The sequence below is a fragment of the Marinobacter sp. MBR-105 genome (assembly GCF_053628895.1).
Map to the genome: position 1 here is coordinate 1 of NZ_JBRJHG010000004.1, position 115343 is coordinate 115343.

The following is a 115343-nucleotide window of genomic DNA, read 5'->3' on the forward strand; positions in this document are numbered from 1 at the left end:
CGGGCGTGCAGGGGACTTTCACCCCCAAGTCATCCCGAGGCACCACCCTCGGGAACAGCGCCAGTCAGGCGCTGCGCGCCATGCCTGGCGCACAAACAAAAACGGGAGCCCAAAGGCTCCCGTTTTGAAACAAACTGAAAAGCTAAAGCCTCAACTCCCCGAAAGCGACTGCTCCGAAGGATCCAGCTCCATCTGCTGAATGGCAATCACCGCCTGAGTCCGGTTACGAACCCCAAGCTTGCGGAACACCGCCGTGATGTGAGCTTTGATCGTCGCCTCCGAAACATCCAGATCGTAAGCGATCTGCTTGTTCAGAAGCCCCTCGGCCAGCATCCCCAACACCCGGAACTGCTGCGGTGTCAGCGACGCCAGACGCTCAGAGAAATCCGTGGTCTCAGCCTGCATCCGCTCAATCTTGTCGGCGACACCCTCCGGCAGCCAGACATCCCCCTCCAGCACCGCCTGTATCGCCTCGGTAATGGTCGGCAAAGGTGCCGATTTGGGAATAAAGCCGGAAGCACCGTAATCAATCGAACGGCGCATCACCTGCAGATCCTCTGAACCGGACACAACCACCACAGGCAAACCCGGATACTGGCCTCGCATGAACACCAGACCGGAAAAGCCATGGGCACCCGGCATGTTCAGATCCAGCAGGATCAGGTCCGCATCCGGGTGCGACTCTACCGCCGCCTGCAGCGCCTTGATGCTGTCGACCTCCACCGTCTCGGCATCCGGCACCGCCTGATTGACCGCCTGTTTCAATGCTGCCCGAAACAGCGGGTGATCATCAGCGACGATAATTGTTTGTGTCATTCAACAGATTCCTCACAGGTTAGTGCCAGCAGCGGGGCGTTACTTGAACGCCCGGCTGCTGATCAGCTCATCCACTACGCCCGGATCAGCCAGAGTGGACGTATCTCCAAGCTGATCGTGCTCGTTAGCGGCAATTTTACGCAAAATCCTGCGCATAATCTTGCCAGACCGGGTCTTGGGCAGTCCAGGTGCCCACTGAATCACATCCGGCGAGGCAATCGGGCCAATTTCTTTACGCACCCACTGTACCAGCTCTTTCTTGAGCTCGTCGCTGGGCTCCTCGCCCTGCACCAGGGTTACGTAAACGTAGATGCCCTGCCCCTTGATGTCGTGCGGGTAACCTACCACGGCAGCTTCGGCCACCTTGTCGTGGGCAACCAGTGCACTCTCAACTTCCGCAGTACCCAGACGGTGACCGGAGACGTTCAGAACGTCATCCACCCGGCCGGTAATCCAGTAGTAACCGTCCTCATCCCGACGGGCACCGTCACCGGTAAAGTACATGCCCTTATAGGTGCTGAAGTAGGTCTGAATGAAACGCTCGTGATCACCGTAGATGGTGCGCATCTGGCCCGGCCAGCTGTCGAGAATCACCAGGTTGCCTTCGGTCTTGCCTTCCAGGATGTTGCCTTCGTTATCAACCAATGCCGGCTGAACGCCGAAGAACGGCAGCGTCGCGGAACCCGGCTTCAGGTCCACCGCGCCAGGCAGCGGAGAAATCAGGATGCCGCCGGTTTCAGTCTGCCACCAGGTATCTACGATCGGGCACTTGCTGTTACCGATTACGCGGTGATACCACTCCCAGGCTTCCGGGTTGATTGGCTCACCCACAGAGCCCAGCAGTTTCAGGCTGCTACGGGTGGTGCCGTCCATGCAGGACTCACCCTGCGCCATCAATGCGCGGATAGCGGTCGGTGCAGTATACAGGATGTTGACCTTGTGCTTGTCGACCACCTGCCCCATGCGGGAACTGTCCGGATAGTTGGGCACCCCCTCGAACAGCAGAGTGATGGCACCGTTTGCCAGCGGACCATAGAGAATGTAGCTGTGGCCGGTTACCCAACCGAAGTCAGCGGTACACCAGTAAACATCACCATCGTGATAGTCGAACACGTACTGATGGGTCATGGAGGCATAGACCATGTAACCACCGGTAGTGTGCAGAACGCCTTTCGGCGCACCGGTAGAGCCAGAGGTGTACAGCATGAACAGCGGGTCTTCCGCATTCATCGGCTCTGGCTGGCATTCAGCCGAGGCATTCTTCATCAGGTCTTCGTAACGCAGATCGCGGCCTTCGGTCCAGGGCACCTGATCGTTACCGGTGCGAGACACCACGATCACCTTGTCGACCTTGGCGTCGTCCTCATGCTTGAGGGCGGAATCCACGTTCTTCTTCAGCGGGATGGCACGGCCACCACGCAGACCTTCATCTGCGGTAATCACGAAACGGGATTTGCCGTTCACAATCCGTGCGGCCAGAGCTTCCGGAGAGAAGCCACCAAACACCACAGAGTGGATCGCACCAATACGTGCGCAGGCCAGCATGGCAACGGCAGTTTCAACAATCATGGGCATGTAGATGGTAACCACATCACCCTTCTTGACGCCCTGATCCTTGAGCACGTTGGCAAACTTACAGGTCTCTTCGTAGAGCTCCCGGTAGGTGACATTCCGGGATACCGAGGGATCGTCCCCCTCAAAGATGATCGCGGTCTGATCGCCACGTTGTTCCAGGTGGCGATCCAGGCAGTTGGCCGAGGCGTTCAGGACACCGTCCTCGAACCATTTGATAGACAGGTTGTTGTAATCGTAGGTACTGTTCTTGACCTTGGTGAACGGCTTGATCCAGTCGATACGCTTGCCATGCTCGCCCCAGAAGGTATTCGGGTCCTCCACGGACTGGCGATACATTTCCTCATATTGCGATTTGCTGACCAGTGCGCGCTCGGCGACCTCCGGACTTACCGGATATACCTGCTTGTCAGTCATTGTGCTCCCCCTTGATCTGAGTCTGTTGTCATTGTCGGTTTTTAAATTCAGGGTGGTCGGGCGTTTTTCGCCCGCAAGACAGATGCCTGTAGTTCAACATGTGTGCCACCGCACAATGAATTAGACTAACGTCCTAAGATGCCCGGCAATTAGGGGCAACCTGCTCAGAAATGCAGCGATAACGGCAGGGACGGGCCACTACCAGGTAATACTCTCAAGGATAGTTTGCCCGCAGGAAATGGCCAAAACAGAAGGAAGAAACCGGGGCAGAAGCGCTTTCCTGCCCCGGCGACGTTTTTCAGGCTGCTTTTTTACGCTGGCGCGCGGTTTTCAGGCTGTACACCTTTCGTTCTTTCAGGGCATAGCGATTGAGCCCGGCCAGGTGAATCTTGCGCAGGTAGAGTTCCCAGTCAATGAGGCGGGCATCCACCGGGAACAGCCCTTTATCGACATCACCCATCCGGTTCGCCAGAGCCATCAGCTCATCGTTGCGGAAGATATAATCCGGCGCGGTGTAGAAACCAAAAATGGTTGCCAGCGACTGGGTGGTATCCAGGTTCCTGAGCATTTTCAGGTCCCGGGAATTTCCCAGTAATTTGAGCACACGGTCCGTCAGGGAGAGCGGTAAGCGAACACCACTGATCACCAAATCAAACAGCGCCCGGTTAACCGCCAGAAACGGCTTGCTGGGCTGCCGGTAGAACAGGTGATCGTAGGCAGCGTAATTGGCTTTTGATTCCGCCATGAGATGGTCGATGAACTCACCCAGAGAGATTGGATTGCCGCCCCCGCTGCAACACTGATAAATGCGGCGCCGACCGGGTTCTCCAAGAGCTTCCGCCAGGGAAAGAATGATGGAGTTGGCCACCAGGTCCACTGGAATCACATCGATGATGCCGGAGCGTTTGCCCGGGAACAGGGTCACTTTTTCCCGTGCGTAAGCCAGAATGATGGCATCTGCCACCTTCACCCCCTCAATCCAGCCGGGCGCCGGCTCCTCCAGGGCACTTTCGATAATCGAAGGACGCAGAATGGTCAGGGTGCGCCCGTTTAACGCCTTCATCAGCAACTGTTCGCCCAGCCACTTGGTAAAGGTGTAGGTATCGCTCCAGCCATAGCGGTTGGCTTCCCGAATCCCCAGGTCCACCAACTTCTTCTCCAGCACCTTGCCGGAATAACGGGCCTGAACGTCTTCAATTTTATCCTGCAGCAGGCGAACGAGCTCTTCTATCTCGTAGAAGCCGTCCGGGGAACGCGGCACGGCCTCGCCTGCCGGCTTGATCACCGATTCGGTGACCTGCCCCGAGTTCATGCCATTGACATAGCAGGTGGAGACCTGCAAGACCGCAAGCTTCGGGTTCAAATCCACCAGGCCGGCAATATTCCGAAGGCACAGGGTGTTGATGGCCAGAGCCTTGTCGAGCTCTTCACGGAAATTCACGCTCGCGGCGGAGTTGATCACCGCATCCAGTTCGGTGGCGAGTTTGCGATAGTCTTCCTGCCCTATCCCGAAACCCGCTTCGGTCACCTCACCGGTCACGCAGTGAATGCGCTCTTCCAGAAAGGCGTCAAATGCCTCTGAATCGGCCTCGCGAAGACGGTCAAACACCGAGGACGTGGCAATTTCTTCCAGGAAACGGGAACGAGCATCCGGGTGCCGTTTATTGCCCCGGATCAGCAGGTAAATAGCGCCGATATCAGGCACCGCCCGAATCAGCTTTTCGAGGACCACCTTGCCCAGAAAGCCGGTGGTACCGGTGATCAGAACCCGCTTGCCGCGTAGCTGTCCGAGCACCTTTGATGATGAAGTGTCAGCGTGATGTACCTGCTGTATTGCCATGATAGAACTCCTTCTCTGAGATCACTAAAGCCGATCTGACGCCGGCCAGTACTGTGCGGGCGGGGCACATCCCTTTCCCCGTCGTCACTGATTCCCTGTTGCAACCGCCTGTCAGAGTGCCTGCATATTGCGGGCCACGAGCCACGATATCGGTCAATTCTCACACAACGAACGTGACAGCACGGTGACAGACTGCAAAATTACGACACAAAAAACGCTAATAAAATGACAATTAAAAAGGCACATGGATCGCCCCGGAAACGGCTGCCTCAGGAGCCTGTTCGGTCTTTGCCCGCCAGCGCCCGCAACAGGTCGTCCAGTGAGACATTGGCCGGTTTTTCCCGCAGGGCGCGTACCAGTTGCTCCTGCTCGCCAAAACTGACCCGGTCATACAGAGGCCCCTCAAGGCTGTGATGAACCGCCTGAGAGGGGGGCTGGTCACTCGGCGGTGGCGACAACTCATCTGACAAATGCCGCAAATGACGAGCAAGACTGGCGCGATCGCGAGTCGGCAGCTTATCCCAGTTCATGGCGGCGAGACTGGTCTGAATGATCTCCACCGTGTCGGCATCGGGACTGCGCCCCAACAGTGCAAACAGCCGGGTAAATGCTTCATATCTGAGCATGACATCGTCGGGTACCGATATCATGGCCTTTTCTAATTGTGCGATCAGATCCAGACAATGCTGCCGGCTGCTTTTATCCGCCCCACTGTTCCGACCATTACCTGCGTCCGCCTCAGTGGCGCGTTTGGCGGCCCGGTACCAATAAGCGGCGATCCCCGCCTTTCTTGGGGGCAGTCGGCCAACATGAACGTTCAGCATCTCGGCCAGGGAGTGAAACTGACGACAGGAGGGGTCCGAAGCCGGCAGCACCGTCACCGGCATCTGGTCCAGCACTGACTGACGCAGAGTTTCATCACGCCAGAGCCCGCCCAGATAATGCAGCGACCATTGCAGATGGCGCTGACAGGCACCATTAAAACGCTGAAACACAGAGCGCGCCTGACTGGCCCCCTGCGCCATATTAACGATCACTGCCGGAGTCCGGCGGTAGCCGCGGCGTTTGAGTACCTTCATCAGAGAAAAAGCGTCGGTTAGTGAGGCCGGATCAGGCGTGACAACCAGACAGGCCAGTTCGGCAGCAGCAATCATATGCAAGCCCACCGACTGTAAACCCGACGCCGTATCAATAATAACGGTGTCGTAGCGGTTCTCAAGCTCATGCAGGGCCCGCAGAACGGCCAGACCGCCCTGCTCCGACATCTCCATACAGCTCTGCACACCGGATGCACCGGGGATCAGATCCAGCCCGCCGTATGTGGTCATGATAATATCCTGCATGGCGCATCGCCCCGCCACCACATCGGCAAGCGTGCGCTGAGGGTAGGCACCTACCATAATGCTGACGTTGGCAAGGTCGGTATCGCCATCCAGCAGAAGCACCTTCTGACCCTGCTCGGACAGGGCAATGGCCAGGTTCAGCGCCACCGTGGTCTTGCCAACACCGCCCTTTCCGCCCGTAATGGCGATGGTTCGGGTCTGGCGCGATTTTTGCGCTGGGTTCTGGCTTTGTGTCTGCTTGGGGACTTCCATTAAAAACAGCCTGGACGCTTAAACTTGTCACTATAAGCGACATTTTAACCTGTAAAAAGGGTACACATATCACAGACCGGATGATAGATTGCTTAAAAAAGCACCAATAAGTATTTAATAGAGACGGATTATTGTCTAAGCTCAGGGACCAACAAGAAGAATGAACACCCTGTCATATTATTTCAATACAGAACAGGGAAGCTTGCGCACGGCCATTAGCGGACCGCGCAGGACCAAAGGGGCGTGCCATGACTACAGCGACGGATATTGCGTCAGATCTACAGCTGCCGAGCCTTCCAGAGGTTATCCTGCGCGCTCTGGACGCCTGCCATTCCGGTCAAAGCTATCGCGAAATCAGTCGTATCGTTTCTGCCGACACCGCCCTCGTTACCCGGTTACTCGCCCTCACCAGTTCCGCGCTATACCATCGGGGAGCTCCCAGCCATTCTGTTGAACAGGCCTTGTTGAGACTGGGGACCCGAAAATTCCAGACGCTGCTACTGACGTCCGCCCTGCGACAGCTGATGTGTGAACTTGGAGGCGATGAGTGGCAACAACTGAGGGACTTCTGGCGGCACTCCCTGACCACCGCACTGACGGCCAAGACGCTGGCTACGCTGACCCGCTACCCGGAACCGGAAGAGGCCTTTCTTCTGGGGATGATGCATAACATTGGCGAGCTCATTGCGATCAAAACACCCTGCCCCGAACGCAAGCAACAGATACTGAACCAGCAGAACGACATCGCCGCCGGGCTGGTGTCCTCCTGGGGGCTGGGCACAATGGCTGTCGATGCCATGCGCTATCAACAGGCCTTGCCCGGACAACTGAGGGATGCCGGGCACCTGGTCAAGGTGGTCAGTCTCTCTACCCGGCTAGCTCTGTCTGATGCCGTAGGCGTAGGGGCAGCGGCCACCATCTTCGGGTTGCAGGAAGATCTTACCCTTGAGATCAACAAGAAGATCGGCGAAGAGGTTGCCAGCGTGGCTGCCTCCCTCGGTATCCCTCTGGATACTGATTACGATGCCCGCGAGGCCAGACGTCAGCTGAACCAGCGGCTGCTGGAACACACCATGGTGCGAACCGCGCTGGCGTTGCCAGCCTCTGGCCCGGAAAACCTCTCCACACTGGTGTCGGAAGCCGCCAGCAGCCTGGCACTGATCACCGGTCTGCCCGTGCTCTGCTTTAGCCGGGAGGGTGAGGATCTTACGCTACGTTCAGGCACCTGCCGGCAACTGCCGGAGATGTCCGTTAATCCAGCCTACGGCGACAGCGCGCTAACCACTGCTCTGAGAACCGGCACCACCACAACCATGGATCAGACCGAACCCACCGTGCTTGATCAACAGCTGTGCTCCTTGCTGGCCGCACCCTCACTACTGGCGCTCCCGGTTGCAACCGGGGACAGTGTGTTCGTGATTGGCATCGACGACCAGACAGTGGCGGGTGCGCGCAACCTCGGAGAGTTGTTCACCCGGGAACTCTCAGCGGTTCTCGAGCTGTCATCTGCCGATCGCCTTGGCTCGGACCAGCAAATGGTGAACGATCGTCTGCGCCGACAGGTACACGAGGTCAGTAACCCGCTCACCATTATCCGCCAGTACCTGTTCCAGCTGCGCAGCCGGCTCCAGGATCCAGATGTTCAGGATGAGCTGAACATCATTCAGGAAGAACTCGAGCGTGCCGGCAACCTGTTGTTGCAGATCAGCCAGCACGCAGCCGAAGCAACAGGCTCCGACACCGATCTGAACGAAGAACTGACCGGTCTGGGCAGAATCCTTCGGGATAGCCTGTTCCATGACGATCACCGGGAGCTTCACCTGCACCTCTGCAAAGCGGACACTCAAGTACAGGCAGCCCCCTCTGCGGTCCGCCAGATCGTCCTTAATCTGGTCAGAAACGCAGTTGAGGGCTTTGGAGAGCGGCCCGGAACCGTCACGCTGAAAACCACGGCACCCCTGTTTCAGAACCGGCGACGCTGGGTTGAGTTACAGGTCACCGATAACGGTCCCGGCATTCCGGAGCCATTGCAACGCCGACTGTTTGAACCGGTCAACAGCACCAAGGGAGATGGCCATAGCGGCCTGGGGCTGAGCATTGTTAAACAACTGATTGATGACATGGAGGGCATCATTGCTTGCCACACCGGACAGGAGGGCACGGCCTTCCGGATACTGCTGCCGGCGGCAAGTCATAACGATAACGACACCGACTGACGACGAAACCACGGACACACAGCCATGGCAAGCGAACAGACCACAGAGTCCTCCAGCCTTTCACGACGCCCCAGTATCCTGGTGGCAGACGACGAGCCACGCCTGCTCAAAACCCTGGCCGACCTCCTCCGGAGCCGGGGTTTTGAGGTGTCAGAAGCCCACGGTGGGCGACAGGCCTGTGAACAGCTTCACCGGCAAGCCTATGATCTGGCCCTGCTGGATCTGAACATGCCAGAGCTGGACGGTTTCCAGGTAATGGCGGAAACCGGCCGGCTGCAGCCGGATTGCGGTGTCATTGTGGTCAGCGGAGAGTCGTCTTTCAGCACCGTCAGTCGGGCCCTGCGCCGGGGCGCACTGGATTACATCCGTAAACCCTTTGACCCGGAAGAATTGCTGGCAACTGTAGAAGGGGTTCTGGGCAAGCAGTCGCTTATTCGCGCCCATGAGATGGTTCAGTCCCGGCTGGAGAAATCCGAGGCTCTGCACCGCTATATCGTCAACAGCTCGCCGGACATCGTGTTCATGCTCGATGAAACCGGGCATATCTGCTTCATCAACAACAAGGTCGAAAGCCTGCTCGGCTATCAGCCCTCAGAGCTCTGCGGGCAGCATTTCCGCCACATACTGGATGACCGGGACGTGGCCCGTGGCACCTATGCTCTGCAGGGCCCCAACATCTCTGCCGACAATCCCCGGGTGCTGGAGGTCCGCCTGAAAACCCGGGGTAGCCGCAAGGCCACCCGTCATTTCGAGATCACCGCCTTCCCGGTAGACCCACAAACCTGGCCCCAGACCGGCAAGACCCAGGGCGGCTGCACCGGCCAGCCAGCGCGTTATTATGGCATCGCCCGCGATGTCACCGAGCGCAAGGAGGCCGAGGCCTTCATCAATTTCCAGGCTTACCACGACCTGCTGACCCGGCTGCCGAATCGGGCTCTGTTCAAAGACCGGCTGGAACTGGCCATCACCCATGCACGACGCAGCCAGCAGAAACTTGCCGTGATGTTTCTGGACCTGGACCGCTTCAAGGTGGTTAACGACACGCTCGGACACGCCATGGGAGATCGCCTGTTGCAGGCGGTCACGCATCGACTGGAAAAGTGCCTGCGCCGGGGAGACACCCTGTCCCGCTTCGGGGGCGATGAATTCACCCTGTTATTGCCGAGCATTCACGGCAACGACGACGCAAGGAACATTGCCCGTAAACTGATCAACGCTCTGAAAGCGCCGTTCCAGCTGGGAGACCACGAGGTCTTTGTGGGGGTCAGTATCGGGATTTCAGTATTCCCCGAAGCCGGCGAGACCATGGATCTGCTGATACAGAACGCCGATATCGCCATGTACCATGTGAAAGCGCGGGGTAAAGATGGCTATCGCTTCTATTCCGACAGCATGAGCATCAACACCGCCAACCGGCTGAGCCTGGAACGGGATCTTCGCCTGGCACTGGAACGCAACGAGCTCCGGGTGTTTTACCAGCCTCAGGTATGCTCCCGTTCCAACCGGGTGGTGGGCCTGGAGGCCCTGGTGCGCTGGCAGCACCCTGAACGGGGACTGCTCTACCCCGGGGATTTCCTGCCCCTGGCAGAAGAAACCCGGCTGGTTGGCAAACTCAGTGAACAGGTTATCGATCAGGCCTGCCGCGACGTGGGCCGCTGGATCAGTAGCGGGCATTCCGACCTGCGCCTGGCGGTGAACCTCTCCCCCAGCCAGGTGGAGCACCCCAGATTCGTCGAAACCCTGATGAACCGGGTGGCCGCCCACAACTTCCCGGCCGATAACCTGGAAATCGAAATCACAGAAAATGTGATCATGAATGATCTTGAACAGATCAGCCGCAAGCTCAAGGAGCTGGCCGCCACCGGCGTGCGCATCGCCATCGACGATTTCGGTACCGGCTATTCCTCGCTCAATTACCTGCACCGTCTACCGATTCACACTCTGAAGGTGGACCAGTCCTTTGTTAAAGCCATACGCAGTGGCGAAGACGGAGCCTGCATCGTCAACGCCATTATCGCCATGGCTCACGGCCTGAAACTCGAGATTGTGGCCGAAGGTGTGGAAACCGACGACCAACTTGCGTACCTGAAAAGCCTCGGCTGTCACCAGGTTCAGGGCTTCTTCTACGGCCCCGCCCGACCCGCCGCCGACATTACACGGTTGCTGGCCAAAGATGGGCCGGCCTTCGCACATACCGGCTAAAACGATTATCGATTGTCTGACACTCTGAACCAAAACATTGACCCGGTTTGCAAAGTGTATCCTTACGTTACTTTGTGTATCCGGAAATGCGCAGTACTGCACATCTTTCAACCTACCCCTTCTCTAAGCTCGGTTTATCAGTAACCGATCACCGGAATGTCCGACAGGCTGTCGGAGCAACAATCACAATAACGGTGGCGGACAACCAGGGAACAAGAAGAAGGCAGCAGTCATCATGCGCGACAAGTACAAGTATATTGGCCCCGTCTACGATTTTCTCAGCAATCTCTACAGCGGCAAGAACATCCATCGCTGCAAGACCGCCATGCTGGATGTGGAAACGGTAAAACCCGGAGACCGCATTCTCTTTGCCGGTGTCGGCCACGGCCGGGACGCTATCCGGGCCGCAGAGCTGGGCGCCGAGGTAACCGTGGTCGATCTGTCCGAGACCATGCTGCGCAAATTCGCCGATGCCCAGCATAAAGAAGCGCCTCATCTGACCATACGCCGCATCCACAGCGACATCATGAAGGTGGATGAGTTCGAGCAATATGACATGGTGGTCGCCAACTTTTTCCTGAACGTGTTTGACGAAGACATGATGGTGAAGGTGCTCGAGCACCTGATTCGCCTGGGCAAGGCCGATGCCAGAGTGGTTGTCGGCGACTTCTGCTACCCGACGGGTAACATCCTGTCCCGCATGTTCAAGAAACTCTACTGGTACATGGCGGTGTTCATTTTCTGGCTGTTTGCCAACAACGCCTTCCACAAGATCTACAACTACCCCGAGCACATGCAGCGCCTGGGCCTGCAGGTAACCGAGAAGAAGCACTTCAAGCTTCTGAACATGGACTGCTACTGGTCCATCCTCGGCCGAAAACAGGCCTGAACCGCTGACACCAAAAACAACAACAGGTTATCGGGAGCGTCATCATGTCAGACCAGATTCTTGCACTGGACCGTACCCAGGGACTCACCGACGGACAGTTTACGTTTTCAGAGCGGGTGAACTACCTCAAGCAGTTCGGCGTGCACTCACAATCCTTCTCGACTCTGCAGCCGGGGATGCAGTACTTCGATGTTGAAGGGATGGGCTACGTGGCCTACATGCGTAAATGGGGCGGCACCTTTGTGCTGTCAGACCCGGTTTGCGCACCCGAGAACTTCCCGGTGATTCTGGAGCGCTTCCACCAGAAGTTCCCGAATGCCTGCTACATCCAGGTCTCCAAACCGGTGGTGGATTTCCTGCATCTACGCTTCGGGCTCTACGGCACCCAGTTTGGCAGCGAATCCCGCATCGACCTGCGCAAATGGTCCCTCAGCGGCAAGAAAAAGCAGATTCTGAGAACCGCCCTGAACCAGGCCGAAAAGAACGGGATCACGGTGAAAGAGCGTTTCAGTGATGACCACACGCGGGAAATATCGGAAGCGTGGATTCGCACCCGAAAATGCAAGAGCAACGAAATCCGTTTCCTGATTCGCCCAATGGAAATGGATTATCGGGAAAACGAACGCCATTTCTACGCCTATCAGGATGGCAAGGCCGTCGGCTTTATCTACTTCGACCCGATCTATCGCAACAACGAAATTATCAGTTATGTGCCCAACATCTCCCGCGCCAACGCGGATTTCCGTCAGGGTATCTTCTATACCCTGATGGCCCACGCCATGGATGTGTTCAAGGCCGAGGGTGTGCCATTTCTGGACCTGGGCCTGATTCCCCTGTCCCTGGACAAGGCCACGGAACACCAGGAAAGCCGACTGCTCAAGAAGATGCTCCACGGCATCTATGAGAAAGGAAACTTCCTGTACAACTTCAAGGGGCTGGAGTTCACCAAATCACGTTTCCGCGGCGATGGCTTCAAGACCTACTGCTGCCACAAGCGGGCGATCCCGGCTCTGGAATTCCTCGCCATGTTCAAACTGACCCGGTTACTGTAACGCCGGGCCAGTGGCTGGCCACCCCCCCCACCGGGATGCCCATTTCCGACATGAACGGGCCCAGGTCTTCCGGCGCATCACCGGAAAAGCAGGCACTGATCACCACCGGCCCGGAGTGGTCCGGTGGCGTCTGCGCACCGGCCAACTGCCCCGCCTGATCAAGCCACCAGGCCACGCGGCGAGCAATCGCCTCGCCAGACTCCACCCAGTGCATCACCTCCGGTAACGCCTTGCGCAACCAGGGCAACAGTAACGGGTAATGGGTGCAACCCAGAACCACCGTGTCGACACCGGCCGTCCGCAGAGGCACCATGGCCTCATCCACCTCCACCTGATCCGGCGCAGAGCCGCCGACCAATTCCTCTGCCCAGCGCACCAGAGCCGGATGACCAAGGCGGACCACCTCGCAATCCCGGGCAAACTCCTGAATCAGATCATCCAGATACGGGCGTTTGACGGTCGCCGGTGTCGCCAAAAGGCCTATGCGGCGATTGGTGGAACAGGCCGCCGCCGGTTTGACAGCCGGCACCACCCCCACCACCGGCACATCAATGGCGGCCCTGAGCTCGGGCAAGACAACGGTACTGGCGGTATTGCAGGCCACCACCACCACATCACAGGGGAATCGGGCCAGACACCGCCGTATAAGCGTGCAACAGCGCTCTATCACCACCTGTTCGGGCTTGTCGCCATAGGGAAAGCCGGCATTATCCGCCAGGTAAACAAGCTCCGCACCGGGCAACGTCTGGTGGATACAGGCGGCGACACTCAGGCCACCGACCCCGGAGTCAAACACCAGCACCCTCGGGCGACGGTCAATCATGGTGGTTACCACCATTGCCGGCAGTAATCTCTGCTTTCAGGGCGTTGATTAATCGCCCTGCTATGGTGGTTTCCGGCGGAACCGGAGGATGTTCATCCACGGTAAACCAGCCGGCATCCGCCAGCTCATCTTCCTGCAACCGCAATTCACCACTCTCGTAGTCGGCAAAAAAGCCTAGCATCAATTGGTGAGGAAATGGCCAGGGCTGCGAGCCCTGGTAGCGGATATTGGTCACCGCCAAACCGGTTTCCTCCATCACCTCCCGGGCTACCGCCTGCTCCAGATTCTCGCCCGGCTCGACAAAACCGGCGATCAGACTGTAGAAGTTACGGGTAACCCGCGCGGATTTTGCCAGCAGGAGGCGGTCGTCCCGGCGAATGACGGTAATGATGCAAGGGGCAATGCGCGGGTACCAGGGGATGCCGCACCGGTTGCACCAGCGTGCCCGTTCGCGCGGATGGGATCCGGTTTTCTCTCCACAGCGGCCGCAGTAACGATGGTCCTGCCACCACTGCCAGACCTGATAACCGGTGCTGAGCAGATCCGCCGGCGCCTCGGGCGTGAGCAGCATGGCCTCACGCAGGGACAGCGTCTGCATGCCCGGCACACCCGTGTCCGGCAGCATGGTGACATACAGAGGGCGGCCCTCCCAGGTGCCCAGGGACAGCGCCTCCGGACGGCTTCCACCCATTTCCGGGCCACCCCAGCGAAGGAACCAGCCATCCGCCGGCTTCAGAATACTGCTGCCCGTGAACGCCAGCAGCAGATCACCCTGCTCCGGCGAGGCCTCATTCCACCCGGGTACCCACTGTGCCTTGTCGTCTGCCATGCCCTGCCTTTCCTGCTGCCTGAATACCAGTCCCGAAATGTACCACATCACATTCATCACCAAGAATTGGTGCACGACTTTCCGCTACCGCCCCAACCCGTTAAACTTGGCGCCTGTTTCCAGGACCGGAGTAACCGTTTATGCGACTTTATCAGGGCATTCGCAGCCTGATCCTGTCTCTTTTCCGAAAGATCCTGTTTTTATGGGTCAGGACTGATGTCAGTGGCAATACCCTGGAAGCCCTCGGGCTGGACCCGGACAAACCCGTCTGTTACGTGCTCCAGTACAGCTCACTTTCGAGCCGGCTGGTGCTGGAGCAGGAAGTCATCCGGGCCCGGTTACCGGGCGCCACAGATACCTTGCCGGTCAAGAACGGGCCCTCGCATTCGTTTTTCTTCCTTTACAAACGCATTGGCGGCCTGTTTCGGGGCGGCCGGCACAAGCCGGTGCCTACCCGGGAATTTACTGATCTGGTCCACTTCGGGCTGGAACATCCGGATCAGGACGTCCAGATTGTGCCCGTCTCGCTGTTCTGGGGTCGCTCACCCGACAAGGAAAAGTCCCTGGTCAAGCTGCTGCTCTCAGACACCTGGTCAGTCGCGGGCCGCCTGCAGAAATTTCTGATTATTCTGGTGCATGGCCGCAACACCTACGTGCAGTTCAACCAACCGCTGTCACTCAGGCAGGTGGTGGACGAGTATCGCGACAACGAACAGAAGGCCAACCGCAAGCTGGCGCGAATTCTGCGAACCCACTTCCGTCGTGTACGCCAGGCGGTGCTGGGGCCGGATTTGTCGCATCGACGCACCCTGGTGGAGGGGCTGGTACGCACCCAGGCGGTCAAGGAAGCCATCCGTGAGACTGCAGCGAAGGACGACATCCCCCCGGAGAAGGTCCGCGCCAAGGCCTACAAATACGCAGACGAGATCGCCGCCAGCATGTCGATTGTGACTATTCGCTTCCTGGAGCTGGTATTGGCCTGGCTCTGGAACCGGATCTACAACGGCATTGCCATTCACAACATTGGGGTAGCCAAGGAAGCGGCACAGGACAACGCTGTGGTCTACGTACCCTGCCACCGCTCCCACATCGATTACCTGCTGCTGTCCTATGTGCTCTACAAAAACGGCCTGATGCCGCCCCACATTGCGGCAGGCATCAACCTGAACATGCCCATCGTGGGGCCAATCCTGCGCCGTGGCGGCGCGTTTTTCATGCGCCGCAGCTTCAAGGACAACCCGCTCTATGCCACCGTGTTCAACGAGTACATGCATGTGATGTTCACCCGGGGCTACTCGGTGGAGTATTTCGTCGAGGGTGGCCGCTCCCGGACCGGCCGCATGCTGCCGCCACGCCCGGGCATGCTGTCGATGACCGTGCGCAGCTTCCTGCGGGATCACCGCAAGCCCATTGTTTTTGTGCCGGTGTACATCGGCTACGAGAAGGTCATGGAAGGGCGCTCCTACCTCGGCGAGCTGCGCGGGAAAAAGAAACAGAAAGAAAGCATTTTCGGTCTCGCCAAGACCGCTCGCAAACTGACCAACTCGTTTGGTCGCGTTGCCGTCAACTTCGGTGATCCAATCCACCTGGACAAGGTGCTGGACGATGTTCACGAAAGCTGGCGCCACGAAGCCTATGACGCCGAGTATCGCCCGTCCTGGCTGAACCAGGCCGTTGATAATCTGTCCCAGCGTGTGGCCAGCAACATCAACGCCTCGGTGGCCGTGAACCCGATTGGCATGACGGCCACCGTTCTGCTGGGCACTGAGCGGCTGGCGATGGATGAGGGCCAGCTGATCCGCCTGCTGGACAAGTATGCTGACCTGCTCCGCGCCTATCCCTATGCCGAAACCATTACCCTGCCCGAAGGCAGCGGCCGGGACTGGATTGCCTATTGCGAGAACATGGGGCTGATTACCCGTCAGCCCCAGAAACTGGGCGACATTATTGCCCTGGAGGGCTCGAACGCCATCCTGATGACTTACTACCGCAACAACATCCAGCATCTGTTTGCTCTACCAGCGCTCATTGCCAGCCTGTTCGAGAACAAGGCCAGCCTGAGCCGGGAAAAAATCGTTTTCCTCACCAGCGTCGCCTATCCCTACCTGCAGTCAGAGCTGTTCCTGCAGTATGATCAGGAACAGGTAGACGCGGTGATCAACCAATGGATTGATGTACTGGTGGACCAGGGCCTGCTGATCAGGCTTGAGGATAAGCGGCTGGGACGGCCCGAGGAAGGTACCGAAGCGATGCTGCGGTCGCGGATTCTGTCCCGCTTCATCATCCAGACCCTGGAACGCTATCACATCACCCTGGGCATACTCAGAAAATATGGCTCCGGCAACCTGACGGCAGCAGAGCTGGAAGAACAGAGCACATTGCTGGCGGAACGGATGTCGATTCTGTTCGGCCTGAACGCACCGGAGTTCTTTGACAAGACCCTGTTCCGGAACTTCATCGCCAATATGCAGAAAAACGGCGTTCTCACAACCGATGAAGACGGCCGGCTGTGCTATGGCGAGGGTCTGGATGAAGTGGCGGAAGACGCCCGTCTGGTTCTGAGCGTGGAGAAACGCCAGGCGATCCAGCAGGTCACCATGCTCGACGCCTGACAGATCGCTGCGGCACTGTCAGGCCGGCAGCGCCCGGATCGGATAGATGTCGTAGCGACTGCTTTTACCCTCAACCCGAGCAGCCGGCTCCGGTCCGGCGATCGCGGGTGCCTTGCGGGGGCGTTTGACCACCACCCGATAGCGGACACAGCCGAGCGCGGCCTCCAGTAGCTGGCTGGCGTCGTCATCATCACCCACCACCTGCCGGAACACCTGCATCTCCTTCTTGACCAGCGCAGACTTGTCCCGATGCGGAAACATCGGGTCCAGATAGACCACATCGACGGCTTCGGGTCCTGCCTGGTTCATCCAGTCCAGTGAGTTGCCAGAGTGCAGCGTCATTCGCGCCACAATCGGTGCACAAGCCTCATTCAGGCTAGCCCGGTACAGGCCATCGGCCAACAGGGCATGAATGATCGGGTTACGCTCGAACAGTGTCATCTGGCACCCCAGGGAGGCCAGTACAAAGGCGTCCTGGCCGAGGCCGGCGGTGGCATCAAGCACCTGCAACGGAGCGCGGGTTTTCTGCATACCCACGGCGCGCGCCACCAACTGGCCAGCGCCACCACCGTGCTCGCGCCGGTAGCCCATCTTGCCACTGACGAATTCCGCCCTGACCGGCCCGGGCGCACCTTTACCGGTTTGCTGCAACGCCAGCCCATGCTCGTCCATGAACAATAGAAGACCGTAGTTGCGAACCTGTTTGGGGGCGACCACGCCCAGCCAGTCAAGCCCCAGCTCGGTGGCCAGCGCACGGGCTACGCCCGGTTCAGCCAAGGGGCTATGAGCAACGGCCAGGATGTGACGGAGAGACGAGGAATCCGGAAGCTCGGTGTGAGAGGAAGACGACGGCATCAGACCAGAATATCAATTCCGCTCAGCACGCTGCCGCTCTCAAATTCCTGCCCGGCAGCGGCAACGCCGGCAAAAGCCGACAGCGCGCGGGCGGCGGGAAGCGGTACTTCGTCTGCGCGGAAGCGTTCAAGCCGGGCATCTTCTGCCGCGCGTCGGGCTTCGACACGCCGGCTGTCCAGTTCCGGCCCGGTACCACCGGGTTGTGCCGGATTGCCTGGGGCCGTGTCCTGATCCTGACGGGCGATATTGAGCTGGTTGCGAACATCACCCGTGGCAAGTGCCTGGGGGTCCGCCGCCGGAGTGCGGGAAACATCCGTGCGTTCCCGGGCCGGGGCGTTATTACCCGCCTGGTACAACGAAGGATTTGAGGGATTGATGCCGCCAATCATAACGCACCACCGGGGTAAGGATTCAGAGTCGTCATCGCATTATGGAGGATCTGGTGCAGAATGCAAAGACGGCGGTTGGAGCGGGGCTCACTCCCTTCCGGGCAACTTTTTCCAGGCCACTTCGTCCCGGATATACACCGGTTGTGCCTGCTCTGCTGGCACCGCCAACCCGTTCGCCATACCCTGTTCGCCCAGCTTCGCCACCTGGGCCGCTGCCGGCAACAACGTATCGTCAATGGCTGAGAGGCGTTCAACGAGCTCACCGGGCATCTGCTCTTTCAGGGTCCAGCCCTGACCGGCGCCGTACCAGTTGCCACTGAGATCCGTTGGCAGAGTCACCGCATCAGGCGGGCAGACCCGCTCCTCGCTCAGCAACACTGGAAGCCCCGCCTGACAGCGGAACACGCCCCAGTAAACCTCCCCCATGCGGGCGTCAAAGGCCACCGCAATGCAGTCGCCCTCCTGCAGAGCGTGAGTCTCGATTGCCGCGAGCGCCACCGCCGCCAGGGACGACACTGGAACCACGGGGATATCCAGGCCCCAGGCCAATCCCTGCACTACACCGGTTGCAATCCGCAGACCGGTGAAAGAGCCTGGGCCCCGGGCGAACGCCAGCGCATCGAGATCGATTGGGGACAGGCCCTGCTCCGCGCACAATTCGCGAACCATGGGCATTAACAGGCGAGTGTGGCCCCGTGGGGCCACCTCGAATCGCTCGGTCACCCGGCCATCCAGCCAGAGTGCCGCGGAACAGCCCTCGGATGAGGTATCCAGTGCCAGAAGTTTCACAGATTCACGCCTCCGGGGCTGAGCCGGTTTCGATCACTTCAGTTGGGACAGAATCTGATCGCGAATGCTGTCGAGGCTGCCAACGCCTTCAACGCGCACATACCTGGGCGCATCGGCCGGGGCTTTCTCTGCCCAGCTCTGGTAGAAGCCCACCAGCGGCGCTGTCTGCTCATGATAGATTTTGAGGCGCTTGCGAACGGTCTCCTCCTTGTCGTCTTCACGCTGGATCAGCGCTTCGCCGGTCTCATCATCTTTGCCTTCTACCTTGGGCGGATCGTATTTAACGTGGTAGATGCGGCCACTGCCCTCGTGTACACGACGGCCAGACAGGCGGCTGACGATTTCTTCGTCTTCAACCGAGATTTCGACCACGTAGTCGATGGCGATACCCTGGTCTTTCAGGGCCTCAGCCTGGGGAATGGTGCGCGGGAAGCCATCCAGCAGGAAGCCGTTCTTGCAATCTGGCTGCTGGATACGCTCTTCAATCAGGGCAATGATGATGTCATCAGACACCAGGCCACCAGACGCCATAACCTCTTTAACCTGCAGGCCCAGCTCGGATTCGGCTTTGACCGCAGCGCGGAGCATATCACCCGTGGAAATCTGGGGGATCTCGAAACGCTCGGTAATAAACTGGGCCTGGGTGCCCTTACCTGCGCCTGGCGCGCCTAACATAATGATTCGCATAACGTTGTGCTCCCATTGCTTTATATTATCGTTTGAAAAGTTATGGCAAAGACCTCTGCCTTTGCGACAACCTCTCGAAGGCTCCGGACCGTGTATCCGGCGCACACGCACAAAAACGAGGCAGCATTATACGAACTCACACCCGGCAGAGAAAGTCGACCTCCGTATCATTGTCCGAATGCTGGGCTGTCAGCTGCCTCAACGGCCGGTGCAGGGCTGGGAATAATCAGGAAGCGAGGGAAGACGCCAGCACGTCCAGATCGGAAGCCACCTGGTCCATGTCGCTCTGAACCCGCTCCAGCACATCCGCCCGGAGCCCAAGGCTCTCAACCAGTGCCGGCAGGTCGTCAGGATTGAGTTCGTCACCGATACCACGCTCCTTGAGCATGGCATTGGCCAGCTGCACCATCTGGACATATTCCTCGTGCTCGCCATGGAATCCGATGTGCTGGTGCATGCCGGCGGCTTTGATCACAGCTTCCGGCAACTGCCACAGCCGGTGCAGAATACCGCCAATGGCACCATGACCAACAGCCAGAATATCCTGGCGCTCACTGTGGCCAAACACTTCCTGCTCGAGCGAGTGCATGCTTGCCTCCGGGTTGATTTCCCGCAGAGCATTGAGCTCTTCAAACTCCGCTGGAAACAGATGGCCCACCAGCAGCAGGCCGAAGTTGTGCAGCAATCCGCACAGATAGGCGAGCCCTTTGTCGCGGCCGGAATAGGCGGCGAGGTTCTGGCACAGGAACGCGCAATAAAGCGAGTGGCGCCAGAAATTATCCATGCCGAGCATGCCTCCGCGGGGCACATCAAACGCCCGCACCGAGGCAATACCCAGGGCAATGTGGGCAACCCGGTCAAAACCGAGGACCCGGGTGACCGCTTCCTGTACAGAGTTTATCTGGCCGGGGTAGTTGAACAGCGCTGATCGGGCATAGCGCATGATCTGCGCCGTCATACTGGGGTCGAATTCGATCAACTCGGCCAGCTCTTTGGCCGTCGCTTCAGTATTGGCGGTCAGCCGCAGGATTCGTAATGCCAGGGCCGGCATTGGCGGCAGCCGATAAAGCTTTTGCAGTTTGTCTGCCACGTCTTCCAGAGTCAGGGCTTCGCGATCTTCCACGCCCTGACCACGAATAACCAGATGTCCCTGCCGGGCGCCAGCCTGGGCCAGACGGAAGGCCCGGCCGTCCATTTCAACCAGGCTGTGGTCCGTGCCGCCGGAGAAGATCACACTTTCGGCTGTCACTACATCTTCATCCACCAGAACCGGCAGCTCCCAGGCGGCTCCGATCGGAGGTACAAATCCGGCGTCACAGTCCCCGAACAACCGGGAAGTCTGGCGCGCCGTCAGCGGCTGCAGGCGCCGACCGGTGAACTGGTGCACAGCATCCATATCAAGCGTGCTGTCAAAACGGTGTACCACCATAACCACCCCATTGATATCGATCAGCAGGGTCGCCTTGATAAAGTCATGCTGGGGTTTACCCGAAGCAAGCACCGCCGCGTCCAGATTGGCGACGGGCTCCGTTTCCAGTGGCTGGTAGGTAATGCCCTTGCGGGCCAGAAAACGCGAAAGCCTCTCCGACAATGCCAACGGGGGTAACTCCTTAAAGCAAATGGGCCGGGGCTGTCCGGCCCCGGCCTTATTATGCACCTTAACCGGTATTTCGCATACCGGCAGAAATTCCGGCCATAGTCACCTTCAGCGCCCTCTCGACCATTTCCGGCACCTTTCCTGCCCCCTCGCTTTCCCGGTCACGCCTGAGCAATTCTGCCTGCAGATAGTGCAGCGGATCAGTGTAGGGATTCCGGACTTTCATTGAATGGGCAAACACCGGCTCCTGCTCCAGCAGAGTCTGTTGCTGTTTGAGCTCCAGCAGACGCTCAATGCAGCCCTGCAAACGCTGCCTCAGGCTCTGGCCAAGCGCCAGCAAGCGCTCGTCCTCAACCAGGGTCTGCTCGTAATAGCTGGCAATACGCAAATCTGCCTTGGCGAGGACCATTTCCAGCATATCCACGTAGGTGCGGAAGAACGGCCAGCCCTGCATCATCTCCCGCAGCTCGGGCAGGCGGTCCGCCTGGGCCGCCTCTTCGAGGGCAACATCACTGCCCAGCCAGCTGGGCAGCATCAACCGCATCTGGGTCCAGGCAAAAATCCACGGAATGGCTCTCAGGCTTTCAACGCCCCCTGTGGCCTTGCGCCGGGCCGGCCGGCTGCCAAGGGCTAGTTTACCCAGAGCCGTTTCCGGTGTGACCTGGCGGAAGTAAGGCACAAAATCGGGATTCTCACGGACCACCTCACGGTAGGACCGCAGCGAACGCTCGGTCAGCCAGTCCATCACCTCGCGCCACTCATCCTTTGGCACAGGTGGTGGCGCCAGGGTCGCCTCAATCACCGCGGTGGTGTAGAGGGTCAGACTCTGCACCGCCAGCCTCGGCAGACCAAATTTAAAGCGGATCATCTCGCCCTGCTCGGTAATCCGGAAGCTGCCGTTCACCGAGCCCGGCGGCTGGGACAGAATCGCCCGATTCGCCGGACCACCGCCCCGGCCCACGGTGCCGCCGCGGCCATGAAACAGAGTCAGATGCACTCCATATCGATTGGCCACTTCGGTCAGCTTCTCCTGGGCCTGGTACTGGGCCCAGGCCGCCATCAACTGGCCGGCATCTTTGGAGGAGTCTGAATAGCCGATCATGACTTCCTGGCGTCCGCTGCAGTATTCCCGATACCAGTCCACCTCGTACAGGGCCGCCATACTGTCGGGTGCCCCCTTGAGATCATCCAACGTTTCGAACAGCGGTACGACGCGCATGGGGAACGCCATCCCCGCTTCCCGCAGCAGCAAAATCACGTTTAAAACATCCGAGGGCTTGCTGGCCATGGAAATCACATAGGAACCCAGGGCTTCCGGTGTCTGGCCAGCGACCACCTCGCAGGTTGCCAGCACCTCGCGCACCGGCTCGGAGGGTTGCCAATTCCGGGGCACCAGGGGGCGCCGCCCTTTCAGTTCCTTGACCAGAAACGCCTGGCGCTCCTGTTCCGACCAGGACAGATAGTCACCCAACCCCAGGTAGTTCACCATCTCTGCTACCGCCTCGGCGTGGCGTGAGGCCTCCTGGCGGATATCCAGTCGGATCAGTGGCAGTCCGAAGGTATGAGCCCGGCGAATGGTATCCAGCAGCGGACCATTGGCAATGGCTTCCAGCCCGCACTCCATCAGGGAGCGATAGCACAATTCCAACGGCCCGGTGAGATCCTCATTCTCGAACAGAATGCCCGAATCGTCTGCCGGCTCGCCCTTGACGCTGGCTTCGGCCCAGTCCCGGGTCTTGATCAGGCGCTCCCTCAATTGGGCCAGCACCTGGCGATACGGCTCCCGGGAATCTCCTACCTCGGCCCGCAATTCATCGCTTGCCTGCCACATGGAAAGCTCTGCTCTCAGCGCCTGGATATCGCGCAGATAGAGATCTGCGGCCATCCAGCGACCGAGCAGGAACACTTCCCGGGTCACTTCGTGGGTGACATTGGGGTTGCCATCCCGGTCTCCCCCCATCCACGAAGCAATACGGATCGGCGACACCTGCAACGGAAGCCCCTGACCGGTCGCCTCCGACAACGAGGTATCCAGGCTACGGAGAAATTTCGGCAGCGCCTGCCAGAGACTGTTCTCGATAACGGCGAAGCCCCACTTGGCCTCGTCCACGGCGGTCGGCCTTTCATGCCGAATCTCGTCGGTATGCCAGGCCTCGGCAATCAACAGCGACAACCGGTCAACGATTTCCTCCCGTTCACCGGGCATCAGGTCGTCATGATCCAGCCTCGACAGGCAATCGGACATTTCATCGTACTTGAGGATCAATGTACGCCGGGCCACTTCGGTGGGGTGCGCGGTGAGCACAAACTCTATGCGTAAATCTGCAACCTTCCGATGCAACTCTTGCGGGTCTATCCCCCCGGACTTCAGCCGATCAAACACGTCCCCCAGGGATTCCACCATCAGATCTGACGGATGCCCCTGCTTGCGACGAATTCCATGGTACTGCTCAGCCAGGTTGGCAAGGTTGAGAAACTGGTTAAAGGCTCGGGTCACCGGCAGCAGCTCATCATCGCTGAGCTGGCCCAGGAGTTTCACCAGGCGTTGTCCGGAACCACTTTCCTGGCGCCGGTCAGCCTTGGCGGCGGCGCGGATTTCTTCAATGCGGTCGTAGCAGTCCTGTCCGGGGAATCGGAGTATGCTCTGGCCAAGCAGATCGCCCAGCAAACGTACGTTTTCTCGAAGATCCGGGTGCAGTTCGGTCACGGCAGGTTCCTTCTGAATTGACGGAAACAATCTAAACTTACGATACTAGGGAGCAACGCAGAAAGTCTATTGACGATTCAACCACTTCGCTCAGGAGCTGACATGAAAGTGACCGAACTGCCCCAGCATTGGGAAAAGGAAAAACAGGCCCAGGAGCGCAGCCATGAATACAACCTGCGCCTGCCTCTGGAAGATGCCGCACGGATTGCGGCCCTGGCGGAACTCTACCCGGACCGGAGCGAAAGTGAGATCCTGAACGACATGATTGCCGCCGCTCTGGACGACCTGATCAGCCAGGGCCCGCTGAAAGATCGATTGGCAGAACAGAAGAAGTCGTAATACAAACAACAACGCCGGGCTAAGCCCGGCGTTGTTGTTACAAAATATGGCAATGGGTGTTGGCAACCGTCAGGCAACCGACTCCAACTGGCGGGCCTTGAGGCGCTTGATGTGTTTCTGGCTCAGGGCAACGAATTGCGGTGTCAGGCCTTTGTCCTCATAGATTTCAAAGCCATCCTCGTCGTAAGCCACAACCTTCTCACCCTGAACGTAGGGGAAACTGGTTTCCAGCTCGTCGAGAGCCGCGGAGATCAGATCCCGCATCAGATCCTGAGTGGACTTCATCGGATACAGTGCCGCAAGCTTCTGCAAACGGTCATGATGCTGGTCAGCCAAAGACAGATAGGCGGCATCCCGGGTCAGTCTTCCACGGCCGTGTTTATCCCAGTGCTTGACCAGATCTTTGATCTTCATGGTGCCTTCACTCCTGCATCTTGTTTGATGGCACAACGCACTTTTTCAGTGCGACTGTTCCCGGAAGTGTAGACGAAGAATGACAGGCCGGTGACGGAAAATTGGTAACGGATTGTACCTATCGGTGACGGTTTCCAGTTCCGCTTCCCTACTCCTTTTCCACCCCTTTCACGCTCTGCCACACGGCATCCAGCGCTTCCAGGGTTTCTTCATCCAGATTACGACCTTCTTTTTCCAGCACCCGCTCAATGGCACGGAACCGGGCATCAAACTTGTGATTGGTTCGCTTCAGGGCCTGCTCGGGATTTACTTTCAGGAAACGTGCCAGATTTACACAAACAAACAGCAGGTCACCCAGCTCGTCCTCAACCGCATCCAGATCTCCGGTACCGGCCTCGGCCATTTGCCAGGCTTCCTTAAGCTCGTCGATCTCTTCGTGAAGTTTGTCGAACACCGGGCCGATATCCGGCCAGTCGAAGCCATGCCGGGCCGCACGCCGTTGCAGTTTTTCCGCCCGGGCCATGGCCGGCAGAGTGCGGGCAATACCGTCCAGACGGCTGGCCGGAGTATCCGCCACCGGCTTCTCAGCACGCTCCTCGGCCTTGATGCGCTCCCAGCTTTCCTTGATCCAGGCTTCGTCGGGTCGATTATCCGGATCGATACGACTCTCCAGCGTGCCCCCCGGAAACACGTGGGGATGGCGCCGAACCAGCTTGCGAACCAAATGGTCAACAATGCCATCAAACTCAAAGTGGCCGGCTTCTTCTCCCATGCGGGCATAGAAGATGACCTGGAAAAGAAGATCTCCCAGTTCGTCTTTCAGATGTGGGAAATCCTCCTGCTCGATGGCGTCAGCGACTTCGTAAGCTTCTTCAATCGTGTGAGGCACGATGCTGGCAAAGGTCTGTTTGGTGTCCCAGGGGCAACCGGTGTCCGGATCCCGGAGCCGGGCCATCAGGTGTTTCAGATCTTCGATGCTGTAACTCATCCGCGTTTCCGCCTTACGTCGATGATGTTCGGCAGGTTCCGAATCTGGGCCAGCAGCCGCGCCAACTGCTCCAGACTGGAGATTTCCACCGTCACCCGCATAGTGGCCGTGTTTTCGTCTTTGTTGGTCACGGTGTTGAGAGACAACACATCACTGCGGGACGAAGACAGCACCTGGGTGATGTCTCGCAGCAGACCGGATCGATCATAGGCCTCGATTTCGATATCCACTGGATAGACCGCCGCCGGCTGCCCGCCCCAGTTCACTTCAATGATGCGGTTCGGTTCAAATTCCCGCAGGTTCAGGAACATGAGGCAGTCCTGGCGATGCACGGTCACGCCGCGGCCCACGGTGATATAGCCTCCGATCGGGTCGCCGGGCAGCGGTTTGCAGCACTTGGCCACCTGGGTTTTCAGCTTGCCAACACCAAGTATCTGGATATCGGATTCAGTGTCGTAGGGCTTTTTCCGGTTCGGGGTCAGCTTAAGATCCAGCTGTTCGGACCGGGGCTCCAACAGTTGCTGAGCCACATTGGCCACATGAGTAGGCCGCAGATCTCCCGCCCCGATGGCGGCAAACATATCATCAATGCTGTGGTAGTTGACCTTGGCCGCCAGTTGTTCCAGCTCCACATCAAACAGCGACAGGCGCTTGAACTCGTCTTCCAGAATAGCGCGGCCGTCAATGACATTGCGGTCACGGTTCTGCTGTTTGAACCAGTGTGTAACCTTCGCCCGGGCCCTGGACGTCTGAATATAGCCCAGGCTCGGGTTGAGCCAGTCCCTGCTGGGAGCCGGATTGTTGGAAGTCAGAATAAATACCTGATCCCCGGTCTTGAGCGGGTAAGTCAGCGGAACGATGCGGCTGTTCACCCTGGCACCCCGGCAGGCATGACCAATTTCGGTATGCACCCGGTAGGCAAAATCCACCGGCGTGGCGCCCTGGGGCAGGTCTACCACATGGCCTTCCGGCGTAAACACATACACCCGGTCTGAGGCCACGTCTGATTTCAGATGATCCGCCAGTCCGGAAATGTCGCCCAGCTCCTCCTGCCACTCCAGAACCTGGCGCAACCAGTTGATCTTGGCGTCGTAGCCGGTGGATTTGTTCCTGGTATCGGTGCCCTTGTACAGCCAGTGGGCACATACGCCCAGTTCCGCTTCTTCATGCATGGCATGGGTGCGAATCTGCACCTCCATGACCTTGCCTTCCGGGCCGATCACCGCCGTGTGAAGCGACTGATAACCGTTCTCCTTGGGGTTGGCAATGTAGTCATCGAACTCGTTGGGAATGTGGCGCCACAGGGTGTGAACAATCCCCAGCGCGCCATAGCAATCACGTACTTCCGGCACCAGAATGCGCACGGCACGGACATCGTATACCTGGGAAAAATCAATTCCCTTACGACGCATCTTCCGCCAGATACTGTAGATGTGCTTGGCCCGCCCGCTGAGCTCGGCCTTGATACCGGAAGCCTTGAGCTCGGTTTGCAGGGTATCAATCACCCGGCGGATGTAGCTTTCACGGTCTAGCCGTTTCTCATCCAGCAACTTGGCGATTTTCTTGTACGCGGAGCCATGCAAGTAGCGGAACGAGAGATCTTCCAGCTCCCATTTGATGTGGCCGATACCGAGCCTGTGCGCCAACGGAGCATAGATGTCGAAGACTTCCCGGGCCACGCGCATGCGTTTTTCTTCCGGCGCATCTTTCACTGCGCGGATAGCGCAGGTGCGCTCTGCCAGTTTGATGAGCGCCACCCGAACGTCATCAATCATGGTGACCAGCATCTTGCGGACATTGTCCAACTGGCCTTCGCTCTGCCCCAGGACATTGCCCTTGAGCGGATGATGGATGGACGAAATCGCAGCCATCTGCTGCACGCCGTTAATCAGCCCCGCCACTTCATCGCCGAATTCCTTGCGAACCTCTTCAAGCGGCACCCGTTCTTCACGCACCGCCCGATAGAGCACGGCGGCAACCAGGCTGGCCTGATCAAGATGCAGCTCTGCCAAAACCTGCGCCATTTCCAGACCGGTCCGGAAACTGCTGGCTCCGGGCGCCCACAAACGGTCTTCCCGGAACGCCTGAACGGCAATCTGGGCGGCTTTCTCACAAGCCCGCCGAAGCTGATCCGGATCCTCGAGATGAGTCTGTTCAGCGATGTGCTGCACGCAGCGGTCTATATCGACCTCGCCATCACCGCTGATCGAATAGTCTTCCCGAACTTTTACCATGGCAGAGCTTTACCCATTTGTTTTTCGGTTATTCTCACGGCCATCCTGGCCGTTCCGTTGCATACCCCCTAAACCCGGTCAGTCTGCGCTACGCTCAAACAACGCAATGGACTCAACGTGGGTGGTATGGGGGAACATATCCATCACACCGGCCTGTACCAGCCGATAACCGTTGCGCACCATCACCCCGGCATCCCGCGCCAGGGTAGCGGGGTTGCAGGACACGTAAACAATGCGGTTGGCACCGAAAGCAGTCAGATACTTACAGATCTCCTCCGCGCCCGAACGGGGTGGATCGATCAGAATCTTGTCAAAACCCTCTTTTGCCCAGGATTGCCCGGTGAAATCCCCGTGCAGATCTGCCCCGTGGAATTCCACATTGGAGAGATCGTTCAGGCGGGCGTTTTCACGGCCGCGAACCACCATGGCATCGTCGCCTTCCACACCCACAACCTGCCCGCCCTTGCGGGCCAGTGGCAGCGTAAAGTTGCCCAGGCCGCAGAACAGATCCAGTACCCGCTCTCCGGGCTGGACGTCCAGCCACTCGACCGCACGGTGTACCATATTGCGGTTGATGCCGGCGTTCACCTGGGTAAAGTCCATGGGATGGAAGGCCATGGTGAGGTCAAACTCATCCATACGATAGGTCAGGCGTTCATCGTCCCGCCCGCCCGATTCCGGCCAGATCCGGTGCACGGTGTCCGGGCCCTTGGGCTGCAGATAGATATGCAAGTCATGGGCCTGACCAAAGGCGATCAGCTTTTCCCGGTCGTCCGGCACCAGGTCATCCATGTTCCGGAACACCATGGCAGCCGTATCATCGCCACAGGCCACTTCTACCTGGGCAATCCGGTCAAATGCCGCCATGCCATGCAGCAACTCCCGAAGAGGCTCGATTCGCTCACCGATCCGGGGATCCAGTACCACGCAGCGGTCAATATCGGTCAGAAAGCTATTGCGCTTCTCCCGGAAACCAACCAGCACCGACTCCCGGGCCTTCACATAACGTACGCCCAGCCGCGCCTTGCGACGATAGCCGAGGCTATCCGGAGAACGCATCGGAGCCACCCACTGCTCCGGTTCAATGCCCCCAAAGTGGGCAAAATGCTCGCGCAGGGTATTTTCCTTGAACCGTATCTGGGCATCGGCGCTCATGTGCTGAAGACTGCAACCACCGCAAAGATCGGCAAACTCACAGGGTGGCTGCTGGCGGTCAGGCGCTGCTTCCAGCACTTCGGTTGTGCGCAGCTCATCAAACCGGCTGCGGGTGCTGACCATTTTGGCCATCACGGTTTCGCCCGGCAGGGCTCCGTCAACAAACTGGGTTTTGCCATCAGCGCGGGCAATGCCCCGGCCATCGTGGCTCAGGGTCTCGATTTCACAACGCACGGGCTCCTTGGGCAGAACCTTGCGGCGACGCTTACTCATATAGAATTCTCTTGATTGGGGGCCACTCAGGCGCCGGGAAACACACCGGTGGAGAGGTAACGGTCTCCGCGGTCACAGATAATGGCCACGATCACGGCGTTTTCAACCTCACGGGACAATTTCAGGGCCGCTGCAATGGCACCGCCGGAGGACACACCACAGAAAATGCCCTCTCGCTCGGCCAGTGCCCGCATGGTGTCCTCGGCTTCCTGCTGGCCAATATCCAGAACCTGGTCGACCCGGCTGGCATCGTAGATTTTCGGCAGGTAAGCCTCCGGCCAGCGGCGAATACCCGGAATCGAAGCCCCATCCTCTGGCTGCAGGCCGATAATACGGATATCGGGATTGCGCTCTTTCAGGTAACGGGACACGCCCATGATGGTACCGGTGGTGCCCATGGAGCTGACAAAGTGCGTAACCCGCCCGGCGGTCTGCTCCCAGATTTCCGGGCCCGTGGTGTGATAGTGGGCCGAAGGGTTATCGGCATTGCTGAACTGGTCCAGAACCTTGCCCTTACCCTCGGCCTCCATTCGAATGGCCAGATCCCGGGCGCCTTCCATGCCCTGCTCACGGGAAACGTTCACCACCTGGGCGCCGTATGCACGCATGGAGGCCCGGCGCTCCTCACTCAGGTTATCAGGCATGATCAGCACCATTCGGTAGCCCTTGATGGCCGCGGCCATGGCCAGCGCGATACCGGTATTGCCGGAGGTGGCTTCAATCAGGGTGTCCCCGGGCTTGATCTCGCCCCGGCGTTCAGCCTCCTGGATCATGCTCAAAGCCGGCCGGTCTTTCACCGAACCTGCCGGGTTGTTCCCCTCCAGTTTTGCCAGGATGACGTTACTGGTGTCTCCCGGCAGACGCTGCAGACGCACCAGGGGTGTATGGCCGACATAATCTTCAATGGTGGGGAAAATCATATTGATACCCTGTGATACACTTTCGGATTCGAATCATACGCGTTATGGCCGCCTTGTCCCAATACAGCTTGTCGCTATATCCATGACCTGCGGCTATAACTGTCTGTTTCCGGGATAACGGCCACGGTTATATCATTGCCGTTCAGCTATGCTGACAAGGAAGTATCCACCAGCAGGCGCTCCCTGCCGGCGGACAAGGTAATTTTACAGGAACACGGTATGCGACGTTGGGGCATTCGCAAGAAAGTACTGGTGGTAACTCTGGTTCCCACCCTGCTCACCACGCTGTTGTTAGGGCTATTCTTTACCTACAGCTGGGTGAACAACATTGAGAACCTGCTGCAGGATCGCGGTGAGTCCCTGTCCCGACAGCTTGCCGCAGGCTCTGAATACGGCCTGTTCACGGCCAATCGCAGCCTGCTGAGCAGCCTCTCCAACGCCCTTCTTGAAGAACAGGATGTTCGCTCCATCACCTTCTATGGCAGCGATGGCCAGCGCATGCTTCATACTGGCCCAGGCAGCGCTGAAACCGTGGCGATGGCACCGCTGGAACCCAACCAGCCGATCCGGTTGACCCACGACAGCAGCACTCGTTTTGTCACGCCGGTTCACCTTCAGGATCTGATGATCGAGACCATGCTGGACCCGGACGCCCGCCAGTCTGCGGCGGAACGCCAGGCCCCGCTGGGCTGGGTTGCCGTAGAGATGTCCCACGTGCGCACGGAAAAGGAAACCTACAAGGCGCTGCTGATCTCGCTGCTGCTGGTGATCGGTGGTGTCCTGCTCAGTCTTGCCATCGCGCTGCGGCTGAGCCGCGCCTTCACCGACCCGGTATTCCAGCTCAACGAAGCCGTAGCCAAACTCAAGGAAGGCAAGCTCGACACCCGGGTTTACACCAGTGCCGGCCCGGAGTTCGAACAGCTGGAGTCGGGGCTCAATGATATGGCCTCGGAATTGAGTAAGGCCCAGGCCGAAATGCAACAGAACATTGACCAGGCCACCGAAGACCTGCGGGAGACCCTGGAGACCATTGAAATCCAGAATATCGAACTGGACTTTGCCCGCAAGGAAGCACTGGAAGCGAGCCGGATCAAATCCGAGTTCCTGGCCAACATGTCCCATGAAATCCGGACGCCGCTGAACGGCATCATCGGCTTCACCGAGCTGTTGCTGAAAAGCCCACTGCCCCGCCAGCAGCGCGACCACCTGAACACCATCCGCAAATCCTCGGAAATCCTGCTGACCATCATTAACGACATTCTGGATTTCTCCAAGATCGAAGCCGGCAAACTGATACTGGACCGCGTGCCGTTCCAGCTCCGGGATATCGTTGAGGAAGTGATGGTCATGCTGGCACCGGCTGCCCACGCTAAAAACCTGGACCTGGTGCCACTGGTCTACAACGATGTACCGGACAACATCATGGGGGATCCGCTGCGAGTCAAGCAGGTGATCACCAACCTGGTGAACAATGCCATCAAGTTCACCCAGACCGGCGAAGTGGTATTACGGGCGAGTCTGGAAGACGAAGATGCCGAGCATAACCGGGTTACTCTGCGCCTGAGCATCACCGATTCCGGCGTTGGTCTTTCACGTGCCCAGCAGCAGTCACTGTTTAACGCCTTCAGCCAGGCCGATGCCTCCACTGCCCGCCAGTATGGCGGTACCGGTCTGGGGCTGGCGATTTCCAAACGGCTGGTGGAAGAAATGGGCGGCAAGATCGGCCTGGAAAGTGAGCTGGGCAAAGGTTCCACATTCTGGTTTACCCTGACGCCGGAACTGTCCTCAACCGGCGACAGCTCCAGCCCCAAAGAGGCGCTCCGGGGCGAAAAGATCATCTATCTCGAACACCAGAAGACCACCGGGCTGGCGGTGGAGCACCTGTTAAGGGACTGGGGCGTGGCCGTTGAACGGGTTGCCTCACCCGGAGCACTGCAGGAACAGATAGAAGAGGCGCAACGGAGGCAGGAAGGCTACGCCGGCGCCATCATCGGCATTACCCGCCACCTGCTCAACTCCAGCCAGTACTGCAACCTGGTGCGTTCCCTGGAAGTGGAACGTGACTGCCGCACCCTGTTGCTGACGCCCACTCTGGAAACCCACGACACGCCGCTGTCGGGCCTGGCCAGCGGCCACCTGACCAAACCGGTCTGCCGGGACGCCCTCTACGATGAACTGCTGCTGCTGATCCATGGCATTCAGTCGGGCAACCGAAGCGCGCCGGAAGCCGCGCTGCCACTGCGGCAGGACAGTGGTTCCGGCACGCCCCGCATTCTGGCGGTGGACGATAACGAAGCCAACCTGAAACTGGTAATGACCTTGCTCAATGACTGCCGCCTGGAAGCCGAAGGCGCCTCCAGCGGGTTCGAGGCATTGACCAAGGTGCGTCAGAAGGCGTTTGACCTGGTGTTCATGGACCTGCAGATGCCGGGGATGGACGGCGTGGAAACCACGGCCCGCATCCGTGATCTGGACAGCGGCTCACACCACACCCCCATTATTGCCCTGACCGCCCACGCTCTGGCGGACGAACAGGAACGGCTGGCGCAACAAGGCTTCGACGGCTATATGCCCAAGCCGATCAGCAGCAGCCAACTGGTGGAACTGATTCGCGAATACACCGGCTACGACTGCACCAATAGCGCCGACCGCTTCCGGATCTCCGAAGTACGGGATACCCGCCGGACACTGCGGCCGTCAAATCGCCGGATGCAGCAGGACTGCGTCAGTGTAGAGGAGAGCATTCAACTGGCGGCGGGCAAGGCCGATCTGGCGGAGGAGCTGTTCAGTATGTTGCTGGAGCAGTTACACACCGATATCGACCGGATTCAGGCGCTCTGGCAGACCGGCGACAACGAGCCCCTGCTTGAGTGCGTGCATAAGCTTCACGGGGCCACCCGGTACTGCGGCGTTCCCGAACTGCGCACAGCCGCCAACCGGTTCGAGACCGCCCTGAAGTGCGAGGCTCCGGATCGTGAGCTGTTAAAAGATCAACTGATTTCGGCCATGGAGCGGCTGCAGATCTGGAGTGAGCAGACCGACTGGCAGCAACTGTTCCGGGAACAGCAGCGCCAGCCGGAAACCACCTGACTGTTGATCAGGCCCTGGCCCGGTCAAGAATCGCCTTCATGTCCCGGACCGCATCTTTCAGGCCGGTAAAGACGGCACGGGCGATGATCGCATGGCCGATGTTCAGTTCATTGATACCCGGGATAGCGGCCACCCGCTCGGTGTTGTGGTAATGCAGACCATGGCCGGCATTCACAATCAGCCCCTTCTTGCGGGCATAGGCCACGGCATCGGCAAGCACTTTGAATGAGGCTTCCACCGCTTCGGGCTCCCCTGCCTCGGCGTATTCACCGGTATGCAACTCCACCACCGGCGCTCCGCAGCGCACCGCCGCGTCGATCTGTACCGGGTCCGGATCGATAAACAACGAAACCTCGGCGCCGATTTTTGCCAGACGATCACAGGCCTTGGCCACCCGCTCTTCCTGGCCATCCACATCCAGTCCACCTTCGGTGGTGAGTTCCTCGCGTTTCTCCGGCAACAAGCAAACACATTCCGGGCGCACCTGCTCGGCGAACGCCAGCATGGCGTCGGTCACCGCCATTTCCAGATTCATTTTGGTCTGCAGTACTTCCCGCAACAGCAGCACATCCCGGTCCTGGATATGCCGGCGATCCTCACGGGGGTGAATGGTGATACCATCGGCACCGGCTTCTTCCGCCACCAACGCCGCCTGCACAGGGTCCGGGTAACGGGTACCCCGGGCCTGACGCAAGGTGGCCACATGATCAATATTCACTCCTAGCAGGACTCGGGTATTCATGATTCTCTCCCAGATGACGGATTCGAATGACTGAACAGGGATCGGCTGTGCAGCGGCCTGCCCTGCAAAAGGTAATCCACCAGCACCCGCATGACGCGCTTGGCGGTTTTACGGGGCGCTTCACTTATGAAATCGCCGGCCGCCAGTGCCAGCAATGCCTCACCCGGCAATTGGCGCAATGGCAGCTCGGGCGCGAGATTGGAAACGATCCCCTGGCCCGGGTCGTAGCCATAGAGCTCCCCCGCCTGTACAGACATACCGGTATCCGTGGTTTCGTCCCAGGCAAAATCGTAGCCCAGCGAGGCTGCGAACGCCCGCTCAAAACGCCTCAGTAAAGGCTCGACATCGTCCTGTGAAGACAGATCCGCCAGGGCCTGCAGGGTTTCAATATAGCTGGCAAACAACGCGGGGGAGGGATCGGCCACCGGCAACACCCGCTGCACCAGTTCGTTGATGTAGAAACCACTGTACAGTGCGCGGGGTTGGCTGACCGCTGGCGCACTGCGCACTTCCAGCTGCACCAGGGTTTTCAGGTCGCTCTTGCCGGTCCAGTCCACTAATAACGGCTGGAATGGCTGCAGCTGGGCCTTGAGCGGGCTCCTGGTGCTGTTGGCACCGCGGGCAACCACACTCATGCGGCCGTGATTCAGAGTAAACAGATCCACCAGCAAGGCGGTTTCGCGCCAGGGTCGCCGATGGACCACATAAGCGGGCTCTTGCTGCACCGCGCCTTTCATGGCGGCCTCAGAAATCGCTCATGCCCAGGCTTTTCAGAGCCCTGTCGCTGTCAGCCCAGCCTCGCTTGACCTTGACCCAGAGCCGGAGCATTACCTTGGACCCGAACATTCGCTCCATATCCACCCGGGCTTCCTGACCGATACTGCGCAGGCGCTCGCCTTTGTCGCCAATGATGATTTTCTTCTGGCCTTCCCGTTCGACCAGAATCAGTGCCGAAACATGCAGGGTTTTGCCCTGGTGCTTGAACTCTTCAATCTCCACCGCTACGGAATACGGCAATTCAGCGCCGAGCTGGCGAGTGATTTTCTCCCGCACCATTTCGGCCGCCATAAAGCGTTCACTGCGATCGGTAATCTGATCATCCGGGTAAAAGTGAACACTCTGGGGCAGAAAGCGGCCAACAGCCGATTCCAGTGGTTCCAGGTTGGTCTCTTTCAGTGCCGAAAGCGGAATGATCTCGGCAAACTCCCGCTTTTTCGACAGAGTCTCCAGATGGGGCAGCAACAGCTCCCGCTTATCCAGCTTGTCGACCTTGTTGACCGCCAGGATAACCGGGCACTTCACCCTGCTCAGCTTCTCCAGCACCATTTCATCAGCACTGGTCCACGCCAGTTGATCGACAACAAATACCACCACATCCACGTCGATCAGGGCGGACGCCGCCGCCTTGTTCATATAGCGGTTCAGCGCCCGGGGCTCATCCTCATGCATGCCCGGTGTATCCACATAAATGGCCTGTACCGGGCCTTCAGTTTTGATACCGAGCACCTGATGCCGGGTGGTCTGCGGCTTACGTGAGGTGATGCTCAGCTTCTGGCCAAGGATGTGATTGAGCAGTGTGGACTTGCCCACATTCGGCCGGCCGACAATGGCGACAAAACCACAACGGCTTTCCGGGTTTTCCGGGCGGGTAATATCAGTCATCAGGAATTCTCCACACCCAGTTGCTTGAGTGCATTTCGGGCGGCCTGCTGTTCAGCAACACGTCGACTACTGCCAGTGCCGGTGGTTTTACGGTCCAGCGAGGGCAAGGCGCAGGAGACATGAAAAGTCTGGTTGTGGGCCTCGCCGTCAACGGAAATCACTTCATAGCGCGGCAACGGAAATTGCCTGGACTGCAGGTACTCCTGCAACCGGGTTTTCGGATCTTTCTGGGTGTCCTGAATATCCAGGTTTGCCAAGCGCTGTTCAAACCAGCGTAACACCTGAGCCCGACAGGTATGAAAGTCACTGTCCAGATAAATGGCCCCGATAATGGATTCCACGGCATCGGCGAGAATGGACTCACGGCGGAAGCCACCACTTTTCAGCTCTCCCGAACCGAGCCTCAGATACTGGCCCAACTGAAATTCACGACCGATCTCCGCGAGGGTAACCCCCTTGACCATACGGGCCCGAAGCCGGCTCAACTGCCCTTCCCGGGCCTTCTCGAAATGAAGATACAGATACTCGGCGATCACCATGTTCACGATAGAATCGCCCAGAAACTCAAGACGTTCGTTATTCTGGTTGCCAAAACTGCGATGGGTTAGCGCCAGCAGAAGCCGCTCCGGTTCCTTGAACTGGTAGCCAATGCGGCGCTGAAGTTGGTCTAGGTCTGGTTGTGAACTCACTGGCCCTGAAACTCATACTCGTGCTGGAAGTGCACAACGGTGTCCACGTTCCGGAAGATGTTATTGCGAACCTCGTAATCCACCTTGATTACGACCAGTTCGCCATTTTTTTCAACGGAGATGTTCTTTGGATCAAAACCGTCAACGTTATTCACACTCAGGCGCTTGTTAATCAGGCTGCGCACCTGTGCCGGACCCATCTGTGACAGGCCGTCGGTACCATCCAGGCTTTCCAGAGCTTCCTGGATGGTAAAGTCATCCAGGTAGGCCGGCCCGATCTTGATCGCCAGAGTCAGCAGGCCACCAAAGAACAGAGCCATGATCATCATCGTCAAAGCGCCGCCCTGCTGCGTGTTCAGGCCTGCGGGATAGTGTCTTCTCATCGTCTTATACTCCGGAACCATCAGAATTATTGGATGCCACCCACCCGATCAAAAGATGGCAGACTTGTCAGTGATTTCCAGTGCATCCAGATGGCAAAGGCCTTGCCCACCACCATCTCATCCGGCACCGTGCCCCAGAAACGGCTGTCGTTACTGTTGTCGCGGTTATCGCCCATGACAAAGTAATGGCCTTCAGGAACAACCCATTCTCCCTCACCGGAACCGCTCACCCGCCCCATGGTCAGGTACAGATCATGTTCAACCTCACCCAACTGTTCCCGCCAGCGTTCCATGGGGGGCAAGCGCGCAACGAAATCCCGGGGAACCGGCTCATCATTGATGAACAGTTGCTTGTTGCGGTAACGAATATGATCGCCCGGCAGGCCGACCACCCGCTTGATGTAATTGGTGCTGCCATCCTCAGGATAACGGAACACCATGACATCACCCCGCTCCGGATCGCCGATCTCAACAATCTTGGTACCGGCCACCGGCAGGCGCAGGCCATAGGCGTACTTGTTGACCAGAATAAAATCCCCCACTTCGAGGGTCGGTAACATGGAGCCTGAGGGGATCTGGAACGGCTCGATCAGGAACGACCGAAGCACCAGGACTACCGCCAGCACGGGGAAAAATGAGCGGCTGATATCCACCAGCCAGGGTTCCCGGTCCTCGAACTCATCGGCTGATTCGTCTACCTGGCCACCCTGCTCTGCGCCGGCAAGCCGACGCTTTCTCAGGATCGCGATGTCCGCCAGCCAGACCGCTCCGGTCACGAAGGTCAGAACCACCAGTACCAGTGGAAAATCGATGTCCATCCAGGTGCCTTTTTAGTTATCCACTTTCAATACAGCAAGAAACGCTTCCTGAGGCACCTCGACATTACCCAGCTGCTTCATGCGTTTTTTACCTTCCTTCTGCTTCTGAAGCAGTTTCTTTTTACGGCTGACGTCGCCACCGTAACACTTCGCCGTTACGTTCTTGCGCAGGGCCTTGACCGTTACCCGGGAGACCACCTGGGTACCAATGGCAGCCTGAATGGCAATATCAAACATCTGACGCGGGATCAGCTCTTTCATCTTCTCGATCAACTGGCGCCCTTTGCGGTGGGACAGATCCCGGTGCACAATCAGCGCCAGGGCGTCGACACGATCCCCGTTGATCAGCACATCCAGGCGAACCAGGTTGGCACTCTGGAAACGGACAAAGTGGTAATCCAGTGACGCAAAGCCACGGCTGGCCGATTTGATCCGGTCAAAGAAGTCCATCACCACTTCCGCCATCGGCAGCTCGTAGGTGAGCTGTACCTGTGTGGACATGAAGTGCATGTTCTTCTGCACACCGCGCTTTTCTTCACACAGGGCAATGACATTACCGAGGTGCTCCTGGGGTACCAGGATGTTGGCCTCGACAATGGGCTCACGCATTTCTTCGATGGAACCAATATCCGGAAGCCTTGAAGGGTTGTCCACCGACAGAGTCTCACCCTGCTTGGTGACCACTTCATAGATTACCGTCGGCGCCGTAGTAATCAGATCCAGGTCGTACTCTCTCTCCAGCCGTTCCTGGATGATCTCCATGTGCAGCATGCCCAGGAAACCACAGCGGAAACCGAAGCCCAGAGCATCCGAGTTCTCGGGCTCAAAGAACAACGAGGCGTCGTTGAGGGTGAGCTTTTCCAGGGCATCCCGGAAATCGTCATAATCGTCGGCGCTGACCGGGAACAGACCGGCGTATACCTGGGGTTTCACCTTCTTGAACCCCGGCAGCATCGGGGTTTCTTCCGCAAACTTCTGGTGCACGATGGTGTCACCCACCGGCGCACCGTGGATGTCTTTGATCCCCGCAACAACAAAACCGACGTCACCCGCTTCAAGCACATCAGTGTCGGTGGGCTTGGGATTGAAGACACCGACCTTGTCGGCGTTCCAGGCTTTCTTGGTGGACTTGATAACGATCTTGTCGCCTTTACGCAGTACACCTTCGGTCACCCGAACCAGTGACACCACGCCCAGGTAGTTATCAAACCAGGAATCAATAATCAGTGCCTGCAACGGCGCGCTGCGATCACCCTTGGGGGGCGGAATCTTTTTGATCAGATCCTCGAGTACATCCTCAACACCCAGTCCGCTTTTTGCACTGCAGCGCACGGCATCGGAAGCGTCAATGCCGATAATGTCTTCAATCTCCGCCGCAACCCGCTCGGGCTCGGCCTGGGGCAAATCCATCTTGTTCAGGACCGGCACCACTTCAAGGCCTTGTTCGATAGCGGTGTAGCAGTTGGCCACCGACTGGGCTTCCACACCCTGACCGGCATCTACTACCAGCAGCGCCCCTTCACAGGCGTACAGTGAGCGGGACACCTCGTAGGAGAAATCCACGTGGCCCGGGGTATCGATGAAATTCAGTTTGTAGGTTTCCCCATCCTTTGCCTTGTAGTTGAGCGTGACGCTCTGGGCCTTGATGGTGATCCCGCGTTCCCGCTCCAGATCCATGGAGTCCAGGACCTGTTCGGCCATTTCACGGTCTGTCAGGCCACCGCAGATCTGGATAAAACGATCCGCCAGCGTGGATTTACCGTGGTCGATGTGGGCAATAATGGAAAAGTTACGGATTCGGCTCAGTTCAGTCACAGACAATGATTACTCATATAAGACGTAGGATTGAGCCCGGAGGGGCCGCTACCGGGATCCGGGAACGGCGTGATTTTACCGGTTACAGGCCGCCATTGCCATGATCAGGAAATAAGCGGCTTCTCGTACTGCCGGATCAGGAATCCGATCAGGGCATCTTCGTCCAGCGGATAGCTGAACAGATTGCCCTGGCACTGGGCGCAACCGGCGGATTTCAGGAACGTCAGCTGCTGTAGCGTTTCCACCCCTTCCGCCACCACCGTCAGGTGCAGCTTGTGAGCCAGGGCGATCACCGCCGACGCCACATCGGTGGCACTGACGTTGTAGGGAATGTCGCGAATGAAGCGATGATCTATCTTGATCACATCCAGCGGCAACTGCTGCAGCGCCACCAGTGAGCAGGAGCCGGTACCGAAATCATCCAGAATCAGGCACACGCCCAGGTCGTTCAGCGACACCAGCAGTTCCCGCAGCATTCTCGGATCTTCATTGAGCAACTCCGCCGGCATTTCCAGCTCCAGCCGCTCGGGAGAAACGCCCGTCTCGGTAATCACCCGCCGGATCATGTCCAGGAAGCCGGAGTCCGTCAGCTGCCGCACCGAGAAGTTCACCGCCATCTTCAGCGACTCGAACCCGGCCCGTTCAAGTGCCTGGACCTGGATACAGGCTTGCCGCAGCGCCAGCTCGCCCAGGCGGATAATCAACCCGGTTTCTTCCGCCAGAGTGATGAACTGCTGGGCCGAGACCAGGCCTTTTTCCGGATGATGCCAGCGCAGGAAAGCCTCCACACCGATCACCCGCTGAGTGGCCAGATCCACTTTTGGCTGGTAGTGCAGAACAAACCGGTCGCCATCGAGTGCCGTGGCCAGCTCTTCCTGCTGCAGCAAGCGACGGGCGGCCTGGATGTTCATGGCCGGCGTGAAGAACTGATACGTGTTGCGCCCCAGTTCCTTGGCGCGGTACATAGCCAGGTCGGCATATTTCATCAACGCCCCGGCATCTTCGCTATCGTGAGGGATCATGGTGATACCGATGCTGACGGTCACACCTACCTCATGGTCGTTCAGTCGAATGCGCTGGCACAGGCGCCGCAAAATGTTTTCCGCCACTTTGCCGGCGGCTTCAGAGCCGCTGATCCGGGACAACAACACCACAAATTCGTCGCCACCGAGCCGGGCCACAGAATCTTCCTCACGGACACAGCCTTCCAGCCATTGCGCGACCTGACGCAGAAGTTCGTCACCGGCATCGTGCCCCAGGGTATCGTTGATGCGCTTGAAACCGTCCAGATCAAGGAACATCAGGGCTGCCGCCTCGCCACTTCGGCGACTGCGACGAACCACGTGATTCAACCGATCCCGGAACAGCTGCCGGTTGGCGAGCCCGGTCAGTGGATCGTAGAACGCCAGCCGGTGCAGTTCGGACTGAGCCGCCTTGAGCTGGGTAAGATCGCGAAGGCTCAGAACCACACCGTTGACGCCAGGCACCGAGAGCATCGCGGTGAAGGTGCCTTCCATATCACGCCATTGGCCATCGGCATCGCGCACCCGGGCACGCACCACTGGCATCTGTTTGCCCGGGGAGGCCATGGACTCTTCAAAGCCTCTTTGCAGGTGCGACCAGTCATCCATGTGCACCAGCTTCTCGAATTCCAGGGCTTCCACCTTGTCCGGATCGAATCCCAGGATGTCACGACTGGAAGGGCTGGCATAGAGCGGGCGCCCACGACGATCCATGACCAGGGTGACGTTGGCTGCACCCTCAGTGATGGCGCGATAACGGCCAGCGCTGACCTGGGCAATCAGCCGGGAACGAATCAGGGCCAGCACGAACAGCCAGAGCAGCAAACTGATGGCCAGGCCAGAGCCGAGAACAATAGGAGGCCGTGGATCGGCGGCGAGATAATCAAACGCCGGCGTGGAACGGGTCTGCAGCAGCCATTCCCGGCCACCGTGTCTGATGGTCTGGCTCATTTCAAAGCTGAATTCGTTGTCCAGCGAACCGAGATTGGAGCCATACATCAGGGTATCTCGTGCCACCACCCCGCTGTCGTAAATGCGCACATCCAGAAATGGCGATATCAGGCCAACAATACCGTCGATCAGGTTGTTCATCCGGAAGGCACTGAACACGTACCCGGCCAGCATCATGCGGCGCTCGGCCCGGATCTCCGGAATCTCGCCGCCCTGGAACACCGGGTAGTACATCAGAAAACCGGCCTGGTCCTCGGCAACCGACTCCTGCACCAGCACAACCTTGCCGGTGACCGTCGGGATAGCGTCATCCCGGGCCTGCTCCATGGCGGTGCGGTGGATGGGGTCACTGAAAGCGTCATAACCCAGCGCCTTGCGATTACGCTCGGTGCCCGGCTCCAGATAAACCATGGGATAGTAGTAGGGCCCGGTACCCAGCGGCTTGACCAGATAATTGTAAAGCCCCTCCGCCCGAACCGAGGCAATGTGATCGGCCATTTCGCGGACACCAATACGCTCCACGTAGCCGATACCCTCAATGCCAGGGTAATAACGATTGATATCGACGTTGTCGACGTACTCTTTCCACTGATCGCGTGTGACTTTACCGGTGACAGCAAACAGACCGGCACTGCCGGCAAGAACCTGTTCGTAATTGAGCAAGCGTTCTTCAATCGCGGTTTTAAGCTGCAGGGACTGAGTGCGGAATCGGGCCTCGGTGCGATCTTCAACCAGCCGGATGGAGACCTGCCAAAGCAATACCGTCGCAACCACAGACACCAGGAATACCACCCAGGCTATCCAGGAATTGCGCAGCTTCAGCAACTGACGGAGGGGAAGATCCTTTTTGGTCATCATCGTGTTCGGCCCATTCCATGACCCGGTTTATTGTCGAATCCGGCGAGTATAACAAAAGTGTTCTTGAACCCACAGTTTGGCCGACCGTTGGCGCTGAGGTGTGGCCTACAGCTTGGTCGGTGCTACTGACACCCTTGGCAATTCAGGCTGGCTTGCGGAGGTTCAGACGGGAGCTACGGTCGCAAAGCGCCGTTCTTTCAATACACAACCCCATCGGTTCATTGCCTAATAATCCACGTTTGCTGCGTCTAGCGGAGAACCGCCAGGTTTCAGGGATTCCGAAAGAAAATCCAGCAGCAGCCTTATCTTCGGCGACAGATGACGGTTATGGGGATACACCGCCCAGATACCGTCATCGTCTTCCTGGTAATGAGTCAGCACCGGAATCAACAGCCTGGAATCCAGTGCGCTCTGAACGTAGTAATCCGGTAGCTGAACAATGCCAATCCCCTTGAGGGCGGCATCAAGCAGGGCCCTGCCACTGTCGCAACGGATGTTCCCCGTTACCCGCACGTTGCGCGGCTGGCCCAATTCCTGGAAGCGCCAGTAATCCAGGTTTCCCAGCAGGCAGTTGTGGTTCGCCAGTTCGGACAACGAGTGGGGCGTGCCATGCGTGGCGAGATAATCCGGCGAGGCACACACGTATAGGGTTCGGGATGCGAGACGCCGGGCCATCAAGGTCGAATCCTGCAGCTTTCCCATGCGCACGGCAAGATCGTACCCCTCAGCGACCAGATCCAGTGTCTGGTTGGTAAGCTTCATGTCCACGTCGAGTTCGGGGTATCGCAAAACGAAGTCATTGACCAGCGGCGCAATGGATTTCTCTCCATAGGTCACCGGGGCAGTCAGCCTTAGTCTTCCTCGCGGGACCAGCTGCATGTTGGTAATAGAGCGTTCCGCCTGCTCCAGGGCGTCTAGTACCTGCCGGCAGTGCTGGTAAAAGATCTGTCCGGCCTCGGTTACCGACACCCGGCGTGTGGTGCGGTAGAACAACCGGGTGGCTAAGCGGGCCTCCAGGGCACTGACCTGGCGGCTGACCTGTGCCGTCGACACGTCCAGTCGCTTCGCGGCACGCGTGAAACTCTCGGTTTCAGCAACCGCCACAAACTCGTTTACCCCTTCCCAGCGATACATGGTTTTCCCTTTTTGCTTTGCACCACCCGATTATTGCACACACGTAAAGGTGATTTGATAAAAACAGCGATTATCAATCAGAGGGCCACAAATACAATATGGCCTTCGTTTGGGCGTCCCGCCCTTCCTGAATGACCAATGGAGAACATTATGGCTGAGATGATCAAATCAAAAGCAGCAATTGCCTGGGGCCCCGGTCAGCCACTGTCGGTTGAAGAGGTGGACGTGATGCCCCCGAAAGCAGGGGAAGTAAGGATAAAAGTGATCGCAACCGGTGTATGCCACACCGATGCGTTTACCCTCTCGGGTGAGGATCCCGAGGGCAACTTTCCAGCCATCCTTGGCCATGAAGGCGGCGGCATTGTAGAGGCGATTGGTGAAGGCGTTACCAGCGTTGCCGTCGGCGATCACGTTATTCCCCTGTATACCCCCGAATGTGGCGAGTGCAAATTCTGCCTGTCCGGCAAAACCAACCTGTGCGGGAAAATCCGCGAAACCCAGGGCAAGGGGCTGATGCCCGATGGCACCAGCCGCTTCTACAAGGACGGCCAGCCCATCTATCACTACATGGGCTGCTCGACCTTCTCCGAGTACACCGTTCTGCCGGAGATTTCGCTGGCAAAGGTCAACAAGGAAGCCCCGCTGGAAGAAGTGTGCCTGCTGGGCTGCGGCGTAACCACCGGCATGGGCGCGGTCATGAACACCGCCAAAGTGGAAGAAGGCGCTACAGTGGCCATCTTCGGGCTCGGCGGCATCGGCCTCTCCGCGATTATTGGCGCGACCATGGCCAAGGCGAGCCGAATCATTGCCATCGATATCAATGACAGCAAATTCGACCTGGCACAACAGCTTGGCGCAACCGACTGCATCAATCCCAAAGACTATGACAAGCCGATTCAGGAAGTGATCGTTGAACTGACTGACGGTGGCGTGGATTATTCCTTCGAATGCATCGGCAACGTGGATGTCATGCGGTCCGCACTGGAATGTTGCCACAAGGGATGGGGCGAGTCGGTCATTATTGGCGTTGCCGGGGCAGGCCAGGAAATTTCCACCCGCCCGTTCCAGCTCGTTACCGGTCGCGTCTGGAGAGGATCCGCCTTCGGCGGGGTCAAAGGCCGTTCCGAGCTACCCGGCATTGTTGAACGCTACATGCAAGGGGAGTTCAAGCTGAATGATTTCATCACCCACACCATGGGCCTCGATGACATCAACGAAGCCTTTGAGTTGATGCACGAAGGCAAGAGCATTCGCAGCGTTATCCATTTCGACAAGTGATGGTGAGGGCGGCCCGCCACTTCGGCGGGCCGCCCCGCAACGGAGTGTCCAATGACCCTTGAAAACCTGAGCAGTAACAAAAGTTTTGGTGGCTGGCACAAACAGTACAGCCATCCGTCCGAAAGCCTTGGCTGCGCTATGCGCTTCGCCATCTACCTGCCACCGCAGGTTGCCAACGGACAGAAAGTGCCGGTGCTTTACTGGCTTTCCGGCCTCACCTGCACAGACGAAAACTTCATGCAGAAAGCCGGCGCCCATCGCGCGGCTGCAGAACTGGGCATGGCCATCGTGGCACCGGATACCAGCCCCCGGGGCGATCACGTTGCCGACGATGAAAGCTACGATCTTGGCCAGGGGGCGGGCTTCTATGTAAACGCGACCGAAAGCCCATGGCATCCCCACTACCGCATGTACGACTATGCTCTCAATGAGCTGCCTGCACTGATCGAATCTGTTTTCCCGGTAACGAATCAACGCTCGATTGCGGGCCATTCAATGGGTGGTCATGGCGCCCTGGTTCTGGCTCTGCGCAACCCGGCGCGGTACCAGTCCGTGTCGGCCTTCAGCCCGATCAGCAACCCGGTAAACTGCCCATGGGGCAAAAAGGCCTTTACTGCCTACCTGGGCAAAGACAGCTCGCGTTGGGCCGAATACGACGCCAGCCTGCTGATGCGGGATGCAACACAGTTCGTACCGGCACTGGTCGACCAGGGGGACGCGGATAACTTTCTGACTGATCAACTTCGGCCAGAGGCGCTTGCGGCCGCAGCCAGCACCAGCAATTACCCGCTGGAGCTCAATTTCCGGGAGGGCTACGACCACAGCTACTTCTTTATCTCGAGCTTTATCGAGCAGCATCTGCGATTTCATGGCCGACATCTGGGGTGTGGCTCAAATTATTGATATCGAGACAGACTGGGCGTAGGTTTTTCAGAGCAGTGGGAAATTGGCTCATATTGCAGCGGGGGGAGTGTTCGCTTTTGTTGAGTCTTGCCGGGGATGTGGACGTTCGCGAAGCGAATATTCAGACTAGGGGTAACGCCCGGCTCACGCGCCGGTTTGGAGCCGTGTAGCGGCGGAAAATCGGTCGCTGTGCAGCCGATTGTTATGTTTTCCCCAAAGTGCTAGATTGTGTATAGAGCTAGATATTTATACACATAGGTGCCATATGAGAACGAACATCGTCATTGACGACCAACTGATGGCCGAAGCCCTCAAAGCTTCCGGCTACGAAACCAAAAAAGAGGCCGTTGAGCAAGGCCTGAAACTTCTGGTCCAGCTTAGCAAGCAGCAGGAAATTCGAAAGCTGCGTGGCAAAATTAAGTGGGAAGGCGACCTGGATGAAATGCGGAGCGCCGGATGATACTGGTGGATACCAGCGTCTGGATCGACTATTTCAACGGAGTCAAGAACCCGCAGACTGACCTGTTGGATGCCTCAATAGTCCAAGGATCCGTCGCTATCGGCGACCTCATATTTCTGGAAATCCTGCAAGGCATCCGCAACGACAAACACTATCGTCAGACCAAACAGAGCCTGCTCTCGCTGGAACAGTATGAAATGTTTGGCAAAGACATGGCACTTGTTTGCGCGGACAATTATCGGGCACTCCGCAAAAAGGGCATCACAATCCGAAAAACTGCCGACGTCATCATCGCGACCTTCTGCATAGAGAAAGAGCTACCACTGCTGTTTCTAGATCGCGACTTTATCCCTTTTGTCGATCACCTTGGACTTGAGCCTGCTCTGAGAGAAACATAACGCCATGTCTTTGCGGCGGACCGGAGCGCCAGCGCAGGTGCGTCCGACAACAGCCGCTTGTTATGTGCTAAAGCTAACTTATCCATAGAAGTAAAAGATGTCTTTAATTAAAGCTTTCGATTCATCTGATGCTTGAGTATCGCTATGCTGACTTATCGTTGCCAGAAAGTGTTTAGCCGGGAAAGAGCCTCTTATTTTCAGTTGCTCAGAAATTTCACGGTGGATCTTGCTTCTAATAGCGGGATTTGAAATCGATTCTTCAATAATTTTTGAAAAGGCACTTAGAAGTTCATCATCGTTCATCAGAATTCCTCAACCGCAACTCTTTGAGCTGCCACATAACGAGGCTGTAGAAAAACCCGATTCCGAGTCATTCCAAAGGCCTGGTTCCTGTAATTTTTATCGCGGCCATCAACTGGCCGATTCCCGTGATTTCGATGTTCGGCCATCCGCTTCGGCCTTTTGGGGCTCCTGGATCCGGTATTGCTGGTGTCCAGCAGATGCTCGTCCGGGACTTCCACTCTCGGCATTACGCCACCATCCGCCCGTAATTCGCCAGCTTCTCAATATTGTGCACCAGGCAGTATAGCTGCCACTGGCCCTGCACCTTCTTTTTGCCCCGCAAACTGAAGCGATTCAGGCCCTTGTTCGTGCCGATGTTGCCGAACACTGGTTCCACCACCGACATCCGGTGACTGTAGATCTCTTTGCCTTGCGGACTGTCTACCCGGTGCTTCATCCAGTCGGTGTAGTTGGGCAGGCGCTTGTTCTCTATGGTGAACGAGACCTGCCTTCCTGAACCTTTGCGATGATTGGCGGACGCCGGATTCTGCATGCACTGGCGCTTCTTCGTGCAGTGCCGGCATTGCAGCAAACGACCTTCGAAATGCACCCGGATTTTGCCATTCTCGGCTTTGCGTTTGCCTTGGTAGCTAATGGCATTGCCTGCCGGGCAGATGCACGTCAGATTCACCGGATCGAACTGGAATTCACGGGCTGGGATGATGTCTTTCCGGCCCGTGGTTGGCTGGTTCTGATGGCGTTTGCCGTATTTGTCTTTCTGGTTCTGGAACTTCGGTGTCAATGGCCATTTATTTTGACCCACCTTTGGCCAATAAAATTGACCCACCCTTTATAGTCTAGCTTGTAACTTTCTGCTTCAGTCGATAGCTTTCTCCTCCCAACATAAAGATGTGTGAATGGTGGATGACCCGGTCAATGATCGGCACCGCCACGTTGTCGTCGTGGAAGAACTCGCCCCAGCTGGTGAAGTCCTTGTTGGTGGTCAGTATGATCGACCGGTATTCGTACAGGCTGTTGATCAGTTGGAACAGGTTATAGCGGGCCTGCCGAGTCATGGGCAGGTAACCCAGTTCATCAATGATCAGTAGATCGTATTTGGCCAAGGCGCTGACCCGCTTTTTCAGCTCACCCTTCATCTCGGCCAGTTCCAGCTCTTCCACCAGATCCAGGGCATTGCGGAACAACACCCGGTAGCCAGCTTCCACGGCTTTGTGGCCGATCCCGATGGCCAGGTGGGTCTTGCCCACACCCGGCGGGCCAATGAACACCAGGTTGTTCCGTTCGTCGAGGAACTGGAAGTCCAGCAAGGCATTGACCTGACGTTTGGTGATGGTGGTCTGGTGCCGGTAGTCAAAGCCCTCCAGGCGCTTCTCGACGGGGAACGCGGCCATCTTCCGGTTCCGACGGATACGCTTGTCCTGGCGCTGGATCAGTTCGTGTTCGGCAAGCCGGTCCGCGAAGCTGAGATAGGACATCTCGTTGGCTTCAGCCTCGGCCAGCAGGCTGGTCAGTTCGTCGGCGGCCGCGCTCAGGCGCAGACTGCGGTAACGGGACACGGTCTGTTCAAGCTGGCTCATGGGTCACCCCCTGGCCACTGGAGTGGCCAACACGGCGGTAAGCACTTAGGTCCAGTGCTTCCTTGGGTTCTGGCAGAGGTTCCGGCTGCCGCTCCCGGAGAACGGCGGCCTGGGCCGCTTCAAGGTAGCTTTGCAGCCGTGTGGCGGTCATGCCACGACGCTCTGCCAGCGTCGTGATCAATGCCGGATCCACGGGTGCATAGCGCTTGAGCAGGTCACGGGTAGCCACCAACTGATCCTTGTAGATCTTGGGCTCGGAACGCTTGAGTTGCTGGCACAACCGTTGCCCGACTTCGCTACCGATCATCTCATTGATCTTGCTCTCAAGGGTGGCCACCCGCTCGGCATGATCGCGGTAGTGATGGGTGTTCTTGATCACCTTGCCTTTATCGGAACACAGCGTATGGCTGGCAATGACGTCGCCTGTGTTCAGGTCGCTGATATGGAGTTGGCCGCCGGACTCCAGAACGCCCACCCGGGCCTGCTGCCAGGCCATGGGCACAGAGTACTTGTTGGCCTTCCAGGCGATCAGGCCGGTCTTGTCGGCCCGACGTGTCTCGTGGGCCACCGGCTGCACGCAAGCTGGTGACAGATAGGCCTCCAGGTGTTCTCGCTCATCCCGTTCGAAGCGTTCCCTGGGTGGTTCGCCGGTGGTGCCGTGGATGCGGACATTGGCCACGCTCTCAACCCAGTCCTGCACGTGCTGGCGCACGTGTTCCTGATCCCGGAAGACTTCACCGTAAAGGCAATCCTGCTTGACGTACTTCACGCCGGCTTCCACCTTGCCCTTACTCTCCGGATCGTAGCCTTCGCAGGCATGGATCCGGAACCCTGCCGTGGTGGCATACTCATGGAACCGTTGATTGAGGCTCAGCTCCCGGTACTGCTCGTTGATCACCACCAGCTTGGTCTGATCGTAAACGCACTCCTCGGGCAGGCCGCCGAAGTAACGCAGGGCTTCGTCATGGAGCTGGATAAAGGTCTGGGTATCCAGCGGCCGGAAGGCCAGACCCACGTACATCAACCGCGAGTAAGACAGCACGAACACCACAAAATGCAGCGTGCGTTCTTCGCCACTGATCAGCACGCCTCGCAACTCACCGGGGTCCACCTGGCACTGAACACCCGGCACATCGTCCAGAATGGGTTCGTAGTAGCGCATCTGGGCCGAGGCCACTTCCTCCTTGAGCGCTCGCACATAGCGGCGAAGGGAGCGATCTGAGGCCGGTAAGTCGCCGACCTTTGCCTGAAGCTTACGGGCAATCTTGACGGCGCTGAGCTTGGGAAATTGCTTGAGCAAATGCACCAGGTACTCCCGGTGATCGTCGAGGCGCTTAGTGCGTGAGGGATCTTCAATCTGTTCCGAAATTGCGTTCTCATCCATCCGCAGATACTTGCGGACGGTATTGCGGGACAGCCCCAGTTCCTGACTGATGGCGCGGATCGACAATCCTTTACCGTTATCGTGCAGTGCCTTGATCTTGTGTATCACAACCCACTCCTTCACTGACATGCCCCCGGCCATCAATAAAAGCGGGGGACAGTAGCTGGTTCTGTGGCCTGACGGCCACCCGGGGGTGGGTCAAAATTAATGGCCAGTAGTGGGTCACTTTAATTGGCCATTAACATTCGGGTCGCGACTGCGGAATTTGTTATCGGGCACGTAGCCGTTGATCTGCCGTTCGTGCAGGTACTTCATGTTGGCTTCATTGGCGAAGCCGGTGTCGGCCGTAACGACGGTGCCTTGCTGGTAAATGTTGTCGGCGATACCCAGCTTCCTGAACCGAGCTTCGACACTCTCCAGCACCGGTTGCAGGGTGTGGTGTTCCTGGCCTTCGCCAAAGGCCTGGGCGTCGATGATGATCTGGTGTTTCTTGTCCACCGTGGCCACGCCGTTATAGCCCTGGATCGTGCCCTTGCTGGTGGTCATTTTGGCGCTTTCGTTATCGGTGAGGTTGCTCTTCACTTCCTTGTTCCGTTTCCCCCGGCCCATCCTTGGGCGGTTCGTCTTTAGGAAGCGGTCGACTTTCTTCGCGGCCTCATCCAGGGACAGGATGGTTTTCGCTCGTCGGATGTTCCGGTCCAGTTCGGCTTCGGTCTCCGCCTCGTCCCGTTCGTAATGGGCCTTCAGGTGATGGCGAACCAGGCGTCGCAGCTTGGCGCGCTTCTCTTCCAGTTCCTTGAAAGTACCGGACCATTCTTTGGCCGTGTTCGAGGACATCTTGCAGCCGTCGATGGCAAAGAGTTCGTTGCCCAGCAGGCCCTGGTCGTGACAGACCAGCAGTACCTGCTCGAACAGTTCTTCGATCGCATCCGAGTGGCTACTGACGAACTTGGCCAATGTGGTGAAGTGCGGAACGGTGTCGCAGGACAGGGCCTTGAAGATGATGTTGGTCTCGCAGCACCACTGCATCTCGCGGCTGGAGGTGATGCCCTTGGAATAGGCGAACAGAATGATCTTCAGGAGGATGGCCGGATCATAGGCTAGACGGCCGGTGTCTTCGTTGCGGTATTTGGGGTGGAATACCGACAGGTCCAGCTTGTGCTCAATCAGGTAGTGCACTGCGTGTTCGAAGGTCCCGGGCTGAAGCTGTTCCTGGTAGTTGATCACGACCATGGCATCCTGGTCGTAGTTGTAAAGCTTGAAGCGAGGCATCTGACCACTCCTTGTCCGTTTGCCTGATGCTATCAAAACCGAGGGAGATTTCGGGGTTTTTCTACAGCCTCAACGCCAGCCAGCATGCGCGGCTTTGTAGTGGAGGCGAAGCCGCAACGGAAAAGCCGTCGCCGTGCCTGGCCTTGTTAGAAACTTTGACCTCCGACCCATGGTCAGTAATTCTTGAGTTCTGGGAAACCAAAAGACGCGAAGCCTGTGTAATCTGGATAAATCGTCGAATGTTTGTATCCAAACATCTTCGCCAATCTCTGACGAATATCCTTTTTCGCATCAGCCTTAATGCGAAAGGTATACAGGGCCCCACTGTTCGCACCTTTGCCGGCTTTTGGCTCAAAGACATGAGGGCGCATTGCAAGGCAGCACGCCTGTCTTCCCTCATTAATTTTCCACCAACCATCTTTAAAGTCGGGTGTCTTCGGAAACTGAAATTTCTTACCGTCCGGCTTATTCGTAGCAGGCACACCACCAAACAGGAAGCCTCCATTTTGGGCCGAGATCCGGGCATCCAAATTAGCGGGTTTCCATGCAAACACTGAGGTAGTCCACTCTTTCTTCGAAATAGATTCGCCCTCCCCATGTTTCCAAGGACGGCTTAAATCGTCTTCCCAGCTTCGATACTGGTCATTTTCGTTGATTAAACGATCTGTCACGTCGAATGCGAAAAGCCGAGCATCGGAGTCTTCGCTAACGACTTTCCCGTTGCTCCATTTCTCCTCAACCGCGAACCAAGCCCCCACCCAAGCATTGAAGGTGATATCAATCAGCCGTGTTGGAGACCCATAGTGCTGTAACATCGCCAACTGGTTGAGTATTGAAAGCCGCCCAGTTGCAGCAGATGAGTGCAACCCCCAGCGATGAAGTTCAACCAAGATTTTTGATTCTGTAGAGGAAAGGTCTTCTTCATCAACCGCTTTATTTTTGGTTAGTGACAGCCTCCGATACAAAGAGCTATGGAGTGCCCATCCGGCATCAATTTGGCCTCGCCATGCAAATTTTACGTCCCGGTCGGCGGCATGCCTCATGACTGAATTAATCTTTTCAACAAGCTGATCAAATGACTCGATACTGACCTCAAATGGCCTCCAGAACTCTTCGACATCCATACTCAAAACTCACCATTCTTGTTTCTAACGCAGACCTTTGCGGCAATTTTGGAGCCGCAAAGCGGTGGAAAAATTGTCTGCCAACAGCGTCTTGTTAGCTATAGAATTTGTAAAGCCCTAAATAAGCCCCGGTGAACGATAATATTCTCATTCATATTAAGTCGAGCTTCCTTGTCCTTATACCTGAAAACTTGGTGTGTTTTCTGTTTTGGAGCATTACCGATAACGCTAAGGAGACTCTGAATAAGTCTCGAAATCAGCGATAATACGGCCATCGCCAACTGCATAGGATTCGTTGCCGCCATGGATCAGATGACCTTCTCCGAAGCCGAGTACCAGAACAAGAAGCGTAAGACCCGCCGCGAGATCTTTCTGGAACGGATGGACAAACTGATTCCGTGGAAGCAATTGGAGAAGAAGGTAGCCCGTTATTACCCCAAGGGCCAGAACGGTCGGCCTCCGTATCCGCTCTCTGCCATGCTGCGAGTTCACTGCATGCAGTTGTTCTATAACCTGAGCGACCCGGCGATGGAGGATGCTCTTTATGAGATCGAGTCCATGCGGCACTTTGCCGGTCTGAAGCTGGACCGCCTGCCGGACGAGACCACCATTCTCAACTTCCGGCATTTTCTGGAGCAGCACGGTCTCGGCAAGGCGCTGTTTAAAGAGGTGAACAAACACCTGGAGAAAAACGGCCTGATGCTGCGTGAAGGCAGCATCGTAGATGCGACCATTATCTCCGCCCCCAGCTCCACCAAGAACAGCACCGGCAAGCGCGATCCGGAAATGCACCAGACCAGGAAAGGCAACGAGTGGCATTTCGGCATGAAGATGCACATTGGTGTTGACGACACGCTGGGCCTGATCCATAGCATCGATACGACTGCGGCCAACGTTCATGACATCGTGCCCACCGACAAGCTGCTGCATGGTGAAGAGCAACGAGTCTTCGGTGATGCCGGTTATCTTGGTATTCAAAAGCGGGATGAACATAAGCACCGTGAAAACGTCTCCTGGTTCATTGCCAAACGGCCTGGCACCCGGAAAAAGCTGGATAGCGACAAGCTGAAAGCCGAGAAAATCAAAGCCAGTGTTCGTGCCAAAGTGGAGCATCCCTTCCGCTACATCAAACAGGTCTTTGGTTATGGCAAGGTCCGCTATCGGGGCCTTGCCAAGAACAACAACCGGCTGCACTTGCTGGCCGCATTCAGCAACCTGCTGATTGGTGAAAAATACATGCTGGCGTAGGGCCAGTGTGCCCGTTTTCCGCCAAAATGGCGGGAAACAGGCAAAAAACAAACAAATAACAGGAGAATAGTGTCTGAAATTTGGAATTTTTGCCGGCTCAAGCCAAGATCGACAAAAATCAGCGGTTATTCAGACCTTCCCTAGCTCTTCTAATAAATCTTCACTCACTTAATCACCCATTTTGTGTCGAATATTGAGAATTTCACGGATAGCTAACAGCTTATTGGTTTGAATTCTTATTAAACCGCAACGCCACCACCCCGTCCAAAACTGAGTCACGGCCCGGATAATCTCGACTTTTCAAACCCTTACCATCCGGCTCCCAAGCGCTTTTCCTGTCTTGCTTCTGTGAAAAGTTTGCAAGCAAGTTATTGTTGCACGTTTCTGCAAGTGAACTCCAAAAGGCCAAAAATTTCCGTCTCTAAATCAATGGGCTACTAGGGTGCTCTGTGAAAAGTGTGCGGCCTTATGCAAATCAAACCGCAGAATTTTTGGCATTCCCGAGGCTTTTTCATTATAACTGTATACATATACAGCACTCAGACACGGAGGGGCGACTGTGTCAAAATCACCGTTTCTGCAATCGGTTCGCACAGAAATCAGGACGAAGCAGCACAGCTATCGAACAGAGAAAACCTATCTCTACTGGGTCCGCCAGTTCATTCTGTTCAATGACAAGAAGCACCCTGAGGTGATGGGTAATCGCGAAATTGAGCGTTTCCTGAATCATCTCGCCGTAAATCGAGGGGTCAGCCCCGCCACCCAAAACCAGGCACTCTGCGCCATAATTTTCCTTTACAAGAATGTGCTGAAAAGGGAGATCGAAAACCTGCACTACAAGATGTCGAAGACTCCTCGGCGCATACTTTTCGCCACGCTTTTGCCACCGAGCTACTGAGATCGGGAAGTGATATCCGAACGGTCCAGGAAATCCTCGGCCACAGCGATATTCGGACGACTGAAATCTACACCCACATTATTGGCGATCGAAGAGCTGGAACAGTTAGTCCATTTGATCGTTTGCCGGGTTCTTGAGAAATGACCAAGCGCCCAACCAAGGCAGAAAGAGCCGGGGATCTCTGAGGCCATCCGAATGTTCGCTTTTGTTTAAAAAGCGGCTTAATCGTTAATGACAGAAATTCCGGGTCGACTTGGCGGGCACAAAGCATCGAATGGCTTTTATAGTGCTCGCCCAAAACGGACAAACTAAGGCTTGAAAACCAAAAGCCCCCGAACGTGTCCTGACACGCCGGGGGCCCAATTTTACTTGAAATGTGGTTATCGACTCAGGGCTTCATGACCAGATAGATTGCCCGACCCTGCCTTACAATCCGGACCGAAACCGCCCGGTTTTCCGGCAAGTCGCGGACCACCGACCGGAAGTCCTCCACCGAGCGAATCTGCTGGCGGTTGATCTCGGTAATGATGTCCCTGGCACGAATACCAGCCTCAAACGCCGGGCCACGATCTACGCCAGCGACTACAACACCGCCTTCCACGCCGATGGAGCGAGCAGTCTCGGGAGCCAGTGGCTCAACGGACAACCCAAGCGGTGCGCCCGCGCTATTGTCGCGGCTACCGGTTGAGGGCTGGGCAGCGTCATCGCCGTCTTCCGGCAACTTGCCAATTTCCACGTCGAGGGTGATTTCATCACCACCTCGCAACACGGTCAGGCGCGCCGATTCACCCACCGGTGTACGGCCAACCATGGGCGGCAGGTCAGAGGACAACTGAACATCCTCGCCATTGTATTCCAGCACAATATCACCGGCCTCAAGGCCACCCTTTTCCGCCGGTGAATCCGGCATCACTTCGGCAATCAACGCGCCGCGGGGACGGCGCAGCCCGAAACTCTCGGCCAGATCCCGATTCACTTCCTGAATAAGCACGCCCAACCAACCCCGGGCGACGGTACCTTTGTCACGGAGCTGGCGGAATACGTTCATGGCATCATCAATCGGAATGGCGAACGACACCCCCATGAAGCCGCCGGAGCGGGTGTAAATCTGGGAGTTTATGCCCACCACTTCACCTTCCAGGTTGAACAGCGGGCCACCGGAGTTACCGGGGTTAATGGCAACGTCGGTCTGGATAAACGGCACGTAGTTTTCGGATGGCAGCGAGCGGCCCAGAGCACTGACAATGCCCGCCGTCACCGTGTAGTCAAACCCGAATGGCGAGCCGATCGCGAAAACCCATTCGCCGACTTTCAGATCCCGGGAACGTCCAACGCTGACCACCGGCAGGTCTTCACCATTCTCGATTTTGAGAACCGCCATATCCGAGCGGGGATCGGTACCCACGATAGTGGCGGAAAATTCGCGGCGGTCATTCAGGCGCACAATCACTTCATCGGCACCCTCAACCACGTGATTGTTGGTCAGTACGTAACCATCCGCTGACACAATAAAGCCGGAGCCCATGCTCCTGCGCGGCTGCTGCGGCCGAGGGGAACCACCAAAAGGAGACTGCGGGCCGCGGAAGAAATCCTGAAGGAAAGGCGGCAACTGCTCCAGTTGCCTTTCATCAAAAGGGAGCCCATGGAAGCCAGAGCTCTGGCTGCCCGGATCCGTCGTAGTGCTGATATTCACCACCGCACTGGAGTTATCTTCCACCAGCTCAGTGAAATCCGGCAGGCCTCTGGCTGCGACGCCCTGGCTCCAGAATACCGACACCATGGCAGCCAGCATCAGCAGAACGCCCAGCATGGCCCCGGGCCTGGCCAGGGAAGGCATACGGGCAGCTTCTATATTTTTTTCTGGCATGTAGAACCCCCTGATTTTACTTGCGTTTATAGAGCTATTCTGGGGCTGGGGCGTGAATTTTCAACTTAAAAAACGGTAGGGATCATGGACATGTCGAGGATGGAATTGTCTTTATCCTCAACAACCGCGGCTGGTAGCGATCACCGGCCCCGGCCTGCCAACGCTGCACCAGCCAGAACCCGACGCCCAGGCCTGCCACCGCTCCGGCTATGGCGCCCAGGTCTGACCCCGCGGCCCAGGTGTGCGCCATCACACTGGCAAGCACCATCAGCACCAACGGCAAACCATAAATAATCAGCGAGGCATTCAGCAGCGACTGTTCATCCAGACCGATGACCACTTCATCCCCCACCCGGGCGCCCACGGAATTATCTACCAGTACCTGGTTCGCCCGGCCACCGGAGACCGCAGCCAGGGCTCGCTGCCCGCAGCCCGAGCGGGCCGAGCAACTCTGACAGGCACTGGTTCTTATCGTCTGAACCCAGACCTGATCACCCACCAGGGCCACGACTTTACCGGTTTCCGTGATCATGACCCGGAGAGCTCAGCTACGAAATCATCATCCACTTCCACGGCATCTGCCACCTTTCGTGCAGTGCCCGGCGGAATTTCACCAACCACCGCTATCAGGAAGGGGCGATCAGAGACCATGACTTCGCGCATGTAGATGGTGGTTGCCCCTATACGGGAAGCGCCTGTCGGCATTTTCAGCCGCCCGACAGGCTCAACAAATACGGAAAACGCAGCCAGGCCATCGGAGAACGCCACGGCCTTGCCACTGCCCGAACGTGGTGCAGCCGCCGGCACAAAGCCCTCCGGCTGCCAGGACAGAGTCCAGCCATTCATCCGGCCAACAGATGACTCCTGTTTCCGGCCATCGTCCAGGGTACGGCTAATCTCACGACCACGGGTCTGAACCTCGAGTTCCTCGTCGGAAATATCGTCAGTGATCTCAAGATCGGTGAACTGAAAATGCTCCAGTACCTCACCGTTTACATCCCGCACCTGGCTCTTGACCAGTAGTCCCGTCTCTTTTTCCAGCCAGAGGCGGTGGCTGTAGCGATCATCATCCCGGGCCCCGAGCGCCACGATCACCACATCGTAGCCGGCGACCCGGTCTTCACCCGCCAGTTCAGGCAGATACCAGCGGCCAAACGGCATCAATTGACTGGTAAACGCTTCTGCGAACGGGCCCGAAGGTATCACCTCGTCCAGCCGAACCCTGCCCCTGTCAGGCAATACACAGACCACGTTCATGCCTTTACGGACGATTTCACCACTGCCGCCGTCCTGCATCACCAGGCGTTCCTCAACACGCCCGTTCCGGTAACGGTGGGCAATGCGCATGGAATGTACCTGATCGCCCCGGGCATAAACAAAGACCCCGCGGTACGAAGTCATGTTGAGTGCAGGGCCAAGCCGCTCCAGCCAGGCCATGGCCGCCGGAGCTTCACCGCTTTTCGTTGTCTCGCTGGCCAACTCGGCCCTCACCGGATTGATCAACAGGCACAGCAGAGCCACAAGAGCGACAACCGCTCCGAATACCGACCTGCTGGATACCCGGTTATTCATAAACCCATGCTCCCGGCTCAATAGTTACCACTGGCGCTGACCAGGCGGGCGTAACCCACCGAGCCACGACCTGCACCCACGCTGTTGTGCTGGGCATGCTCAAGCAGGTACTGACGCATCTGGCGCAACTGGTCTTCGTCCAACCGCTGCAGTGCCACTTCCTCAACCGCCGCCGACAGCGTTACCGCAGAGGCTGAAGGCTCGGCACTGCCGCCGGCCAGTGCCTGAACAGATACTCCGGTGCGGGTATCCCAGCCGGCTCCGGCACCGAAGCCCACAATCAGCGCCATGAACACCATGGCGGCCACCGGCCAGCGCCAGACCGACACCCTGGGCACCTCCACCGGCGACCGGGCCTGTTCTGAGCGAGCATGGCCATCGAGCGCTTCCCTCACCGCGCCGGCAACATCAATACCATCGGCAGGACCGTGCTGCTCGTGCATCAGATCACGTATCTGCTGCCATCGCTGCCACTGGCCGCGCACGTCCTCCTGGTTGCCATGTGACAACAACCGACGAACCGATAGCTCATCGGCCTCGTCATCCATCATCGAAGACAGTGTTTCTCTGAGACGCTCATCCATAGGATGCAACCTCATTCACGTTACTGACTGATCAAGAAACGGGCCAAGGTGGCGATCCACCGAGTCCCGCGCCCGGAAAATTCTTGAGCGCACGGTACCTATGGGGCACTCCAGTATCCGGGCAATATCTTCATAACTCAGGCCATCGTATTCCCTGAGCAGGAACGCCGACCGCAGTTCCTCCGGCAGGCTGGCAATGGCTTCCGCAAGAGCTTTCTGCAACTGCTCCCTCTGCAGCAACCGCTCCGGCGAGGCCGGGTCACGCAGTCGGCCGCCATCGTCAAAGTTTTCCGCATCGGTGACATCCGCCGATCCCTGAGGCCGCCTGCCGCGGGCCTCAAGGAAATTCTTGGCGGTGTTTACGGCAATCCGGTACAACCAGGTGTAAAACGCGCTGTCGCCGCGAAAGCGATCGATCGCGCGGAAGGCTTTGACAAAGGTTTCCTGAGTCAGATCCATGACTTCCTGGCTGTCGTAGACATAACGGCTGATAATAGACGCGACCCTGGACTGGTATTTCACCACCAGCAGATCGAAGGCCGCACGATCTCCGTTCCGGACCTTGCGAACCAACTGCAGATCCGTCTGGCTATCGGACTGCTCACCGGGTTTCCAGTCATTTTCAGGCGTCATGGACGAAGCAACAGAAAGTCCTGTTTTGGGAGCCAGTGGTCTGGCCTCGATACGAGTGGCTTGTGTCATTGGGCTGTTCCAGCGTTCGTTCACTAACCCTTGATGCAGACCGCACCCGGCTGACAGGGTTATCCGTTAGCCCAAATAGACAGCAAGCGTAAAGTTTAGTTCAATACACGTCCACATTATGGCCCGCGACCACGACTCAATGCCACAGTCCTACGAATACGATGTTCTGATCATCGGCAGCGGCGCTGCCGGCCTTACCGTTGCGCTGAATCTTCCGGAGCACTTGCGGGTTTGCGTCATCAGCAAAGCCGATATCAGCTCTGGCGCCACCCTCTGGGCCCAGGGAGGCATCGCTGCGGTTCTGGACGATACCGATTCCGTAGAGAATCACATACAGGACACCCTCAACGCGGGCGGCGGTCTGTGCCACGAGGATGCGGTCCGCTTTACCGTGGAACACAGCAAGGAAAGCATCAAGTGGCTGATCGACTCCGGCGTGAAGTTCACCAGGCAGGACGATGGCGAGGACTACCACCTCACCCGCGAAGGCGGCCATAGCCATCGCCGGATTATCCACGCCGCCGATGCCACCGGCCACGCGGTTTCCACCACCCTGGCGAGCCAGGCCCAGGCCAGGCCGAATATTGACCTGAAAGCCGGCCGGGTGGCTGTGGACCTGATTACCAACCGCAAGCTTGCGCTTCCCGGCAACCGCTGCGTCGGCGCCTACATCCTGAATCTCGAAGACAATCATGTGGAACTGTTTCGAGCCAGGTTCACCGTCATCGCCACCGGCGGCGCCTCCAAGGCGTATCGCTACACGACCAATCCGGACGGCGCTTCCGGAGATGGAATTGCCATGGCCTGGCGAGCCGGTTGCCGTGTTGCCAACATGGAGTTCAATCAGTTCCACCCCACCTGCCTGTACCACCCGCACGCCAAGTCCTTCCTGATTACCGAGGCGGTTCGGGGCGAAGGTGGCGTGCTCCGGCTGCCGGACGGCAGTCGGTTCATGGACCGGTTTGATGAACGGGCGGAACTCGCGCCCCGGGACATTGTTGCCAGGGCCATTGACCATGAGATGAAGCGCCTGGGCGCAGACCACCTGTTCCTGGATATCAGCCATAAGCCGGCCGACTTCATCAAACAGCACTTCCCGACCATTTACGAAAAGTGTCTGAGCTTCGGGATCGACATTACCCGCGAACCGATTCCCGTGGTGCCTGCTGCCCATTATACCTGCGGCGGAATTGTCAGTGATGAACGGGCGCGTACCGACATCAACCAACTCTATGTCGTTGGCGAAGCCGCCTTCACCGGCCTGCACGGCGCCAACCGCATGGCCAGCAACTCGTTGCTGGAATGTCTGGTCTATGGCCGGGCCGCGGCTCAGGACATCACCCGCAGGGAGGCTGACATTCCACCACCACCGTCAGCCCCGGACTGGGACGAAAGCCAGGTGCGGGACTCCGACGAAGACGTCATCATCTCCCATAACTGGGACGAACTTCGGCACTTTATGTGGGACTATGTCGGCATCGTCCGAACCACCAAACGCCTGCAGCGGGCGAAACACCGGGTTGATTTGCTGTCCCGTGAAATCGGCGAGTTTTACAGTAACTACCGGGTCTCCAATGACCTGATCGAACTGCGCAACCTGGTCACAGTCTCCGACCTCATCATCTGCTCGGCACTGCAACGCAAGGAAAGCCGAGGCCTGCATTACACACTGGATTATCCGGGCCTGCTGAATGACGCCCAGGATACCGTGCTGGTGCCGACGACTTACCGCACCCCGTCTCCCTGAGACCGGGCCTTACTCCGTTTCCAAAGGCAGAATCCGTTATGTCCGAAACCAATACTTCTCAGGATCACACTGAATTTCATCGCCTGTGGTGGCACAGCCGCCGCGGCATGCTGGAACTGGACGTTCTGCTGCTCCCGTTCCTTGAAGAGGTATACCGGGATCTTTCAGCGGAAGACCAGGCCCGTTACCGCAAGCTGTTAAGTTGCGAGGATACGGACATGTTCGAGTGGTTCATGCAGCGCAGCAAGCCGGAGGACCCGGATCTTCGTCACATCGTTGACATGATCCTGAACCGTGTCCAACCCGATTGAACTGAACCTGTCGCCCTCCAGGGCCGCGGGTATTTGCGCCAGCCTGCCCTGGCTGGCGCTGTCTGCTGTACTACTGGCAATCAGCCTGTCCATCACCCCGCTGGCACTGGTGTTGTTACCGGTTTCCCTGCCTCTGGGCTGGCAGGAATTCCGTCGTTGTGGCCGGCTCCGTGGAGCCAATGCCATTATCAGCCTGACCACTGACGACCAGCATCTTCGATGCCAGCTGGCCAATGGCCAGGAAGTTACCGCCAGAGTTTGCGGCTGCAGCTCGCTCGGTGCATCCTTTCTGATCTTGAAAGTAGAGTCCGTTGTCACCAGATCAGACACCATGACCGCGATCCTGCTCAGTCCATCCCGGCTATGTCGTGGCAATGTTTCCGAACAGGCATTCCGTCGGCTGCGCATGTGGCTCCTTGCAGGGCCAGCAGCTATTTCACGGTGAACCCCCGATTCCATCCGGAGTTTTCGATGACTAACGCCAATACCGAAACGCCAGCCAATCCCACTTACGAGGGTTGGGCTCATCTGACCGACCGGGTTCTGGCCAGAATCAGCGGGCCGGGTACCGACAAGTTTGTCCAGGGCCAGTTCAGCCAGAGTGTGGACGAAGTCACTGCCGGACAGTCGCTCAGGGCAGCAGCCTGCACCCCGAAGGGCAGGGCCTACTGCATTACCCGACTGGTCCGGGATGGCGAAGACTTGCTGCTCAGCCTCGAGCGGGAGACCGCAGAAGACACCGTTCAGCACCTGAACAAGTACCTGATGCTGTTCCGGGGCACATCGCTTGCCGTTCTTGACGCAGGCCGGATCACCGGTCTGCTGGGGATCGAGACCGCCCGACAGGTTGCCGGCGCGGCCACAGACGAACTGACCCGCCCCGGTCAGGTGTTAAGTACCGATAACGGGTACCTGATTCGTGTCGAAGATGACAGCAACCACCTCGCTCGCTTCGAACTCTGGCAAACCGATGCCCAGCCTTCGTTGCCGCCCACCTCCGAACTTTCCATGCCGACCTGGCAGGCCTCGGAGATCAGCGCCGGCGTACCCTGGCTGACCGAGGCAACCCGGGAAGCCTATGTTCCCCAGATGCTCAACCTTCAGCATCTGCAAGGCATTCACTTCAAGAAAGGCTGTTACACCGGACAGGAAGTGATTGCGCGGATGCATTTCCTCGGCCAGTTAAAGAAAAGCCTGTTCCGGGTCGCTTTCTCCGGCACTGATGCCGCCCCGGCACCCGGTACCCGCCTGATCGCCGATGGCAGTGCCGTGGGCGAGGTGGTTAACTCAGTACTGACTGGCGAGCAGCAGGGGGAAATGCTGGCGGTGATCCGACATGACGCGGCCAGCAAGCATCTGGGCGTAGACGGTCATGAGGGCCTGCAACTTGAGGTGCGGCCGATACCCTATCCGGTCCCTGAACGAGAGAAAGCCGAACAGCCGGATACATAAGTTGACAGGAAATACCGGAAAAATTTGCTATAAATTAAAACACATACCGGTTTTATCCCCGTACGTGGGATGCCTCCAGACAAGTGGAACCTAACTGACCATGGCCAATATTGTTGAAACCATCAAGTCTGACCTGACGGCTGCCATTGAAAACGACAAGCTGGTACTTCCAACCCTGCCTGAGGTAGCGCTTCAGGTGCGGGAGATTGCCGAGTCCGAAGACTCTGCCATTGCCGATCTGGTGAAGGTCATCAGCAACGATACGGCGCTCTCGGCGCGCATCATCAGGGTGTGCAACAGCCCGCTGTTTCGCGGCAGTCGCGCCATCGAAAACCTGAACATGGCGGTCAGCCGGCTGGGTATGGCTTACACCAGTAATCTGGCCATGGGGCTGGCGATGGAACAGATGTTCCAGGCCACGTCAGACATGATCGACAAGCGCCTGCGTGCCACCTGGCAGACCAGCACCGAAGTGGCGGGCGTGTGCCATGTTCTGGCGCAACATTACACCCGCCTGAAGGCGGATCAGGCAACGCTGGCTGGCCTGGTGCACCTGATCGGTATTCTGCCGATTCTGCGTTATGTGGAGGATCAGGATATCCAGATCAGCAGCATCATGCTGGACAATGTGATTGATGAGCTGCACCCGCGTATTGGCTCTATGATTCTGAAAAAATGGGATTTTCCGAAGGAACTGCAGAATGTGCCTCTGGAATATGCCAACTTCCAGCGTGAGGTGCCGGCAGCAGATTATGCCGATCTGGTGATGGTGGCCAACCTGCAGCTGGTTGCCGGGAGTGATCACCCCTGGAACGAGATGGACTGGACGAAGATTTCTGCGTTCGATCGGCTGGGACTGGATCCGAATATCGATATGAGCGAGGAAGAGGATCTGAATGCGCAGATGGAAGCAGCTATGGCGCTGCTTCAATAGGTTCCGGCTTTCTTCGGGAGTCTGCCGACCGCCTTCGTCAGCGCGTCACTGTTTATACTTGGCCATCAACGCGGCTTTGCTTGGCAATGCCCAATCAACGGAGGGCCTGCCCTGCTCCCTCAGCCATTCGTTAGCCTTCGAGAAATGCCGGCAACCAAAGAATCCACGGTAGGCACTGAGCGGTGACGGGTGTGGGCCATCCAGAACCAGGTGGCGGTTCCGGTCAATGTGCTGGCCCTTTTTCTTGGCGTAGCTGCCCCACAACAGGAAGACCACGTTGTCGCGCTCCCGGTTGATAACTTCGATCACCTTGTCGGTAAACCTCTCCCAACCCTTGCCTTGATGGGCTCCGGCATTGCTCTGCTCGACCGTGAGGACACTGTTGAGCAGAAGCACGCCCTGCTCTGCCCACGGCTGCAGACAGCCGTGATCCGGTGGCGCGATGCCCAGGTCGGTTTCGATTTCCTTGAAGATATTGACCAGGGACGGTGGTGGCGGAACCTGAGGGCGCACAGAGAAGCACAAACCATGGGCCTGGCCGGGGCCGTGGTAGGGGTCCTGGCCAAGGATCACTACGTTTACGTTGGCCAGCGGTGTGCTGTTGAGGGCATTGAAGCAGTGGGAGCTGGGGGGATACAGAACCTTGCCGGCCTGTTCCTCGGCGGCGAGGAATTCGGCCAGTTGCCGCATGTAGGGCTGGCGGAACTCGTCCGCCAGCCACTGGTCCCAGCCGCGGCCGGGCTTCAGTTGTTGAGCCAGTGCCTCGGCAGGGTGCATGGGCTTACTCGCTTTCCGGTTTCTGTTCGGCCTTGTGTTCCGGGCGCATGGCCGGGAACAGGATGACGTCGCGGATGGATGGCGAGTTGGTCAGCAGCATGGCCAGGCGGTCGATGCCGATACCTTCACCAGCGGTCGGCGGCAAACCGTATTCGAGGGCCATGACATAGTCGTCATCGTAGAACATGGCTTCGTCGTCGCCGGCATCTTTCTCAGCCACCTGGGCCTGGAAGCGTTCGGCCTGGTCTTCGGCATCGTTCAGCTCAGAGAAGCCATTGGCAATCTCGCGACCGCCCACGAAGAACTCAAAGCGCTCGGTCACAAACGGATCGCTGTCTTTGCAGCGAGCCAGAGGCGACACTTCTTTCGGGTACTCGGTGATGAACGTCGGCTGGGTGAGGCGATGCTCGGCGGTGGCTTCGAAGATTTCGATCTGCACCTTGCCCAGGCCCCAGATGTCTTTCACGTGGATACCCAGGTTCTTGGCCACTTCTCGGGCCTGTGCGTCGTCAGCCAGTTGCTCACGGGTGATGTCCGGGTTGTAGCGCAGGATGGCGTCGACCACAGTGAGGCGCTCGAACGGCTTGCCGAAATCGTATTCGATGGTCTCTTCGCTACCGTCTTTCAGTACCCGTGTGTTGATTACAGTGGTGGTACCCAGCACCTTCTGGGTGATGGTACGCAGCATGTCTTCGGTCAGGTCCATCAGGTCGTTGTAATCGGCGTAGGCCTGGTAGAACTCGACCATGGTGAACTCGGGGTTGTGCCGGGTAGACAGCCCTTCGTTGCGGAAGTTACGGTTGATTTCGAACACTCGCTCAAAGCCACCGACCACCAGGCGCTTGAGGAACAGTTCCGGAGCAATGCGCAGATACATATCGATGCCCAGAGCGTTGTGATGGGTCACGAACGGACGGGCGGTGGCGCCACCCGGAATCACCTGCAGCATGGGGGTTTCCACCTCCATGAAATCACGCTCGGCGAAGTACTGGCGCATGGCGTTGATGATCTTCGACCGGGCATGGAACACGCGGCGACTGTCCTCGTTCACCATCAGGTCCACGTACCGGTGCCGATAGCGGGCTTCGGTGTCAGTCAGCCCCTTGTGCTTCTCCGGTAGCGGGCGCAGTGACTTGGTCAGCAGTACGTATTCGTCCATGGTCACATACAGGTCGCCCTTGCCGGATTTCGACAGGGTGCCACGCACGCCCACGATGTCGCCCATATCCCAGTGCTTGGTGTCTTTCTGGACGTCCTTGGAGGCATAGATCTGGATGCGGCCGGTCATGTCCTGAACCACTTTGAACGCCTTGCGGTCGAGCATCATGCGGCCGGCAATGGCCACCTTGATGCCCAGACCTTCCAGCTCTTCCTTGGATTTATCACCGTATTTCGCCTGCAGTTCGGCGGCGGTGGCATCGCGACGGAAGTCATTCGGGAACGGATTGCCCTGCTCGCGCAGCGCAGCCAGTTTGGCGCGGCGCTCGGCAATCAGCTTGTTATCCTCATGCTGTGCGGCGTTCTGGGTCTGTTCAGTCATCTTGGCTCACTAAAGAAGTCGGAATGGTCCGGTTTGGTTTGGATGGCGCCGTCTACAGCGCCATCTTCAGACTGGCTTCAATAAACTTGTCGATGTCACCATCCAACACCGACTGGGTGTTGCTGGTTTCCACCTTGGTGCGCAGGTCTTTGATACGGCTGTCGTCCAGCACGTAGGAACGGATCTGGCTACCCCAGCCGATGTCAGACTTGGAGTCTTCGGCTTTCTGTTTCTCTTCGTTACGCTTCTGCATTTCCAGTTCAAAGAGCTTGGCCTTGAGCTGCTTCATGGCCTGGTCTTTGTTCTGGTGCTGGCTTCGGCCGGCCTGACAGGCCACCACGATGCCCGTGGGGTTGTGGGTCAGTCGCACTGCGGATTCGGTCCGGTTTACGTGCTGACCACCGGCGCCGGAAGCGCGATACACATCGACCCGCAGATCCGCCGGGTTGATCTCGATTTCGAAGCTGTCGTCCACTTCCGGTGATACAAACACGGAAGAGAAAGAGGTATGGCGACGGTTGCCGGAATCAAACGGGGATTTCCTCACCAGGCGGTGTACGCCGGTTTCTGTGCGTAGCCAGCCGTAGGCGTAGTCGCCCTGGATGTGGATGGTGGCACTCTTGATGCCGGCCACTTCACCTTCCTGCAGTTCAACGATTTCGGCCTTGAAGCCACGACGCTCGGCCCAGCGCAGGTACATGCGCAACAGCATGTTGCCCCAGTCCTGGGCTTCAGTGCCGCCGGAGCCGGCCTGGATATCCAGGTAGGCGTTGTTGGCGTCCATTTCGCCGGAGAACATGCGGCGGAATTCGAGCTTCTCGAGTTCTTTATCAAGGTTTTCGAGATCGGCTTCGATTTCCTGGACAGTGCCTTCGTCGTCCTCTTCCACCGCCATGTCGAGCAGGCTTTCTGCATCGGCCAGGCCGTTGGTGAGGTTGTCGATGGTTTTAACGATCAGTTCAAGGTCTGAGCGCTCTTTGCCCAATGCCTGGGCCCGCTCGGGATCGTCCCAGACGGTGGGTTGTTCGAGTTCGCGTTCGACTTCGGTCAGGCGTTCACTTCGCTGATCGTAGTCAAAGATACCCCCTCAGCGCTTCGGTGCGCTCGCGAAGCTCTTTGATCTTCGTCACTATGGGATTAATTTCCATGAAACCTTGTCTCGCTTTGGAAAATGGTGCGATAAAAACAGAGGGCGGATTCTACCGGAATTTGCTGGGCAAATCAGCTGTTCATGCTCTGGAGCACGCACCGCATGGGGTAGGGCTTTCCGAGAGACGCGGTGAATACATCCCTGTACGCTTGACGAAAACATCCTTGTTTTCGACACTCTCGGAAAGCCCTACCCCACACGGCGCCCCAACTTGGTTCGGGGAGTCGACACATTCAGCCTAGCGGCTCCAGATAATCCACCAGAAGCTGCAAATTAGTCCGCCCCCGGAACGTATTGGCATCAGGCTTATAAACCACCCGCGCGCCACTCCGGGTAAAGTCCGGTACTTCAGGCCCGGTGTTGAACGCAATACCATCAATAATGCCCCCGCCCTCAACCGGCTGCAGCACGAGCTTCAGATGGTTCTCGCCGACAATGCGTTGGCTCACTACCCGGAATTCGCCGTCAAACACCGGCTCTGGGAAGTGCTGCCCCCAGGGGCCGGCGCGTTTGAGCAGGTAGGCGGTGTCCAGATTCAGCTCTTCCGGGGCCAGCGGGCCGTCAGTGGTGATGGCGGCTTCGAGGTCTTCCGGTTTCAACGTGTCACGCACGGCCTGGTCGAAGGCGTTGCTGAAACGTTCGAGGTCGTCCCGGGCGATGGTCATGCCGGCGGCCATGGCGTGGCCGCCGTATTTTTTCATCAAGCCCGGATTCTTCGCATCAACCACGGCCAGCGCATCCCGGATATGCAGGCCGGGGATGGATCGGGCAGAGCCTTTCAGGTGTTCGCCGTCGTCGTCGGGCGCAAAAGCAATGGTGGGGCGATGAGTCTGTTCGCGGATGCGGGCCGCCAGGATGCCGATCACGCCCTGGTGCCAGTCCTGGTCGAACAGGGCCAGCCCCCAGGGCAGGCCGTCAATATCGAGGGACATGGAGGCCAACAGGTCCTGGGCCTGGGCTTTCATGTCTTTTTCAATGGTGCGGCGTTCGCGGTTGAAGTTATCCAGTTCCCGGGCCAGGCGCAGCGCTTCGTCGCGACTGTCGGCGAGCAGACAGGCGATGCCGATACTCATGTCGTCCAGCCTGCCGGCAGCGTTCAGGCGCGGGCCAACCACAAAACCCAGATCGGTGGCGCTGATTTCGGTGTAGTCGCGGCCGGCTACTTCCAACAGAGCCAGGATGCCCGGTCTGGCTTCGCCTTTGCGGATGCGGCGGATGCCCTGCTCCACAAAGATGCGGTTGTTATGGTCCAGCGGAACCACGTCGGCCACGGTACCCAGGGCCACCAGGTCCAGCAGGCTACCCAGGTTAGGCTCCGGGTCCGGCAGCCGGTTGTTGTCTCGCAGGTGCTTACGCAGCGCCGTGAGCACGTAGAACATCACGCCCACTCCCGCCGCATTTTTGCTCAGGAACGGGCAATCGGGTTGATTGGGGTTCACAATGGCATCGGCATCTGGCAGCTCTTCTCCGGCCAGATGGTGGTCGGTGATAACCACTTTGATGCCCAGCTCCCGGGCAGCACGCACGCCTTCGATGGCGGAGATGCCGTTATCAACAGTCACCAGAAGATCCGGCAAATCCCCGTCTTCCTGCAACCGGTGGATGATGCCGGGTGTCAGGCCGTAGCCATCAGAGAATCGGCTGGGCACCCGGAAATCAATCGCCGCCACACCGAGCATAGACAAACCCAGCATAGCCACCGAAGTACTGGTGGCGCCATCAGCATCGAAGTCCCCCAGCACCATTACCCGCTGTTTCTGCACTATGGCCTCGGCCAGCAGTTCAACTGCGCGATCAATGCCGCGAAGCTGCATCGGCGAAGCCAGGTGTTTCAGGGTGTACTGGAGCTGGTCGTCGGATTGCACACCGCGAGCGGCGTACAGACGGCGAAGGATGGGGGGCAGGTTTTGCCCCCACCCCGTCACATCGGACGGCTGGGGGCGACGCAGGATCTTTTTAGGAGTCATGCCGGATCAGGCGTTCTTCCAATGCTTGGCGATAAAGCCCTGCACCTCGGACACATTGTTATCCAGCACGGTGTAGCGCTCTTCCCGCTCGAACAGATCAGCCATGTGGGCCGGCAATTGCGGCTTCACGCTCAGGCCGGATTCGGCAATCGCATCCGGGAACTTGGCCGGGTGCGCGGTACCCAGGGTGATCATGGGCACGGCAGAGTCCCGGCGGCAGTTGCGGGCAGCGCGTACGCCAATGGCGGTGTGCGGGTCCAGCAGATATTCGTTCTGCTCGTAGACGTCACGAATGGTGTCGCAGGTGGTTTTGTCGTCCACCGCATCGCTGTCGAACAGCTTGCGGGCGTGCTTCCAGCGGTAGTCTTCAATGCTGACCGGGCCTTTGGCTGCATTTTCCAGCAAGGCTTTGACCGCCGCGCCGTCACGGCCGTGCAGATCAAACAGCAGGCGCTCGAAGTTGCTGGACACCATGATGTCCATGCTCGGCGACAGGGTATGCTCCAGCTGGTGCTGCTCATACTTGTTGCCGCTCATGAAGCGATGCAGGATATCGTTGCGGTTGGTGGCAATCACCAGCTGGCTGATGGGCAGCCCCATTTTCTTGGCCAGGTAGCCGGCGAAAATATCGCCAAAGTTGCCTGTGGGCACAGAGAACGCCATGCTGCGGTCCGGGCCACCCAGAGCGAGAGACGCCTGGAAGTAGTACACGATCTGGGCCATGATCCGGGCCCAGTTGATGGAGTTCACCGCCGCCAGCTGGGTTTTGCCGCCCAGAAAGGACTGATTGCCGAAGCTCTCCTTCACCATGCGCTGACAGTCGTCGAAGTTGCCTTTGACTGCGATGTTATGGATGTTGCCGCCCTGCACCGTAGTCATCTGGCGGCGCTGCACTTCAGACACTCGCTGATGCGGATGCAGGATAAAGATATCCACGTGCTCGCACCGGCGGCAGCCCTCGATGGCAGCAGAACCGGTATCACCGGAGGTGGCCCCCATGATCACAACGTGCTGGTTGCGCTTCTCCAGAACGTAGTCCAGCAAGCGGCCCAGCAGCTGCAGGGCAAAGTCCTTGAACGCCAGCGTCGGGCCACGGAACAGTTCCATCACCCACTCATTGGTGTCCAGCTGCACCAGCGGTGCCACCGCCTGGTGGCTGAACACGCTGTAGGTTTCATCCAGCATCTTGCGGAAGTCGTCCGCCGGGATGGCATCCTCTACGAACGGATACATCACTTTATAGGCCAGCTCCGCATAGGGAAGCCCGCGCCAGCTACGAATTTCTTCCAGGCTGAAGTGCGGCAACGATTCCGGCACATAGAGGCCACCATCGGTGGCCAGCCCGGTCAGAAGAACGTCCTCAAAGCCCAGTGCGGGAGCTTCACCCCGTGTACTGATGTATCTCACGTGCGTACCTGTCAGTTAAAGTTTTCTGCGCGAATACGGACAACCTTGCCATCGATGTCGGCGAGGGATTCCATCTCGTCAATGGCCAGGTTCATCTGGCGCTCCTGAACCGTGTGGGTCAGGATGATGACCGGAATCCGGCCATCCTTGAATTCGGATTCTTTCTGCATGATTGACTCGATGTTGATGCCATGCTCACTCAGAATGGCAGCAATCTTGGCCAACACACCCGGATGGTCAAAGGCCTGGATTCGCAGGTAGTAAGCCGACTGGACATCTTCCATTGGCAGCACCGGCAGGTCTTCCAGGGCGTCCGGCGTAAATCCGAGGTAGGGAATGCGCTGCTGGCTGTTGCTGGCCACCGCACGGGCGACGTCCACGACGTCTGCGATGACCGCAGATGCTGTAGCCTCATCCCCGGCACCAGGACCGTAATACATAGTCTGGCCAACAGCATCGCCATCCACCAGGACCGCGTTAAGAACGCCATCAACCTGAGCAATCAGATGACTCTGTGGCACCAGCGTCGGATGCACCCGCAGTTCAATACCGTCTTCACGACGACGGGCGATGCCCAGGTGCTTCACCCGGTACCCCAGCAACTCTGCGTGGGAAATATCATATGGAGTAATACCGGAAATGCCCTCGGTAAAACCTTTCTCAAACTGAAGGGGAACGCCGAACCCGGACGCCGCCAGGATGGTCAGTTTGTGAGCGGCATCGATACCTTCCACATCGAACGTCGGATCCGCTTCCGCGTAGCCCAGCGCCTGCGCTTCTTTGAGGACTTCACCAAATTCCCGGCCCGCGCGCATTTCGGTGAGAATGTAATTGCCGGTGCCATTGATAATGCCGGCAATGGTGTCAATGCGGTTGGCGGCCAGGCCCTCACGCACAGACTTGATTACCGGAATGCCGCCGGCAACGCCGGCTTCGTAGGCAACCACAACGCCGGCCTTCTCCGCTGCGTCGAAAATCTCATTACCGTGCACGGCAATCAGGGCCTTGTTGGCAGTCACCACATGCTTGCCGTTGGCAATGGCCGCCAGCACCAGCTCTTTGGCCGCATCGTAGCCACCAATCAGCTCCACCACGATATCAATCGAAGGATCGTTCACCACGTCATAAATGTCGGTACTGAACGGGACATTGCCCAGATCAAGGTCATCGCGGCTATGGCGGCTCGCCACCCGGGCAATCCGGATGTTGCAGCCGGCACGACCCGCAATAATCGCGGCGTTGCGAGTCAGGACATTGAATGTACCGCCGCCTACGGTTCCCAGTCCGCAAATTCCGACATTGACGTCTTTCAAGCTCTCACCTCTGATCCCGATGGGGGTGCTGATGGATTGCAATAAGGGGGCATAGTATACCGATTCAGGGCCGGCTGAATAAGCCCTGAATCGGTCACACTTTCAACAAAGATGACGACTGGCGACGAACACCGACAGGGTCACAGAATACCGAGACCCTCGGCCAGATTTCGGGCCGGCACATAACCCCGAACCATATTGCCGTCTTCCAGCAAAATAGCCGGCGTGCCGGTCACACCAACCTGGCCGCCGAGCCGATACTGCTCTGCCACCGGGTTCTCACAACTCCTCTGCTCTACCGAACGCCCGGCCTTGGCGGCATCCATAGCGGCCTGCTGATCGTCAGCGCACCAGACCGAGATATATTTATTGAAGGAGGCCGTACCTGGCCCGGAACGGGGAAACGCGTAGTAATTGACGGTAATACCGTACTCATTCAACTGGGGCACTTCATCGTGTAACTTCCGGCAATAGGGGCAATCGATATCGGTAAACACATTAACGACCGCCTTCTCTTTACCCTTGGCCGGATAGGAAATCACGCCCTTGCCACCGTAATCCGCCATCAGGTCCTTACGGGAACCCGCACGGGATTCTTCAGTAACGTTGGCAATGCCGTTTTCGGTGATTTTCAGCAGATCGCCCGTCAGCAGATAGGTGCCGTCTTCCGTGGTGTAGATGGTGTCGCCGTTGTTGCTCTGAACTTCGTACAACCCTTTTGCCTCAGATTCGCGAACAGAGTTCACCTTGAGACCGGGAACCGCCTCGGTCAGCCGCTGGGCAATGCGGTCTTCGGCTTCGCCTGCCTGGGAGGCTGGTGCCCCGACCAGGGTCAGCGCCAGTCCAACGGACACTGCTACTGATTTGATGTTCATGAGCTTGAAACTACCTCTGTCGGTTTGTGTGGTGTCTGCGACACCGGAAAATCGGATTAGTTCAGCCTCCGGAGCGGCCGCAGTCAACCCCTGGGGTGATGGGCCTGATGAAGATCCTGCAATCTTTGCCGCGCAACATGGGTGTAGATCTGGGTGGTCGACAGATCTGAATGCCCCAACAGCATCTGCACCACCCGAAGATCCGCCCCGTGATTGAGCAAATGGGTGGCAAATGCATGCCTGAGCGTATGAGGAGAAAGGTGCTTGGTGATTCCGCAGCGAATCGCATAATGCCGGATTCGATACCAGAAGGCCTGCCGGGTCATGGCGGTGCCACGATTACCCGGAAACAGGGCATCACTGGTTTTGCCTCGCAGCAGCTCGCCCCGGGCCTGCCGCATATACTGTAATAACCAGTCCACAGCTTCCTCACCCAGCGGCACCAAACGCTCCTTGCCGCCCTTGCCCTGAATGCGAACCACGCCCTGCCTCAGGTTGACCTGGTCCACCGTCAGCCCCGTCAACTCCGAAACCCGAAGTCCGCAGCCATAGAGAATCTCCAGCATGGCCCGATCCCGCAATTCTACTGGCAGCTCCGGGTCCGGCTCAGTCAGCAGCGACTCCACGTCGGCCTCGGTCAGGGTATCCGGCAAGCGCCTGGGCAACCTAGGGCTGTCAATCCGCAACGTTGGGTCTTCGGCAATAATGCCTTCACGCAACAGAAAACGATAAAAGCGCCTTACGCCAGACAGGCGGCGGGCCGCCGTGCTGGTTTTCAGGCCGTCGGACAAGCCCCGGGACATCCAGGCCAAAAGGTCTGTGCGTCGTGCGCTGCGCAGGGTTGGCGCCCCAGCTTGCTGCTCCAGCCACCCGGACAAACGGTACAGATCACTGGCATAGGCCTGCCGGGTTTTCTCGCCAAGGCCATCCTCAAGCCAGACCGCATCACTGAAACGCTCTATCAACTGCTCATCTTCTGGCCTTGGCACAGCACCCTCTTCGATTCCGGAGTCATCGCAGGCATTAAACCATAAAAAAAGCAGCCCCTTGAGGCTGCTTTTTTGGTACTGAACAGACGAATCCGAATCAGTTAAGCTTTTCCTTGATACGAGCTGCCTTACCAGACAGGTCGCGCAGGTAGTAAAGCTTGGCCTGACGCACGTCACCACGACGCTTCACACTGACGCTGTCGATCAGCTTGGAGTAGGTCTGGAAAGTACGCTCAACGCCCACGCCGTAAGAGATCTTACGAACAGTGAAGGAAGAGTTCATGCCACGGTTACGCTTGCCGATAACCACGCCTTCAAACGCCTGCAGACGCTCACGGTTACCTTCAGTTACGCGAACCTGTACAACCACGGTATCGCCCGGCGCGAACGCAGGGATTTCCTTGGTCATCTGTTCTGCTTCAAGTTGACTGATGATGTTGTTCTTGCCGCTCATCGTAATGCTCCTGATACCCAATCTTTCAATGCCCTGATGACTCAGAGACACCCGGTTCGTTCAAAATTTCTTCCAGTAACTGACGCTCTTCTTCCGTAAGTTCCCGCTTTTCCAGCAGATCGGGGCGCCGCTCACTGGTTCGCCTCAACGATTCTTTCAATCGCCAACGCCGGACCTGTTCATGGTGACCGCCCAACAGAACTTCCGGCACCGCCTGACCTTCGTAAACCTCGGGCCGGGTGTAGTGCGGACAATCCAGCAATCCGTCGGCAAAGGAATCCTGCTCTGCCGACTGCGCATGACCCAGCGCTCCGGGGATGAGGCGTGTTACCGCATCAATTACAGCCATCGCTGCCAGCTCGCCACCCGAGAGAACGAAATCCCCAAGGGATACCTCCCGGTCGACCTCTGCCGCAATCAGGCGCTCATCCACGCCTTCATAACGACCGGCAACGAGAATCAGCTGCTGCTCGGCGGCGAGTGACTCCACCACCGACTGATCCAGCCTTTCACCCTGCGGCGAAAGATAGACCACACAGGCCTTGCCGGGTGCCGATGCCCTGGCCGCCTGGATTGCGTCCCGCAGAGGCTGAATTTTCATCAGCATCCCCGGGCCACCACCATAAGGCCGGTCATCCACCGTGCGATGACGATCGTGGGTGTAATCCCGAGGATTCCAGCTCTGAAAGGTCAACAGACCTTCACGCACTGCCCTCCCGGTAATCCCGTAATCCGTCACCGCAGAAAACATATCCGGGAACAGACTGACTGCGCCAATCCACACCCGTCAGAACTCCGGATCCCAGTCAACCACCATGCGAGAGCCTTTGAGATCCACCTGCTGAACCACTTGATCCGGCAGATAGGGAATCAGACGCTCGCGCTGGTCAATAGAGCCCGCCGTAGCGTGCACCACCAGGACATCATTGGAGCCTGTCTCCAGAAGGTGATGCACCTTACCCAGGCACTCACCTTCTACCGTGAAGACATCCAGACCTTCCAGCTGATGCCAGTAGAACTCCCCTTCGGGCAGTTCCGGCAGTTGCTCGGTGGGAACCCGGATCTCCGCTCCGCAATAGGTGCGGGCTACTTCACGATCATCAATACCTTTAAGCCTGACGACGATCCCCTGCCCCTGGCGGCGACCTTCCTCAAGCCTGATCGGAATACGCTTGCCGTCCAGGAGCAGAGTCCAGTCACGGTAGTTCAGTATTCCGTCTTTCGGGTCTGTGTAAGAGAAGACTTTAAGCCAACCCTTTACCCCGAACACCGAGGTGATCCGGCCGATCACAGTTTCCTGCGAATTCTGCGTCATGCCTTTACAACCCCGGTACCAACAATGCTATTACTGAGCAGCCTTCAGCAGCTGAGCAACACGCTCACTGGCCTGTGCACCCTGGCCCAGCCAGAAATCAACGCGCTCACGATTAACACGCAGACGCTCTTCCTGACCACGGGCAATCGGGTTGAAGAAACCAACACGCTCAATGAAACGGCCGTCACGGGAGTTACGGCTGTCAGTGACTGTCAGATGGTAGAACGGGCGCTTCTTGGAGCCGCCACGAGCCAAACGGATTGTTACCATTTCGACCAATATCCTGTTCTGTTGTACGAACTTTGTACGATTCCCGACACGCCGCTTCACGACTGACGGGAAGACCCATACTCGAAAGGGGCGCTATTCTATGCGAAAAAAGCGCCAATGAAAACAGGGAAACCACCGGTTTCCCCATTTTATATGTAAGGCTTTTTACATACGGCCAAACGGAGGCATGCCACCACCGCCGCCGGGCGGCATCATACCACCCATACCGCGCATCAGGTTAGCCACCCCGCCCTTCTTGCCAAACTTTTTCATCATCTTCTGCATCTGCTTGTGCTGCTTGAGCAGACGGTTCACGTCCTGGATCTGGGTGCCGGAACCGGCGGCAATCCGACGCTTGCGAGAGTTATTGATGACGTCCGGATAGCGGCGCTCTTTTGGCGTCATGGAGCAGATAATGGCTTCCATCTGACCAACCGACTTGTCGTTAACCTGTGCCTGCGCCATCTGGGCCATCTGCCCCATGCCCGGCAACTTGTCCAACAGTCCGCCGATACCGCCCATATTCTTCATTTGCTGGAGCTGGTCGCGGAAGTCTTCCAGATCAAAACCTTTACCCTTCTTGATCTTCTTGGTGAGCTTCTCGGCTTTCTTTCGGTCCAGCTTGCGCTCAGCTTCCTCAATCAGGGAGAGCACATCCCCCATGCCAAGGATGCGGGAGGCAACACGATCGGGATAGAAAGGCTCCAGAGCGTCTGACTTTTCACCAATACCCAGGAACTTGATGGGCTTGCCGGTGATATGACGCACGGACAACGCCGCACCGCCACGGGCATCGCCGTCGGTCTTGGTCAGGACCACGCCGGTTAACGGTAACGCGTCGTTAAATGCCTTGGCGGTATTGGCCGCGTCCTGGCCCGTCATGGCATCAACCACAAACAGGGTTTCAACCGGATTCACCGCCTTATGCAGGCGACCGATTTCACCCATCATCTGCTCATCCACGTGCAGACGACCCGCGGTATCCAGGATAACCACATCAATGTGCTTGCGGCGGGCAGCCTCGATGGCACCATTGGCAATATCCACCGGATCCTGCTCGGTGGTGCTGGGGAAGAATTCAACGCCCACTTCACCGGCAAGCGTTTCCAGCTGACGGATGGCCGCCGGCCGATAAATATCGGCACTGACCACCAGCACGGACTTTTTCTCACGCTCTTTCAGGAAACGGGACAGCTTGGCCACCGTGGTGGTTTTACCCGCACCCTGGAGGCCCGCCATCATAATGACCGCGGGCGGACGCGTGGCGAGGTTCAGGGATTCATTGCCCTCCCCCATGACCCGCTCCAGCTCCTGCTGGACAACCTTAACGAAGACCTGGCCCGGGGTCAGACTGCGCTGAACTTCCTGGCCAATCGCACGCTCACGAACCCCTTCAATAAAGGCCTTGACCACCGGCAGGGCGACATCAGCCTCCAGCAGGGCCATCCTCACTTCACGGAGCGTGTCCTTGATATTGTCGTCAGTCAGGCGCGCCTGGCCCGAGATCTTGCGCAAGCTACCGGATAGCCGGTCCTGGAGATTCTCAAACATGTTGCTCTTCCGTACCCCGGAGAATTTGTTCACACAGATCAAGAAGCCAGCTCGGCCTGCTTGATTCCTGTTGCATAATCGCGACATTATACCCAGACTACGGAGCCTCTGAACAACTCCGCGCCGATTTCACTTCATCAGGCAACACGATTAAGGATGTCATGGGAACGCTGATTCTCGCGGTTACCGCACTTTTCCTCTATAGCGTTGGAACCGCGCTTCAGGCCCTCCATTTACGTGGAAAGGTGCACAGCAACCTGGCGGTTACGACACTGATTGGCTTGCTTGCCCTGATCGGCCATGGCCTGCTCATTGCCCAGACCGTACACCTGGACGGCGGCTTCGACTTCAGTTTCTTCAAGAGCTCCGTTCTGATCTCCTGGCTCATTGTCTTTCTGCTTCTGGGACTAAATCTGAGCAAACCCGTACAAAGCCTGTTCATTGCGGCCTATCCGATTGCAGCACTGACCATTGTCATGGCGTTGATTACCCACACACCGTCGCGTCTGGTCTCCGAAGAAAGCTACGGCATGCTGTCTCACATTGCCCTGTCAATCACGGCATACAGCCTGTTTACCCTTGCAGCCATACAGGCGGTTTTACTGTACGTACAGAACCGGCAGCTCAAGCGCAACTACAACAGCCTGCTGGTGAGGAACCTGCCACCGCTGCAAACCATGGAGTCATTGTTGTTTGAAATGGTCTGGGCGGGTGTTGTGCTGCTGGTACTCGCCATTGTCACTGGCGCTGTTTTCATTGAAGACCTTTTTGCTCAGGATCTGGCCCACAAAACCATTTTTTCCCTGCTGTCCCTGCTGGTTTTTGTCGGACTGCTGGTAGGCCGCTACACCAAAGGCTGGCGCGGCATCACCGCCAGTCGCTGGACACTGGCAGGCTGCGCACTGCTGATGCTGGCCTTCTACGGCAGCAAGTTTGTTCTCGAGCTGGTTTTCCACCGGGGCGTCTGAGACCCGAACCCCCTTACTGACCTAACCCGCTTGACACCTGTTACCTTCAAATCCTATTTTCGCAACTTATCCTCAATATAAGGGCTGCTCTCTTGAACGAAACATCGCTCACCGCGCTGTTTATTCTACTTGTCGGACTGATCATCCTCTCTGCGTTTTTCTCCAGCTCTGAAACCGGCATGATGTCCCTGAACCGCTACCGCCTGAAACACATGGCGAACACCGGCCACAAAGGGGCCCAGCGAGCGCAAGGCCTGCTTAACCGAACCGACCAGTTGATCGGCGTTATCCTGATCGGCAATAACTTCGTGAACATTCTTGCGTCATCGATCGCCACGGTCATCGCAATTCGCCTCTGGGGCGACGCCGGTATCGCAATTGCCACCTTACTGCTGACGATCGTTATCCTCATTTTTGCCGAGGTCACCCCGAAAACTCTCGCAGCCCTGTTCCCTGAAAAAATTGCCTTCCCGGCCAGTCATATTCTTGGGCCGTTGCTGAAACTTCTGTACCCGCTGGTATGGACGGTCAACCTGTTTACGACCGGCATTCTTCGCGTTCTGGGCGTCTCCTCGGCCCAGGCCTCGGAAGATCATCTCAGCCGTGAAGAACTCAGAACCGTGGTGAACGAGGCCGGCGCACTGATTCCGGCCCGGCACAAAGACATGCTGGTCAGCATCCTGGATCTGGAGAATGTCACCGTCAATGACATCATGGTGCCCCGAAACGAAGTCGTCGGCATCGACCTGGAAGACGACACAGACACTATCCTGCGCCAACTCAGAAGCAGCCAACACACGCGGCTGCCTATCTTCAAGGGTGACATCAACAACATTCAGGGCATTCTGCACCTTCGCAGCGCGGCCAGGCTGCTGCAGGAGGCAGACATCAACAAGGCGATGATCATGCAGCTGTGCCAGGAACCCTACTTCATTCCGGAGAGCACTGCGCTCAATACCCAACTACTGAACTTCCAGAAAGGCAAACGCCGGTTCGGCATTGTGGTGGATGAATACGGCGATGTACTGGGCCTGGCTACGCTTGAGGATATTCTTGAGGAAATCGTCGGGGAATTTACCACCGATTATGCCGCCACCTCACCCGACATCATTCCCCAGGACAACGGCACCTTTATCATCGATGGCAGTGCCGCCGTGCGGACGATCAACAAGACCCTGGGCTGGCATCTGCCAACCGATGGCCCGAAAACCCTGAACGGACTGATCACCGAAACTCTGGAAAATATTCCGGACACCAACGTGTGTCTGAAAGTTGGCGGTCATCGTATTGAAGTCCTGCAAATCAAGGACAACGTGGTTAAAGCCGCCATTGTCCACCCCAAACGCAAGAAAAAGCGTGGCCGGAGTTTATGAACCTGATCGCAGGTTAGCGTTTATTCATGTTAATGCAGATCAAAATGCGCTAAATTTATCCAATAATCAGAACAGACAAGAATCAGGCTCGGTCATGTATCCGGTTGAGGCGTAAACAGGAGTCGGCCATGAACAAGCAGTCCGGCATACATTACCTCCGCGAGCACAGGGAAGCGGCAAGCACCCGACCGGTTCCTGCGGAGGTAGCCCGCATCCGCGACACCGTTGTTGCGGGGCTGGGTGATTTGTTGCAGGGGGCTTTCGATGCCGTCGATGATTCACTCTTCGAACTGGCCAACAATGCCCGCAGCAACAATGAACAAAACCGCTACTTCGAAGCCATGCGCGAGATTCGCATCAAGCGCAAGGGCGTAGAGCGTCATTTTCAGAATACGGTTGCCCAGTTCTTTGCCAACCCGCCCCATGCCGGCCAGCTTCCTTCAACCGAAGCCAGCCCGCAGGCCAGTGCCGACACTCTTTCGCTGGTTGGCAATGACGATCTGGAAGAACAGGTTGCCTTCAACGCCATGACCACCAAGGCCAAGGCGCACTTCCAAGGCCCTTTACTGCAATTGCAGGCCCGTTTTACCGAGATCTATCCGGACGCCACCGAGCAGGAGCCAGTCAACCCGATGGCACCGGAGCACCTGTGCAGCGCTTTTACCGAAGCGATCCAGGCCCTCGATATCCAGATTCGCGAACGGCTCATCCTGCTCAAGCAATTTGACCGTTACGTTATCTCCAACCTGGGCATGCTCCTGGATGAAGCCAATCGCATTCTGATCCAGGCCGGCGTTATCCCGAACTTCCGTTATCACGGCAAGAAGAGCCAGAGCCAGAAGCCATCGGCAACGGCAGACAGCTCTGCCGAGAGCCCCAGCGAGACGACTGCCGGCTACGATCAACGCCCGGAAGACACCGTACTGTTTGACCAGATCCGTCAGATGCTGGCTCTGCAAAGGTCCAATGCCGGCATACCCCCACGCAGCACCGATCCCTCTCTGAGAGTGGTCGGAGGCCGGGAACTGGCCGATATGCTCAACGCCATTCCGCTTCAGCAAAACTGGCCGGAAACCGACGACCTTAGCACGGGTGAGCCCGTAACCGTCGACCTGCGCCAGGTCGTTCAGCAACTGCTGGCTAAGGCCGACGCTCAAGATGGTCGCCAGCCCGCACTGAATGAAGTGGATGAAGATCTGATCAATCTGGTCTCCATGCTGTTCGAGTTCATCCTTGATGACTACAACCTGTCCGCCCCGGTTCAGGTGCTGATCAGTCGCCTACAGATTCCGATTCTGAAGGTTGTGATCAAGGACAAGAGTTTCTTCAGCAAGGCAACCCACCCGGCCCGCAAGCTGCTCAACTCCCTCGCCCGCGCGGGCATTGGCTGGAGCAGCAGCGATGAGAAAACCCGAGACAAGCTGTACGGTCAGATACACAACGTGGTGCAACGAATCCTCAATGAATTCGATGGCAACATTCAGTTGTTCGAAACCCTGAACGAAGAATTTGAGCAATTCCTGGAGCGAGAAAACCGTAAGGCCTCCCTGGTGGAACAGAGAACACGAGAATCGGAACGTGGTCGCATCAAATCCCAGAAGGCCCAGGAAGAGGTGGACCGGCTGTTACGGGAAAAAGTATCCCGTTACCGGCTTCCGGACTCGGTCAGCGATATTCTGATGAATGGCTGGAGCCGGGTTATGTTCCTGGCCTACCTGAAGGACGACACCGAACATCGCTGGCACGAAACAGCACGGGTCGTGGATGACCTGATCTGGTGCCTGCACCCCCACGAAGAAGATGAAGAGCGTGACCAGTGGGTTCGGGTTGTACCCGGTCTGTTGAAATCACTGCGGGCAGGACTCGAGGAAGTCTCCTACAACGCCACCCGGCTTGATCAGATGATGGGCCACCTGAAGCATGAGCTGGCTGAGGCCTTCCGGACCAACGCTGCCATCGAAGCCCGTCAGGATGCACCGTCGGATGCCGAAGACGAAGCCCCGACCGTGCACCAGACGGCCGTGGAACGGCAGCAGGAACTGGAAGATGCCGCGATTGCCGAATACGTAGCCAAACTCGACACTATCGAAATTGGCAACTGGGTGGAGTTCCGCCTGGTCAACGGCACCAGCTTCCGCTGCAAGCTCTCAGCCATTATTGATGAAGCGGACTGCTTTGTGTTCGTCAACCGTATGGGCCTGAAAGTCATCGAGAAAACCCGTGTCGAGCTGGCTCATGAGATGCGCCGTGGCCGCCTGACGCTGCTCGAACAGGGCGCCTTGATTGACCGGGCTCTGAATGCCGTCGTGGGCAATCTGCGCACAAAAACCGCCTGATATAGATGCCGGACACGGGTTTTCGTCCACCCTCAATGCCGGCACCCTATCGGCTTCTGCTGGCTGTTTCCCTTGCCATACTGGCCCATACTCTGGTACTGGCCGGGCTTCCATCGCCACTGAAGGAGGCCCGGGAACTGACACACCGCCTGGTTTTTACGCTGACAAGCCCGGCGGCCGTCCCGACACCAGAGAGCATGGCAAGCCCGGAACCGCCAAAGCCCAGGCACTCCGAATTCGAGATCCCGCCGGCCGAGCCGGTGGTAACCTCGACAGAATCTACCTTCAGTGCTCCGCCCGAATCGCAAACCGTCGCTGCGACACAGCCAGATTCCCCGAAGCGGACAACCGAAAGCACCCAAACCCGGGCAACATCCTTCGAATCCCCTGCATCAGTTGCTACACCTGCATTGACTGCACGTGCAAGCGAGGCCGTAGAAACGCCGGAGCCAGTAAGGCAAAAGACTGAGACTCCCGATGAAAGAGACCCTTTTGTCGCAAAACTCTCAAGTCATTTGTCGGAAAATCTCTTCCGAGAGACGATTAGGGTGCCTATAGACTCGGTGGGATCAAAGACATGGATAGCAGAAATAGAACTCAGATTAATGGGAAATGGCGCGGTGACGCGCGCGAAAATCGTTAAATCAACGGGTCTGAAGGATGTAGACGACGCAATATACCGGGCGGCTTTAGAGGCAAGCCCCTATCCCGCTCCAGAGAGCGGGATAGGAGGTCGTTTTACGATAAAGCTTAAGTACCGTTACGAGTAGCAGAATGATCAGGCTTCGGCCTGACCTGCAGCATCCTTGACCATCTTGGCCAGCTCGCCACTTTCTGACATTTCCAGAACGATGTCGCAACCACCCACCAACTCACCGTTGATGTAGAGCTGCGGATAGGTTGGCCAGCTGGAGTAGACTTTCAGGGCCTCACGCAGTTCCTGATTGTCGAGAATATTCACAAACGCAAAGCGCTCACCGCACGCCATCAGAGCCTGAACAGTACGTGCCGAGAAACCGCACTGCGGAGCTTGCGGGGTGCCCTTCATGTAAAGAATAACCGGGTTCTCTTCAAGTTGGCTCTTGATGGTTTCATTGATGTCCATGAACTCATTCCTCTGGTTGGGAGTCAGCTTTGCCGCCAAACGGCATTTGCACTTATTGTACACGGGTGCCTCAGGCCTCAACAAACCGTCCGTTTTGACCCAGAACAACAGCACCGCGCGTGGCGTTGTTTTCAGGGTAGCGACGGGCTAGACTTGTTGGCTTTTCCGAACGGGCAGTTTGCTTGAAACAGGGGCCTTTCATGGCAGCGAGACATTTTCTGACACTGAACGACATGACCACAGCAGAACTGGAAGATCTGCTCGATCATGCTTCCAAATTGCGCAAAGAGTGGCGTTCAGGCCAGACCAGGGACACCCTTAAAAACCGGGTGCTGGCAATGATCTTTGAAAAATCGTCCACCCGGACCCGGGTTTCCTTCGAAGCCGGCATGACCCAGCTCGGGGGTACCGCCATGTTCCTCTCGCCCAGGGATACACAGCTTGGCCGCGGCGAACCGATCGAAGATTCTGCCATTGTGATCTCCAGCATGGTCGATGCGGTGATGATCCGTACCTTTGCCCACGAAACTGTCGAGCGCTTTGCCACTGCCTCCAGCAAGCCCGTGATCAACGCTCTCACCGACGAATTCCACCCCTGCCAGCTGTTGGCCGACATGCAGACCTATCGGGAGCTTCGCGGCAGCATCCGTGGTGCCACCGTGGCCTGGATTGGTGACGGCAACAATATGTGCCACTCGTACATAAACGCTGCAGAGCGTTTCGATTTCCACCTGAACGTTGCCTGCCCAGAGGGTTACGAACCGGATCAACAACTGATCGAACAGCATGCTGACAGGGTGACCGTTGTGCGCGCGCCAGAAGAGGCAGCACGAGGCGCCCAACTGCTGGTCACCGATGTCTGGGCTTCCATGGGCCAGGAAGACGAGCAGAAAGCCCGGGAAAAAGCCTTCCGCAGCTATCAGATCAACCCGGCTCTGATGGCTCAGGCCGACAAAGACGCCCTCTTCATGCACTGCCTGCCCGCCCACCGGGGTGAAGAGATTTCGGCAGACATGATGGACCACGAAAGCTCGGCAGTCTGGCATGAGGCGGAAAACCGGCTGCATGCCCAGAAAGCCTTGCTGGAATTCCTGATTCTCAATCGTCTGGACTGATCCATGCCCGAAGCCCTGGTGCCCCCCGCAGACTGGCTGCTGGAAGTAAACAATCTGTCCTGTGGCTACGGCGGTGATTCCGTTGTCAAGGACGTCAGCTTTGCCCTCAGCCACGGTGATATTGGCTGCCTGCTGGGCCCCAGCGGCTGTGGCAAGAGCACCATTCTCCGGGCGCTGGCCGGCTTCCTGCCGATTTCCCGGGGTGAAATCCGCCTGCAGTCACAGGCCATCAGCCTGCCCGGGCGGGCACTGCAACCGGAAAAGCGCAAGATTGGCATGGTGTTCCAGGACTATGCCCTTTTTCCGCATCTGAGCATTGCCGATAACGTCGGCTTCGGTCTGAAGTCATTAAGCAAAGCGGAACGTCGACAAAAGGTCATGGAGTTGCTGAACCTGGTGCACCTCCAGGACCTTGCAGACAACTATCCCCACGAGCTGTCCGGCGGCCAGCAACAACGGGTGGCCCTGGCCCGGGCACTGGCACCAGAGCCAACACTGATCCTGCTGGATGAGCCTTTCTCCAACCTGGACACAGATCTGCGCCGCCGGCTGAGCCTGGATGTGCGGGAAATCCTCAAGACCCTCGGCATCAGCGCCATCCTGGTTACCCATGATCAGCAGGAAGCCTTTGCCATGTGTGATCAGGTGGCGGTTCTCCGGGACGGGCAGATTCAACAGTGGGATGTACCCTACAACCTCTACCATGAGCCGGCGAACCGGTTCGTGGCCAGTTTTGTCGGGCAAGGTGGGTTTATTCCCGGCAAGGCCCTGGGCCCTGACACCATAGAATCGGAACTGGGCGTCATCCATGGCAACCGGGCCTACAAATGGCAACCAGGCACCCTGCTGGACGTCCTGATCCGGCCGGACGACATTGTTTTCGATGAAGACTCAGAGCTGAAGCCAAAGGTGGTGGAAAAAACCTTTGCCGGAACCTCCACGCTCTATCGTTTCCGGTGTTCAGAAGACACTGAATTTGAGGCCCTCTTCCGGAGCCACCTGGACTTTAACCTGGGTGAGCAGGTACCGGTCCGGGTGGAGGCTGATCACCTGATCGCCTTCGAACGCACCGGCCATTGAACCTCAGTGATTACAGACTCGCTCAACAGCATCCAGCCAGCCGGCATAGAGTGATTCCCGCAGCCCCGGCGCCATATCCGGCCGGAACTGGTGCTCGCATTCCCAAAGCGACGTAATCTGCTCCAGGCTATCGAAAACCCCGGTCTGCAAACCCGCAAGATATGCGGCCCCCAGCGCCGTGGTTTCGGTCACGCTCGGCCGGTCAACCGGCACATTGAGAATGTCCGATAAAAACTGCATCACCCAGTCGTTCACAGCCATGCCTCCGTCGACTCGCAGCGATTCCAGTCGGGCGCCATCGTTGCGAATGGCGCGCACCAGGTCTTTGGTCTGATAGCACACCGACTGCAAACCCGCCGTGACAATCTCGGCAATGCCGGTATCCCGGGTCAGCCCCAGGATTGCACCCCGGGCGTTCGGGTCCCAGTGCGGGGCTCCCAGGCCGGTGAACGCGGGCACCAGATACACCGGATTATTCACACCGACCGTCGCCGCATGCTCCGCCGATTCCCGGGCATGGGAAATCAACCGAAGCCCATCCCTGAGCCACTGCATGGCGGCACCGGCAACAAAAATACTGCCTTCAATGGCATAGCAGGGTTTGCCGTTGAGGCGGTAAGCTACCGTCGTCAATAACCGGTTTTCAGAGCGCAGGGCCTGCTGGCCGGTGTTGAGCATCAGGAAACAGCCTGTGCCATAGGTACTCTTGGCCATTCCCGGCTCAAAACAGGCCTGGCCGATCAAAGCGGCATGCTGATCACCGGCAATACCGGCAATCATCACCGAAGCGCCCAGACATTCGGGTTCCGTCAACCCGTACTCAGCTGCACTGTCGAATACCTCCGGCAACAGAGCAGCAGGCACCCGAAACAGCTTGAGCAGCTGCGGGTCCCATTGCTGTGTATGGATATTGAACAGTGCAGTGCGGGACGCATTGGTGGCATCGGTACGATGGTGCTTGCCGCCGGTCAGATTCCAGAGCAACCAGGTATCAATGGTGCCAAAGGCCAACTCACCGGCTTCCGCGCGCTGGCGGGCACCGTCAACGTTGTCCAGAATCCACGCTATCTTGGTGGCAGAGAAGTAGGGATCAATCAATAATCCGGTGCGGTCAACCACCAGGGACTCATGGCCATCCTGGCGCAACTTGGTACACCAGGACGCGGTACGGCGATCCTGCCAGACAATGGCGTGATGAATCGGCTGCCCCGTCGCCCTGTCCCAGATCACAGTGGTTTCCCGCTGGTTGGTAATGCCGATGCCTGCGAGGTCAGATGCCTTAATCTTGCCGTTGCTCAGGGCTGAACGACAGACCGCCAGCGTACTGTCCCATATTTCCATGGCATCATGCTCAACCCAGCCATCTTTGGGGAAGTACTGGTGAAACTCCTGCTGGGCAACGGCCACCTGAGCGCCTTTGTCATCAAACACGATGGCGCGGGAACTGGTGGTACCCTGGTCTATGGCAAGCAGATATCGGGACATCAAAACCTCCTGTTGTTTTCAGGAGATTCTAACAGGACGGGGATCGAGCGGTGTGACGCGGCGCGGAAATAAAAAAAGGGCCGGAAAAACCGGCCCTCAAATGACGAATGAAACAAGGAAAGTTCGTAAGAACTACAACCTCAAAAGTCATCCCTTACGCTTTGAAGTATTACCCAGGGCTGCGGAGGGTTCAGTTGTGGTTGTGTAGAGCTTTGTTACATCAGGTGAGGTACCGAGCACTGGTTCACAAATCCGCGTCTGCGGGCTTCAGGCGCGGCCAGACCAGGCTGAACCGGGCTCCGCCCAAGACATCACTGCGGCCCACAAAAGCCTGCCCACCGTGCCAGTACAGAATCCTGCGAACAATGGACAGGCCCAACCCGTAGCCGCCTGAGGTGCGGGTACGACTGTCATCAAGCCGGGCAAAGGCGGTGAACACCTTCTCCCAATCCTGTTCCGGAATGCCCGGGCCATCGTCTTCCACATCAATCCGGCAATTATCTTCATCCAGATGGCAGCTCACCCGCACACGGCCTGCGGCATAGCGCGCGGCATTGCCGACCAGGTTCTGAACCGCCCGGTGAATGTAACGGGGCTCCATATCGGCCTGTGCCCAGCGCTCCGAGGCTTCGTCAATCTGACACTCAATGTCGACTCCCTCCCGGATCAGCCGCTGTTCGGAGACAACCTGCCTGACTATATCCGTGACCGAGCCCTCCCGGAGACTGAACACCGGCCCGCCCTGCTCCAGCCGGGCATAGGTCAGGATCTCGTCAATCAGTTCGTCGAGCTCCTGGATGTCGCCATCAATGCCCTCGAGCTGCTTTTCGAGCACTTCCTGGGTACTACCGGATTCAATCATCTGAACGCCGAACCGGATACGGGCCACCGGCGTTCTCAGTTCGTGGGAAACCGCGTGAATCATTTCCCGCTGCACCTGCACCAGGCGCTGGATATGTTCCGCCATTCCATTGAACGAAGCCCCCAGCCGGGACACGAGCGTGCCCTGCTCGGATTCCACCCGGGCTCCCATCTCACCCCGGGCAATACGAATCGCTACCGACTCAACCTTGCGCAGATGACTCTCTACAAAACGCAACGCAAGAAACAGGGCCACTGCCAGCACGCCACCGACAACAGCGGTCAGCAGCAAGATAATCGGCCAGCCCCAGGGATTGAAGGGGGGAGGCAATGTCACCACAACCAACGCGCCTTCCGACAAACGAACCAGCGCCCTGGCACGGTTATCACCGTGTTCAAAAATCGCCAGCCCGGTGTCACCAAGCCGCTCAAGCGCCTGCTGATCCGGCAGATCCTCGGCCTTCTGAACCAGACGGATATCGAGATTCAGAGACTCTGCCAATTGCTGCGCCACATCCGCACGCTGAGCCGCAGGGCTGGTATCCAGATGCCAACGCACCATCAACGAGATTGCCCGGGCCAGATCCCGGTAGGGTTGCTCCAGATGTATACCGAGCACCTCGCCCCCGAGACCAAGGACATAATAGCCATACCCGCTATCGGTTGACTGCGCCACCACTTGGCCATAGCCCAGGCGCTCAAGCGCAACCTGGGAAAGCCCGAAGTCGGCCGCAACGCCACTGTGCAGACCAAACATCGGGGCCATCCAGTGATACTTACTGAGCGGATCCGGGGCCGCCGCCAGCCAACGCATAACCGGTGTCATGGCCTGCTCATGCCAGTATTGTTCGCGAACGGAGTTGATGCCATTAAAGAGCAGGACGCACACCAGCACGACCGCCGCCGCAATGGCCGCAATACGAGCGTAGGCTTTCAGGAAAAATTTCAGGGACATCGGGCCAACCCTGGTAACCGGCGTTGCCACCTTCGGGGCGGCAACGCCTCAGGCGCGATCAGGCTTCCTTGACGAACAGGTAGCCCTTGCTGCGAACGGTTTTGATACGGCGCGGGTGGATGGGATCATCACCGATTTTCGGGCGGATCCTGGACACGCGAACATCAATGGAACGATCCTGCCCATCGTACTCGATGCCCCGGAGTGCGGTGAAAATCTCTTCCCTGCTCAGCACCCGCCCGGCATTACTGGCCAGCAGCCAGAGCAGGTCGAACTCAGCACTGGTGAGGTCGATACTTTCGTCACTTAACCAGGCTTCACGCATGGAACGATCGACCACGAGGTCGTTGAACTGCAAACGCACCGGCTCCTCCCCGGACGTCTCCTGCCCGCTAACGGGCGAGGTTTCTACCCGGCGCAGCATGGCACGGATGCGGGCGAGCAGAACGCGCGGTTGGACCGGTTTGCCAATGTAGTCATCCGCGCCCATTTCCAGGCCCAGGACCTGGTCCAGGTCGTCTGTCCGGGCGGTGAGCATAATAATGGGGCCATTGAAGAACGGCCGTACCCGCCGGCAGATGGACAGACCATCTTCGCCAGGCAGCATCAGATCCAGAACCACAAGATCAGGCTGCTCGTTGCGGATCCGCTCAACAGCGGCTCCCCCGTGGGTTTCCAACGACACTGTCAGGCCATTGTTCTCAAGGTACTCGCGGGTCAGATCCGCAAGCCGCTCATCGTCCTCTACGATCAGGATTCGCCAACTCTCGTTTGTTTGTTCCACGCCATCCATCTCTGATTATTTTATTCCGGTTTCAGGGTTGTACACCCGACGATACAGGCAACGTTCAGTTACAGCAATTATACATGCTATTCAGAAATATACATGGAACCGCCAAAGGGTTACAGCCTGTGACACATATCCGTTTTCCTGAAAACGGTCTCGCACTGTCACAGAGACGTCACCCCGGCGTCACCCATCTGTCATACCCGCTTCATAGCCTTGACCTGAAACAGAAACACAGAGGCCAAGCCATGACTGCAACCACCGCGAGCCTTCAACCCCGCCGGGGCCGTAACCTGAGCACCGAACTGACCCGTGACCCGGAGCTCATAGAAGCGGCGCAGCGCCTGCGTTACCGGGTATTCTCCGAGGAGTATGGCAGCGATCTCGGCGCCACAATCCCGGGTATTGATGCCGATGCCTACGATGCGGCATGCGATCACCTGATCGTCACCGACGCAGACACCGGTGAACTGGTGGCCACCACCCGCATACTTCACCAGAACGATACGGCTTCCGTTGGCGGCTTCTACTCCCGGGGCGAGTTTGATCTCGCGGCTCTGGAAGCCCTGCCCGGAACACTGGCTGAACTCGGCCGAACCTGCGTGCACCCGGACTACCGCAATGGCGGCACCATCACGCTGCTGTGGTCAGCGGTGGCGGAGTACCTGGTGCAGCGCAACGTTACCCATCTGATCGGCTGCGCCAGTATCAGCATGGCCGACGGCGGGGCGAAAGCCTGGCATGTGGCCCGGCTTCTGCAACAACAGCATCTGTCTGAGCCGCATTGCCGGGTAACGCCAAAGCGCCAACTGCCACATCTTGCCCATCCGGAATCAGAACGCTCTGTGGACATACCGCCCCTGATCAAGGCGTACATGCGCCTGGGCGCAAGGGTCTGTGGCGAGCCTTGCTGGGATCCTGAATTCCGATGTGCCGACATGCTGGTGCTGCTGGAGGTCAGTAACCTGGCCGGCCGCTACAGCCGGCACTTTCTGCGTCGCCCCGCCTGATTCGGAGGATTGCCGATGAGCTGGCTTCGACTGAGCTTTCGCTTAGCAATGTTTGCAGGCTTCCTTGTCGGAGCCTGCGCGCTGGCGGCTTTGCTCCGGATCTCCGATCTGGCCAGGACCAGACCGGTGGACAGGAATCCATGGGCAACAATCTGTTTTCGGAAGGCATGTCAGTGCCTGGGCTGGCAGGTTCAGGTTTATGGCCAGCCCTGCCCGGAAAACGCCCTGTTTGTCGCCAACCACATCAGCTGGTCAGACATCCCGGTTCTTGGCAGCATCACGCCCATGCGGTTTCTGTCAAAAGCGGAAGTAGGTCAATGGCCGGTGATCGGCTGGCTGGCCCGGCAGGCCGGCACGCTGTTTATCAAACGTGGCGGCGGTCAGGCCAGAGCTATCAAAGCCAGTATCGCGCAATGCCTGCAGGCTGGAGAATCGGTGATGGTCTATCCCGAGGGAACCACCAGCACCGGGGTAGCCGTATTACCCATGCACGGACTGTTGATGAGCGCCGCCCGGGACAGCAACACGGCCATACAGCCAGTGTCCATCGGTTATCGGCGAGAACGGCGCCCTGACTCACTGGCGCCCTTTGTGGGCGATGACAGTTTCCACTGTCATCTGTTCAGGCTGCTGCGGCAGCCAACGGGGCAGATCATCGTAATACTGCATCCGCCCCTTGGACCGGATCCGGATCTATCCCTGAATGAGCTGACCGGGTGCATACACCAGCAGATCAGCCAGGGCCTCGCCCGCATTCACTCGGGCGAGTTCGACCAGGTACCCGAACGCCCTCTCAGAACAGCGGGCGACCCTGAGCTACCTCGTCTTCAGTAGCCTCGCGACGACCCACGATTTCCAGATCAAAATAGAGAGTGAAACCGGCCAGAGGGTGATTGGCATCCACTTTGACCAGGTTGCCGTCGATCGCCACCACCTGTACCACCTGGGCCTGATCACCGGAGTTAGTCTGGAATTTCATGCCCACATCCAGGTTTTCAACGCCCTCAAAGAGGGAACGGGGCACCTTGCGCACCAGGTCCTCGCGGTATTCGCCGTAGGCCATCTCCGGTGGCACGGTCACTTCCAGGCAATCACCTACGTTTCGGTCTTTCACCGCCTCCTGAATGCCGGCAATGATATCGGGGCTGCCGTAGATAAAGTGCAGAGGCTCGCTGCCTTCAGACGTATCCACCAGCTCACCGATGCGGTTCTTGAGCACGTAATGGACGGTAAAAACATCCGGCCGGGTGTTCGGGTTATCGGCTTGCATCAGCTGTTTTCGCTTCCTGTCTTTGTCGCGGGTTCAAGTTGCTGCAGGCCATGTATCACCAGTTTGCGATCCAGCTTCTCCCGAATGCCTGAGGGGTTGTTCAACCCCATGCGTTCGAGCAGCACCGCGTACTGGCCAGTATCGTCTTCAGCCCGGATGGCCTGCCAAAGGGTCGCCAGTTTACCACGGGGAGTGGCGGTTGCGGCTTTCAGTCCTTTAAGGGCTTTCCCCAGGGTCAGCTCCTCATCGGTAAAATCCCGGCCGAACGGGAACGCCGGGAACCAGTCGCCCTTACCGGGTGCAGCCAAAGCCTGGCGAACCGACGCCGGCGTATTGTTCTGCCAGTCCGCAGGCAAGCGGAAATCGTCACGGACCTTGCCCGCCTTCTGGGCATGTTTCAGCAAATCCGCCTGGAAACGGGAATCGGCAATACGGATCAGCGCCAGGAACACATCTTCGTCGGACCGCCCCCGCAAATCGGCAATGCCGTACTCCGTGATCACAATGTCCCTGAGATGCCTTGGAATGGTGCAATGGGCATAGTTGAAGACAATGTTGGACACTACCTGCCCACCCGACATGCGGGTGGCTCTGAGAGCCAGGATGGAGCGCGCCCCGGGCAACTCATGGGCCATCGAAACAAAGTTGTACTGCCCCCCCACACCACTGACCACGCGACCATCATCCAGCCCATCTGACACTGCCGCGCCATTGAGGGTGTACATCATCGCAGAGTTGATAAACCGACCGTGCAAACGCTGGGCGGCTTTGAGCTTCTGATCTCCGAACCGGTGATCGTAAAGATGGTTGATGAAATTGACACTGGTCATGCAGATCTTGTCACGCTGCTCTGGCGACAGATCTCTCAGAGCCTGGTAGAAGGCCTCCGGCCCCACGTAGAAGCCACCGTGCATGGCAATACCACCGGTGAGCCTTGAACCAAGACCCAGGGCCGCCAGCGCCTCACGGGTCTGATCCTGGCTGAGATCTGCTTCTACAGCGTGATCTTCACTCAGGCGCAGGCGCCCGCCACGGAATTCCACTGTGTCCCGCAGAATGCCGTACTGAATCAGCCAGTTGACATCCCGCGCCCGCAATGGCGAGTCGATCAGCCCTTCCCGGACCAGCACATCCAGCATGTCGAGCGACGGCGTCAGGGTAATCTCGCCCCGGTTGATCAGAGTCTGCAAACCGGCATGATCAAATACTTCCCGCTTCAGGATGCCCTCCTGCATCAGATACAGGAAGCCATCCACCATCATTTCACTACAGCCATACAGGCCGGTCTCGAACGTACCGGTACCGCCGCAGCTGTCAACCACAGGGAACCTGGATCCCACATCCAGGTGGTCATAAACTGCGCGCCAGGCATCATTGTGTTTGTGGCGCAGAATGGCGTTGTGAACCAGCGAGGCTCCCAGTGAACCGATGCCAACCTGAAGGGTTCCGCCGTCCTTCAACAGGCAGCTGGCGTAGAATCCGATGAGGTGATCAGACGGACTGATGGCCATCTGAGGAGCCGAGAATAACGGATAGTCTGTCGATGGATGACTGAAGAGAAGATCAAACTGCTGTTCCTCGACGGCTGCATGATGGCCAAACCAGGGCAGGTACTGATTGATTTCAGCCACCATGGCCACCGGTACGCCCTGCTGTTCACGCTCCCGCAGCAGCGGCAGGATATCGAGTGACAGGTCCGGGTTACAGCTAAAGCTCACCTGGCCCGGAAAGCCATTGGGCTCGCCTGGGGAAACCATCTGCCCCACCACATTCACACCCTGCGCCATCAGGTCGCGAACGGCATGGGTGTAATTGGTGCATACGTAGTTTCGCTGCTGGTTGCGATTGTTCAGGTAGCTGCCAGCTTTGAAGAAAAATTCAGACACCTGGACATTGCTTGGCAAGCGGTTATTGGCGACATCACGGGCATAGGCCAGTTCCGGAATATCGCCAAACAGGCGCTTGGCGAAGGGCCCCATGAAACGTTTTTCCAGTGAAGAACTGCCCTCAGGCGCTAACAGGGAGAGCGCGGTCACAATATGCAGTTCAATGTCTGGATCATCCTTGGCACGCTGATAGAGCGCATTCACAAACCTCACCGGCTTGCCAAGACCAAGCGGCAAGCCCAGGGTAATGCGCTTGCCAACCCGTTCAATCACCCGATCAACACACCGTTCTGCGTCGTCGCAATAGACTCCGTTCTCTGCTGCCATTACCGGCTCCTCGTCGCTTGAGAATCTCAATTAAGGTGGATGATCACACGGCAGATTCAAGCTGACAATGCGTCAGGTCATGACATTTTGACAAAGCGGAAGGTCGGGAGAAAGATGGCGGGCACGCCAGGGAACAGCGGTCAGAACTTCCAGCGCAGGTTCAGGCAGGCACCTTCGTTCAACAGGGCGATGCCGTGGTCAGGCTGAGCCGGATCGGAAGCATAGGTCTTTTCAGCAGTGCGGGAGCGGCTGAGGCTCAGGCTGAGCAGACGGGAGCCGATAGCGGTAAGTGCATCGCTGCGGTCGTCTTCATAATCGCCGGACATCCATTCCTGAAGTTCGTAAACATCCTCCGCCGTCGTCATTTCGTCGCGCTCGGCCATCATGCGCTCGGAAAGCATCGGTTCCGACAACATGGGCTGCGCAGCGTCAGCCCGCATCGCAAAGGCGACGCTATTCAGGGCTAGGAGGACGACGAACAGGCGAAGAATCATGGCAACAGGAAATCCGGTATCGACATTGGCTTTATGTAATTCACAGTACCAAAGTCTAATGATTGCGACGAAGATTGGTGTGATTTTGCACACAATTTCGCCAGCGTTCCGTCGCCTGGCACCAGCTTTTTTGTCAATAAATGATCACTTATATTGCAGTATGTAACGACCCTGCCGCTGGTCGGAGCGGCAGGATCGCACCTGGCTACTGCAAGCCCTTATGCATACAGTCTTCAAGGGCAGGGATAGGTGAACTCGGCATGGATCGCCTCGATGGCGGACACGAGGTCGGGGCTCAGAGTCACACTGGCTGCCCCGATGTTCTCGCTGAGCTGCTCCATGGTGGTTGCGCCAATGATGTTACTGGTTACGAACTCCCGACTGTTCACCCAGGCCAGTGCCAGTTGGGCCGGCGTGAGACCATGTTGGTGAGCCAGCTCAACATAGGCCCTCGTGGCGTCCGCCGCCCGGTCATTGGTATAGCGACTGAACCGCTCGTACAGAGTCAGCCGGGCCTTTTCCGGCCATTTTCCCCCCAGGTATTTGCCGGTCAGCATGCCAAAGGCCAGCGGTGAATAGGCCAGCAGGCCGGTGCCTTCACGATGGGCAAACTCCGCCAGCCCCGCTTCAAAGGACCGGTTCAACAGGTTGTAGGGGTTCTGGATAGAGACCACCCGGGGCCAGCCACGCTGCTCCGCCAGGCGCAGGTACTGCATCGTGCCCCACGGTGTCTCGTTGGAAAGCCCGATGTGTCTGACCTTTCCTTCACGAACCAGTTCATCCAGTGCCTCCAGTGTTTCCTCAATGGGCGTCATCTGCTCATCGGGATTGCGGTCATAACCAAGCTTGCCAAAAAAATTGGCGCTCCGGTCCGGCCAGTGCACCTGATAAAGATCGATGTAATCCGTCTGCAGGCGCTTGAGGCTGCCCTCACAGGCAGAGCGGATATGCTCCCGGGTCAGCCTCGGCCCCCCGCGCAAATACCCGAGACCATTACCCGGCCCGGCCACCTTGCTGGCGATCACCAGATCATCACGCTGGCCACGGCGGGCCAGCCAGTTGCCCAGATACTGCTCGGTCAGACCCTGGGTTTCTGCCCTGGGTGGCACTGGATACATTTCAGCGGCGTCGATGAAATTGATGCCCTGCTCCATGGCATAGTCGAGCTGCTGAAAGGCTTCCTGCTCGCTGTTCTGCTCGCCCCAGGTCATGGTTCCCAGGCAGATCAGGCTGACCTCGATATCTGTAAAGCCAAGTTTTCGCGTTTGCATGGAATCTCCTTGCAATAGGTCGATAAGAGACGGGGTATAAACACGTAAACGGAATGTCACGGAGTTGTCGCATTTCTGTCATGGCGTCTTTCCATAGTAAAGGCATGACAGCAGAACCTTCAGGAACCCCCGTGACCGAAGCCCAGTTGACCGAACGGCGACCGCAACACATTACCATTGTTTCCGAGACGTTTCCGCCGGAAATCAATGGTGTTGCCAACACCATGCGGCACCTGTGTCAGGGGCTGATGCAACGGGGCCACCATGTAACCGTGGTGCGCCCCCGGCAGCCCCACGAACAGAAAGGACTGTTTGAGAGTACCGGGAGCGGGTTGTTTTCCACCGAACTGGTGGTTAATGGCTTGCCTCTTCCCGGATACGCAGATCTGCGCTTCGGTACCGCCCGCCCCTCGAGCCTGAAAAAGCTCTGGCAGAAACAGCGGCCCGACGGCATCTATGTGGCAACCCAGGGGCCACTCGGCGTGGCGGCCGTGAACGCGGCTCGCAGCCTCGCCCTGCCTGTCAGTTCCGGGTTCCATACCAACTTCCATCAGTATTCTCGCTATTACGGAGCGGGCCTGCTCGAACGGTTACTGTGTGCCTACGGTCGCTGGTTCCATAACAGAACAGCCATCACCCTGGTGCCTACCGGTCGCATGCAGCGGGTGACCCGGGACATGGGGATCACCTGCACCGGCCTCTGGAGCCGGGGCGTGGATTGCCAGCGCTTCACCCCCCACAAACGCGACCAATCCCTGCGTCGGCAATGGGGGCTGCACGACAACGAACGTGCCGTACTCTATGTCGGGCGCCTGGCTGCGGAAAAAAACCTGCGCATGGCTGTTGCCTGCTTCGAGCGTATCCGCGGCCTGCATCCTAATGCCCGCTTCGTGCTGGTAGGGGATGGCCCCATGCGCCGCTCCCTGGAAGACCGGCACCCGGACTACATATTCTGTGGCACCCGACGGGGCGAAGATCTGGCCCGGCACTATGCCTCCGGTGACCTGTTCCTGTTTCCCAGTAAAACCGACACCTTCGGCAACGTGGTGCTGGAAGCCATGGCCAGCGGACTGGGCATCGTCGCCTTCGACGATGCTGCAGCCGCAGAACATATCCGACATGACGAAAACGGCATGAAGGCTGAACTGACAGACGACGAAGCCTTCGTCAATCACGCCCTGAGACTGGCCGACCAGCCCTCACTGTTGAACCGAGTCCGCGCCCAGGCTCGCCTGGACGCTCTTGAATTGAATTGGAGCAGCCAGATCGACCAGTTTGAACAGCTGGTTTTAAACCAAACTGCACAGGCCCGATACCATGGCATTAACAAGCAAGGCATCTCGCTTCTTTGAGTTGGCAGACCAGCGAGAATTAGCGGTCTGCCAGGCCATTAATCGCAGCGTACGGTTCCGGCCGATTCTGGGGTATTTCCGAGTCGTCAGCCGACTTGGCGACGGTTGGTTCTGGTACGCGCTGATTCTCTTACTGCCTTTCTACGCCGGGGACTCTGGCCCGGCCCTGGCACTTCAAATGGCGCTTACCGGGCTCACCTGCACGCTAACCTACAAGGCCCTCAAACGCTGGCTGATCCGCGAGCGGCCTTTTATTTCGTTTCCGGTTATTAACTGTGCAACGCCGCCACTGGACCGGTACAGCTTTCCCTCCGGCCACACACTGCACGCGGTGTGTTTTCAGGCCATGCTGTTCGTTGCGCTCCCGGCCCTGGCCTGGTGTGTGCTTCCATTCACCTTGTCAGTGGCGGCATCCCGGGTCATTCTCGGGCTCCACTACCCCAGCGATGTCCTGGCCGGCGCCTTGATTGGTGGCACCATGGGCTGGGCCTCTATGCAGTGGCTGGCCGGCTGAGCCCAACCCAGGCAGTTGCCGCATTCTGGTCTACACTGATTCCGGAGAATCCTGCCGGAGTGAGTCATGAACACAAAGATCCTGCTGGTCACCGGGGCCGCAATTATTCTGGCGCTGGCGCTCCTGTGGCCGACCAATACCCCGCCACCCGAGTTACCACCAGCCGGAAACGCTCCGGATACCGCTTCAGATCCGGCCGAGGCACCCCCGCCCTCTTCCGATACCCTGACACCTGAACAACAGGCACTGCTGGACAACCCCAAGGTCAAGGCTTACGCCCAGCGGCTTGAATTTGAAGATGACCTGCACGATTTCTTTGCCAACGCCCCATCTCTCCCCGAACAGAAGCGCCGGGCCCAGGCAGATGCCCTGCAAGAGCGTATGAACGAATACGAAGGATCTGCGCAGGTGAGTGCTCCGGAAGCCGCGTTGATTCAACTGGCGATGATCCAGATTCTGGAGCCGGATGAGGAGGCAGCAAAAGCTGCCGCACAGCAACTCATGGACCGGTACCGGGCTGAATCCGGAGCCAGACTGCAGGCCTGGCTGGATGAACCCAGGCCGGACTTCGAACGCTACAAGGCCCGGGAAAAGGCAATTGTGGAAGAAGTGATGGCCATGGATGATATTCCCGGCGGACTGACCCGGGACCAATACCTGCGTGAGCGCCTTCAGGAAGCTCGGGTAGAGGCCATGGGCCGGTCCGCCGGCAATAATCAGAGCAACTGATCCAGCGACCAGTACAACAGGTTGAACGGTTTGTTGTAATCGGCCACCGTATCGGTCTCCGAGGCCTGCATCACCGCACCGCTGCCATTCATCACGTTATTGACGAAATCCCCCAGTTCAAGGCCCAACTCCTGAATATCCGAATTGGCGAACTCGATAATGGACGTGCAGTGACTTTCATTCACGTCCCGAAACATGGGCAGGTAATAGCCGAAGTTATCCAGCCCGGCCAGCGTCTGCGTCAACCGTTCGGTATCCACGGCCCACTTCTGATGCAGCAAAGCCTCCTTGGTGGCCTGATCCGGCGCATTCTCGATCTCCGGGAAGAAGCGCTCATAGGAATAGGAGGAGTAGTTCAGGTCCCGCCAGAAATGCGTATGCCCCATACGGTCCTGTGGCAGCGCCGTCGCCAGCGCAGGATACAGGCTGCCGAGGTCATTCAGGTTCAGTGCCGGTAAACCGGACTTCAGGTAAGCCAGCGGGCCGCCCGGCTGGTCCAGCCCCCAGGATTGCCTGATGAAGCTCTGTAGCAGCACCGAAGGATACTGCTGAGGGTCGGCGCCAACCGGCGCACTGAAGGCAGGGCCTGAATCGTTGATCAGGAAACTTCGAGTCGGCGCCATGTCCCGCCGGGTTGGGTGATAGTTGGTCAAGCCACCAATGCCACCAGCACTGCAACCGGTCGCCAGCATTTGCCCGGGGCGTTGCAGGTTGTCCTTGAGCCAGCTGATCACCGCCCGGGTATTCCTCAGGCCGTTGTGATGCCAGATCAGAGGTTCCGCCTCGCCTTCAGGATCTTCATACACCGCCACCCGGTCGCCGGAATAGATATCCCCCGTACAGTAGGGTACGTAGACCATGTTCCAGTTCTGGGTTTTTACCCGGGTCCAGGGATGCAGACGAACCACAAACGGGCTCACCAGGCTGGCGCCGGGATTCAACAGAGACATGTAATCATCCGGGATACCATCGGGATTACGAGCTCCCCGGATCCCGGTCTGGCCACTGCAACTCTCGTAATCCCAGCAGGCACCGCCACCTTCAAAATAAACCACGGTATTGGAAGTGTTCGGCACCCGGTTCACGAAGAACTTGTACTCCGAACCGTTACCGCATACAGCGCCGGTTTCCGGCGCCAGTGCGATGGTCTGCCACTGGTAGTAGGCCCCCGCCGAGAAATTCTCGTAGCCATCGGGATTGGCCAACAAAGGGTAGGCACCCTGGCGCTGATCCGATGTCACCGGATTATCGGCACCGGGCGGCGACGCCAGGTTACCCAGGGTTCGCCAGAATCCATAATCCCCCAGCTCCGCCGACGCCGGAGCCGACAGCAACAATAACAACAAGCCCGCCAGCGCACCGGAGCGCCAGGGGCCACAACAGCCAGCTTTGTTCATTCTTGTTCTCCTGCGATTGTTGTTTCGGGGCGGGCGTGGCCCGCAACGCTTACAGCAGGATAGCGTCAACTAAAAGCTAGAGATGACACACTGTCACGTCAAAGCGGCAGCCATACCGTTTTAACCTAAAAAAATGGCGGATATGCCCGCGGGGACCGAAGTCAGTCAAACAGGCGCAACTGGGTGACCGGAGCATCGTCATTGCGGAACCGGACACCCACTCCCAGCAGGCGAACCGGGCGGTCTTTGGGCATCAGCTCTTCGAGCAGTGGCTGGAAATCCACCAGAGCCGGCTCGGTAACGGACTCCCGAACCCGCTCCAGCGTGTGGGTGGAAAAATCGCTGTAGCGGATTTTCACGAACAGCTTGTGTATCGGCTTGTGCAGCCCCTTGCGCGAGAGGCGAAGATTGAGGTCGGCCACCAGGGCCGGCATCACGGTATCGCAGGCGCTCCGGTCAGGGAGGTCCTGGGAAAAGGTACGCTCGACGCTCACCGACTTGGCCACCCGCGACACCACAACGGCGCGATTGTCCCGGCCATGGGCCATTTCAAACAAACGATAGCCCTGTTTGCCAAACTTCTCGATCAACACGTCGGCACCCAGCGCCTGCATATCGCCACAGGTTTTCACACCCAGGGCGTGCAGCCGGGCCGCGGTCACCTGCCCTACACCGAAGAGCTTTTCCACCGGCAGCTCGCTTACAAAGTCGGCCACCTCCGGCGGCGTAATCACAAACAGACCATCGGGCTTGCGCCAGTCACTGGCAATTTTGGCAAGGAACTTGTTGGGGGCCACGCCGGCGGAAATGGTAATGCCGACTTCCCTGCTCACCCGCTCCCGCAGGTGCCGCGCCATCAAGGTGGCACTGCCCTTGAACGCGTCAACATCGGTCACATCCAGAAACGCCTCATCCAGGGACAAGGGCTCAACCAGATCGGTCATCTCCCGCAGTATCGCCATCACCTGCTGGGAAACTGCCCGGTAACGGCCCATGTCCGGCGGTACCGTGACCAGGCCGGGGCACAACCGCCGGGCTTCGCTGCCGGGCATGGCCGAACGCACGCCAAAAGCCCGGGCCCGGTAGTTGCAGGTGGTCACCACACCACGGCCGCCCTCGCCACCCACCGCCAGCGGAACATCCCGCAAGCTTGGGTCGTCACGCATCTCGACGGCGGCATAGAAGCAGTCGCAGTCCACATGAATGATCTTGCGCTGGGCCATAGGGGCGGGCTCACGTTAACAATCTGTACGTTTATACAGCCTTGTATCTTACGGTAACATGCCGAGAATGTCAGGAAATCCCGATAGTCCCGGCAAGCAACAGCGAGGCCCCATGAGTAACCCGATTCCCGAGTCTGAACGCACCGAAATCGAAGCCGCCGCCTTCCGGCGCCTGGTGCAGCTCCTGCGTGAAAACAACGACGTCCAGAACATCGACCTGATGAATCTGGCGGGTTTCTGTCGCAACTGCCTGTCCAAATGGTATCGGGCCGAAGCGGGAGAGCGGGGGTTCGACATTTCAGATCCGGACGCCCGGGAAGAAATCTACGGCATGCCGTACGAAGAATGGAAAGCCAACTACCAGACCGGCCCCAAGCAGGATCACAAATAATGAATGTTAATGAAGCGGTTCGTATCCACCTGGCCTCAGTGCAGGCCGGTCATGCCGATTTCGACGACACCCTGAAACTGATCAATCAGTATTTCGAATTTCGGCCCACCGGTTTCAGCAACGGCCCGCTTCGCAACGAGACTGGCGAAAACGCTGGCTCCTGCCGGGTCTTCGGCCTGGGTCAGTACTGTAATCTGAGCGAGACCGACACCCTGCGCCTGTTCGCCCAACACTACGAGCAGGTGCTCGGCGACCCGGCCGGGGACAGCCATGGTAACATTCGCCAGTTTATCAGCACGGGCTGGTCCGGCATCCGTTTCGATGCCCCTCCGCTGCGCGCCCTCGGAGATGCCCATGCCTCAGACACCGGAGAACAGGTCCATCCATGAGCGATTCCGCAGCCACCGACACAAAACAGAGCTTTCAACTGAAGAGTGCCAGTGTTTCCCTGACCGCCCTTGAGCTTTACTACTTCGACAACGACGAATTTGAAGCCAATCTTCGGGACAAGATCAGCCAGGCGCCGGGCTTCTTCAAAGACATCCCGCTGATTATCAGCCTGGAGAAATATGAAGGCCTGGACAGCGAACTCGATTTTTTCAAGATGATCGGGACCTGCCGCCGCCACAACATCCATGTGATTGGCGTACGCGCCGCCAACGACGATCAGCGCCGGCTTGCCCGGGGAGCCTCGCTGGCATTGCTGCCCGGCGGCAGCCTGAAAGAAAGGCCGGCGCCGGAAGCCCCGGCAGAAGCAGAACCGGAAACGGCAACCGCACCGGAGCCTGCAAACGAACCCGCACCGGCGAAAATCGTCAATCAGCCGGTTCGATCGGGCCAGCAGGTATACGCGCCGGAAGGCGATCTGATCATCCTTGCGCCGGTGCAGGCCGGAGCCGAAGTTCTGGCTGCCGGCAATATTCATGTTTACGGCCCGTTACGCGGACGGGCGCTGGCCGGCATTCACGGTGCCGAGTCTGCCCGGGTGTTCTGCCAGTCACTTGAGGCGGAGCTTGTGTCCATCGCCGGACACTATAAAATCTCCGAAGATCTTCAGGACATTGGCTGGAAAAGCGCTGTGCAGATCCAGCTCAGGGACGATGTGCTGGTGGTGACGCCACTGGACAAGGCCTGATGTTGTGACAACCGATAACAACAGTTGAAACCATGACGAATCCACCGAGAAACAGGAACTGAACCTTGGCTAGAATCATTGTCGTTACCTCAGGAAAAGGCGGCGTGGGCAAAACCACCACCAGCGCCTCCATCAGCACTGGTCTGGCAAAGCGTGGCCACAAGACCGTCGTGATTGATTTCGACGTGGGTCTGCGCAACCTGGACCTGATCATGAACTGCGAACGCCGGGTGGTGTACGACTTCGTTAACGTCATTCAGGGCGAAGCGACTCTCAACCAGGCCCTGATCAAGGACAAGCGGGTAGAAACGCTCTACATCCTGCCTGCCTCCCAGACCCGCGAGAAGGAAGCTCTCACCAAAGATGGTGTGGAGAAGGTCATCAACGAACTGTCCGAAACCTTCGACTACATCGTGTGCGACTCCCCGGCCGGCATCGAACATGGCGCCCTGATGGCGCTCTACTATGCCGACGAGGCGATTGTCGTAACCAACCCGGAAGTCTCATCGGTACGGGATTCAGACCGCATCCTGGGCATACTGCAGAGCAAATCCCGGCGAGCGGAAATGGGGCAGGACCCAGTCAAGGAACACCTGCTACTGACCCGCTACAACCCGGACCGGGTAGAAAAAGGCGAGATGCTGTCGGTACAGGATGTTGAGGAAATCCTGGCCATTCCCCTGCTGGGCGTGATTCCCGAGAGCCAGATCGTACTGAATGCCTCCAACCAGGGCCTGCCGGTCATTCTGGAGGAGCAAAGCGATGCCGGCCAGGCCTATGAAGATGCCGTTGCGAGGCTGCTGGGCGAGGAACGGGAACACCGTTTCATGACGTCCCAGAAAAAAGGCTTCTTCTCACGGATGTTCAAAGGGGGCTAAGGGATGAGTTTTTTCGATTACTTCAGAAGCAAGAAAAACAGTACGGCCAGTGTCGCCAAGGAGCGACTGCAGATTATCGTGGCCCATGAGCGGGGCCAGCGTGAACAGCCGGACTACCTGCCCCAGCTGCAGCAGGAGCTGTTGCAGGTGATCCGCAAGTACGTTCAGATCAGCGACGACATGGTACAGGTGGAGGTGGATCGCAATGACCACTGCTCCGTGCTGGAATTGAACGTCACCCTGCCCGAAAAGTGATGGCTACGCCCGGTTTACCACCGGGCAAAGTGATCTTCCATCAATCCCCGTAACCCGTTTACGGGGATTTTTTTGCCGCTTTCATCCGCAACCGTACCCTGGAAAGTGCCCACAAACTGACGGAAATTGGAGGCAATAACCCAGGCGTTGAGCTTTTCCCGGCGCGCGCCAGCGGGCACGAAACGGAGGTCAACGCGGCCATCGTCGGTGGTGACCCGCCAGTCTGCCCCGGGCTGATAGCGATCAAACTCGAATCGGGCCGGCCCCAGCAGAATGCGACGTCCGTCGAGCCAGAGCGCGTTCTCGGTCATCCCGGTCTCGTTCACACCAGCGGCCAGGTTCAGCCCCACTGAAACACCATTGTCGGCAACCCCAGCCAGACTGGCCCAGTTCCAGGCGGTTTCCCGGCGCATGAAGCCGCAGCTCCAGTCGATGGACCCACGGGTAGACTCATCGCAACGCCAGACCACATCGCCCAGGCGCACTTCACCGTCCACCGTCAGTCCGGCCGATTTCCGGGTGAACACCCAGCCGTTGTATCCGGCCGGCGACACCAGCCGCAAGGGTTGTTCGGTGTCCCGCAACTCAAGATCCACCCGGATATTACCGGGTCCGCTCACTCTCACATTCCGACCGCCGGTGGCCGGTTCAATGGCCATGCTCAAGTCGCCTTTGCGGAACCGGGCGTGACCGCGTTCAGGATAGGGCTCTATGTTCGTGTTCCTGGCCAGAGGCTGCAAAAACGAATGCTCGAACATCTGTCCGCTCTCGAAATCGAACAGATAGAAAAAGCCATTACCCACCAGGTTCAGATCCACAATAGCCAGGCCAAACACCCAGCCCGGTGCCATCGCACTGACAAACTGGAACTGGTTGAAACGCCAGTGTCTGGCCAGGCGGGTCCGAGGCTTGTCCATCACCGTGCGCAGGTCGTAGTCGAGATAGTTGATGGTGTCGACAGGATGCTCCATCAGCCCTGGCGTTATTCGTCCGCGGGCATCTACCAGTTTCTGTGTTGTCATAATGTTCGTCAGATCAGGCCAATCGTGGTGTGCGTTGTGTAACTAAGCTACCTGGTTCACAAACCCCCGCATTCACAGGCGGGGGCCATTGCGCCCCGTGGTAGACTCGGCTCACTCTTACAACGGAAGTTTAGCCTATGACCACAACCAGAGCCCACGGCGTTAGCCGCCTGATTTCCGGCATTATGGGCCTGTTGATGACCTTGTCTGTGTCCGCCAGTGAAACCGTCCCGTTGCCATCGGAAGATGCCGAGGCCTGGTCACTGCGCAAGGAAGTGGACAATGTGCGGATATACACCATGGCGCGGGAAGGCTCGGGGTTCGAGGCTTTCAAGGCAGTAGCGGAACTGGACGTTCCTATCGAGAACCTGATGGCCGTCATGGTCAATCCGGAATCCTGTGAGGAATGGGTACACAACTGCACCGAATCCCATGCCTTTGGCCAGGGGGACTTCCACGATCGCTATGCCTATTCGGTCAACGATATGCCGTGGCCGGTAGCCGACCGTGATTATGTACTGCGCATCCGTACCCGCGGCGACGCGTCCACCGGCGAGATTATCATGGACCTAAACGCCACTCCCAACATGCGGGCCGAGTTCAACAGTCGCGTGCGGGTGGACCGCTCCGACACACTCTACCGGTTTACCCCGGAGGGCGACCGAACCCGAATGGTCTGGGTGCAGCACACCGAACCCAACGGCGCATTGCCCGGGTGGCTGGTCAATAGCCTGATTGTCGATATACCGGTCAAATCCATCCTCGCACTGGAAGCCGTCGCCAAACAGGATCGCTATCAGGGTTACCAGTTGCAATGGGGCGAAGACGGCACATTGCAGGGCGTAAGCCCGGAAGCCCGTTAACCCGACCCACAATGCAGGGGTGACGGCAGGCCACGGAACGGCTAAGCTTCATCAAAAGCACAGCAAACGGAAGATGCCCGCACATGAGTGTTCTCGCCCATGAGATCATGACCCCGACCATCAAGGCCGTCCCCCACAACTGGACTATGGATCGCCTCGCCAGGTTCCTCACCGACAACGAAATCACCGGCAGCCCGGTTACCGACGACAACGGCGACATCATCGGCATAGCCACCCTCAAGGACATTACCGAATTCCGTTGGAATGCCTCCCGTTCCGGCGATCAGCCCAGGCTGACCGAAGAGGAGCAGGAAGAGGCCCGGCGTCTGCGTATGGTCATCTTCGAAGAGATGGGCAAGGTTCCGGTTGAAGTCCGGGACATCATGACGCCCATTGTTTTGTCGGTTGACGAAGACACGCCAGTGCGAGACATTGCCAATATCATGATGCGAGAGCACCTGCACCGGATCTTTGTCACCCGGGATTCAAAAATCACCGGTATCATAACCACTTATGACATGCTGAAACTGATCTCCGACAGAGACCTGACGCAACGCTGCGCCGAGACCGACTGAGCCACCAGAGAGGTAGCGCCCCCTATGCCAAGAGCACCGCAAGCTCGCCGGAAAATGTATGTCCTCGACACCAACGTCCTGATTCACGACCCGAATGCCCTCCTGAACTTTGAAGAACATGATGTCATCATTCCGATGACCGTCCTCGAAGAACTCGACAGCCTGAAATCCGGCAAACAGACGGTGGCCGCCGACTGCCGCCAGGCCATTCGCAACATCGACAAACTGCTGGGTGATGCCAGCCCCAAGGACATCGAGAAAGGCGTGCCGATTCTGCGCGGCAAGAAAGCGGACCCGCTGGGCGCTCTCTCCATCATCATGAGCACCGAAGGTGCCGGCAATCACTCACTGCCCGAACACCTGAACGACAACAAGATCATCAACACCCTCGCCGCCCTGCAGGCACGGCACAAGTCCCGGGATATCATCCTGGTCAGTAAAGACATCAACATGCGGTTAAAGGCCCGCGGCTTTGGTGTCGAAGCCCAGGACTACCACAACGACCAGCTACTTGACGACATTGACCTGCTGCCCAAGGGCTACAAGGAGTTCCCGAACTCGTTCTGGGACGGTATCGCCAAGGTGGAAACCATACAGCGGGAGGGAGTGACGGAACACCTGCTCAAACGCGAAGGGGAACTGGCGAAACTGAACATCAACGAGTTCGTGATTGACGAGCAGGGATTCGTTGGCAAGGTGGTCGATATCTCAGAGGATCAGTTGGTACTCAAGGACCTGCACCAGCATGACCTGATGAATGAAGAAGTCTGGGGCCTGGTGCCCAGGGATATCTATCAGGCCATGGCCCTGAACCTGTTACTGGACCCCGACATCCACCTGGTGAACCTGACCGGCTCGGCGGGTTCCGGTAAAACCATTCTGGCCCTGGCCGCCTGTATTGAAATGACCGTGGCCAGCAAACTCTACAAACGCATCATCGCGACCCGCTCCACCCAGGGCCTGGATGAGGATATCGGTTTCCTGCCCGGTACCGAAGCCGAGAAAATGGAACCCTGGCTGGGTGCGATCGTGGACAACCTGGAAGCTTTGCACGAAGACGATGAGAACATGACCGCCAGTGTCGACTACATCCTCAGCAAAGTGCCCCTGCACTTCAAATCCATGAACTACATCCGGGGCCGCAGCTTCCAGCACAGCCTGATCATCATTGATGAATCCCAGAACCTGACACCGCACCAGATCAAGACCATCATCACCCGGGCCGGTAACGGCTCCAAGGTGATCTGCCTGGGCAACCTGGCGCAGATAGACACCCCCTATCTGAGCCCCCTGAGTTCCGGCCTGACCTACATGACCGAACGCTTCAAGGGCTTCCGCCATGGCGGTCACATTCACCTGCAAGGCGTACCCCGCTCGGTACTGGCCGAGTTTGCCGAAGCCAATCTGTAGGCTTCAGTGCGCCCCCTGCTTGCGCCAGCGAGCCGGGGGCATGCCAGTCCAGCGATGGAATGCCCGGTAAAAGGTACTGGCCTCTGCAAACCCGAGCGACAACGCGATCTCCGCCAGTGACAACCCCGATTCCCGCACCGCCGCCAGGGCGAGCTCCCGGCGCACCTCGTCCAACAAGCTGTTGAACGTATAGCCCTGTGCCTCCAGCCGACGGGCCAACGTACGTTCGCTGAGCCCCAACATCCTGGCCGCTTCTGCCCGTCGTGGAAGGTTTGGCCCCATCCGGGCGACCAGCCATTGTCGAAGATCCTCTGCCGACACAGCGCCCTTTTCCAGCGCCGCCAGCCGTCCTGCATTGTACTGTTCATGTACACGGGCAAGGGCCGGATCTGCCTGTGGCAAAGGCCTGTCCAGCACCTCATTACCCACCAGCAAACCACTGAACGCCTGCTCGAACTCCACCGGGCAACCAAACACCTCCCGGTACCCTGACAGCGGCCCCAGACGGGCCTGACTGAATTGCACTCGCACAGGCCCAACCGCAGAACCGGCAATCCAGTCGGTCAGGCTGACCACGGCCGACAGCACCGCTTCAATCTGATGCGGACTGAACGCCAGACGCCCCTGCCGGGGGTGGTAGACAATCCAGGTGCCCCTGCTACCCGGTATCATCTGGAAGCGACCGCCATCAGAGATCAGCCGCTGGTATTTCTGGACCAGGGTGATGGCTTCGCGCAGCGTGGCGGCGCTCTGCATGGCGAAACTGACCGCATCAATACTGGCCGGCCGCACCCCGGCGCCAACTTTCAGACCAAACCCGGGATCCCGCGTGCACTGCTCCGCGGCGTGCCAGAGACGGGTAATGAAGTCGATGGGCCATCGTTCGAGAGACAGGGCCCCGGCCGGCAGACCAGCGGTTTCCAGCAACAGGTTCTGCGGAACGCCCAGATTCCTCGCGGCATCGATCACGGTATTGACCCAGCCCATGGATACGGTGGCTTCTAACGTCAATTATTATGGCCTCTGAAGTCAATTCAGAACCGATCATAGCGTTATATGGTCTGTAACAACAAAACCAAGAATACAATCCGGAAACGCATCATGGTGAAACCTGTTAGCTCAGACCTTTTGATTGCCGGCGGCGGCCTGGCGGGCATTGTCACCGCCCTGGAAGCGCTGCGGGCTGGCAAGTCCGTAACCATTGTTGATCGTGACAGCCCCGAACGCTTCGGAGGTCTGGCGCTGTGGGCCTTTGGCGGCATGATGCTGATTGACACGCCGCTGCAGCGGCGCATGAGAATCGCCGATTCGCCGGAACTGGCGCTGAACGACTGGCTGCGTTTCGGCGAACTGGACCCAAACGATGAGTGGCCTGTGCAGTGGGCCCGCTACTACGTTGAGCATTCCCGCACCGAGGTACACGACTGGCTCGCCAACGAGGGCATTAAATTCATGCCGGCAGTGAACTGGGTGGAGCGAGGCCGTTTTGGCGATGGCAACAGCGTGCCCCGCTACCACATCACCTGGGGCACCTCCCGGGAACTGGTGCGCTGCATGGTCAATGCCCTGCACGAAGCCAGTACCGGTGGCAGACTGGCCATTCATCACCGGCACCGAATTACCGCACTCGACCATCAGGCCGGTGAGGTCTGTGGCGCCATTGCCATCAACGAAGAAACCGGCGAAGAGGTCCGGTTTGAGGCCGCCAATGTGGTGCTGGCCATGGGCGGCATCAACGGCAGCCACGCCGAATGCCGGGCCAACTGGCCCAGACATCGCCCGCAACCGGCCACCATGCTTAACGGTGCCCACCCGTTTGCCGATGGCAAACTGCATCACTGGGCCAAAGATCACCTGGGCGCGCGCATCACTCACGCCGGCGAAATGTGGAATTATGCAGCGGGCTTCCCCCACCCCTATCCGCATTTCCCGGGCCACGGCCTGTCTACGATACCGTGTAAATCCGCACTCTGGTTGAACCACCGGGGCGAACGTATCGGGCCGGAACCCCTGGTGACCGGCTTTGATACTCACTGGCTGTGCCAACGGGTAGCCGAGCAGGAAAAGCCCTGGACCTGGCACCTGCTGAACCGGCGCATCGCTCTGAAAGAATTTGCCATCTCCGGCGCTGAACACAACGCCCGCATCCGGGACAAACAATTCCCGCTGTTCCTGAAAGAACTGCTGCTGGGCAACAAACCGCTGGTGAATCAGATGCAGAACGAAAGCCGTCACTTCCTGGTGGATGACACCCTGGAAGGGCTGGCGAAGAAAATGAACGCCCTGACCTGCTCTCTGGACATTGACGCCGCCACCCTGCAGGCCACTGCCGATGCTTTCGATGCCAATTTCAGAAAGGGCGATCAACTGAACAACGATGCCCAAATACGCATGATACGCCACGCCCGCCAATGGGGCCCGGACCGGCTGCGCACCTGCAAACCGGCGCCTCTGCAGAAACCAGGCGCCGGGCCGTATATCGCCATTCACATGCAACTGACCACCCGCAAGAGCCTGGGCGGCCTACGCACCGACCTGCAAAGCCGGGTGCTGGATGCCAGCGGCCAGCCCATCCGAGGCCTTTACTGCGTGGGCGAAGCGGCCGGTTTTGGTGGTGGAGGAAGCAACGGCAAACGGTCACTGGAAGGCACCTTCCTGCCCGGTTGCATACTGACGGCCCGGGCGGCCGCCCGTTCCATCACCAACGGAGGCTGACACCATGCCGCTGAGTTATCCGGCCACCGCCGCCGATTACCAGATCCTCGCCCGCCGTAAACTGCCCCGTTTCCTGGCAGACTACCTGGACGGCGGTGCCACCGAAGAGCAAACCCTGCGGGCCAATGTCAGCGGCTGGAAGGATATCGCCCTGCGCCAACGTGTGTTGATTGATGTCGATAACGTGGACACCCGCACCGAGCTGGCCGGGCAATCCTGCAGCATGCCTGTCGCCCTGGCGCCTCTGGGGCTGGCCGGAATGATGGCACAACGGGGAGAAGCCCAGGCAGTAAAAGCCGCCAATGCGGCCGAGGTGCCTTTCACCCTCTCCACCGTTGGCATATGCCCGTTGGCAGAAGTGAAAGCAGCCGCCACGGCGCCGTTCTGGTTCCAGTTGTACATGATTCGCGACCGGGGCTACGTAGAAAACCTGCTGAAAAAAGCCTGGCATTCCGGTTGCCAGACGCTGATCTTTACCATCGACCTGCCCCTGCCCGGCCCCCGGCATCGGGACACCCGTAACGGCCTGAACAGCGCCGGCGCCCGTTCCGTTGCGCTCAAAGCGCAGCAACTGCTATCCAGGCCCGGGTGGCTATGGCAGGTAGCGATAAAAGGTAAACCCCTGACCTTTGGCAACCTGAGCGACGCGGTACCAGAGGCCAGTAACCTGGACTCCTTCAAGCGCTGGGTCGATACCCAGTTCGATGCCTCCGTCACCTGGCAGGCCATCGAATGGCTGCGGGAACGCTGGCCAGGGAAACTGATCCTGAAAGGCATACTGGAAGTGGATGATGCCAAAGCAGCCGTCAACGTAGGCGCCGATGGCATCGTGGTGTCCAACCACGGCGGTCGCCAGCTCGACGGTGTAGCCGCCACCGCCCGCAAACTCCCTGATATCGTTGCCGCCGTTGGTCAAGACACCGAGATCCTGGTGGATGGCGGCATCCGCAACGGCGTAGACGTTTTCCGCGCCCTTGCCCTGGGAGCCAACGGCGTGATGATTGGTCGCCCCTGGGCGTGGGCCCTGGCGGCAGAAGGTCAGGCTGGATTAACCCGACTCCTGAACACCTGGCAGCAGGAACTGAAACTGGCCATGACCCTGACCGGTGTCACCAGAATTGCCGATATCAACGAGACCCATCTCGACCGGACCAATACAAACGAATTGACCCAAGCTGGAGAACAACAATGACCAACGGCGCTCAGGCACTCATGAAAACCCTGGTGGATTCGGGTGTTGAAGTCTGTTTTACCAACCCGGGCACCAGCGAAATGCATTTCGTCGCCGCCCTGGACAGCGAACCCGGAATGCGGGCGGTACTGGCCCTGTTTGAAGGCGTCGCCACCGGTGCCGCCGACGGCTACGCCCGGATGGCGGACAAACCCGCTGCTACCCTGCTGCACCTGGGCTGTGGCCTGGGTAATGGCCTGGCCAATCTGCACAATGCACGCAAGGGTAAGGTACCGGTGGTCAACATTGTTGGCGACCATGCCACCTACCATGTGAAATACGACGCCCAGTTGCAGTCTGACATCGAAACGGTCGCTCGCAACATCTCCCCCAGTTTTGTGCGCACGTCACAAAGCACAGAAGCCCTTTGCCAGGATGCCGCCGAAGCCATCACCGCCGCCCGGGGCCTGCCAGGGCAGGTAGCCACTCTGATTCTGCCAGCGGATGTGTCCTGGGGCGAAGGCGGCAAGCCTTGTGCCGCACCCACTCAACCGCAAGCGCCTGCAGCTGAAGATAGCGCTGTTAAAGCGGCCGCAGAAGCCATTAAGAGCGGTAAGAAAACCGCCCTGCTGCTGGGTGGCCGCGCCTTGCGTGAGCCCGCTCTGCTGGAGGCGGCACGCATTGCCGCCCACAACGGTGTCACCCTGTTTGCCGAAACCTTCCCAACCCGCATTGAACGGGGCGCCGGCCTGCCGCCGGTGGAGCGGATCGCTTACCTGGCGGAACTGGCCACTCTGCAGCTCTCCGAGTTTGACCACCTGATTCTGGTGGATGCCAAGGCCCCGGTATCCTTCTTCGCCTATCCGGGCAAACAAAGCTACCTGGTGCCAGACAACTGCACGGCTCACACCCTGAGCACGCCGGAGCAGGATGCCACCGCCAGCCTGAAAAAGCTGGCCGATACTCTCGGTGCCAGCAATGCCCAACCCAAGCTGCAGGCGCCCGGCCGCCCCGGCCTGCCCAAAGGTAAACTCACCGCCGAAAAGGTTTGCCGGGCGGTGGGCGAACTGATGCCCGAGAACAGCATTATCGTGGATGAAGCCATCACCTCCGGCCTGATGCTGAACGCCATGACCGCAGGCTCGCCACGGCACGACCTGATCACCCTCACCGGCGGGGCCATCGGGCAAGGCATGCCCAACGCCATCGGCGCAGCCATCGCCTGTCCGGATCGCCAGGTTTACGCACTGATCGGTGACGGCACCGCCATGTATACCAACCAGGCCCTGTGGACCATGGCGAGGGAAAATCTGAACGTGACCACCATCATCTTCAACAACGCTTCCTACTCGATCCTGAACGTAGAACTGGAACGGGTTGGCGCAGAAGAAGCCGGTGCCAAGGCGAAATCCCAACTCGACATCAGTGGCCCGGTCACCAACTACGCGTTGCTGGCCCAGAGCATGGGCGTGCACGGCACCCGGGTAACCACGGCGGAAGAGCTGATCAAAGCCATGGAATACGCCAAACACAACCCCGGCCCGCACCTGATTGAAGCGGTGGTGCCGGAATCCTTGAATGGCGTAAAAAGAAAGGTTCTGCCCTGGCTGCTGAAGTCGCTGCCGAGCCTGCCAAGGCCGCTGACCAAAGCCCTGAAAAAGAAAATCGCGCCCTGATCCGGGCAAAAAAAGGCGCAGATCACTTTCGTGACTGCGCCTTTTCCTTCGACTAGATAGGTAACTCTGCTCAGACCCGGTAGCGGCTGACCTGGTCGGTCAACTCACCGGCCAGTGCCTTGAGGCGCTGGGTCGCTTCGCCGGCGCGACGGGTTCCCTGGGCAGTCTGTTCCGAGATTGCCACGATTTCGTGGACATTCTGGTTGATGGTTTCCGACACGCTGGTCTGCTCTTCCGCAGCACTGGCAATCTGGGTGTTCATATCGGTAATCGTGTTCACGGCCTGGGAAATACGCTGCAGCGCTTCGTTCACCTGGCGGGTTTCCTCCACGGTTTCCTCGCTGCGCTGGCTGATGGCGCCGATCAGCGTTACCGCCTGCTGGGCACCTTTCTGCAGCCGCTCGATGGTCGCCTGGATCTCCTGAGTGCTCTTCTGGGTCCTGCTTGCCAGCGTACGTACCTCGTCGGCAACCACGGCAAAGCCACGGCCGGCTTCTCCGGCGCGAGCCGCCTCGATGGCAGCATTCAGGGCCAACAGATTGGTCTGGTCGGCAATCTCCCGAATAACCTCCAGCACGCTGTCGATCTGGCGGGAGTCGGTGCCCAGTTTTTCTATGACCTGAACACCCTCTTCCACCTGTTTGGAGAGCCCGCCAATCACCTCGATGGCCTGGTAGACCAGCCCCTGGGCATCGGTTACCTGAGCGGTAGCGTGTCCAGCCGAATCCGACGCTTCACTGGCATTACCGGCCACTTCCTGGGCTGCGGCGGTCATCTCATTCATGGCGGTGGCTACCTGATCACTTTCCGATTTCTGGCGCTCAACGCCCTGCTCGGCTTCCACCATGACCTCGTTCAACTCGCCGGTGGTAACATTCAATGTCTCGGCCGACTGGCGGACCTGGCGGACCAGCCCATGCACCTGATCCGCAAAGCTGTTGAACGCCGTGGCCAACTGGGACAGCTCATCCCTGCCCGAGACGTCAAGCCGACGGGTAAGATCCCCGTCGCCACTGGCAATGCCATTCATCGCCGTCACCGCCGACTTCAACGGACTGATAATGCCGCGAACCACTACCAGGGCAAGGAAGACAATAATGGCCAGGGCGATCAGGGAGGTGGTCACCGAGCCAATGATCGCCTCACCCAGGGAATCGCCCACCCGCTGTTCCATGGAAGCAACCTGAGATTCCAGGCCGTCAATCCAGAATCCGGTGCCGATCATCACGCCCCATTTCGGCAGCATTTCGGCATAGCCTAACTTGGGGGCTACGTTACCGGTTTCCGGGTGTTTCCAGCCATAGGGTACATAGCCGCCTCCATTGCGCGCAGCCTGAATCAGTTCCCGGATCAGGTGGGTGCCGTTCGGGTCCTGAAAGCCCCAGAGGTTACGACCTTCCAGGGCGGGATTGACACCGTGCATCAGCGAAACACCTTCCGTGTTGTAGGCGAACAGGTAGCCCTCGCTGCCGGAGTCATCAAAACGCAATTGCCGCAAGATGTCCCAGGCCTGCTGCTGGACCTCAGGATCATTGGCCGAGCCTGGCTGCTCATATAGGTGCTGGATGGAAGTTTTCGCCAGTTCCAGATAGTTGCGCAGTTCCTGGCGCTTGCTGGCCTCCATGTCTTCCGAGAAGCTGGCAACCGCCTGTTCCCCGATCGAGCGGGCCTGATTCAGGTTGTAGGTGGTCAGCAATGCAGTCAGAACAATAACCGGCACCAGTGCCAGCAACAGCACCCTCGCCTGGATGGTCAGATTCTTCATGTGGTGTGTTTTCCGTGGTTGGAATGGCTGTCGGAGAAGTCCGCTAAAAAAAGATTAGCAATCCTACAGAAAAACACACGACAGATTTATCGAGGAAACCTCGTAGTTTGTAAAACCAGTGCAACCAGGGCGTTATCTTTTGTAACGGTCAGTCCTTGAACTCGGCTTTGTCCAGCCCGTGTTTCTTCATTTTGTCATACAGCGTCTTGCGGGCAATCCCGAGCTGAACCATGGTGTCCTTGATGCTACCGTGGCAGGCGTTCAGAGCACTGACAATAGCCGAGCGTTCAAAGCCATCCATCATTTCCGACAACGTCTGCCGGCTGGCAATGTTCGGTCCGCTGGCGGAATCCCCTTCGGCCAGGGCTGCCGGGCCCAGCAAGACATATCGCTCAGCCAGGTTACGCAGTTCCCGAACGTTGCCGGGCCAGGAATGCTGCATCAGCCGGGCAGCCTGACGTGCGTCCAAAGGCACACTCTCGCGGTCATAGCGAGCGGCAGCAATCAGGACAAAGTGATGGAACAGTTTGGGGATGTCTTCCTTTCGCTCCCGCAATGGCGGAATATCCACCTTCACCACGTTCAGGCGGTAGTACAGATCGGAACGGAAGTCGCCCTTGTCACTCAGTTCCTTCAGATCGGACTTGGTGGCGGCGATAATTCGCACGTCCACATCCACCACCTGGTTACTGCCCAGACGTTCGACCCGTTGCTCCTCCAGAACCCGCAGCAGCTTTACCTGCAACGGCATGGGCATGCTTTCCAGCTCATCCAGGAACAGGGTACCCCGGTGTGCATGCTCAATCTTGCCGATACGGCGCTTGTCGGCACCGGTAAACGCCCCGGCCTCATGGCCAAACAGTTCACTCTCAATCAGGTGCTCCGGCACCGCACCGCAGTTGATGGCCACGAAATTGTGGCCGCTGCGGGGACTGTTCTCATGAATATAGCGA

The 115343-nt window shown here is 58.1% G+C and carries 102 protein-coding genes and 3 pseudogenes (1 of these 105 running past the window's edge); 41 read left to right on the forward strand and 64 right to left on the reverse strand.

The genetic code is table 11. From position 1 onward, the window contains the following. Nucleotides 1–150 precede the first annotated feature (150 nt). The 4 genes from ACSSVV_RS06010 to ACSSVV_RS06025 all read right to left on the reverse strand — a co-directional run bounded on the left by ACSSVV_RS06010 (nt 151) and on the right by ACSSVV_RS06025 (nt 6240). Nucleotides 151–816, reverse strand: a complete 666-nt coding sequence (locus ACSSVV_RS06010) for a response regulator (RefSeq protein WP_011785685.1) — start codon at nt 814–816, stop codon at nt 151–153. Nucleotides 817–855: 39 nt separating this feature from the next. Continuing rightward, on the reverse strand, nt 856–2805 hold the full coding sequence (gene acs, locus ACSSVV_RS06015) for an acetate--CoA ligase (RefSeq protein ID WP_023010872.1): 1950 nt from the start codon (nt 2803–2805) through the stop codon (nt 856–858). Nucleotides 2806–3103: 298 nt separating this feature from the next. Next, the gene (locus ACSSVV_RS06020) at nt 3104–4645 is read right to left on the reverse strand and encodes a fatty acyl-CoA reductase (protein WP_023010873.1); all 1542 of its coding nucleotides are present in this window, start codon (nt 4643–4645) and stop codon (nt 3104–3106) included. 269 nt (nt 4646–4914) lie between these two features. Further along, nucleotides 4915–6240: a MinD/ParA family ATP-binding protein gene (locus ACSSVV_RS06025; RefSeq protein WP_023010874.1), complete on the reverse strand. Its 1326-nt coding sequence runs from the start codon at nt 6238–6240 to the stop codon at nt 4915–4917. A gap of 248 nt (nt 6241–6488) precedes the next feature. Between ACSSVV_RS06025 and ACSSVV_RS06030 the strand changes: the two genes are divergently transcribed. The 4 genes from ACSSVV_RS06030 to ACSSVV_RS06045 all read left to right on the forward strand — a co-directional run bounded on the left by ACSSVV_RS06030 (nt 6489) and on the right by ACSSVV_RS06045 (nt 12599). Beyond that, nucleotides 6489–8456, forward strand: coding sequence for an HDOD domain-containing protein (locus ACSSVV_RS06030; RefSeq protein WP_023010875.1), 1968 nt, complete (start codon nt 6489–6491; stop codon nt 8454–8456). Nucleotides 8457–8480: 24 nt separating this feature from the next. After that, nucleotides 8481–10658 carry a putative bifunctional diguanylate cyclase/phosphodiesterase gene (locus tag ACSSVV_RS06035; RefSeq protein ID WP_023010876.1) on the forward strand — a complete coding sequence of 726 codons (2178 nt, stop codon included), beginning with the start codon at nt 8481–8483 and terminating at the stop codon, nt 10656–10658. Nucleotides 10659–10893: 235 nt separating this feature from the next. After that, on the forward strand, nt 10894–11547 hold the full coding sequence (locus tag ACSSVV_RS06040) for a class I SAM-dependent methyltransferase (RefSeq protein ID WP_011785691.1): 654 nt from the start codon (nt 10894–10896) through the stop codon (nt 11545–11547). Nucleotides 11548–11591: 44 nt separating this feature from the next. After that, entirely contained in the window at nt 11592–12599 is a 1008-nt protein-coding gene (locus tag ACSSVV_RS06045) for a DUF2156 domain-containing protein (RefSeq protein WP_014420787.1), read from the forward strand. Here ACSSVV_RS06045 and murI read toward each other — a convergent pair. Then, nucleotides 12577–13422, reverse strand: a complete 846-nt coding sequence (gene murI, locus ACSSVV_RS06050; RefSeq protein WP_454105734.1) for a glutamate racemase — start codon at nt 13420–13422, stop codon at nt 12577–12579. The two genes, ACSSVV_RS06045 and murI, sit on opposite strands and share 23 nt — an antisense overlap. Next, nucleotides 13415–14251 carry an NAD(+) diphosphatase gene (nudC, locus tag ACSSVV_RS06055; protein WP_454105735.1) on the reverse strand — a complete coding sequence of 279 codons (837 nt, stop codon included), beginning with the start codon at nt 14249–14251 and terminating at the stop codon, nt 13415–13417. The genes murI and nudC overlap by 8 nt, the downstream gene beginning before the upstream one ends. Nucleotides 14252–14391: 140 nt before the next feature. Here nudC and plsB point away from each other — a divergent pair, with 140 nt between their 5' ends. Beyond that, nucleotides 14392–16863, forward strand: coding sequence for a glycerol-3-phosphate 1-O-acyltransferase PlsB (gene plsB / locus ACSSVV_RS06060; protein WP_113879891.1), 2472 nt, complete (start codon nt 14392–14394; stop codon nt 16861–16863). Between the two features lie 18 nt (nt 16864–16881). Here the strand turns inward: plsB and ACSSVV_RS06065 are convergent, their stop codons facing one another. The 6 genes from ACSSVV_RS06065 to ppc form a co-directional block, all read right to left on the reverse strand. Continuing rightward, on the reverse strand, nt 16882–17718 hold the full coding sequence (locus ACSSVV_RS06065; protein WP_113879890.1) for a class I SAM-dependent methyltransferase: 837 nt from the start codon (nt 17716–17718) through the stop codon (nt 16882–16884). Further along, nucleotides 17718–18107, reverse strand: a complete 390-nt coding sequence (locus ACSSVV_RS06070; RefSeq protein WP_113879889.1) for a UDP pyrophosphate phosphatase — start codon at nt 18105–18107, stop codon at nt 17718–17720. Before ACSSVV_RS06070 ends, ACSSVV_RS06065 begins: the two co-directional genes overlap by 1 nt. An 87-nt stretch (nt 18108–18194) precedes the next feature. After that, nucleotides 18195–18896, reverse strand: coding sequence for a tRNA (adenosine(37)-N6)-threonylcarbamoyltransferase complex dimerization subunit type 1 TsaB (tsaB, locus tag ACSSVV_RS06075; RefSeq protein WP_454105736.1), 702 nt, complete (start codon nt 18894–18896; stop codon nt 18195–18197). 33 nt (nt 18897–18929) lie between these two features. Next, nucleotides 18930–19583, reverse strand: a complete 654-nt coding sequence (adk, locus tag ACSSVV_RS06080) for an adenylate kinase (protein WP_011785699.1) — start codon at nt 19581–19583, stop codon at nt 18930–18932. 226 nt (nt 19584–19809) lie between these two features. After that, entirely contained in the window at nt 19810–21180 is a 1371-nt protein-coding gene (locus tag ACSSVV_RS06085) for an HDOD domain-containing protein (RefSeq protein ID WP_023010884.1), read from the reverse strand. Between the two features lie 61 nt (nt 21181–21241). Continuing rightward, the gene (gene ppc, locus ACSSVV_RS06090) at nt 21242–23887 is read right to left on the reverse strand and encodes a phosphoenolpyruvate carboxylase (protein ID WP_023007930.1); all 2646 of its coding nucleotides are present in this window, start codon (nt 23885–23887) and stop codon (nt 21242–21244) included. Between the two features lie 102 nt (nt 23888–23989). On the opposite strand from ppc, the gene ACSSVV_RS06095 reads away from it, so the two are divergent. Beyond that, nucleotides 23990–24226: a hypothetical protein gene (locus ACSSVV_RS06095; RefSeq protein WP_011785702.1), complete on the forward strand. Its 237-nt coding sequence runs from the start codon at nt 23990–23992 to the stop codon at nt 24224–24226. Nucleotides 24227–24295: 69 nt separating this feature from the next. Here ACSSVV_RS06095 and ACSSVV_RS06100 read toward each other — a convergent pair whose 3' ends face one another. From ACSSVV_RS06100 to cysM, 5 genes are all read right to left on the reverse strand, one after another. Then, nucleotides 24296–24640: a hypothetical protein gene (locus ACSSVV_RS06100; RefSeq protein WP_011785703.1), complete on the reverse strand. Its 345-nt coding sequence runs from the start codon at nt 24638–24640 to the stop codon at nt 24296–24298. Nucleotides 24641–24788: 148 nt separating this feature from the next. Then, nucleotides 24789–25628, reverse strand: a complete 840-nt coding sequence (gene mazG / locus ACSSVV_RS06105; RefSeq protein ID WP_023007929.1) for a nucleoside triphosphate pyrophosphohydrolase — start codon at nt 25626–25628, stop codon at nt 24789–24791. Then, a complete protein-coding gene (gene relA, locus ACSSVV_RS06110; protein ID WP_023007928.1) occupies nt 25625–27862 on the reverse strand; it encodes a GTP diphosphokinase in 2238 nt (745 codons plus the stop codon). Before relA ends, mazG begins: the two co-directional genes overlap by 4 nt. A gap of 78 nt (nt 27863–27940) precedes the next feature. Then, nucleotides 27941–29290 (reverse strand): 23S rRNA (uracil(1939)-C(5))-methyltransferase RlmD, encoded by a 1350-nt coding sequence (gene rlmD, locus ACSSVV_RS06115; protein WP_014420778.1) that lies wholly within the window; start codon nt 29288–29290, stop codon nt 27941–27943. A 26-nt stretch (nt 29291–29316) separates the two neighbouring features. Beyond that, nucleotides 29317–30210, reverse strand: a complete 894-nt coding sequence (cysM, locus tag ACSSVV_RS06120) for a cysteine synthase CysM (RefSeq protein ID WP_011785707.1) — start codon at nt 30208–30210, stop codon at nt 29317–29319. A gap of 219 nt (nt 30211–30429) precedes the next feature. Here cysM and ACSSVV_RS06125 point away from each other — a divergent pair, with 219 nt between their 5' ends. After that, complete coding sequence (locus ACSSVV_RS06125) at nt 30430–33300, forward strand: ATP-binding protein (protein ID WP_454105737.1); 2871 nt, start codon at nt 30430–30432, stop codon at nt 33298–33300. Nucleotides 33301–33307: 7 nt separating this feature from the next. Here ACSSVV_RS06125 and pdxJ read toward each other — a convergent pair whose 3' ends face one another. The 9 genes from pdxJ to ACSSVV_RS06170 all read right to left on the reverse strand — a co-directional run bounded on the left by pdxJ (nt 33308) and on the right by ACSSVV_RS06170 (nt 43374). After that, a complete protein-coding gene (gene pdxJ / locus ACSSVV_RS06130) occupies nt 33308–34042 on the reverse strand; it encodes a pyridoxine 5'-phosphate synthase (RefSeq protein ID WP_454105738.1) in 735 nt (244 codons plus the stop codon). Then, on the reverse strand, nt 34039–34779 hold the full coding sequence (gene recO, locus ACSSVV_RS06135) for a DNA repair protein RecO (protein ID WP_454105739.1): 741 nt from the start codon (nt 34777–34779) through the stop codon (nt 34039–34041). Before recO ends, pdxJ begins: the two co-directional genes overlap by 4 nt. Before the next feature lie 7 nt (nt 34780–34786). After that, nucleotides 34787–35704 (reverse strand): GTPase Era, encoded by a 918-nt coding sequence (gene era, locus ACSSVV_RS06140; protein ID WP_454105740.1) that lies wholly within the window; start codon nt 35702–35704, stop codon nt 34787–34789. Then, the gene (gene rnc, locus ACSSVV_RS06145; RefSeq protein ID WP_011785712.1) at nt 35704–36393 is read right to left on the reverse strand and encodes a ribonuclease III; all 690 of its coding nucleotides are present in this window, start codon (nt 36391–36393) and stop codon (nt 35704–35706) included. The genes era and rnc overlap by 1 nt, the downstream gene beginning before the upstream one ends. Continuing rightward, nucleotides 36390–36776, reverse strand: a complete 387-nt coding sequence (locus ACSSVV_RS06150; protein ID WP_023007925.1) for a DUF4845 domain-containing protein — start codon at nt 36774–36776, stop codon at nt 36390–36392. Before ACSSVV_RS06150 ends, rnc begins: the two co-directional genes overlap by 4 nt. A 26-nt stretch (nt 36777–36802) precedes the next feature. Next, on the reverse strand, nt 36803–37594 hold the full coding sequence (gene lepB, locus ACSSVV_RS06155) for a signal peptidase I (RefSeq protein ID WP_023010887.1): 792 nt from the start codon (nt 37592–37594) through the stop codon (nt 36803–36805). A gap of 12 nt (nt 37595–37606) precedes the next feature. Next, nucleotides 37607–39409 carry a translation elongation factor 4 gene (gene lepA / locus ACSSVV_RS06160; protein ID WP_011785715.1) on the reverse strand — a complete coding sequence of 601 codons (1803 nt, stop codon included), beginning with the start codon at nt 39407–39409 and terminating at the stop codon, nt 37607–37609. Between the two features lie 104 nt (nt 39410–39513). Continuing rightward, nucleotides 39514–42240, reverse strand: coding sequence for a bifunctional diguanylate cyclase/phosphodiesterase (locus ACSSVV_RS06165; protein WP_011785716.1), 2727 nt, complete (start codon nt 42238–42240; stop codon nt 39514–39516). A gap of 225 nt (nt 42241–42465) precedes the next feature. Further along, nucleotides 42466–43374: a LysR substrate-binding domain-containing protein gene (locus tag ACSSVV_RS06170; RefSeq protein ID WP_022990898.1), complete on the reverse strand. Its 909-nt coding sequence runs from the start codon at nt 43372–43374 to the stop codon at nt 42466–42468. Between the two features lie 159 nt (nt 43375–43533). On the opposite strand from ACSSVV_RS06170, the gene ACSSVV_RS06175 reads away from it, so the two are divergent. From ACSSVV_RS06175 to vapC, 4 genes are all read left to right on the forward strand, one after another. Next, nucleotides 43534–44652, forward strand: coding sequence for an S-(hydroxymethyl)glutathione dehydrogenase/class III alcohol dehydrogenase (locus tag ACSSVV_RS06175; protein WP_227499515.1), 1119 nt, complete (start codon nt 43534–43536; stop codon nt 44650–44652). A 51-nt stretch (nt 44653–44703) separates the two neighbouring features. Then, complete coding sequence (fghA, locus tag ACSSVV_RS06180) at nt 44704–45555, forward strand: S-formylglutathione hydrolase (protein WP_011785719.1); 852 nt, start codon at nt 44704–44706, stop codon at nt 45553–45555. Nucleotides 45556–45820: 265 nt separating this feature from the next. Then, nucleotides 45821–46015, forward strand: coding sequence for a type II toxin-antitoxin system VapB family antitoxin (locus ACSSVV_RS06185; RefSeq protein ID WP_011785720.1), 195 nt, complete (start codon nt 45821–45823; stop codon nt 46013–46015). Next, nucleotides 46012–46413 (forward strand): type II toxin-antitoxin system VapC family toxin, encoded by a 402-nt coding sequence (gene vapC, locus ACSSVV_RS06190; protein WP_011785721.1) that lies wholly within the window; start codon nt 46012–46014, stop codon nt 46411–46413. Before ACSSVV_RS06185 ends, vapC begins: the two co-directional genes overlap by 4 nt. Nucleotides 46414–46491: 78 nt before the next feature. Here vapC and ACSSVV_RS06195 read toward each other — a convergent pair whose 3' ends face one another. The 6 genes and pseudogenes from ACSSVV_RS06195 to ACSSVV_RS06220 all read right to left on the reverse strand — a co-directional run bounded on the left by ACSSVV_RS06195 (nt 46492) and on the right by ACSSVV_RS06220 (nt 52073). After that, nucleotides 46492–46716, reverse strand: coding sequence for a hypothetical protein (locus ACSSVV_RS06195; protein ID WP_454105741.1), 225 nt, complete (start codon nt 46714–46716; stop codon nt 46492–46494). A 226-nt stretch (nt 46717–46942) separates the two neighbouring features. Continuing rightward, nucleotides 46943–47491: pseudogene (locus tag ACSSVV_RS06200) on the reverse strand (transposase); the annotation flags it as partial. 61 nt (nt 47492–47552) lie between these two features. Beyond that, entirely contained in the window at nt 47553–48293 is a 741-nt protein-coding gene (gene istB, locus ACSSVV_RS06205; protein WP_023010646.1) for an IS21-like element helper ATPase IstB, read from the reverse strand. Further along, entirely contained in the window at nt 48280–49785 is a 1506-nt protein-coding gene (istA, locus tag ACSSVV_RS06210) for an IS21 family transposase (RefSeq protein ID WP_023010647.1), read from the reverse strand. The genes istB and istA overlap by 14 nt, the downstream gene beginning before the upstream one ends. Before the next feature lie 123 nt (nt 49786–49908). Then, nucleotides 49909–50949 (reverse strand): annotated as a pseudogene (locus ACSSVV_RS06215) (transposase); the annotation flags it as partial. 173 nt (nt 50950–51122) lie between these two features. Beyond that, entirely contained in the window at nt 51123–52073 is a 951-nt protein-coding gene (locus tag ACSSVV_RS06220; RefSeq protein WP_454105742.1) for an FRG domain-containing protein, read from the reverse strand. 303 nt (nt 52074–52376) lie between these two features. Between ACSSVV_RS06220 and ACSSVV_RS06225 the strand changes: the two genes are divergently transcribed. From ACSSVV_RS06225 to ACSSVV_RS06235, 3 genes and pseudogenes are all read left to right on the forward strand, one after another. Next, on the forward strand, nt 52377–53321 hold the full coding sequence (locus ACSSVV_RS06225) for an IS5 family transposase (protein ID WP_454105743.1): 945 nt from the start codon (nt 52377–52379) through the stop codon (nt 53319–53321). Between the two features lie 559 nt (nt 53322–53880). Beyond that, complete coding sequence (locus ACSSVV_RS06230) at nt 53881–54219, forward strand: site-specific integrase (protein WP_454105744.1); 339 nt, start codon at nt 53881–53883, stop codon at nt 54217–54219. Beyond that, a pseudogene (locus tag ACSSVV_RS06235) lies at nt 54183–54356 on the forward strand (tyrosine-type recombinase/integrase); the annotation flags it as partial. The gene ACSSVV_RS06230 and the pseudogene ACSSVV_RS06235, both read left to right, overlap by 37 nt. 251 nt (nt 54357–54607) lie before the next feature. Here the strand turns inward: ACSSVV_RS06235 and ACSSVV_RS06240 are convergent. The 5 genes from ACSSVV_RS06240 to rpoE form a co-directional block, all read right to left on the reverse strand. Then, entirely contained in the window at nt 54608–56056 is a 1449-nt protein-coding gene (locus ACSSVV_RS06240) for a DegQ family serine endoprotease (protein WP_454105783.1), read from the reverse strand. Nucleotides 56057–56168: 112 nt separating this feature from the next. Continuing rightward, complete coding sequence (locus ACSSVV_RS06245; protein WP_022991048.1) at nt 56169–56618, reverse strand: SoxR reducing system RseC family protein; 450 nt, start codon at nt 56616–56618, stop codon at nt 56169–56171. Further along, complete coding sequence (locus ACSSVV_RS06250; protein WP_022991047.1) at nt 56615–57658, reverse strand: MucB/RseB C-terminal domain-containing protein; 1044 nt, start codon at nt 57656–57658, stop codon at nt 56615–56617. Before ACSSVV_RS06250 ends, ACSSVV_RS06245 begins: the two co-directional genes overlap by 4 nt. Nucleotides 57659–57675: 17 nt before the next feature. Further along, the gene (locus tag ACSSVV_RS06255) at nt 57676–58242 is read right to left on the reverse strand and encodes a sigma-E factor negative regulatory protein (protein ID WP_022991046.1); all 567 of its coding nucleotides are present in this window, start codon (nt 58240–58242) and stop codon (nt 57676–57678) included. Between the two features lie 15 nt (nt 58243–58257). Next, the gene (gene rpoE / locus ACSSVV_RS06260; RefSeq protein WP_022991045.1) at nt 58258–58875 is read right to left on the reverse strand and encodes an RNA polymerase sigma factor RpoE; all 618 of its coding nucleotides are present in this window, start codon (nt 58873–58875) and stop codon (nt 58258–58260) included. 208 nt (nt 58876–59083) lie between these two features. On the opposite strand from rpoE, the gene nadB reads away from it, so the two are divergent. The 5 genes from nadB to ACSSVV_RS06285 all read left to right on the forward strand — a co-directional run bounded on the left by nadB (nt 59084) and on the right by ACSSVV_RS06285 (nt 63388). Next, a complete protein-coding gene (nadB, locus tag ACSSVV_RS06265) occupies nt 59084–60691 on the forward strand; it encodes an L-aspartate oxidase (protein ID WP_183580615.1) in 1608 nt (535 codons plus the stop codon). A 38-nt stretch (nt 60692–60729) separates the two neighbouring features. Further along, nucleotides 60730–61002, forward strand: a complete 273-nt coding sequence (locus ACSSVV_RS06270) for an FAD assembly factor SdhE (protein ID WP_011785730.1) — start codon at nt 60730–60732, stop codon at nt 61000–61002. After that, nucleotides 60986–61447, forward strand: coding sequence for a hypothetical protein (locus ACSSVV_RS06275; RefSeq protein WP_023008840.1), 462 nt, complete (start codon nt 60986–60988; stop codon nt 61445–61447). Before ACSSVV_RS06270 ends, ACSSVV_RS06275 begins: the two co-directional genes overlap by 17 nt. A 26-nt stretch (nt 61448–61473) precedes the next feature. Then, nucleotides 61474–62454 carry a CAF17-like 4Fe-4S cluster assembly/insertion protein YgfZ gene (gene ygfZ / locus ACSSVV_RS06280; RefSeq protein WP_023008841.1) on the forward strand — a complete coding sequence of 327 codons (981 nt, stop codon included), beginning with the start codon at nt 61474–61476 and terminating at the stop codon, nt 62452–62454. Nucleotides 62455–62554: 100 nt separating this feature from the next. Continuing rightward, nucleotides 62555–63388 carry an HDOD domain-containing protein gene (locus ACSSVV_RS06285; protein ID WP_011785733.1) on the forward strand — a complete coding sequence of 278 codons (834 nt, stop codon included), beginning with the start codon at nt 62555–62557 and terminating at the stop codon, nt 63386–63388. Between the two features lie 45 nt (nt 63389–63433). Here ACSSVV_RS06285 and ung read toward each other — a convergent pair whose 3' ends face one another. The 13 genes from ung to ffh form a co-directional block, all read right to left on the reverse strand. Further along, nucleotides 63434–64165 (reverse strand): uracil-DNA glycosylase, encoded by a 732-nt coding sequence (gene ung / locus ACSSVV_RS06290; RefSeq protein WP_023011518.1) that lies wholly within the window; start codon nt 64163–64165, stop codon nt 63434–63436. 4 nt (nt 64166–64169) lie between these two features. Beyond that, the gene (lysS, locus tag ACSSVV_RS06295) at nt 64170–65705 is read right to left on the reverse strand and encodes a lysine--tRNA ligase (RefSeq protein WP_014420746.1); all 1536 of its coding nucleotides are present in this window, start codon (nt 65703–65705) and stop codon (nt 64170–64172) included. Nucleotides 65706–65757: 52 nt separating this feature from the next. Beyond that, nucleotides 65758–66853, reverse strand: a protein-coding gene (gene prfB, locus ACSSVV_RS06300; RefSeq protein WP_113879872.1) for a peptide chain release factor 2 whose coding sequence is annotated in 2 segments (ribosomal slippage) — nt 65758–66780 and nt 66782–66853 — 1095 coding nt in all. Because the reading frame shifts where the segments join, the coding sequence is not laid out codon by codon here. Between the two features lie 235 nt (nt 66854–67088). Beyond that, nucleotides 67089–68822 carry a single-stranded-DNA-specific exonuclease RecJ gene (recJ, locus tag ACSSVV_RS06305; protein WP_022991039.1) on the reverse strand — a complete coding sequence of 578 codons (1734 nt, stop codon included), beginning with the start codon at nt 68820–68822 and terminating at the stop codon, nt 67089–67091. A gap of 6 nt (nt 68823–68828) precedes the next feature. Then, on the reverse strand, nt 68829–70229 hold the full coding sequence (gene thrC, locus ACSSVV_RS06310; protein ID WP_454105745.1) for a threonine synthase: 1401 nt from the start codon (nt 70227–70229) through the stop codon (nt 68829–68831). Between the two features lie 11 nt (nt 70230–70240). After that, nucleotides 70241–71542 (reverse strand): homoserine dehydrogenase, encoded by a 1302-nt coding sequence (locus ACSSVV_RS06315; RefSeq protein ID WP_036148423.1) that lies wholly within the window; start codon nt 71540–71542, stop codon nt 70241–70243. A gap of 140 nt (nt 71543–71682) precedes the next feature. Then, nucleotides 71683–72417 carry a DsbC family protein gene (locus ACSSVV_RS06320; protein WP_022991036.1) on the reverse strand — a complete coding sequence of 245 codons (735 nt, stop codon included), beginning with the start codon at nt 72415–72417 and terminating at the stop codon, nt 71683–71685. An 83-nt stretch (nt 72418–72500) separates the two neighbouring features. Further along, a complete protein-coding gene (gene xerD / locus ACSSVV_RS06325; RefSeq protein ID WP_011785741.1) occupies nt 72501–73406 on the reverse strand; it encodes a site-specific tyrosine recombinase XerD in 906 nt (301 codons plus the stop codon). A gap of 97 nt (nt 73407–73503) precedes the next feature. Next, nucleotides 73504–73860 (reverse strand): 50S ribosomal protein L19, encoded by a 357-nt coding sequence (rplS, locus tag ACSSVV_RS06330; protein ID WP_011785742.1) that lies wholly within the window; start codon nt 73858–73860, stop codon nt 73504–73506. Between the two features lie 25 nt (nt 73861–73885). After that, the gene (trmD, locus tag ACSSVV_RS06335) at nt 73886–74644 is read right to left on the reverse strand and encodes a tRNA (guanosine(37)-N1)-methyltransferase TrmD (protein WP_022991035.1); all 759 of its coding nucleotides are present in this window, start codon (nt 74642–74644) and stop codon (nt 73886–73888) included. A 3-nt stretch (nt 74645–74647) separates the two neighbouring features. Then, a complete protein-coding gene (gene rimM, locus ACSSVV_RS06340) occupies nt 74648–75175 on the reverse strand; it encodes a ribosome maturation factor RimM (RefSeq protein ID WP_011785744.1) in 528 nt (175 codons plus the stop codon). Nucleotides 75176–75205: 30 nt separating this feature from the next. Further along, nucleotides 75206–75445, reverse strand: coding sequence for a 30S ribosomal protein S16 (gene rpsP, locus ACSSVV_RS06345; RefSeq protein ID WP_011785745.1), 240 nt, complete (start codon nt 75443–75445; stop codon nt 75206–75208). Nucleotides 75446–75610: 165 nt separating this feature from the next. Further along, the gene (gene ffh, locus ACSSVV_RS06350; protein ID WP_014420740.1) at nt 75611–76996 is read right to left on the reverse strand and encodes a signal recognition particle protein; all 1386 of its coding nucleotides are present in this window, start codon (nt 76994–76996) and stop codon (nt 75611–75613) included. Between the two features lie 161 nt (nt 76997–77157). Between ffh and ACSSVV_RS06355 the strand changes: the two genes are divergently transcribed. The 4 genes from ACSSVV_RS06355 to ACSSVV_RS06370 all read left to right on the forward strand — a co-directional run bounded on the left by ACSSVV_RS06355 (nt 77158) and on the right by ACSSVV_RS06370 (nt 82443). Further along, nucleotides 77158–77964, forward strand: coding sequence for a cytochrome C assembly family protein (locus ACSSVV_RS06355; protein WP_454105746.1), 807 nt, complete (start codon nt 77158–77160; stop codon nt 77962–77964). Nucleotides 77965–78056: 92 nt separating this feature from the next. Next, nucleotides 78057–79337 (forward strand): HlyC/CorC family transporter, encoded by a 1281-nt coding sequence (locus tag ACSSVV_RS06360; protein ID WP_011785776.1) that lies wholly within the window; start codon nt 78057–78059, stop codon nt 79335–79337. Nucleotides 79338–79465: 128 nt separating this feature from the next. Further along, nucleotides 79466–81673, forward strand: coding sequence for a DUF1631 domain-containing protein (locus ACSSVV_RS06365; RefSeq protein ID WP_022991033.1), 2208 nt, complete (start codon nt 79466–79468; stop codon nt 81671–81673). 197 nt (nt 81674–81870) lie between these two features. Then, nucleotides 81871–82443 (forward strand): TonB family protein, encoded by a 573-nt coding sequence (locus ACSSVV_RS06370; RefSeq protein WP_227501040.1) that lies wholly within the window; start codon nt 81871–81873, stop codon nt 82441–82443. 8 nt (nt 82444–82451) lie between these two features. Here the strand turns inward: ACSSVV_RS06370 and grxD are convergent, their stop codons facing one another. Next, the gene (gene grxD / locus ACSSVV_RS06375; protein WP_014420735.1) at nt 82452–82778 is read right to left on the reverse strand and encodes a Grx4 family monothiol glutaredoxin; all 327 of its coding nucleotides are present in this window, start codon (nt 82776–82778) and stop codon (nt 82452–82454) included. 200 nt (nt 82779–82978) lie between these two features. Between grxD and argF the strand changes: the two genes are divergently transcribed. After that, complete coding sequence (gene argF / locus ACSSVV_RS06380; RefSeq protein ID WP_022991031.1) at nt 82979–83893, forward strand: ornithine carbamoyltransferase; 915 nt, start codon at nt 82979–82981, stop codon at nt 83891–83893. Between the two features lie 3 nt (nt 83894–83896). Next, nucleotides 83897–84973, forward strand: coding sequence for an ABC transporter ATP-binding protein (locus ACSSVV_RS06385; RefSeq protein WP_011785781.1), 1077 nt, complete (start codon nt 83897–83899; stop codon nt 84971–84973). A gap of 3 nt (nt 84974–84976) precedes the next feature. Here ACSSVV_RS06385 and glpK read toward each other — a convergent pair whose 3' ends face one another. The 3 genes from glpK to ACSSVV_RS06400 form a co-directional block, all read right to left on the reverse strand. Continuing rightward, complete coding sequence (gene glpK, locus ACSSVV_RS06390) at nt 84977–86458, reverse strand: glycerol kinase GlpK (RefSeq protein ID WP_183580642.1); 1482 nt, start codon at nt 86456–86458, stop codon at nt 84977–84979. A gap of 244 nt (nt 86459–86702) precedes the next feature. Then, a complete protein-coding gene (locus tag ACSSVV_RS06395) occupies nt 86703–88274 on the reverse strand; it encodes an ATP-binding protein (RefSeq protein WP_023011509.1) in 1572 nt (523 codons plus the stop codon). 58 nt (nt 88275–88332) lie between these two features. Then, nucleotides 88333–89067 carry a response regulator gene (locus ACSSVV_RS06400; protein WP_011785784.1) on the reverse strand — a complete coding sequence of 245 codons (735 nt, stop codon included), beginning with the start codon at nt 89065–89067 and terminating at the stop codon, nt 88333–88335. Nucleotides 89068–89309: 242 nt separating this feature from the next. Here ACSSVV_RS06400 and ACSSVV_RS06405 point away from each other — a divergent pair, with 242 nt between their 5' ends. Both ACSSVV_RS06405 and ACSSVV_RS06410 read left to right on the forward strand, forming a co-directional pair. Beyond that, nucleotides 89310–90071 carry a GNAT family N-acetyltransferase gene (locus ACSSVV_RS06405; RefSeq protein ID WP_023011508.1) on the forward strand — a complete coding sequence of 254 codons (762 nt, stop codon included), beginning with the start codon at nt 89310–89312 and terminating at the stop codon, nt 90069–90071. A 15-nt stretch (nt 90072–90086) separates the two neighbouring features. Then, entirely contained in the window at nt 90087–90905 is an 819-nt protein-coding gene (locus ACSSVV_RS06410) for a lysophospholipid acyltransferase family protein (protein ID WP_023011507.1), read from the forward strand. On the opposite strand, the gene ACSSVV_RS06415 is transcribed toward ACSSVV_RS06410, so the two are convergent. The 4 genes from ACSSVV_RS06415 to ACSSVV_RS06430 all read right to left on the reverse strand — a co-directional run bounded on the left by ACSSVV_RS06415 (nt 90865) and on the right by ACSSVV_RS06430 (nt 95319). Further along, nucleotides 90865–91341: an FKBP-type peptidyl-prolyl cis-trans isomerase gene (locus tag ACSSVV_RS06415; protein WP_022991026.1), complete on the reverse strand. Its 477-nt coding sequence runs from the start codon at nt 91339–91341 to the stop codon at nt 90865–90867. The genes ACSSVV_RS06410 and ACSSVV_RS06415 overlap by 41 nt on opposite strands. Next, nucleotides 91341–93554 (reverse strand): acetyl-CoA hydrolase/transferase C-terminal domain-containing protein, encoded by a 2214-nt coding sequence (locus tag ACSSVV_RS06420; RefSeq protein WP_022991025.1) that lies wholly within the window; start codon nt 93552–93554, stop codon nt 91341–91343. The genes ACSSVV_RS06415 and ACSSVV_RS06420 overlap by 1 nt, the downstream gene beginning before the upstream one ends. Before the next feature lie 140 nt (nt 93555–93694). Next, nucleotides 93695–94048: a hypothetical protein gene (locus ACSSVV_RS06425; RefSeq protein ID WP_011785789.1), complete on the reverse strand. Its 354-nt coding sequence runs from the start codon at nt 94046–94048 to the stop codon at nt 93695–93697. A 233-nt stretch (nt 94049–94281) separates the two neighbouring features. Further along, entirely contained in the window at nt 94282–95319 is a 1038-nt protein-coding gene (locus tag ACSSVV_RS06430) for an NADP(H)-dependent aldo-keto reductase (RefSeq protein ID WP_022991024.1), read from the reverse strand. Nucleotides 95320–95423: 104 nt separating this feature from the next. On the opposite strand from ACSSVV_RS06430, the gene ACSSVV_RS06435 reads away from it, so the two are divergent. From ACSSVV_RS06435 to ACSSVV_RS06445, 3 genes are all read left to right on the forward strand, one after another. Then, nucleotides 95424–96671: a glycosyltransferase family 4 protein gene (locus tag ACSSVV_RS06435; protein ID WP_081432101.1), complete on the forward strand. Its 1248-nt coding sequence runs from the start codon at nt 95424–95426 to the stop codon at nt 96669–96671. Continuing rightward, complete coding sequence (locus ACSSVV_RS06440) at nt 96637–97185, forward strand: phosphatase PAP2 family protein (RefSeq protein ID WP_454105747.1); 549 nt, start codon at nt 96637–96639, stop codon at nt 97183–97185. The genes ACSSVV_RS06435 and ACSSVV_RS06440 overlap by 35 nt, the downstream gene beginning before the upstream one ends. A 66-nt stretch (nt 97186–97251) precedes the next feature. Next, nucleotides 97252–97914, forward strand: coding sequence for a hypothetical protein (locus ACSSVV_RS06445; protein WP_370257711.1), 663 nt, complete (start codon nt 97252–97254; stop codon nt 97912–97914). Here the strand turns inward: ACSSVV_RS06445 and ACSSVV_RS06450 are convergent. After that, nucleotides 97902–99311, reverse strand: coding sequence for a pectin acetylesterase-family hydrolase (locus ACSSVV_RS06450; protein ID WP_022991020.1), 1410 nt, complete (start codon nt 99309–99311; stop codon nt 97902–97904). The two genes, ACSSVV_RS06445 and ACSSVV_RS06450, sit on opposite strands and share 13 nt — an antisense overlap. 161 nt (nt 99312–99472) lie before the next feature. Continuing rightward, on the reverse strand, nt 99473–100534 hold the full coding sequence (gene dinB, locus ACSSVV_RS06455; protein WP_454105748.1) for a DNA polymerase IV: 1062 nt from the start codon (nt 100532–100534) through the stop codon (nt 99473–99475). A gap of 112 nt (nt 100535–100646) precedes the next feature. On the opposite strand from dinB, the gene ACSSVV_RS06460 reads away from it, so the two are divergent. The 5 genes from ACSSVV_RS06460 to minE all read left to right on the forward strand — a co-directional run bounded on the left by ACSSVV_RS06460 (nt 100647) and on the right by minE (nt 103193). Further along, on the forward strand, nt 100647–100925 hold the full coding sequence (locus tag ACSSVV_RS06460) for a DUF1244 domain-containing protein (protein WP_454105749.1): 279 nt from the start codon (nt 100647–100649) through the stop codon (nt 100923–100925). Further along, on the forward strand, nt 100925–101314 hold the full coding sequence (locus ACSSVV_RS06465; protein ID WP_011785797.1) for a HopJ type III effector protein: 390 nt from the start codon (nt 100925–100927) through the stop codon (nt 101312–101314). Before ACSSVV_RS06460 ends, ACSSVV_RS06465 begins: the two co-directional genes overlap by 1 nt. Continuing rightward, on the forward strand, nt 101311–102060 hold the full coding sequence (minC, locus tag ACSSVV_RS06470) for a septum site-determining protein MinC (protein ID WP_022991017.1): 750 nt from the start codon (nt 101311–101313) through the stop codon (nt 102058–102060). Before ACSSVV_RS06465 ends, minC begins: the two co-directional genes overlap by 4 nt. Before the next feature lie 65 nt (nt 102061–102125). Beyond that, the gene (minD, locus tag ACSSVV_RS06475) at nt 102126–102938 is read left to right on the forward strand and encodes a septum site-determining protein MinD (RefSeq protein ID WP_011785799.1); all 813 of its coding nucleotides are present in this window, start codon (nt 102126–102128) and stop codon (nt 102936–102938) included. Nucleotides 102939–102941: 3 nt separating this feature from the next. Beyond that, nucleotides 102942–103193, forward strand: coding sequence for a cell division topological specificity factor MinE (gene minE, locus ACSSVV_RS06480; RefSeq protein WP_011785800.1), 252 nt, complete (start codon nt 102942–102944; stop codon nt 103191–103193). Between the two features lie 14 nt (nt 103194–103207). On the opposite strand, the gene ACSSVV_RS06485 is transcribed toward minE, so the two are convergent. After that, nucleotides 103208–104215, reverse strand: a complete 1008-nt coding sequence (locus ACSSVV_RS06485; protein ID WP_011785801.1) for a DUF2804 domain-containing protein — start codon at nt 104213–104215, stop codon at nt 103208–103210. A gap of 137 nt (nt 104216–104352) precedes the next feature. Here ACSSVV_RS06485 and ACSSVV_RS06490 point away from each other — a divergent pair, with 137 nt between their 5' ends. The 3 genes from ACSSVV_RS06490 (at nt 104353) to ACSSVV_RS06500 (ending at nt 107063) form a co-directional block, all read left to right on the forward strand. Then, entirely contained in the window at nt 104353–105078 is a 726-nt protein-coding gene (locus ACSSVV_RS06490; RefSeq protein ID WP_022991015.1) for an START domain-containing protein, read from the forward strand. Between the two features lie 83 nt (nt 105079–105161). Continuing rightward, nucleotides 105162–105653, forward strand: a complete 492-nt coding sequence (locus tag ACSSVV_RS06495; RefSeq protein ID WP_014420722.1) for a CBS domain-containing protein — start codon at nt 105162–105164, stop codon at nt 105651–105653. 24 nt (nt 105654–105677) lie between these two features. Beyond that, a complete protein-coding gene (locus ACSSVV_RS06500) occupies nt 105678–107063 on the forward strand; it encodes a PhoH family protein (RefSeq protein ID WP_036148393.1) in 1386 nt (461 codons plus the stop codon). 3 nt (nt 107064–107066) lie between these two features. Here the strand turns inward: ACSSVV_RS06500 and ACSSVV_RS06505 are convergent, their stop codons facing one another. Further along, nucleotides 107067–108074 (reverse strand): AraC family transcriptional regulator, encoded by a 1008-nt coding sequence (locus ACSSVV_RS06505; RefSeq protein WP_036148391.1) that lies wholly within the window; start codon nt 108072–108074, stop codon nt 107067–107069. Between the two features lie 90 nt (nt 108075–108164). Between ACSSVV_RS06505 and ACSSVV_RS06510 the strand changes: the two genes are divergently transcribed. Genes ACSSVV_RS06510 through ACSSVV_RS06520 form a run of 3 tightly spaced genes read left to right on the forward strand, consistent with a single transcriptional unit; the run spans nt 108165 to nt 112625 of the window. Next, nucleotides 108165–109778 carry an FAD-binding dehydrogenase gene (locus ACSSVV_RS06510; RefSeq protein ID WP_454105750.1) on the forward strand — a complete coding sequence of 538 codons (1614 nt, stop codon included), beginning with the start codon at nt 108165–108167 and terminating at the stop codon, nt 109776–109778. A gap of 4 nt (nt 109779–109782) precedes the next feature. Next, complete coding sequence (locus tag ACSSVV_RS06515) at nt 109783–110970, forward strand: L-lactate dehydrogenase (protein WP_022991011.1); 1188 nt, start codon at nt 109783–109785, stop codon at nt 110968–110970. Then, a complete protein-coding gene (locus tag ACSSVV_RS06520) occupies nt 110967–112625 on the forward strand; it encodes an acetolactate synthase large subunit (RefSeq protein WP_022991010.1) in 1659 nt (552 codons plus the stop codon). Before ACSSVV_RS06515 ends, ACSSVV_RS06520 begins: the two co-directional genes overlap by 4 nt. 70 nt (nt 112626–112695) lie before the next feature. On the opposite strand, the gene ACSSVV_RS06525 is transcribed toward ACSSVV_RS06520, so the two are convergent. Continuing rightward, on the reverse strand, nt 112696–114390 hold the full coding sequence (locus tag ACSSVV_RS06525; RefSeq protein ID WP_022991009.1) for a methyl-accepting chemotaxis protein: 1695 nt from the start codon (nt 114388–114390) through the stop codon (nt 112696–112698). 148 nt (nt 114391–114538) lie between these two features. Further along, nucleotides 114539–115343: the 3' portion of a sigma-54-dependent transcriptional regulator gene (locus ACSSVV_RS06530; protein WP_022991008.1), read on the reverse strand. 548 nt of this gene lie beyond the right edge of the window; 805 of the gene's 1353 nt are visible here — the last part of the coding sequence; its start codon lies beyond the right edge, outside the window; it ends in the stop codon at nt 114539–114541.

Bases quoted from the DNA above. Each gene is read 5' to 3' on its own strand.
- ACSSVV_RS06010 (WP_011785685.1), bottom strand. From the start codon at position 816: ATGACACAAACAATTATCGTCGCTGATGATCACCCGCTGTTTCGGGCA.
- acs (WP_023010872.1), bottom strand. From the start codon at position 2,805: ATGACTGACAAGCAGGTATATCCGGTAAGTCCGGAGGTCGCCGAGCGC.
- ACSSVV_RS06020 (WP_023010873.1), bottom strand. From the start codon at position 4,645: ATGGCAATACAGCAGGTACATCACGCTGACACTTCATCATCAAAGGTG.
- ACSSVV_RS06025 (WP_023010874.1), bottom strand. From the start codon at position 6,240: ATGGAAGTCCCCAAGCAGACACAAAGCCAGAACCCAGCGCAAAAATCG.
- ACSSVV_RS06030 (WP_023010875.1), top strand. From the start codon at position 6,489: ATGACTACAGCGACGGATATTGCGTCAGATCTACAGCTGCCGAGCCTT.
- ACSSVV_RS06035 (WP_023010876.1), top strand. From the start codon at position 8,481: ATGGCAAGCGAACAGACCACAGAGTCCTCCAGCCTTTCACGACGCCCC.
- ACSSVV_RS06040 (WP_011785691.1), top strand. From the start codon at position 10,894: ATGCGCGACAAGTACAAGTATATTGGCCCCGTCTACGATTTTCTCAGC.
- ACSSVV_RS06045 (WP_014420787.1), top strand. From the start codon at position 11,592: ATGTCAGACCAGATTCTTGCACTGGACCGTACCCAGGGACTCACCGAC.
- murI (WP_454105734.1), bottom strand. From the start codon at position 13,422: ATGATTGACCGTCGCCCGAGGGTGCTGGTGTTTGACTCCGGGGTCGGT.
- nudC (WP_454105735.1), bottom strand. From the start codon at position 14,251: ATGGCAGACGACAAGGCACAGTGGGTACCCGGGTGGAATGAGGCCTCG.
- plsB (WP_113879891.1), top strand. From the start codon at position 14,392: ATGCGACTTTATCAGGGCATTCGCAGCCTGATCCTGTCTCTTTTCCGA.
- ACSSVV_RS06065 (WP_113879890.1), bottom strand. From the start codon at position 17,718: ATGCCGTCGTCTTCCTCTCACACCGAGCTTCCGGATTCCTCGTCTCTC.
- ACSSVV_RS06070 (WP_113879889.1), bottom strand. From the start codon at position 18,107: ATGATTGGCGGCATCAATCCCTCAAATCCTTCGTTGTACCAGGCGGGT.
- adk (WP_011785699.1), bottom strand. From the start codon at position 19,583: ATGCGAATCATTATGTTAGGCGCGCCAGGCGCAGGTAAGGGCACCCAG.
- ACSSVV_RS06095 (WP_011785702.1), top strand. From the start codon at position 23,990: ATGAAAGTGACCGAACTGCCCCAGCATTGGGAAAAGGAAAAACAGGCC.
- ACSSVV_RS06100 (WP_011785703.1), bottom strand. From the start codon at position 24,640: ATGAAGATCAAAGATCTGGTCAAGCACTGGGATAAACACGGCCGTGGA.
- mazG (WP_023007929.1), bottom strand. From the start codon at position 25,628: ATGAGTTACAGCATCGAAGATCTGAAACACCTGATGGCCCGGCTCCGG.
- relA (WP_023007928.1), bottom strand. From the start codon at position 27,862: ATGGTAAAAGTTCGGGAAGACTATTCGATCAGCGGTGATGGCGAGGTC.
- rlmD (WP_014420778.1), bottom strand. From the start codon at position 29,290: ATGAGTAAGCGTCGCCGCAAGGTTCTGCCCAAGGAGCCCGTGCGTTGT.
- cysM (WP_011785707.1), bottom strand. From the start codon at position 30,210: ATGATTTTCCCCACCATTGAAGATTATGTCGGCCATACACCCCTGGTG.
- ACSSVV_RS06125 (WP_454105737.1), top strand. From the start codon at position 30,430: ATGCGACGTTGGGGCATTCGCAAGAAAGTACTGGTGGTAACTCTGGTT.
- pdxJ (WP_454105738.1), bottom strand. From the start codon at position 34,042: ATGAATACCCGAGTCCTGCTAGGAGTGAATATTGATCATGTGGCCACC.
- recO (WP_454105739.1), bottom strand. From the start codon at position 34,779: ATGAAAGGCGCGGTGCAGCAAGAGCCCGCTTATGTGGTCCATCGGCGA.
- era (WP_454105740.1), bottom strand. From the start codon at position 35,704: ATGACTGATATTACCCGCCCGGAAAACCCGGAAAGCCGTTGTGGTTTT.
- ACSSVV_RS06150 (WP_023007925.1), bottom strand. From the start codon at position 36,776: ATGAGAAGACACTATCCCGCAGGCCTGAACACGCAGCAGGGCGGCGCT.
- lepB (WP_023010887.1), bottom strand. From the start codon at position 37,594: ATGGACATCGATTTTCCACTGGTACTGGTGGTTCTGACCTTCGTGACC.
- ACSSVV_RS06165 (WP_011785716.1), bottom strand. From the start codon at position 42,240: ATGATGACCAAAAAGGATCTTCCCCTCCGTCAGTTGCTGAAGCTGCGC.
- ACSSVV_RS06170 (WP_022990898.1), bottom strand. From the start codon at position 43,374: ATGTATCGCTGGGAAGGGGTAAACGAGTTTGTGGCGGTTGCTGAAACC.
- ACSSVV_RS06175 (WP_227499515.1), top strand. From the start codon at position 43,534: ATGATCAAATCAAAAGCAGCAATTGCCTGGGGCCCCGGTCAGCCACTG.
- fghA (WP_011785719.1), top strand. From the start codon at position 44,704: ATGACCCTTGAAAACCTGAGCAGTAACAAAAGTTTTGGTGGCTGGCAC.
- ACSSVV_RS06185 (WP_011785720.1), top strand. From the start codon at position 45,821: ATGAGAACGAACATCGTCATTGACGACCAACTGATGGCCGAAGCCCTC.
- vapC (WP_011785721.1), top strand. From the start codon at position 46,012: ATGATACTGGTGGATACCAGCGTCTGGATCGACTATTTCAACGGAGTC.
- ACSSVV_RS06195 (WP_454105741.1), bottom strand. From the start codon at position 46,716: ATGAACGATGATGAACTTCTAAGTGCCTTTTCAAAAATTATTGAAGAA.
- istB (WP_023010646.1), bottom strand. From the start codon at position 48,293: ATGAGCCAGCTTGAACAGACCGTGTCCCGTTACCGCAGTCTGCGCCTG.
- ACSSVV_RS06220 (WP_454105742.1), bottom strand. From the start codon at position 52,073: ATGGATGTCGAAGAGTTCTGGAGGCCATTTGAGGTCAGTATCGAGTCA.
- ACSSVV_RS06225 (WP_454105743.1), top strand. From the start codon at position 52,377: ATGGATCAGATGACCTTCTCCGAAGCCGAGTACCAGAACAAGAAGCGT.
- ACSSVV_RS06240 (WP_454105783.1), bottom strand. From the start codon at position 56,056: ATGCCTTCCCTGGCCAGGCCCGGGGCCATGCTGGGCGTTCTGCTGATG.
- ACSSVV_RS06245 (WP_022991048.1), bottom strand. From the start codon at position 56,618: ATGATCACGGAAACCGGTAAAGTCGTGGCCCTGGTGGGTGATCAGGTC.
- ACSSVV_RS06250 (WP_022991047.1), bottom strand. From the start codon at position 57,658: ATGAATAACCGGGTATCCAGCAGGTCGGTATTCGGAGCGGTTGTCGCT.
- ACSSVV_RS06255 (WP_022991046.1), bottom strand. From the start codon at position 58,242: ATGGATGAGCGTCTCAGAGAAACACTGTCTTCGATGATGGATGACGAG.
- rpoE (WP_022991045.1), bottom strand. From the start codon at position 58,875: ATGACGCCTGAAAATGACTGGAAACCCGGTGAGCAGTCCGATAGCCAG.
- nadB (WP_183580615.1), top strand. From the start codon at position 59,084: ATGCCACAGTCCTACGAATACGATGTTCTGATCATCGGCAGCGGCGCT.
- ACSSVV_RS06270 (WP_011785730.1), top strand. From the start codon at position 60,730: ATGTCCGAAACCAATACTTCTCAGGATCACACTGAATTTCATCGCCTG.
- ygfZ (WP_023008841.1), top strand. From the start codon at position 61,474: ATGACTAACGCCAATACCGAAACGCCAGCCAATCCCACTTACGAGGGT.
- ACSSVV_RS06285 (WP_011785733.1), top strand. From the start codon at position 62,555: ATGGCCAATATTGTTGAAACCATCAAGTCTGACCTGACGGCTGCCATT.
- ung (WP_023011518.1), bottom strand. From the start codon at position 64,165: ATGCACCCTGCCGAGGCACTGGCTCAACAACTGAAGCCCGGCCGCGGC.
- lysS (WP_014420746.1), bottom strand. From the start codon at position 65,705: ATGACTGAACAGACCCAGAACGCCGCACAGCATGAGGATAACAAGCTG.
- recJ (WP_022991039.1), bottom strand. From the start codon at position 68,822: ATGACTCCTAAAAAGATCCTGCGTCGCCCCCAGCCGTCCGATGTGACG.
- ACSSVV_RS06320 (WP_022991036.1), bottom strand. From the start codon at position 72,417: ATGAACATCAAATCAGTAGCAGTGTCCGTTGGACTGGCGCTGACCCTG.
- rplS (WP_011785742.1), bottom strand. From the start codon at position 73,860: ATGAGCGGCAAGAACAACATCATCAGTCAACTTGAAGCAGAACAGATG.
- rimM (WP_011785744.1), bottom strand. From the start codon at position 75,175: ATGACGCAGAATTCGCAGGAAACTGTGATCGGCCGGATCACCTCGGTG.
- rpsP (WP_011785745.1), bottom strand. From the start codon at position 75,445: ATGGTAACAATCCGTTTGGCTCGTGGCGGCTCCAAGAAGCGCCCGTTC.
- ffh (WP_014420740.1), bottom strand. From the start codon at position 76,996: ATGTTTGAGAATCTCCAGGACCGGCTATCCGGTAGCTTGCGCAAGATC.
- ACSSVV_RS06355 (WP_454105746.1), top strand. From the start codon at position 77,158: ATGGGAACGCTGATTCTCGCGGTTACCGCACTTTTCCTCTATAGCGTT.
- ACSSVV_RS06365 (WP_022991033.1), top strand. From the start codon at position 79,466: ATGAACAAGCAGTCCGGCATACATTACCTCCGCGAGCACAGGGAAGCG.
- ACSSVV_RS06370 (WP_227501040.1), top strand. From the start codon at position 81,871: ATGGCAAGCCCGGAACCGCCAAAGCCCAGGCACTCCGAATTCGAGATC.
- grxD (WP_014420735.1), bottom strand. From the start codon at position 82,778: ATGGACATCAATGAAACCATCAAGAGCCAACTTGAAGAGAACCCGGTT.
- argF (WP_022991031.1), top strand. From the start codon at position 82,979: ATGGCAGCGAGACATTTTCTGACACTGAACGACATGACCACAGCAGAA.
- ACSSVV_RS06385 (WP_011785781.1), top strand. From the start codon at position 83,897: ATGCCCGAAGCCCTGGTGCCCCCCGCAGACTGGCTGCTGGAAGTAAAC.
- glpK (WP_183580642.1), bottom strand. From the start codon at position 86,458: ATGTCCCGATATCTGCTTGCCATAGACCAGGGTACCACCAGTTCCCGC.
- ACSSVV_RS06395 (WP_023011509.1), bottom strand. From the start codon at position 88,274: ATGTCCCTGAAATTTTTCCTGAAAGCCTACGCTCGTATTGCGGCCATT.
- ACSSVV_RS06400 (WP_011785784.1), bottom strand. From the start codon at position 89,067: ATGGATGGCGTGGAACAAACAAACGAGAGTTGGCGAATCCTGATCGTA.
- ACSSVV_RS06405 (WP_023011508.1), top strand. From the start codon at position 89,310: ATGACTGCAACCACCGCGAGCCTTCAACCCCGCCGGGGCCGTAACCTG.
- ACSSVV_RS06410 (WP_023011507.1), top strand. From the start codon at position 90,087: ATGAGCTGGCTTCGACTGAGCTTTCGCTTAGCAATGTTTGCAGGCTTC.
- ACSSVV_RS06415 (WP_022991026.1), bottom strand. From the start codon at position 91,341: ATGCAAGCCGATAACCCGAACACCCGGCCGGATGTTTTTACCGTCCAT.
- ACSSVV_RS06420 (WP_022991025.1), bottom strand. From the start codon at position 93,554: ATGGCAGCAGAGAACGGAGTCTATTGCGACGACGCAGAACGGTGTGTT.
- ACSSVV_RS06425 (WP_011785789.1), bottom strand. From the start codon at position 94,048: ATGATTCTTCGCCTGTTCGTCGTCCTCCTAGCCCTGAATAGCGTCGCC.
- ACSSVV_RS06430 (WP_022991024.1), bottom strand. From the start codon at position 95,319: ATGCAAACGCGAAAACTTGGCTTTACAGATATCGAGGTCAGCCTGATC.
- ACSSVV_RS06435 (WP_081432101.1), top strand. From the start codon at position 95,424: ATGACAGCAGAACCTTCAGGAACCCCCGTGACCGAAGCCCAGTTGACC.
- ACSSVV_RS06440 (WP_454105747.1), top strand. From the start codon at position 96,637: ATGGCATTAACAAGCAAGGCATCTCGCTTCTTTGAGTTGGCAGACCAG.
- ACSSVV_RS06445 (WP_370257711.1), top strand. From the start codon at position 97,252: ATGAACACAAAGATCCTGCTGGTCACCGGGGCCGCAATTATTCTGGCG.
- ACSSVV_RS06450 (WP_022991020.1), bottom strand. From the start codon at position 99,311: ATGAACAAAGCTGGCTGTTGTGGCCCCTGGCGCTCCGGTGCGCTGGCG.
- dinB (WP_454105748.1), bottom strand. From the start codon at position 100,534: ATGGCCCAGCGCAAGATCATTCATGTGGACTGCGACTGCTTCTATGCC.
- ACSSVV_RS06460 (WP_454105749.1), top strand. From the start codon at position 100,647: ATGAGTAACCCGATTCCCGAGTCTGAACGCACCGAAATCGAAGCCGCC.
- ACSSVV_RS06465 (WP_011785797.1), top strand. From the start codon at position 100,925: ATGAATGTTAATGAAGCGGTTCGTATCCACCTGGCCTCAGTGCAGGCC.
- minC (WP_022991017.1), top strand. From the start codon at position 101,311: ATGAGCGATTCCGCAGCCACCGACACAAAACAGAGCTTTCAACTGAAG.
- minE (WP_011785800.1), top strand. From the start codon at position 102,942: ATGAGTTTTTTCGATTACTTCAGAAGCAAGAAAAACAGTACGGCCAGT.
- ACSSVV_RS06485 (WP_011785801.1), bottom strand. From the start codon at position 104,215: ATGACAACACAGAAACTGGTAGATGCCCGCGGACGAATAACGCCAGGG.
- ACSSVV_RS06490 (WP_022991015.1), top strand. From the start codon at position 104,353: ATGACCACAACCAGAGCCCACGGCGTTAGCCGCCTGATTTCCGGCATT.
- ACSSVV_RS06495 (WP_014420722.1), top strand. From the start codon at position 105,162: ATGAGTGTTCTCGCCCATGAGATCATGACCCCGACCATCAAGGCCGTC.
- ACSSVV_RS06500 (WP_036148393.1), top strand. From the start codon at position 105,678: ATGCCAAGAGCACCGCAAGCTCGCCGGAAAATGTATGTCCTCGACACC.
- ACSSVV_RS06510 (WP_454105750.1), top strand. From the start codon at position 108,165: ATGGTGAAACCTGTTAGCTCAGACCTTTTGATTGCCGGCGGCGGCCTG.
- ACSSVV_RS06515 (WP_022991011.1), top strand. From the start codon at position 109,783: ATGCCGCTGAGTTATCCGGCCACCGCCGCCGATTACCAGATCCTCGCC.
- ACSSVV_RS06520 (WP_022991010.1), top strand. From the start codon at position 110,967: ATGACCAACGGCGCTCAGGCACTCATGAAAACCCTGGTGGATTCGGGT.
- ACSSVV_RS06525 (WP_022991009.1), bottom strand. From the start codon at position 114,390: ATGAAGAATCTGACCATCCAGGCGAGGGTGCTGTTGCTGGCACTGGTG.